At 67.6% G+C, this 106979-nt stretch carries 96 protein-coding genes and 1 pseudogene; 63 read left to right on the forward strand and 34 right to left on the reverse strand.

Annotated elements, in window-relative coordinates:
- On the reverse strand, positions 1–1878 hold a 1878-nt coding region (locus tag ABY44_RS24465), incomplete at its 3' end, for an FUSC family protein (protein ID WP_431642480.1).
- On the reverse strand, positions 1875–2354 hold the full coding sequence (locus tag ABY44_RS24470) for a MarR family winged helix-turn-helix transcriptional regulator (RefSeq protein WP_060170061.1): 480 nt from the start codon (positions 2352–2354) through the stop codon (positions 1875–1877). The genes ABY44_RS24465 and ABY44_RS24470, both read right to left, overlap by 4 nt.
- Positions 2355–2666: 312 nt before the next feature.
- Here ABY44_RS24470 and ABY44_RS24475 point away from each other — a divergent pair, with 312 nt between their 5' ends.
- The 3 genes from ABY44_RS24475 to ABY44_RS24485 all read left to right on the forward strand — a co-directional run bounded on the left by ABY44_RS24475 (position 2667) and on the right by ABY44_RS24485 (position 4557).
- The gene (locus ABY44_RS24475) at positions 2667–3527 is read left to right on the forward strand and encodes an FAS1-like dehydratase domain-containing protein (RefSeq protein ID WP_060170063.1); all 861 of its coding nucleotides are present in this window, start codon (positions 2667–2669) and stop codon (positions 3525–3527) included.
- Positions 3528–3740: 213 nt separating this feature from the next.
- A complete protein-coding gene (locus ABY44_RS24480; protein WP_021160733.1) occupies positions 3741–4028 on the forward strand; it encodes a DUF1330 domain-containing protein in 288 nt (95 codons plus the stop codon).
- A 58-nt stretch (positions 4029–4086) separates the two neighbouring features.
- Entirely contained in the window at positions 4087–4557 is a 471-nt protein-coding gene (locus ABY44_RS24485) for a hypothetical protein (RefSeq protein ID WP_155637823.1), read from the forward strand.
- A 33-nt stretch (positions 4558–4590) separates the two neighbouring features.
- Here the strand turns inward: ABY44_RS24485 and ABY44_RS24490 are convergent, their stop codons facing one another.
- The 3 genes from ABY44_RS24490 to ABY44_RS24500 form a co-directional block, all read right to left on the reverse strand.
- Positions 4591–6291: a dihydroxyacetone kinase family protein gene (locus ABY44_RS24490; RefSeq protein ID WP_060170067.1), complete on the reverse strand. Its 1701-nt coding sequence runs from the start codon at positions 6289–6291 to the stop codon at positions 4591–4593.
- Between the two features lie 248 nt (positions 6292–6539).
- The gene (locus ABY44_RS24495) at positions 6540–7679 is read right to left on the reverse strand and encodes a sigma-54 interaction domain-containing protein (protein WP_060085830.1); all 1140 of its coding nucleotides are present in this window, start codon (positions 7677–7679) and stop codon (positions 6540–6542) included.
- Positions 7634–8866: an acyl-CoA dehydrogenase family protein gene (locus ABY44_RS24500; RefSeq protein WP_042975767.1), complete on the reverse strand. Its 1233-nt coding sequence runs from the start codon at positions 8864–8866 to the stop codon at positions 7634–7636. Before ABY44_RS24500 ends, ABY44_RS24495 begins: the two co-directional genes overlap by 46 nt.
- Positions 8867–9334: 468 nt before the next feature.
- On the opposite strand from ABY44_RS24500, the gene msuE reads away from it, so the two are divergent.
- The 4 genes from msuE to ABY44_RS24520 all read left to right on the forward strand — a co-directional run bounded on the left by msuE (position 9335) and on the right by ABY44_RS24520 (position 13989).
- The gene (gene msuE / locus ABY44_RS24505; protein WP_042975766.1) at positions 9335–9895 is read left to right on the forward strand and encodes an FMN reductase; all 561 of its coding nucleotides are present in this window, start codon (positions 9335–9337) and stop codon (positions 9893–9895) included.
- 36 nt (positions 9896–9931) lie between these two features.
- Positions 9932–11035: a dimethylsulfone monooxygenase SfnG gene (sfnG, locus tag ABY44_RS24510; RefSeq protein ID WP_060170069.1), complete on the forward strand. Its 1104-nt coding sequence runs from the start codon at positions 9932–9934 to the stop codon at positions 11033–11035.
- A 175-nt stretch (positions 11036–11210) separates the two neighbouring features.
- Positions 11211–12440 carry an SfnB family sulfur acquisition oxidoreductase gene (locus ABY44_RS24515; protein ID WP_431642485.1) on the forward strand — a complete coding sequence of 410 codons (1230 nt, stop codon included), beginning with the start codon at positions 11211–11213 and terminating at the stop codon, positions 12438–12440.
- A 100-nt stretch (positions 12441–12540) separates the two neighbouring features.
- Positions 12541–13989, forward strand: a complete 1449-nt coding sequence (locus ABY44_RS24520) for an APC family permease (protein WP_080982082.1) — start codon at positions 12541–12543, stop codon at positions 13987–13989.
- 46 nt (positions 13990–14035) lie between these two features.
- On the opposite strand, the gene ABY44_RS24525 is transcribed toward ABY44_RS24520, so the two are convergent.
- Positions 14036–15379, reverse strand: coding sequence for a PLP-dependent aminotransferase family protein (locus ABY44_RS24525; protein WP_060170073.1), 1344 nt, complete (start codon positions 15377–15379; stop codon positions 14036–14038).
- A gap of 292 nt (positions 15380–15671) precedes the next feature.
- Here ABY44_RS24525 and ABY44_RS24530 point away from each other — a divergent pair, with 292 nt between their 5' ends.
- On the forward strand, positions 15672–16457 hold the full coding sequence (locus tag ABY44_RS24530) for a sulfite exporter TauE/SafE family protein (RefSeq protein WP_059814847.1): 786 nt from the start codon (positions 15672–15674) through the stop codon (positions 16455–16457).
- A gap of 102 nt (positions 16458–16559) precedes the next feature.
- Positions 16560–17897, forward strand: a complete 1338-nt coding sequence (locus ABY44_RS24535; protein ID WP_060170075.1) for an epoxide hydrolase family protein — start codon at positions 16560–16562, stop codon at positions 17895–17897.
- Positions 17898–17927: 30 nt separating this feature from the next.
- Here the strand turns inward: ABY44_RS24535 and ABY44_RS24540 are convergent, their stop codons facing one another.
- Positions 17928–18575 (reverse strand): LysE family translocator, encoded by a 648-nt coding sequence (locus ABY44_RS24540; RefSeq protein ID WP_021160723.1) that lies wholly within the window; start codon positions 18573–18575, stop codon positions 17928–17930.
- 110 nt (positions 18576–18685) lie between these two features.
- Between ABY44_RS24540 and ABY44_RS24545 the strand changes: the two genes are divergently transcribed.
- Positions 18686–19537, forward strand: a complete 852-nt coding sequence (locus ABY44_RS24545) for a LysR substrate-binding domain-containing protein (RefSeq protein ID WP_027792175.1) — start codon at positions 18686–18688, stop codon at positions 19535–19537.
- Positions 19538–19565: 28 nt separating this feature from the next.
- Here ABY44_RS24545 and ABY44_RS24550 read toward each other — a convergent pair whose 3' ends face one another.
- Positions 19566–20459, reverse strand: a complete 894-nt coding sequence (locus tag ABY44_RS24550) for a LysR substrate-binding domain-containing protein (protein WP_060170078.1) — start codon at positions 20457–20459, stop codon at positions 19566–19568.
- A gap of 153 nt (positions 20460–20612) precedes the next feature.
- On the opposite strand from ABY44_RS24550, the gene ydiJ reads away from it, so the two are divergent.
- Entirely contained in the window at positions 20613–23672 is a 3060-nt protein-coding gene (ydiJ, locus tag ABY44_RS24555) for a D-2-hydroxyglutarate dehydrogenase YdiJ (protein WP_060170080.1), read from the forward strand.
- A 104-nt stretch (positions 23673–23776) separates the two neighbouring features.
- On the opposite strand, the gene ABY44_RS24560 is transcribed toward ydiJ, so the two are convergent.
- The 3 genes from ABY44_RS24560 to ABY44_RS24570 form a co-directional block, all read right to left on the reverse strand.
- Complete coding sequence (locus ABY44_RS24560) at positions 23777–24079, reverse strand: hypothetical protein (RefSeq protein ID WP_059685469.1); 303 nt, start codon at positions 24077–24079, stop codon at positions 23777–23779.
- A gap of 87 nt (positions 24080–24166) precedes the next feature.
- A complete protein-coding gene (locus ABY44_RS24565) occupies positions 24167–25321 on the reverse strand; it encodes a branched-chain amino acid ABC transporter substrate-binding protein (protein ID WP_021160717.1) in 1155 nt (384 codons plus the stop codon).
- A gap of 637 nt (positions 25322–25958) precedes the next feature.
- Positions 25959–26858, reverse strand: a complete 900-nt coding sequence (locus tag ABY44_RS24570; RefSeq protein ID WP_027792171.1) for a DMT family transporter — start codon at positions 26856–26858, stop codon at positions 25959–25961.
- A 57-nt stretch (positions 26859–26915) separates the two neighbouring features.
- Here ABY44_RS24570 and ABY44_RS24575 point away from each other — a divergent pair, with 57 nt between their 5' ends.
- From ABY44_RS24575 to ABY44_RS24590, 4 genes are all read left to right on the forward strand, one after another.
- Positions 26916–27908 carry a LysR substrate-binding domain-containing protein gene (locus ABY44_RS24575; RefSeq protein ID WP_060170082.1) on the forward strand — a complete coding sequence of 331 codons (993 nt, stop codon included), beginning with the start codon at positions 26916–26918 and terminating at the stop codon, positions 27906–27908.
- A gap of 188 nt (positions 27909–28096) precedes the next feature.
- Positions 28097–28765 (forward strand): hypothetical protein, encoded by a 669-nt coding sequence (locus ABY44_RS24580; protein ID WP_027792169.1) that lies wholly within the window; start codon positions 28097–28099, stop codon positions 28763–28765.
- A gap of 112 nt (positions 28766–28877) precedes the next feature.
- Positions 28878–29333 carry a hypothetical protein gene (locus ABY44_RS24585; RefSeq protein WP_060170084.1) on the forward strand — a complete coding sequence of 152 codons (456 nt, stop codon included), beginning with the start codon at positions 28878–28880 and terminating at the stop codon, positions 29331–29333.
- Between the two features lie 231 nt (positions 29334–29564).
- On the forward strand, positions 29565–30074 hold the full coding sequence (locus ABY44_RS24590) for a hypothetical protein (protein ID WP_060170086.1): 510 nt from the start codon (positions 29565–29567) through the stop codon (positions 30072–30074).
- Positions 30075–30132: 58 nt separating this feature from the next.
- Here the strand turns inward: ABY44_RS24590 and ABY44_RS24595 are convergent, their stop codons facing one another.
- From ABY44_RS24595 to ABY44_RS24620, 6 genes are all read right to left on the reverse strand, one after another.
- Positions 30133–31296 carry an acyltransferase family protein gene (locus ABY44_RS24595; RefSeq protein WP_196487964.1) on the reverse strand — a complete coding sequence of 388 codons (1164 nt, stop codon included), beginning with the start codon at positions 31294–31296 and terminating at the stop codon, positions 30133–30135.
- Between the two features lie 154 nt (positions 31297–31450).
- A complete protein-coding gene (locus tag ABY44_RS24600; RefSeq protein ID WP_060170091.1) occupies positions 31451–32095 on the reverse strand; it encodes a glutathione S-transferase family protein in 645 nt (214 codons plus the stop codon).
- 119 nt (positions 32096–32214) lie between these two features.
- On the reverse strand, positions 32215–33387 hold the full coding sequence (locus ABY44_RS24605; RefSeq protein WP_060170094.1) for a porin: 1173 nt from the start codon (positions 33385–33387) through the stop codon (positions 32215–32217).
- A 256-nt stretch (positions 33388–33643) separates the two neighbouring features.
- Positions 33644–34156: a DUF4262 domain-containing protein gene (locus tag ABY44_RS24610; RefSeq protein WP_060170095.1), complete on the reverse strand. Its 513-nt coding sequence runs from the start codon at positions 34154–34156 to the stop codon at positions 33644–33646.
- Positions 34157–34280: 124 nt separating this feature from the next.
- Positions 34281–36134, reverse strand: a complete 1854-nt coding sequence (locus ABY44_RS24615; RefSeq protein WP_060170098.1) for an ABC transporter ATP-binding protein — start codon at positions 36132–36134, stop codon at positions 34281–34283.
- A gap of 96 nt (positions 36135–36230) precedes the next feature.
- Entirely contained in the window at positions 36231–37250 is a 1020-nt protein-coding gene (locus ABY44_RS24620; protein WP_060170100.1) for an alpha/beta hydrolase family protein, read from the reverse strand.
- 148 nt (positions 37251–37398) lie between these two features.
- Here ABY44_RS24620 and ABY44_RS24625 point away from each other — a divergent pair, with 148 nt between their 5' ends.
- From ABY44_RS24625 to ABY44_RS24655, 7 genes are all read left to right on the forward strand, one after another.
- Positions 37399–37995 carry a TetR/AcrR family transcriptional regulator gene (locus ABY44_RS24625; protein ID WP_059693653.1) on the forward strand — a complete coding sequence of 199 codons (597 nt, stop codon included), beginning with the start codon at positions 37399–37401 and terminating at the stop codon, positions 37993–37995.
- A 177-nt stretch (positions 37996–38172) separates the two neighbouring features.
- The gene (locus ABY44_RS24630; RefSeq protein ID WP_027792159.1) at positions 38173–38739 is read left to right on the forward strand and encodes a TetR/AcrR family transcriptional regulator; all 567 of its coding nucleotides are present in this window, start codon (positions 38173–38175) and stop codon (positions 38737–38739) included.
- A 224-nt stretch (positions 38740–38963) separates the two neighbouring features.
- On the forward strand, positions 38964–39389 hold the full coding sequence (locus ABY44_RS24635; protein WP_021160683.1) for an organic hydroperoxide resistance protein: 426 nt from the start codon (positions 38964–38966) through the stop codon (positions 39387–39389).
- Positions 39390–39446: 57 nt separating this feature from the next.
- Entirely contained in the window at positions 39447–40481 is a 1035-nt protein-coding gene (locus ABY44_RS24640; protein WP_060170102.1) for an alpha/beta hydrolase, read from the forward strand.
- Between the two features lie 388 nt (positions 40482–40869).
- The gene (locus ABY44_RS24645; RefSeq protein WP_027792156.1) at positions 40870–41241 is read left to right on the forward strand and encodes a CidA/LrgA family protein; all 372 of its coding nucleotides are present in this window, start codon (positions 40870–40872) and stop codon (positions 41239–41241) included.
- Positions 41238–41972 carry an LrgB family protein gene (locus tag ABY44_RS24650; RefSeq protein ID WP_048028849.1) on the forward strand — a complete coding sequence of 245 codons (735 nt, stop codon included), beginning with the start codon at positions 41238–41240 and terminating at the stop codon, positions 41970–41972. Before ABY44_RS24645 ends, ABY44_RS24650 begins: the two co-directional genes overlap by 4 nt.
- A gap of 230 nt (positions 41973–42202) precedes the next feature.
- Entirely contained in the window at positions 42203–42508 is a 306-nt protein-coding gene (locus ABY44_RS24655) for a hypothetical protein (RefSeq protein ID WP_027792154.1), read from the forward strand.
- Positions 42509–42592: 84 nt separating this feature from the next.
- On the opposite strand, the gene wrbA is transcribed toward ABY44_RS24655, so the two are convergent.
- Positions 42593–43195, reverse strand: a complete 603-nt coding sequence (gene wrbA / locus ABY44_RS24660) for an NAD(P)H:quinone oxidoreductase (RefSeq protein WP_027792153.1) — start codon at positions 43193–43195, stop codon at positions 42593–42595.
- A 61-nt stretch (positions 43196–43256) separates the two neighbouring features.
- Positions 43257–43982 carry a pirin family protein gene (locus ABY44_RS24665; protein ID WP_021160676.1) on the reverse strand — a complete coding sequence of 242 codons (726 nt, stop codon included), beginning with the start codon at positions 43980–43982 and terminating at the stop codon, positions 43257–43259.
- Positions 43983–44110: 128 nt separating this feature from the next.
- Here ABY44_RS24665 and ABY44_RS24670 point away from each other — a divergent pair, with 128 nt between their 5' ends.
- From ABY44_RS24670 to ABY44_RS24685, 4 genes are all read left to right on the forward strand, one after another.
- Entirely contained in the window at positions 44111–45028 is a 918-nt protein-coding gene (locus tag ABY44_RS24670; protein WP_021160675.1) for a LysR family transcriptional regulator, read from the forward strand.
- Positions 45029–45122: 94 nt separating this feature from the next.
- Positions 45123–46244: a Fic family protein gene (locus tag ABY44_RS24675; RefSeq protein WP_196486122.1), complete on the forward strand. Its 1122-nt coding sequence runs from the start codon at positions 45123–45125 to the stop codon at positions 46242–46244.
- Between the two features lie 62 nt (positions 46245–46306).
- The gene (locus ABY44_RS24680) at positions 46307–46471 is read left to right on the forward strand and encodes a hypothetical protein (protein WP_155637824.1); all 165 of its coding nucleotides are present in this window, start codon (positions 46307–46309) and stop codon (positions 46469–46471) included.
- 131 nt (positions 46472–46602) lie between these two features.
- Complete coding sequence (locus ABY44_RS24685) at positions 46603–47673, forward strand: lysozyme inhibitor LprI family protein (RefSeq protein WP_081072717.1); 1071 nt, start codon at positions 46603–46605, stop codon at positions 47671–47673.
- A gap of 37 nt (positions 47674–47710) precedes the next feature.
- Here ABY44_RS24685 and ABY44_RS24690 read toward each other — a convergent pair whose 3' ends face one another.
- A complete protein-coding gene (locus tag ABY44_RS24690; RefSeq protein WP_060170104.1) occupies positions 47711–48796 on the reverse strand; it encodes a LacI family DNA-binding transcriptional regulator in 1086 nt (361 codons plus the stop codon).
- Between the two features lie 241 nt (positions 48797–49037).
- Here ABY44_RS24690 and rbsK point away from each other — a divergent pair, with 241 nt between their 5' ends.
- From rbsK to ABY44_RS24710, 4 genes are all read left to right on the forward strand, one after another.
- Positions 49038–49964, forward strand: a complete 927-nt coding sequence (gene rbsK, locus ABY44_RS24695) for a ribokinase (RefSeq protein ID WP_060085848.1) — start codon at positions 49038–49040, stop codon at positions 49962–49964.
- Positions 49965–50024: 60 nt separating this feature from the next.
- Positions 50025–51344 carry an MFS transporter gene (locus ABY44_RS24700; RefSeq protein WP_027792147.1) on the forward strand — a complete coding sequence of 440 codons (1320 nt, stop codon included), beginning with the start codon at positions 50025–50027 and terminating at the stop codon, positions 51342–51344.
- A 37-nt stretch (positions 51345–51381) separates the two neighbouring features.
- Complete coding sequence (locus ABY44_RS24705) at positions 51382–52326, forward strand: dihydrodipicolinate synthase family protein (protein WP_027792146.1); 945 nt, start codon at positions 51382–51384, stop codon at positions 52324–52326.
- 688 nt (positions 52327–53014) lie between these two features.
- A complete protein-coding gene (locus ABY44_RS24710; protein WP_060170106.1) occupies positions 53015–53662 on the forward strand; it encodes a hypothetical protein in 648 nt (215 codons plus the stop codon).
- Positions 53663–53830: 168 nt separating this feature from the next.
- On the opposite strand, the gene fliD is transcribed toward ABY44_RS24710, so the two are convergent.
- Positions 53831–55333: a flagellar filament capping protein FliD gene (gene fliD, locus ABY44_RS24715; protein WP_060170108.1), complete on the reverse strand. Its 1503-nt coding sequence runs from the start codon at positions 55331–55333 to the stop codon at positions 53831–53833.
- Between the two features lie 1006 nt (positions 55334–56339).
- Here fliD and ABY44_RS24720 point away from each other — a divergent pair.
- The 3 genes and pseudogenes from ABY44_RS24720 to ABY44_RS24730 form a co-directional block, all read left to right on the forward strand.
- Positions 56340–56753, forward strand: coding sequence for a DoxX family protein (locus tag ABY44_RS24720; protein ID WP_060170110.1), 414 nt, complete (start codon positions 56340–56342; stop codon positions 56751–56753).
- A gap of 149 nt (positions 56754–56902) precedes the next feature.
- Complete coding sequence (locus ABY44_RS24725; RefSeq protein ID WP_060170112.1) at positions 56903–57253, forward strand: type VI secretion system baseplate subunit TssF; 351 nt, start codon at positions 56903–56905, stop codon at positions 57251–57253.
- A pseudogene (locus ABY44_RS24730) lies at positions 57190–57789 on the forward strand (type VI secretion system Vgr family protein); the annotation flags it as partial. The gene ABY44_RS24725 and the pseudogene ABY44_RS24730, both read left to right, overlap by 64 nt.
- A 730-nt stretch (positions 57790–58519) precedes the next feature.
- On the opposite strand, the gene ABY44_RS24735 reads toward ABY44_RS24730, so the two are convergent.
- Positions 58520–58792 (reverse strand): hypothetical protein, encoded by a 273-nt coding sequence (locus ABY44_RS24735; RefSeq protein WP_027792140.1) that lies wholly within the window; start codon positions 58790–58792, stop codon positions 58520–58522.
- Positions 58793–58842: 50 nt separating this feature from the next.
- Here ABY44_RS24735 and ABY44_RS24740 point away from each other — a divergent pair, with 50 nt between their 5' ends.
- The 4 genes from ABY44_RS24740 to ABY44_RS24755 all read left to right on the forward strand — a co-directional run bounded on the left by ABY44_RS24740 (position 58843) and on the right by ABY44_RS24755 (position 63400).
- A complete protein-coding gene (locus ABY44_RS24740; RefSeq protein ID WP_059585915.1) occupies positions 58843–59796 on the forward strand; it encodes a dTDP-4-dehydrorhamnose reductase family protein in 954 nt (317 codons plus the stop codon).
- Between the two features lie 121 nt (positions 59797–59917).
- Complete coding sequence (locus ABY44_RS24745) at positions 59918–60826, forward strand: LysR family transcriptional regulator (protein ID WP_027792138.1); 909 nt, start codon at positions 59918–59920, stop codon at positions 60824–60826.
- Between the two features lie 180 nt (positions 60827–61006).
- Positions 61007–62335, forward strand: coding sequence for an MFS transporter (locus ABY44_RS24750; protein WP_060170117.1), 1329 nt, complete (start codon positions 61007–61009; stop codon positions 62333–62335).
- Positions 62336–62416: 81 nt separating this feature from the next.
- A complete protein-coding gene (locus tag ABY44_RS24755; RefSeq protein WP_060170119.1) occupies positions 62417–63400 on the forward strand; it encodes a succinylglutamate desuccinylase/aspartoacylase domain-containing protein in 984 nt (327 codons plus the stop codon).
- 141 nt (positions 63401–63541) lie between these two features.
- Here ABY44_RS24755 and ABY44_RS24760 read toward each other — a convergent pair whose 3' ends face one another.
- The gene (locus tag ABY44_RS24760; RefSeq protein ID WP_027792136.1) at positions 63542–63970 is read right to left on the reverse strand and encodes a VOC family protein; all 429 of its coding nucleotides are present in this window, start codon (positions 63968–63970) and stop codon (positions 63542–63544) included.
- Between the two features lie 292 nt (positions 63971–64262).
- Between ABY44_RS24760 and ABY44_RS24765 the strand changes: the two genes are divergently transcribed.
- Entirely contained in the window at positions 64263–64403 is a 141-nt protein-coding gene (locus ABY44_RS24765; RefSeq protein WP_155637825.1) for a hypothetical protein, read from the forward strand.
- On the opposite strand, the gene ABY44_RS24770 is transcribed toward ABY44_RS24765, so the two are convergent.
- Complete coding sequence (locus ABY44_RS24770) at positions 64400–64672, reverse strand: hypothetical protein (RefSeq protein ID WP_021160117.1); 273 nt, start codon at positions 64670–64672, stop codon at positions 64400–64402. The two genes, ABY44_RS24765 and ABY44_RS24770, sit on opposite strands and share 4 nt — an antisense overlap.
- A 624-nt stretch (positions 64673–65296) precedes the next feature.
- Here ABY44_RS24770 and ABY44_RS24775 point away from each other — a divergent pair.
- The 5 genes from ABY44_RS24775 to ABY44_RS24795 all read left to right on the forward strand — a co-directional run bounded on the left by ABY44_RS24775 (position 65297) and on the right by ABY44_RS24795 (position 70292).
- Positions 65297–65869 carry a plasmid fertility inhibition factor family protein gene (locus ABY44_RS24775; protein ID WP_027792134.1) on the forward strand — a complete coding sequence of 191 codons (573 nt, stop codon included), beginning with the start codon at positions 65297–65299 and terminating at the stop codon, positions 65867–65869.
- A gap of 253 nt (positions 65870–66122) precedes the next feature.
- A complete protein-coding gene (locus tag ABY44_RS24780; RefSeq protein WP_060170121.1) occupies positions 66123–67472 on the forward strand; it encodes a reverse transcriptase family protein in 1350 nt (449 codons plus the stop codon).
- A 349-nt stretch (positions 67473–67821) separates the two neighbouring features.
- On the forward strand, positions 67822–68151 hold the full coding sequence (locus ABY44_RS24785) for an H-NS family nucleoid-associated regulatory protein (protein ID WP_027792132.1): 330 nt from the start codon (positions 67822–67824) through the stop codon (positions 68149–68151).
- A gap of 297 nt (positions 68152–68448) precedes the next feature.
- A complete protein-coding gene (locus ABY44_RS24790; protein ID WP_027792131.1) occupies positions 68449–69696 on the forward strand; it encodes an MFS transporter in 1248 nt (415 codons plus the stop codon).
- Complete coding sequence (locus ABY44_RS24795) at positions 69693–70292, forward strand: hypothetical protein (protein ID WP_060170123.1); 600 nt, start codon at positions 69693–69695, stop codon at positions 70290–70292. Before ABY44_RS24790 ends, ABY44_RS24795 begins: the two co-directional genes overlap by 4 nt.
- Positions 70293–70487: 195 nt before the next feature.
- Here ABY44_RS24795 and ABY44_RS24800 read toward each other — a convergent pair whose 3' ends face one another.
- The 3 genes from ABY44_RS24800 to ABY44_RS24810 all read right to left on the reverse strand — a co-directional run bounded on the left by ABY44_RS24800 (position 70488) and on the right by ABY44_RS24810 (position 73388).
- Positions 70488–71597 (reverse strand): polyamine ABC transporter substrate-binding protein, encoded by a 1110-nt coding sequence (locus tag ABY44_RS24800; RefSeq protein WP_042975491.1) that lies wholly within the window; start codon positions 71595–71597, stop codon positions 70488–70490.
- A gap of 243 nt (positions 71598–71840) precedes the next feature.
- On the reverse strand, positions 71841–72065 hold the full coding sequence (locus tag ABY44_RS24805) for a hypothetical protein (RefSeq protein ID WP_081057161.1): 225 nt from the start codon (positions 72063–72065) through the stop codon (positions 71841–71843).
- Positions 72066–72407: 342 nt separating this feature from the next.
- Positions 72408–73388, reverse strand: coding sequence for a bifunctional helix-turn-helix transcriptional regulator/GNAT family N-acetyltransferase (locus ABY44_RS24810; RefSeq protein ID WP_060170125.1), 981 nt, complete (start codon positions 73386–73388; stop codon positions 72408–72410).
- Positions 73389–73664: 276 nt separating this feature from the next.
- Between ABY44_RS24810 and ABY44_RS24815 the strand changes: the two genes are divergently transcribed.
- Positions 73665–74039: a hypothetical protein gene (locus tag ABY44_RS24815; protein WP_059693619.1), complete on the forward strand. Its 375-nt coding sequence runs from the start codon at positions 73665–73667 to the stop codon at positions 74037–74039.
- Between the two features lie 34 nt (positions 74040–74073).
- Here the strand turns inward: ABY44_RS24815 and ABY44_RS24820 are convergent, their stop codons facing one another.
- A complete protein-coding gene (locus tag ABY44_RS24820; protein ID WP_060170127.1) occupies positions 74074–76509 on the reverse strand; it encodes a PEP-utilizing enzyme in 2436 nt (811 codons plus the stop codon).
- Between the two features lie 329 nt (positions 76510–76838).
- Positions 76839–77933 (reverse strand): AraC family transcriptional regulator, encoded by a 1095-nt coding sequence (locus tag ABY44_RS24825; protein WP_060170130.1) that lies wholly within the window; start codon positions 77931–77933, stop codon positions 76839–76841.
- A 251-nt stretch (positions 77934–78184) separates the two neighbouring features.
- Here ABY44_RS24825 and ABY44_RS24830 point away from each other — a divergent pair, with 251 nt between their 5' ends.
- Genes ABY44_RS24830 through ABY44_RS24840 form a run of 3 tightly spaced genes read left to right on the forward strand, consistent with a single transcriptional unit; the run spans position 78185 to position 82500 of the window.
- Complete coding sequence (locus ABY44_RS24830; RefSeq protein WP_060170131.1) at positions 78185–79576, forward strand: APC family permease; 1392 nt, start codon at positions 78185–78187, stop codon at positions 79574–79576.
- A 50-nt stretch (positions 79577–79626) separates the two neighbouring features.
- Positions 79627–81024: an aspartate aminotransferase family protein gene (locus tag ABY44_RS24835; RefSeq protein WP_060170133.1), complete on the forward strand. Its 1398-nt coding sequence runs from the start codon at positions 79627–79629 to the stop codon at positions 81022–81024.
- Positions 81025–81060: 36 nt separating this feature from the next.
- On the forward strand, positions 81061–82500 hold the full coding sequence (locus ABY44_RS24840) for an aldehyde dehydrogenase family protein (RefSeq protein WP_060170135.1): 1440 nt from the start codon (positions 81061–81063) through the stop codon (positions 82498–82500).
- A 176-nt stretch (positions 82501–82676) separates the two neighbouring features.
- Here the strand turns inward: ABY44_RS24840 and ABY44_RS24845 are convergent, their stop codons facing one another.
- The gene (locus tag ABY44_RS24845) at positions 82677–83531 is read right to left on the reverse strand and encodes a FadR/GntR family transcriptional regulator (RefSeq protein ID WP_060170137.1); all 855 of its coding nucleotides are present in this window, start codon (positions 83529–83531) and stop codon (positions 82677–82679) included.
- 228 nt (positions 83532–83759) lie between these two features.
- Between ABY44_RS24845 and ABY44_RS24850 the strand changes: the two genes are divergently transcribed.
- From ABY44_RS24850 to ABY44_RS24895, 10 genes are all read left to right on the forward strand, one after another.
- A complete protein-coding gene (locus ABY44_RS24850) occupies positions 83760–84968 on the forward strand; it encodes an ABC transporter substrate-binding protein (protein WP_060170140.1) in 1209 nt (402 codons plus the stop codon).
- A gap of 69 nt (positions 84969–85037) precedes the next feature.
- Complete coding sequence (locus ABY44_RS24855; RefSeq protein WP_059693607.1) at positions 85038–85898, forward strand: branched-chain amino acid ABC transporter permease; 861 nt, start codon at positions 85038–85040, stop codon at positions 85896–85898.
- Positions 85895–86938, forward strand: coding sequence for a branched-chain amino acid ABC transporter permease (locus ABY44_RS24860; RefSeq protein ID WP_060170142.1), 1044 nt, complete (start codon positions 85895–85897; stop codon positions 86936–86938). Before ABY44_RS24855 ends, ABY44_RS24860 begins: the two co-directional genes overlap by 4 nt.
- Positions 86935–87702 carry an ABC transporter ATP-binding protein gene (locus ABY44_RS24865; protein WP_027792116.1) on the forward strand — a complete coding sequence of 256 codons (768 nt, stop codon included), beginning with the start codon at positions 86935–86937 and terminating at the stop codon, positions 87700–87702. The genes ABY44_RS24860 and ABY44_RS24865 overlap by 4 nt, the downstream gene beginning before the upstream one ends.
- Positions 87699–88400 carry an ABC transporter ATP-binding protein gene (locus ABY44_RS24870; protein WP_060170144.1) on the forward strand — a complete coding sequence of 234 codons (702 nt, stop codon included), beginning with the start codon at positions 87699–87701 and terminating at the stop codon, positions 88398–88400. Before ABY44_RS24865 ends, ABY44_RS24870 begins: the two co-directional genes overlap by 4 nt.
- A gap of 34 nt (positions 88401–88434) precedes the next feature.
- The gene (locus tag ABY44_RS24875; RefSeq protein WP_060170146.1) at positions 88435–89724 is read left to right on the forward strand and encodes a Zn-dependent hydrolase; all 1290 of its coding nucleotides are present in this window, start codon (positions 88435–88437) and stop codon (positions 89722–89724) included.
- Positions 89721–91223 (forward strand): M81 family metallopeptidase, encoded by a 1503-nt coding sequence (locus ABY44_RS24880; protein ID WP_060170148.1) that lies wholly within the window; start codon positions 89721–89723, stop codon positions 91221–91223. Before ABY44_RS24875 ends, ABY44_RS24880 begins: the two co-directional genes overlap by 4 nt.
- 126 nt (positions 91224–91349) lie before the next feature.
- A complete protein-coding gene (locus tag ABY44_RS24885) occupies positions 91350–92537 on the forward strand; it encodes a beta-propeller fold lactonase family protein (RefSeq protein WP_060170150.1) in 1188 nt (395 codons plus the stop codon).
- A gap of 430 nt (positions 92538–92967) precedes the next feature.
- Positions 92968–95652, forward strand: a complete 2685-nt coding sequence (locus tag ABY44_RS24890; protein ID WP_060170153.1) for a GH92 family glycosyl hydrolase — start codon at positions 92968–92970, stop codon at positions 95650–95652.
- A gap of 76 nt (positions 95653–95728) precedes the next feature.
- On the forward strand, positions 95729–98608 hold the full coding sequence (locus ABY44_RS24895; protein WP_060170155.1) for a glycoside hydrolase family 2 protein: 2880 nt from the start codon (positions 95729–95731) through the stop codon (positions 98606–98608).
- Between the two features lie 107 nt (positions 98609–98715).
- On the opposite strand, the gene ABY44_RS24900 is transcribed toward ABY44_RS24895, so the two are convergent.
- On the reverse strand, positions 98716–99492 hold the full coding sequence (locus ABY44_RS24900) for a class I SAM-dependent methyltransferase (RefSeq protein ID WP_060170156.1): 777 nt from the start codon (positions 99490–99492) through the stop codon (positions 98716–98718).
- Positions 99493–99603: 111 nt separating this feature from the next.
- A complete protein-coding gene (locus ABY44_RS24905) occupies positions 99604–99738 on the reverse strand; it encodes a hypothetical protein (protein ID WP_006767081.1) in 135 nt (44 codons plus the stop codon).
- Between the two features lie 405 nt (positions 99739–100143).
- Between ABY44_RS24905 and ABY44_RS24910 the strand changes: the two genes are divergently transcribed.
- The 3 genes from ABY44_RS24910 to ampC all read left to right on the forward strand — a co-directional run bounded on the left by ABY44_RS24910 (position 100144) and on the right by ampC (position 102988).
- Positions 100144–100614: a hypothetical protein gene (locus tag ABY44_RS24910; RefSeq protein ID WP_059682918.1), complete on the forward strand. Its 471-nt coding sequence runs from the start codon at positions 100144–100146 to the stop codon at positions 100612–100614.
- A gap of 70 nt (positions 100615–100684) precedes the next feature.
- The gene (locus ABY44_RS24915; protein ID WP_059585943.1) at positions 100685–101497 is read left to right on the forward strand and encodes an alpha/beta fold hydrolase; all 813 of its coding nucleotides are present in this window, start codon (positions 100685–100687) and stop codon (positions 101495–101497) included.
- A gap of 321 nt (positions 101498–101818) precedes the next feature.
- The gene (gene ampC / locus ABY44_RS24920; RefSeq protein ID WP_431642513.1) at positions 101819–102988 is read left to right on the forward strand and encodes a class C beta-lactamase; all 1170 of its coding nucleotides are present in this window, start codon (positions 101819–101821) and stop codon (positions 102986–102988) included.
- Positions 102989–103162: 174 nt separating this feature from the next.
- On the opposite strand, the gene ABY44_RS24925 is transcribed toward ampC, so the two are convergent.
- Positions 103163–103534 carry a cupin domain-containing protein gene (locus ABY44_RS24925; RefSeq protein ID WP_049096504.1) on the reverse strand — a complete coding sequence of 124 codons (372 nt, stop codon included), beginning with the start codon at positions 103532–103534 and terminating at the stop codon, positions 103163–103165.
- Positions 103535–103778: 244 nt separating this feature from the next.
- Here ABY44_RS24925 and ABY44_RS24930 point away from each other — a divergent pair, with 244 nt between their 5' ends.
- From ABY44_RS24930 to ABY44_RS24940, 3 genes are all read left to right on the forward strand, one after another.
- Positions 103779–104441, forward strand: coding sequence for an ankyrin repeat domain-containing protein (locus ABY44_RS24930; protein ID WP_059693714.1), 663 nt, complete (start codon positions 103779–103781; stop codon positions 104439–104441).
- 139 nt (positions 104442–104580) lie between these two features.
- Complete coding sequence (locus ABY44_RS24935; RefSeq protein WP_081066060.1) at positions 104581–105492, forward strand: NAD-dependent epimerase/dehydratase family protein; 912 nt, start codon at positions 104581–104583, stop codon at positions 105490–105492.
- Positions 105493–105697: 205 nt separating this feature from the next.
- Positions 105698–106600 carry a LysR substrate-binding domain-containing protein gene (locus ABY44_RS24940; RefSeq protein WP_027792102.1) on the forward strand — a complete coding sequence of 301 codons (903 nt, stop codon included), beginning with the start codon at positions 105698–105700 and terminating at the stop codon, positions 106598–106600.
- A gap of 122 nt (positions 106601–106722) precedes the next feature.
- Here ABY44_RS24940 and ABY44_RS24945 read toward each other — a convergent pair.
- Positions 106723–106979, reverse strand: a 257-nt coding sequence (locus tag ABY44_RS24945) for a TolC family protein (protein ID WP_431642516.1), incomplete at its 5' end; no start/stop codon positions are given.

Genomic DNA, 106979 nt, shown 5'->3' on the forward strand with positions numbered 1-106979 from the left:
GCAGCGTGCGTAGTGGTCGGTGACGCCGGCCAGCACGCGGTCGATCGCGTCGGGCACGTCGCCCGACAGCCGGCGGCGCGAGCGGCGCAGGTCGAGCGCATTCAGTGCGATGCGCAAGTCGCGGAAGCTTTCGATCGACGGATGACGGTGATCGTCGGACGCGCCGAGGCGCGGCAGCAGCTGCGTGACGCGGTCGAGCATCCGTGACGCGTGGTTGCGCTGGTCGTCGAGCGGCTGCGTCGACGCGGAGCGCGCGACGTCTTCCCAGCCCGAGCGCAGCAGGCGCCGCACCGCGAGCTCGGCGCCGAACGGCCGCGTCGCACGCGTCCACACATACGCGAACAGCAGCCCGGCGACGCCCGCGAGGTTGCTGTTCAGGAACACGAAGAAATCGGCGTCGTACGCACCCTGGATGCTGATGAAGGTGGCCGTGTTCACGGCGACGAGCATCGTCACCATGTTGAACTGCGGGCGCGGCAGCAGCGTGCCGATCAGGATGAACGGGCCCGCGAACATCACGACGAGCATCGCGAAATCGTGCACGTGCGGCAGCACGACGAACAGGTACAGGCCCGCGAACACGACGCTCGCGGTCGTCGCGAGGAAGAACTTGAACACCAGCGGCGCCGGCTCGTCGAGCGCGGCGAAGAAGCTGCACGACACGGCCACGAGCGTGACGGCCGCGGCGCCGTCGTGCCACCCGGACGCGATCCACAGCCAGCTCGCGAACACGATTGCGGCGGCGACGGTCAGCGTTGAGAACAGCATCATCCCGCGATCGAAGAAGCGCTCGGTGCCGCCGAGCCGCCAGTGCCGGTAGCGCGGCTGCCAGACGCCCGATTCGTTGCCGATCAGCGCGCGCAGCGAGCGGCAGTCCTGCCAGATGTCGATGACCTGGCGCAGCCGCCACAGCGCGTTCGACAGCAGCGCGCCGTCCCAGCTCGCGAGCGCGTCGTCGGCCGGCTGCAGCGCGGCAATGCGTTCGCGCAGGCGCTCCGCGACCGGGTCGTCGGTCATGTCGCCGTCGTTGCCGGCCTTGACCGCCGGCAACGGTGCGTCGAACCATTTCGCGGCATCGGCGAGCAGGTCGTCCAGCCCGGCCGGCCGGATATGCAGGTCGCGCATCAGCGCAATCAACGGATCGGCGAGCGACGACATCAGCGGCAGGAACAGCTGCATCCGGCCCGCGAGCGCCTGCGCACGCGCGAGGATGCGCGGATGCGCATGGTCGTAACTCAGCTGGCTCAGCAGGAATTCGAGGCCCGTGATGGTTGCCGCGAGCCGTTGCCGGCACGCGGACAGCGCCTTGCCGGCAAGGTGCCCGGACAGCGTCTCGCGGCCGTAGAACGCGGCGTCCTTGAACCACGCATCGGTGCGCTCGATCAGCGTCGGTGCGAGCCGGTTCGGGAAGATGGCGCTGCCGACCACGCTCGCGCAGACGATGCCGAGCACGATCTCCTCGGTACGCGCGATCGCGACGTCGAACACGGTGGACGGATCGGTCACGGTCGGCAACGCGACGAGCGGCATCGTATAGCCGGCGAGCATGAACACGTAGCTGCGCGCGGTGCGGTCGGAGATCGCGAGGTAGAGCAGCGTGCCGCACCAGGTGGCGACGATGATCGCGAACAGCAGCGGCGTCTCGACGAACGGCGGCACGAAGAAGATCGCGGCAGCCGCGCCAAGCGCGGTGCCGAGCGCGCGATACAGCGCCTTCGAGCGTGTCGCGCCGACGAACGGGTTCGACACGATGTAGACGCTCGCCATCGCCCAGTACGGGCGCGGCAACTGGAAATACAGGCCGAGGTACAGCGCCAGCATCGACGCGGCGAACGTCTTGCCCGAGAACAGCCAGTCGCGAAGGCTCGGATAGGTCATGACGTGGCGTTGCCGGTGCGGGATGCGCGCGCGGCGGGTGGGGGCGATTCGGATGTATTGAATGCGTCGAGCACGCGCAGCGTCGCTTCGAGATCGGCGCGCGTGACACCCTTGAGCACCTGCGCACGCAGCACGCGCAGGTCCTCCTCCATCTTCGCGGTGACCGCGCGGCCGGCGGCCGTCAGCGAGATCGTCTTCGCGCGGCGATCGTGCGGATCCTCGTCGCGGCGCGCAAGGCCGGCCGCGCACAGCTGGTCGAGCAGGCGCACGAGCGACGGCCCTTCGATGCCGACGTGTTCGGCGAGCGTGCCTTGCCGCACGCCTTCGCCGAGGCGCCCGGCGATCAGCAGCGGTGTCGCGCAGGCCTCGGACACGTTGTACGCGTTCAGTACGCCGTCACTGGTGCGGCGCCACTTGCGCGCGGACAGCACGAGCAGGCTGCTGACGGCGAGGCGGAGGTCGTGCAGATTGGTCATGGGCGAGATGATAGGGGCAAAATAATTCGATAGCAAACTATCGTTTTTGTCACCCGTACGACACGTCGCGTCCGGCCCGTCTGAAGCAATTTAGGCGGCGTGCCGGCGGTGGTCAAGCCGCAAGGATGTCGGCCCGGCCCGCGCGCGGCGAGCGCGATCGAATGATCGGACGAAAGCCGTCCGGCGCGGCCACGCGGCGGGGGAGGCGGGTTCGAAGCCGGGAATCTGGAAGGGATTCGGGAAATCCGGCTTCGCGAAACGGCGCGCGGCGTGCATATTGAAGCCGTTGCAAGCCTCCCGGAGATTCCGCACGTGTCCACCCCATCCTCGCAGCCGTCCGCCCCGGCGTCGCTCGACGCGTGGCTCGGCAAGACCGAAACGCTCGGCGACGACATCACCGCGTTCCCGCTGAACGCGCTGGCCGCCACGCTCGACCGCCCGTCGCCCGGCGACGTCGTGCCGCCGATGTGGCACTGGCTCTATTTCCTGCCCGTCGCGCCGCTGGCCGAACTCGGCCCCGACGGCCACCCGAAGCGCGGCGCCTTCCTGCCGCCCGTGCCGCTGCCGCGCCGCATGTGGGCCGGCGGCCGCCTGACGTTCCACGCACCGCTGCGCACGGGACGGCGCGCGATACGCGAATCGACGATCGTGAACCTCGAGGACAAGACGGGCCGCAGCGGCCGGCTCGTCTTCGTGACGGTGCAGCACAGGATCGAGTGCGACGGCGTGCCGTGCGTCGAGGAGGAGCACGACATCGTCTATCGCGATGCGCCGCAGCCGGGCGCACCCGCGCCGAAGCCGATCGCGGCGCCGGCAGGCGAGGCGTGGTCGCGCACGGTCACGGCCGACGCGGTGATGCTGTTCCGCTATTCGGCGCTGACCTTCAATGGCCACCGCATCCACTACGACCGCAGCTACGTGACGCAGGAGGAAGGCTATCCGGGGCTCGTCGTGCACGGCCCGCTGATCGTGACGCTGCTCGTCGATCTCGTGCGGCGCGAACGGCCCGATGCCGTGCTCGCGAGCTTTGCGTTCCGCGCGGTGCGCCCGACGTTCGACGGGGAGCCATTCACGCTGTGCGGCAAGCCGTCGGACGACGGCAAGACGATCGAGCTGTGGGCGAAGGATCGCGACGGCTGGCTGACGATGCAGGCCACCGCGACCGTTGCGTGACGGGCGCCGTTCGGTTCGTCCGCGACGCGGCAGGATCCGTGCGCGGACGAACGGTGGTACCCGCCGCAGCTGCTCGGGCGGGCACGCGGGCGGGCCCCGGCGCTCGTCGCGAAACCGCTGTAAGCTGCGAGCAGGCCGCGTGCCGTCCTGCCGGACGGTGCGGCGCGCGGCCGGCCTTTCCACCTTCCACGCATCGCATCAGGAGCACGTATCTTGGCCACCTACATTGTGTTTACACGTGAAAGCACGCAGGACCAGCACGAACTCGACGTCTACCAGAGCAAGGTCGGCGCGACGCTCGCCGGGCATCCGGTCAAGGTGCTCGCCGCCTATGGCCCGCAGGAAACACTGGAGGGCGAAGGCCCGGAAGGTGTCGTGATCGTCGAGTTTCCGTCGAAGGAAGCCGCGCACGCGTGGTATCACGGCCCCGAATACCAGGACGTCGTCCAGCATCGTTTCAAGGGCGCGCGCTATCGCGCCGTGCTGGTCGAGGGCGTCTGAACGACCCGCATCGGGCGCTTCCGGCGGCGCGCTGCGACGCCGGACGCCCGGCACGCCCATGAACACATCGAACCCCGCCACTGCGACCGTCCGACCGCCGATGGGCCGCGCCACGACCGTGCTGCTCGCGATCAGCGTCGTGCTCTATCTGGTCGCCATGTTCAGCGCGCCGTTCCGCACGGGCGCACCCGATCCGCATCCATGGGCCGACGGCTGGCAGGTGCTGCTGACCGGCTGGATGGGCCTTTTCTTCGGCATCTTCGCGTGGCTCGCGAACCCGCTCGTGTTCGCGGCCTGGTGGCTGATCGCGAAGCGCCGGCGCACGCAGGCGGTCACGCTGGCCGTGCTCGCGCTGCTGTTCGGGTCGAGCTTCCTGACGCAGCATCGGATCGTCGTCAATGAAGCCGGCGGGGTCGAGCCGGTTCATCTCGATGCAATCGGCTACTGGTGCTGGCTCGCGAGTTTCGGCATGGCCGCAATCGGCGCCGCGCTGCTGCCGCGGCGAACCGGGACGCGTGCGGCAGGTTGATGCGGGCGGCCCGCATCAGCCTGCAGCCACCGCTTATCGCACGTGCGGCTGCAATGCGCGCAACCAGTACGACACCGCCACCGCACCGCCATCCGGCGTGCCGATCGCGCGCTCGCCGAGATAACTCGCACGCCCCGCGCGCGGCGTCATCTGCGCGGTTTCCTGCGCACCGTGCTCGGCGGCTTCGACCGCCGCCGCCCATGCGCCCGCGGGATCGCGATCGTTGTCGAGCGCCCGTTCGAATGCCGCGACGGCCGGCACCAGCGCATCGAGCATCGTCCGGTCGCCGGCGTGCGCGCCGCCCAGTTCGCTGATCGAATCCACCGCGCCGTGGAACGCCGCGGCCCAGTCGCGCGCCGACGGCTCGGCGACATCGGCCAGCCGGCGGGATGCGCGCAGCAGCGCGGTCGCATAGAACGGCCCCGAGCTGCCGGCGATGGCGCGGCGCAACGCGGCGCCGAGCGCCGCGAGCACGCCGGCCGGCGAGCCGTACGCGGTTTCCGGCAGCGCGAGGATTGCCTGTGCGGCGCGCAGCATGCTCGCACCGAGATCGCCGTCGCCGGCGGCCGCATCGAGGTCCGTCAGCGTCTGCTCGTGATCGATCAGCGTTTGCGCGACCGCATGCAGTGCCGGTTGCAGGCGCGCCGCCCACGCGCGGCCGGTCGCATCGAGCGGCGGCAGCGGCGCTTCTTGCGCAGCGGCCTCGGCCACGCGGATCTGCGTATTGACCGCGCCGCCGCCCGGCCATGCGCGCGCCTGCGTCGGCGCGTCGAGCAGCACCGCGCGTTCGTCGTTCAGCCGCAGCACGGAAATCGAGCAGCCGGGCATGTTCAATGCCGACAGGAACGTGCCGGCCCACGCGCGTGAGACGACGATGCCGCGCCGCGTCAGGTTGTCGTGCGCGGCGCGCAGCACGATGGCGAGTTCCATGTCCGGCGTCGCGCCGAGGCCGTTGACGAACAGCGCGACGCGTTCGCCGCGGTCGAGCACGAGATCGGCGACGATGCTCGACAGCAGCGTGTCGGCCAGCGCATCGGCCGGCAGCGGCGCGCGGCGTTCGACGCCTTTCTCGCCGTGGATGCCGAGGCCGAGTTCGATCTCGTGATCGCCAAGGCTGAAGCCCGACTTGTCGGCGCCGGGGATCGTGCAGCCGTCGAGCGCGACGCCCATCGTGCCCAGCTCGGCCGCCGCGTCGCGCGCGATGGCCGCGACGCGTGCGAGCGGCAGCCCGCGCGCGGCAGCCGCGCCGGCGAGCTTGTGGATCAGCACGGTGCCGGCGATCCCGCGCCGCTGGCCGCGCTCGACGCGGCCGCGCAGCGAGACGTCGTCGGCGACGATCACCGTCTCGACCGGAATGCCTTCCGCGCGCGCGAGCTCGGCGGCGAGCCCGAAATTGAGCCGGTCGCCCGTGTAGTTCTTCACGATCAGCAGTGCGCCGTTCGGGCCCGCGCTGGCGCGGATCGCGGCGAGCACCGCGTCGGTGGACGGCGACGTGAACACTTCGCCGCAGACGGCCGCGCTCAGCATCCCTTCGCCGACATAACCGCCGTGCGCGGGCTCGTGGCCGCTGCCGCCGCCGGAGAGGACGGCGACGGGGCGCTGCGCCGGCTCGGGCAGCGGCTGGCGGACGAGCACGTGCTCGTCGCCGAGGATCGCGACATGCGGCGACTGCCGCGCGATGCCTTCCAGCATTTCTCGGACGACATCGGACGGGCGGTTGACAAGCTTTTTCATGGCGACGGGTTCCGGACGGGTGAACGAGGCACGGCCAGGCCCGCACGGGCGCCGGACGGCCTTTCGTGTTGCGGAGGATCGTGCGTGCGCCCTGTCGCCGGGCCCGGGCGGTCATGCAACGGACGACCGGATGCGGGAGGGGAACGAGGCGCGCGCCTCGCGCCACGATACATCAGGTTCGAACCCTGCCGCACGGATCGCGGCGCGAAACGCGCCGGAGCGGGGCGGCGGCGTGCTCCCATGCGCGGCTACTTCATTGCCGCGATCTCCTTCGCGCGAATCAGCCTGGCGCGCAGCACGTTGCGGCTGATGCCGAGCAGCCGTGCGGCCTGGATCTGGTTGCGGTGGCTGAATTCGAACGCGACGCGCATCACGGTGTCCTCGATGCGCTCGAACAGGTTGCCGTGATCCTCGTCGAACAGCGCACGCAGCGCGCGTTCGAGCGCAGCCTGCGCGCCGGTTGCCGGGTCGGGTTCCTGCGCCGGTGCATGCACGGCGGCCGTCGCGTCGGGCGACGCGAGATGCAGGTCGGCCTCCTGCAGTGCGTCGTGGCGGCTCACGAGCAGCGCGTGATGGATCACGTTCTCGAGTTCGCGGATATTGCCGGGCCAGCCGTATGCCTGGAGCCGGCGCTCGGCGCGCGGGTCGATGCTGCGCGGCCCGTAGCCGAGGCGGCTCCGGTAGTCGTCGAAGAAGTGGCGCGCGAGCGGCAGGATGTCGCCGGGGCGCTCGCGCAACGTCGGCACCGCGAGCTGCACGACGTTGAGCCGGTAGAACAGGTCGCCGCGAAACTGCCCGTGCGCGACGGCCTGCTGCAGATCGACGTTGGTCGCGGCGACCACGCGCACGTCGATCGGCACGCCCGTGCGCGAGCCGAGCCGCACGACTTCGCGCTCCTGCAGCACGCGCAGCAGCTTGACCTGCATCGACAGCGGCAGGTCGCCGATCTCGTCGAGAAACAGCGTGCCGCCGTTCGCGGCTTCGAACCAGCCGGGCTTCGCGCTGAACGCGCCCGTAAACGCGCCCTTTTCGTGGCCGAACAGTTCGCTTTCGACGAGCGTCTCGGAGAAGGCGCCGCAGTTCACCGCGACGAACGGCCCGTTGCTGCGGCGACTGAGACCGTGCACGTGCCGCGCGATCAGTTCCTTGCCGGTGCCGGTTTCGCCGACGATCAGCACGTTCGCGTCGCTCGGCGCGACCAGGCGAATCCGTTCGAGGAGCGCGACCGAGCGCGGATCGACGAACACCTGCGCGCGGGCGCGAATGGACGTCGCCAGCGCGGGCCGGTCGGGCAGCGTGAGCACGGGCGCGGCGTCGGGCCACGCATCGGAAGGGGAGCGGTTCACGAGTAGAAGCCCGGCGTCGGCCAGGTTCGCTTGAGCGCCCATTCGCCGATCTCGCGAATCTTGTACGCGAGCGGATCGTGGAGCGTATGGGTGCGCAGGTTGCGCCAGTGCCGGTCGAGCCGCAGCGCGCCATGCGTCGCGCGCGCGCCGGCGACGTCGAACATGCGCGTGCAGAGATCGAGCCCGGTGCGGGTGGCCGACACCTTTGCAGCGGCCGTGGCGAGCGCGACCTCGCCGCGCTCCGCATGCGTAAGCGCCGCATCGCGCGCCCACGCGGCGTCGAGGCGATCGGCCGCGCGGTCGGCGAGCACGCGCGCGGCTTCGAGCCCGACCCAGAATTCGCCGTACTGGCCGAGGATGTACGGATCGTCGCCGGTGCTCGCGACCTGCGCGCCGGGCCACGGCCGCGCTTCGTGCAGCGTATAGTGCCGCGCGTCGCTGAACGCCGCTTCGGCGATGCCGAGATACACGTTCGTCAGCACGAGCTGCGCGACGAGCGGGCGCAGGCACGCGAACGGCGTCGACAGCGGGCCGGGGTCCGTCAGCAGTTCGTGTTCCTCGACGCGCACTTTCTCGAACGTGACCGTGCCGCTGTCGGTCTGGCGCTGGCCGATGTTGTTCCAGTCGTCGGCGATCGAGATGCCGCTGCGCTGCGTCGGCACGGCCGCGATCAGGAACGCGCGCGTCTGCGCGTCGTGCGCGGACGCGATCAGCATCTGCGAATCGAGCGCCCCCGAACAAAAGCTCTTCTGGCCGCTGAATTCGTGCCATGCGCCGCGCGAACGGCTGACCGTGCGTTCGTCGAGCGGATTCAGCGCATTGCCCCAGAACCACTGCTGGCGTGCGGTTCGCTCGAACCACGATTCCCACTGCGCGGGCGTGCCGAACAGCCGCACGGTTGCGAGCATCAGGTGATGGAAGCCGAATACGTGCGCGAGCGAACTGTCGGCGGCCGCGAGCACGCGGACCGCGTCGAACGTCGTGCGCCAGCTTGCGCCGAGGCCGCCGTAGGCGGCGGGGATGCTCAGCGCGAGGAGGCCGCTGTCGCGCAACTGGTCGCGCTCGGCCTTCGGCGTGCCGCCCTGCTGGTCGCGTTCGGCCGCAGTTCGTGCAAAGCCGGCCGCCAGGCGTCCGGCGGTTTGCAGCGCGTCGGGAGGAGCCGGTTCGTCGCGGGAGGGCGCGACGACGCGCAGGCTTTCCGCGCGGGGCGATACGGAAATGGATGTCATGGCGATGAATGCGTCGGGTCGCTGCACGAAAACGGCCAGGCTGCATCGGGCGTTGCCGACCGGGTGCTGCGTGATCAGCAGAGTGTTCAACGTTTTGCGCAACGCGGGAAACATCGATTTCTGATAACCAATGCCGGATTGCTGCGCTGGACGCTGCGCGCCTGCCGGAATCCGTGCGAAAGCGGAAAAATGCGTCCGCCGCACACCGCGCTGCTGATTACGCAGCAGTGCATCAGCAGCGCTGTTTCCCCCAGTTCATCGTGCTGCGGAATATGGTTGTGATGCCGTGGCTGGCACGCTTATCAACGTGTGTCGATCGGCGGGTGTGCCACGACAGGCCGTCGATCGCGATGCATTTCGTCATGCAGACAATCGATTTTCATCGCCGTCGTCGAAATGGCACGCTCCTTGCTGACCCATGACGTGGCGGGTGCATCGGCACCCGATTCGACAATGGGAATGCAACCGATGAGCAATGCAATCAACGTGGTCGCGATATCGGGCGGCCTGCAGCGGCCGTCGCGCACGCTGGCGCTGACCGACGCGATCGTCGCGGCACTCGGCGCCGCGCTGCCGATCGACACGCGGCTGATCGAACTCGGCGAGATCGGCAGCCGGCTGGCCGGCGCGCTGACGCGCGCGCAGGTGCCGGCCGACCTCGACGCGCAGATCCGTGCGATCGAGACGGCCGATGCGCTCGTCGTCGCGAGCCCCGTGTATCGCGCGTCATATACGGGCCTCTTCAAGCACCTGTTCGACCTTGTGCATCACGAGGCGCTGGTCGACGTACCCGTGCTGCTCGCCGCCACCGGCGGCAGCGAGCGTCATGCGCTCGTGATCGACCATCAGCTCCGGCCGCTGTTCAGCTTCTTCCAGGCACGCACGCTGCCGATCGGCGTGTATGCGTCCGAAAGCGATTTCGATCAGTACCAGATCGCGAGCCCGGCGCTGCGTGCGCGCATCGCGCTCGCCGTCGATCGCGCGGTGCCGCAGCTGCGCCCGCATGCGCTTTCCGTCGCGGCCGCCTAGGCCGCCTGCGTTTTCCCTTCCGACCAGGACACACTCATGAGCCATACCGACTCTTCCGCCGACGGCGTCAAGTTCGCCTACTGGGTGCCGAACGTCAGCGGCGGCCTCGTCGTCAGCACGATCGAGCAACGCACCGACTGGAGCCTCGAATACAACCAGCAGCTCGCACGCACGGCCGAGGCGGCCGGCTTCGAGTACGCGCTGAGCCAGATCCGCTTTACGGCCGGCTACGGCGCCGAATACCAGCACGAGTCGGTGTCGTTCAGCCAGGCGCTGCTGCATGCGACGACGAAGCTCAAGGTGCTCGCCGCGATCCTGCCGGGGCCGTGGCACCCGGCCGTGGTCGCGAAGCAGCTCGCGACGATCGATCACATCTCGAACGGACGCATCGCGATCAACGTCGTGAGCGGCTGGTTCAAGGGCGAATTCACCGCGATCGGCGAGCCGTGGCTCGAGCACGACGAACGCTATCGGCGCTCGAAGGAATTCATCCAGGCGCTGAAAGGCATCTGGACGCAGGACAACTTCACGTTCAAGGGTGATTTCTACCGCTTCAACGACTACACGCTGAGCCCGAAGCCGGTGCAGAAGCCGCATCCGGAGATCTTCCAGGGCGGCAGCTCGCGCGCGGCGCGCGACAACGCGGCGAGCGTGTCGGACTGGTATTTCACGAACGGCAATACGCCGGAGAACCTGAAGGCGCAGATCGACGACATCCGTGCGAAGGCGGCGGCGAACAACCATCGCGTGCGCATCGGCGTCAACGCGTTCGTGATCGCGCGCGATACGGAGGAAGAGGCGCAGGCCGTGCTCGACGACATCATCCGGCACGCGCACGTCGAGGCCGTGCACGCGTTCGGCGATGCGGTGAAGCAGGCCGGCAAGGCGTCGCCGGAGGGTGAGGGCAACTGGGCGAAATCGACGTTCGAGGATCTCGTGCAGTACAACGACGGCTTCCGCACGAACCTGATCGGTACGCCGCAGCAGATCGCCGAACGGATCGTCGCGCTGAAGGCGATCGGCGTCGATCTCGTGCTCGCGGGGTTCCTGCATTTCATCGAGGAGGTCGAGTACTTCGGCCAGCGCGTGCTGCCGCTCGTGCGCGAACTCGAGGCTCAACGGCAGGCGGTTGCCGCGTAATGCGACGGCGCGGTGCGCGGCGGGCACGAACGCGTGCCGCGCGCCGGCCGATCGAAGGGGCGACACCGGCGGTTCTCGCGGGTCGACCCGGTTTGACGTTTCGGATATCGAAACAGGAGGTCGGCGGATGCTTCCCGGCGCCGCCGGCCGGTTCATGAGCTTTGCCGGAATCGACATGTCTACGGAAATCATCGAAGAAAACGTGCAACCGCAAGCGGGCTCCAAGCCCGTTCCCGTCATCGGCTCGGATGCCGAGGCGCTCGACGTCGCGCGCCAGGTCGCGGCACGACTGGCCGAGCACGCCGCGCTGCGCGACCGCGAGCGGAAGCTGCCGTTCGACGAGATCGAACTGTTCTCGTCGAGCGGGCTGTGGGGCATCACCGTGCCGCGCGAATACGGCGGCGCGGAGGTGTCGAACGTGACGCTCGCGGAAGTGATCGCGATCGTTTCAGAGGCGGACCCGTCACTCGGCCAGATCCCGCAGAACCACTATTGCCTGATCGAGGACATCCGCCTCGAGGGCAGCGATGCGCAGAAGCGCTTCTTCTTCGATCTCGTCCTGAAGGGTACACGCTACGGGAACGCGTTTTCCGAAGCCGGCGGCAAGAACGTGCTCGATATCCGGACGCGCGTGCATCGCGACGGCGACGCGTTCGTGCTGAACGGCCGCAAGTTCTATTCGACCGGCACGCTGTTCGCGCACTGGATTCCGGTACTCGCGCTCGACGAGTCGGACCAGGCCGTGCTCGCCTTCGTGCGGCAGGGTGCGCCGGGGCTGACCGTCGTGGATGACTGGAGCGGCTTCGGGCAGCGCACGACCGCGAGCGGCACGGTGATCGTCGAGAACGTGCGCGTGAGCCCGTTCGAAATCTTCCATACGCAGCGTTCGTACGATCGCCCGACCTTCGCGGGACCGTTCGCGCAGATCACGACCGCCGCGATCGACCTCGGGATCGCGCGCGCCGCGCTGCAGGACACGATCGCGTTCGTGCAGCAGCATGCGCGCCCGTGGATCGACAGCGGCGTCGAGCGCGCGAGCGAGGACCCGCTGACGGTCGCGCAGATCGGCGACATCGCGTACCGCGTGCACGCGGCCGAAGCGCTGCTCGCACGCTCGGGCCGCTTCGTCGACGCGGCGAAGCGCGAGCCGGGCGAGGAAACGGTCGCGCAGGCCGCGATCGCGGTGGGCGAGGCGAAGATCGCGACGACCGAAGTGGCGCTGCTTGCCGCGAGCAAGCTGTTCGAGCTCGGCGGCAGCAAGTCGACGCTGGCGAAATACAACTTCGACCGCCACTGGCGCAACGCGCGCGTGCATACGCTGCACGACCCGGTGCGCTGGAAGTATCACGCGATCGGCAACTACTACCTCAACGGCGTGAAGCCCGCGCGCCACTCCTGGAACTGACCGGCTCGCGCCGGCCGCCGTCACCACCCTCACCATCACCACTACCACCGCCGCGGACGGCACGTACGCGGCGCCGCTTCATTCCTGACGAGGTCAATCGATGAGTCATCCAGCAAGCCCCGCGCAGGCACTGCCCGCGCAGCATGCCGCACCGCCGGCGGGCGGCCTGCGGCGCAACTACCTGAGCCTGCCCGAACTGATTGCGCAGTCGATCGGCCTCGTCGGCGTGTCCGGCGGGATCGGCGTACTGATCCCCGCCGTGTTCGCGACGGCCGGCAACGGCACGTGGCTCGCGTACCTGTTCGCGATCGTCGCGCTGCTGTTTGCGTCGTGGAGCATCTCGGTGTTCGCGCGCGATTCGGCGTCGCCGGGGGCGCTGTATGCATACGTGTCGGCCGGCATCGGGCCGGTCTGGGGCGCGATCTGCGGCTGGTCGCTGCTGATTGCCTATGCGGTGGCCGCCGCGGGCATCCTGCAGGGGACGATCAATACGTTTCTCGTGCTGGGCCGCGAGACCGGGCTGCTCGGCGGCGCGACGCCGCTCGGCGCGGTGCTCGGGCTCACGGTCGTCACCGCGTTCGCCGCGTGGTACATCGCGTTTCGCGACATCCGGCTGTCCACGCGTTTCACGCTGTTCGTCGAACTCGCGACGCTGCTGCTGATCGCCGTCGTCGTGATCGGGACGATCGCGTTCGGCGGGCATCCGGTCGATCGCGCGCAACTGACGCTCGAAGGCGTGAAGCCGACCCAGCTGCAGCTCGGGATGGTGCTCGCGTTCTTCAGCTTCACGGGGTTCGAGAGTGCGACCGTGCTCGGCGCGGAAGCGCGCGACCCGTTCCGCGCGATTCCGCGCGCGGTGCTGATCAGCGTCGTCGGGCCGGCGATCCTGTTCGTGATCGGCGCGTACGGGATGGTGAGCGCGTTCCACGGGCAGACGCCGCCGCTCGACCGGGTCGACGGCCCGCTCGCGGTGCTCGCGCATCGGCTCGGCGCCGGCTGGGTCGGCGTGCTGATCGACGCAGGCGTGGCGTTGAGCTTCTTCGCGGCGTTCTTCTCGTCGATCAATGCGGCGGCGCGGATCGTCTATACGTTCGGGCGGCAGGGCGTGCTGCATGCGTCGACGGGCCACGCGCACGAGCGCAATGCGACGCCGCACGTCGCGGTGGCGCTGATCGCGGTGCTGGCGCTGGTCACCGCGCTGGTATTCACCGCGCGCGGCACCGCGCTACTCGACTCGTATGGCTATCTCAGCTCGATTGCCACGTATGGCTGGCTGCTTGCATACGTGCTGGTGGCGATCGGCGCGCCGCTCTATCTGCGCCGCCAGCGCCGGCTTCGCGCGCGGCATGTGGCGATCAGCGTCATTGCGGTCGTGCTGCTCGCGATTCCGCTGGCCGGCAGCGTTTATCCGGTGCCGGAGGGCGTGTATGCGTGGCTGCCTTATGTGTTCGTCGCGCTGCTGGCGATCGGGCTCGGGTGGTTCCTGGTGCTGCGCGTCCGGTTTCCGGAGCGGTTGCGCGAGCTGGAGGCCGAGTTGCTGACGAAGTGACGGGGCGCGCCGTCGGACTTCGGCGCGCCGGTCGGCTGGACGGTGCTTATTCGGTCAAGTCGAAATCTTCTTCGCGACCGTTCAGTATCGCGGTCAGTGTCCGCAGCCCGGCATCGAGCTGGTCCATGGTCGGCGCGGCCAGTGCGAGCCTTACCGCGTTCGGTGCATGGCCGGACGAGACGGCAAACGTGGTCGACGGCGTCAGCCCGATGTCGCGCCTGGCCGCGGCCGCGACCAACGCCTGTGAGCGCCAGTGCGCCGGCAAGGTCAGCCACAGGTGGTAGCACTTGCCGTTGGTCCGGATATCGAAACCCGCGAGACGATCGATTGCCAGCGCCTGGCGCTCGCTCGCATCGATGCGCTTGAGTTGCGCGAGCTCGGCCACGGTGCCGTCGCGCATCAACCGCTGCGCGGCCGCGAACGCGAATCCCGAGGCGGTCCACCCGCCCGAGCGTACCGATGCCATGACGCTTTCGCGTAGCCGCGGCGGCGGCACGATGAATCCCAGGGTCATGCCGGGCGTGACCTTCTTGGACAGGCTGTCAATCACGATGCAGGTGTCCGGAGCGAGCGCGGCCAGTGGCGGTTCGTCGCCGAGGAAGCCGTACACGTTGTCCTCGATGACGGGAATGTCGAGCTTTTCGACCACGCGTAACAGTTCGGCGCGACGCGCGGTGCTCATCGTCATGCCCAGCGGGTTCTGGATGGCCGGCTGGATATAGATTGCCGACAGCCTGGCTTCACGGTGCGCCTTTTGCACTGCGTCGGGACGCACGCCGTCGTCGTCCATCGCCAGCGGTACCAGCGAGATGCCCAGTTTGGCGGCGATGCCCTTGATGAACGGGTAGGTCAGCGCTTCCACGCCGCAGCGCCCGCCGGTCGGAACGACCGCGGCCACGGCTGCGGCAATGCTTTGCCGCCCGTTGCCGGTAAACACGAGCTGGTCCGGCGACGGCGACCATTCCGGTTGCGACAGATAGGTGGCGGCTACGTTTCTGATGGCCGCGGTGCCGATACTGGTGGCCTCGCGCAGCGCGGCATCGAGTTCCGCCGGTCGGTGCAATCCGCTCAGGCTACGTGCAATCAACGCCGTTTGATCGGGGACGCTCGGATAGTTGAACTCGAGATCGATCCGTACGCCGCGCGGTTCCCCGGGCGCCGCCGCACCGCGCCGCGTCTCGCCCGACACGAAGGTGCCGCGGCCGACTTCACCTACCACCAGCCCGCGTCGCAAGAGCTCCGTGTAGACCCGGCCCGCCGTCGATGCGGCGATTGCATGCTGGTCGGCGAAAAGACGCTGGGGAGGCAGGCGATCGCCGGGCGCCAGTGTGCCGTCGGCGATTTGCGCGGCAATCGCGTCGGCCAGTTGCAGATACTCGGATTTGGACATGAATTGCACCGATAACAATGATTATTGCACCGAGGTCAATGTTTTTATTGCACTGAGATATGCGGCGGTGCATTCTGATTTCGTCGAGTCGATTGTACCGGGGCTGCAACGCTTGTACGACTCGGGCGGCAGGCAGTGCACCTGACCGGCGCACTGCATCGCCCCGGCATACCCATTGGAGAGGCAGTATGCATGGAACGCGTTCAACCCTGATCGCTCGCATGGCGGCGACGCAGCTTCGAGCCGGCTCGCGGCAGCCCGCCGTGTGGCGTTCCGTGTCGGCGAGTCGGCCATGACGGCCGCACCGGTCGCGGTGGGGCTGCAACTGACGCTGACCACCATCCTGATCGCGTTCGCGGGCGTGTTCGTGATCGCGTTCATGCGCGGCGCGTTCGGCGGTGGATTCGCGATCATCGGCATACCGCTGCTGTCGCTCGTGATGGACCCGGTGACCGCCGGCGGTCTGCTCGCTCCGCTGTTCATCGCGATGGATCTGTTCGCGCTGCGGTACTGGAAGCCTTCGACGTGGTCGAAGCCGGATCTCGTTCTGCTGCTGCCCGGGCTGGTGATGGGTATCGGATGCGGCTATCTGGCATTTCGGTTTCTCGACCATCGGGCCATCGAACTCCTGATGGCGGCGGTCACGCTGATATTCGTCGGCCTGTGGGTGGCCGGCGGCGCGCAGTTGACGGTCCGTCCGCGTTCGCGACCGAAGGCCGTGACCGCCGGTCTCGCGTCGGGCGTCACGACGATGGTCGCGCATTCGGGCGGGCCGCCGCTCGCGATGTACCTGCTGCCGCTCGGTCTCGGCAAGGAGATGTACGCGGGAACGACGAGTCTTTTCTTTACCGTGGGCAACGCGCTCAAGGCGGTGCCCTGGATGCTGATCGTGCGGCCGACCATGAACGTCTGGGCATTGATGGCGGTCTGCCTGCTCGCCGTTCCGGCCGGCGTGGTATTGGGCTGGCGGCTGCACGGCAGGCTGGACCAGCGCCTGATCTATCGGATCTGCTACGGATTGCTGGCGGTGACCGCGCTGAAACTCTTCTGGGACGGCGTTTCCGGCTATCTCGCGTGAAGCGGGCGCACTGGCGCCCGTTCCCGGTGCCGGTGCGAAGTTCTTGCGAGTGACCAGTAATCAGTAGTGCAGATGTCGTTCGTCCGACCAACAGGAACGTGTATGTCGACTGATACTTCTTTGCGGACGCCGTCGCGGCGTCATTTCATGGGCGTAGCCGCGACCGCCGCGGTGGCAGGTTCGTTGAGCCGCCTCACGTTTGCCGAAACCGAAACCGAAACGAGCCGGGCCGTCGTGGGCGTTGCCCGACCGGCCGGCGGCGACGCGTCCGCCGTGCGCCCGCTGCGGGTGCATGCGCCGGACGTGCAACTTGCCGAGCTGCGGCGGCGGATCAACGCAACGCGCTGGCCCGAACGGGAAGCGGTCGCCGACGCATCGCAGGGCGTGCCTCTCGCGACGATGCAGAAACTCGCGCGCTATTGGGCGACCGACTACGACTGGCGCAAGGTCGAAGCGACGCTGAACGCACTTCCGCAGTTCGTCACCCGGATCGACGGGCTCGACATTCATTTCATCCACGTTCGCTCGAAACATCCGGATGCGTTGCCCGTCATCGTCACGCACGGATGGCCCGGCTCGATCATCGAGCAACTGAAGATCATCGGGCCGCTGACCGATCCGACGGCCCATGGCGGCACGGCATCGGACGCGTTCGACGTGGTGATTCCATCGTTGCCGGGCTACGGGTTCTCGGGCAAGCCCGCTGCGACCGGCTGGGATCCCGTGCGCATTGCGCGCGCGTGGATCGTCCTGATGAACCGCCTCGGATACCGGCGTTACGTGGCGCAGGGTGGCGACTGGGGTAATGCCGTGACCGAGCAGATGGCGCTGATCGCGCCGCCGGAGCTCGTCGCGATTCACACGAACATGCCGGCCACGGTGCCGGACGATATCGCGAAGGCACTCAAGTCCGGTGAGCCCGCGCCCGCCGGTTTGCAGCCGGACGAACGGCATGCGTACGAGCAGCTCGATCGTTTCTACAGGCACGGCCTCGGCTATGCGCAGGAAATGGCGAACCGCCCGCAGACGCTGTACGGCATCGAGGATTCACCGGTCGGACTCGCCGCATGGATGCTTGACCACGACGCGAGCGGCCTCGCGCTCATCGAGCGCGTTTTCGATGGCCATACCGAGGGACTGACGCGCGACGACGTGCTCGACAACGTCACGCTCTACTGGCTGACCCGCACGGGTGTCTCGTCGGCGCGCCTGTACTGGGAGAGCAAGCTCGAATTCTTTGCGCCGAAGCGTGTGGCCATTCCGGTGGCCGTGAGCGTGTTTCCGGATGAAATTTACGCCGCGCCGAAGCGTTGGGCGCAGGCCGCGTATCCGAAACTGATTCACTACAACCGTTTGCCCAGTGGCGGGCATTTCGCGGCCTGGGAGCAGCCGAATGCGCTGTCGGAAGAACTGCGTGCGAGCTTCCGGTCACTGCGCTGAACGCATTCGCGCGACCGTATGATTCGCGGATCACGCCACACCTGCCATCCTCGACGCGTCGACCACCATCTGCACGCCGAGCCCGCCGAGGATGAGCCCCATCGCCCAGCGCTGGGCGAGCAGCAGCGTCGGGCGCCCGTGCAGGAACTTCGCGATGCTGCTGGAACAGATCGCCACCGTCCCGTTCGCGCAGGCGAATGCGGCGATCAGCAGCGAGCCGAGAAACAGCGACTGGCCGAGCACGCTGCCGTTCCGGTAGTCGATGAACTGCGGCAGCAACGAAATGAACAGCATCGCGAGCTTCGGGTTCAGCACGCTGGTCGTCGCGCCCATCGCGAGCAGCCGCAGCGGCCGCTCGCTGGGCAACGCCCGCACCTCGAACGGCGAGCGGCCGCCGGGCCTGACGGCCTGCCATGCGAGATACAGCAGGTACGCCGCACCGACCACGGCCAGCCCGCTGCCCGCATAGGGCACGCTCATGAACAGCGTCGTGATGCCGAACGCCGCGCCGAACATGTAGAACAGGTACCCGATCATCACGCCACCGAGTGAAATGAGCCCCGCCGTGCGGCCCTGCGCGATCGAGCGCGACATCACGTAGACCATGTTCGGCCCGGGCGTGACCGCGAGCATGCCGCCGATGACGAGAAACCCGTAGAGCGATCCGGACGTATGCATGTCTGACGATTCCTGCAACGAGTGAGTGCTGACGGGAATCATTGTCCGATCGTGGAGGCGAACAGTAAAACGGGATAAACTGAATCGATTGATCAGTTTTTCTGAATACGATGAAAAAGCTCGACCTCGATGTACTCGCGATGGTGGTGGCCGTCGCCGAATCCGGATCGTTCGCTCAGGGCGCGCAGGCCGTGCACAGGTCGCCGTCGGCGGTGAGCATGCAGATCAAGGCGCTGGAAGATGCGCTCGGCAAGCCGCTCTTCATCCGCGACACGCGCAACGTGACGCCGACCGGCGAAGGCACGATGCTTGCCGAATACGGCCGCCGGATGCTGGCGATGCGCGACGAGGCCTGGGCGTCGGTCGTGCGCCCGGAGATTCGCGGCCGCGTGACGATCGGTGTGCCCGACGACTACATTTCGTCGCTGCTGCCGCAGGTGCTCGGCAAGTTCGCCGCGATGCACCCGCGTGTGGAAGTGCGCGTGATCGGCCAGCCGAGCAGCGCGCTCGTGCCGATGCTGAAGGACAACACGGTCGACCTCGCGTGCCTCACGCGGATCAAGGGCGTGACCGGCGAGTTGATCCGGCTCGAACCGCTCGTGTGGGCCGGGTCGCCGAAACGCAACGTATGGGAGGAGCGGCCGCTGCCGGTGGCCTTTTTCACGCACGGCGGCAGCATGGCGCGCGATCAGGCGGTCAAGGCGCTGAACCGGCGGAAGATCCCGTACCGGATGTCCTACGAGAGCCCGAGCCACCTCGGCCTCCTCAGCATGGTGGAGGCCGGGCTCGCGGTCGCGCCGCTGGCGCGCTGCTGCATTCCCGATCATCTCGTGCAGCTGTCGGAAAGCCACGGGCTGCCGCCGCTGGGCGAACTCGAGGTCGTGCTCGCGCGCAGCGCGCAGTCCGCGCGCCCGCCGTGCGACTACCTGGCCGAGCAGATTCTCGGCGAATGGCGTACCTGAACGCGGGCAGCCCGCCGGCGGCCGTGTTTCAGCACGACTTCAGCAGCCATTCGCGGAACGCGACGAGCGACGGCAGCGTCTCGTTCCCCGGCGGATAGACAAGGTAGTAACTGCGCTGGCTGGTGATCGCGTCGCCGATCGACACGAGTTCGTTGCGGCCCAGCTCGTCTTCCACCAGCACCTTCGGCACCAGCCCGATTCCCATCCCGGCCCGCACGGCCTGGATCAGGTGCGACGTCAGCTCGAAGCTCGGGCCGATGCGCATCTGCCGATGGTCGAGCCGATAGTGCGAAAACCACTCGGCCCACGCCTGCTGATTGCTTGTCACGCCGAGCAGCGTCTGTTTCGCGGCCCACGCCGGCGAACGCGCGTCGGCCTTGCGGCGGCTGCCGGTGTCCGGCGGCGCAATCGCGATCAGGAACTCGTTGTACAACCGGTGCGCGTGCAGGCCCGGCCAGTCGCCCGCGCCGACGGTGATGGCCGCATCGAGGTCGTCGTTGAGGAAATCGATGGCGCCGATCCGCGAATGGAGGTGCACGGTCACGCCCGGATGTGCGGTGTAGAAGTCGTGCAGGTGGTGCGGCAACAGCCATTTCGAGCCGAACGTCGGCAAGGTGGCGAGCCGCAGCGTGCCGGCGCCCGCCTGGTGGGACATCGCCTGCAGCGTCGCGCCGCGGATGCGCCCCAGTGCGCCGCTCAGCTCGGCGAAGTAGCGGCGCCCGACCTCGGTCAGCTTCACGGAGCGGCCCTCGCGCCGGAACAGCGGCACGCCGAGTTGATCCTCGAGCGTCTGGACTTGCCGGCTGATCGCGCTCTGGCTCAGCGACAGCTCCTCGGCCGCGCGCGTGTAGCTTTCATGCCGCGCGGCGGCCTCGAACACGAGCAGCAGCGACATGGACGGGGTGAGACGACGGTAATTCATGAGTTTTATGCAATATTCGCCGGGTGAGAATTCGTTTGTTTCTCACGGAAATTCCAAAGATACTGGAATTCCCGGTCGCGCGGAAACTTGCCAAAAAATCATGTTTCGGAGCGCGCGAACCGGCCGGCTCCACCCACACTGCGCTTTTGCCCCATGTCGATCGCCTCGTTGCCCCGTCCCGCCAGCCCGCCCGCGAATGCGTACCGTGACTTTCTCGCCGCGCTGCGGGCCGCCGGATTCGCCGGGGAGATCCGCGCGGACCATGCGAACCGGACGGTGCAGGCCACCGACAACTCGATCTACCAGCGCCTGCCGCAAGCGGTGATCTGCCCCGCGCATGCCGACGACGTCCAGCTGCTGGCACGGCTGCTCGCCGAGCCCGCGCATCGCGACGTCGCGGTGGCCGCGCGCGGCGGCGGCACGGGCACCAACGGGCAGTCGTTGACCGACGGCGTGGTCGTCGACCTGTCGCGGAACATGAACCGGATCCTCGAAATCGACGTCGAGCGCCGCTGGGTGCGCGTGCAGGCGGGCGTCGTCAAGGATCAGCTCAATGCGGCGCTGAAGCCGCACGGGCTGTTTTTCGCGCCGGAACTGTCGACGTCGAACCGCGCGACCGTCGGCGGGATGATCAACACCGACGCGAGCGGGCAGGGCAGCTGCACGTACGGCAAGACGCGCGATCACGTGCTCGAACTGGATTTCGTGCTGATGGGCGGCGAGCGGCTGCACAGCGACGCACTCGATGACGAAGAACTGGAGCGCCGCTGCGCGCGGCAGGACCGCATCGGCAAGGTCTACCGCACCGCGCGACGCATCAGCGACGACAAGGCCGCGCTGATCGAAGCGAAGTTTCCGAAGCTCAACCGCTGCCTGACCGGCTACGACCTCGCGCACCTGCGCGAACCCGACGGCCGCTTCAACCTGAACAGCGTGCTGTGCGGCGCCGAAGGTTCGCTCGGCTTCGTCGTCGAGGCGAAACTCAACGTGCTGCCGATCCCGAAGTATTCGGTGCTGGTCAACGTGCGCTACGCGGGCTTCATGGATGCGCTGCGCGACGCGCGCGCACTGCTCGCGCACGAGCCGCTGTCGATCGAGACGGTCGACTCGAAGGTGCTGATGCTCGCGATGAAGGACTTCGTGTGGAGCAGCGTCGCCGAGTATTTCCCGCAGGACGACGCGCGTCCGACGCTCGGCATCAACCTGATCGAATTCAGCGGCGACGACGCGGACGACGTCGACGCACGCGTGCGTGCATTCGTCGAACATCTGCGCACCGATACCGGCGTGGAGCGCCTGGGCCACACGCTCGCGGCCGGCGACGACGCGGTGAAGCGCGTGTATGCGATGCGCAAGCGCGCGGTCGGCCTGCTCGGCAACGTGCAGGGCGAGGCCCGCCCGCAGCCGTTCGTCGAGGACACCGCGGTGCCGCCCGAGAACCTCGCCGCGTACATCGCCGAATTCCGCGCGCTGCTCGACGGTCACGGGCTGCAGTACGGGATGTTCGGCCACGTCGACGCGGGCGTGCTGCACGTGCGCCCGGCGCTCGACATGAAGGACCCGAAGCAGGCGGCGCTGGTGCGGCCCGTGTCGGATGCGGTGGCCGAACTCACGCAGCGCCACGGCGGCCTGCTGTGGGGCGAGCACGGCAAGGGCGTGCGCTCCGAATATGCGCCGGCGTTCTTCGGCGAGCTGTATCCGTCGCTCCAGCAGCTGAAGGCCGCGTTCGATCCGCACAACCAGTTCAACCCGGGCAAGATCGCGACGCCGCCGGATCACACGATGCGGCTGCTGAAGATCGACGAAGTGCCGACGCGCGGCGACCACGACCGGCAGATCGACGAGCGCGTGTGGCAGAGCTACGGCACGGCGATGCACTGCAACGGCAACGGCGCGTGCTACAACTTCGATCCGGACGACGCGATGTGCCCGTCGTGGAAGGCGACGCGCGAACGCGTGCAGTCGCCGAAGGGGCGTGCGTCGCTGATGCGCGAATGGCTGCGCCTGCAAGGGCAGGCCGGCGTCGACGTCGTCGCGGCGGCGCGCGCACGGCAGCCGTTCCTGCGCGGCCTGGCCGCGCGCTGGCGCAACAGCCGCGCGGCACGCAACGGCGAGGCCGATTTCTCGCACGAGGTGTACGACGCAATGGCCGGCTGCCTCGCGTGCAAATCGTGCGCCGGGCAGTGCCCGGTCAAGGTCAACGTGCCCGAATTCCGCTCGCGGTTTCTCGAGCTGTATCACCAGCGCTACCTGCGGCCGGTGCGCGACTACCTGATCGGCTCGCTCGAATTCACGATGCCGTGGATGGCGCGCGTGCCCGCCCTGTACAACGGGCTGATGCGCGCCGGTTGGGTGCGCACGCTGCTCGAGCGGCACGTCGGCATGGTCGACAGCCCGCTCCTGAGCCGCTTCGATCTCGCGGCCGTGATCCGCGAATGGCGCGTGAAGCCGGCCGACCCGCGGGCGCTCGCCGCGCTGAGCGACGCGCAGCGCGCACGCAGCGTCGTCATCGTGCAGGACACGTTCACACGCTATTTCGATACCGAGCAGCTGGCGACGCTGATCGAGCTGGCGGCGCGCACGGGTTTTCAGGTGTGGCTCGCGCCGCTCGCGCCGAACGGCAAGGCGCTGCACGTGCAAGGCTTCTTGCTCGCGTTCGAGAAGGCGGCGATCCGCAATGCCGGGCAACTGGCGGCGCTGGCGCGCTCGGGTGTCGCGCTGGTCGGCCTCGATCCGGCGATGACGCTCACGTATCGGCAGGAATACCTGAAGGTGACGGGGCTCGCCGATGTGCCGAAGGTGGCGTTGCCGCAGGAATGGTTGCTGCAAGCGCTGCCGGAAGCGGACGCGGGCGGCGTGCCGCGCGTCGCCGGTTCTTACCGGTTGCTGCCGCACTGCACCGAGAAGACCAATGCACCCGACAGCGGCAAGCAATGGGCACAGGTGTTTGCACGACGCGGGCTGCGTTTGCAGGTGCAGGCAACCGGGTGCTGCGGGATGTCGGGCACCTACGGGCACGAAGCGCGCAATCTCGAGACGTCGAAGTCGATCTATGCGCAGTCGTGGGCGGCGCACGTCGATGCGGTGGATGTGGAGGGCGAGGCGCTGGCGACCGGCTATTCATGCCGCAGCCAGGTGAAGCGGATGTCTTCGAAGCAGGTGCGCCATCCGTTGCAGGCGCTGCTCGATCACGTGCGGGCGGCGGGAGGATGATCGGGCGTCGCGTGGCGCGGTGCCCGTGAGACGACTTCCGTTCCGGCGTTGAGCGGCAAGCGGCAAGCGGCAAGCGTTGAGCCGCTGTCGACGCATGCCTGCGCTCAGGCGTCGGTCTTCGTCGTTTTTCTGGAACGCGGCTTGTCCGCCGCAGGAAATACGCCGCCGCCGCGCGGCCGTTTCGGTTCGATCCGCATCTGCCGGATCACGCGCCGGAAATCGATCTCGTGCGCGGCCAGCGTGCCGATCAGTTTCGCGATGACCGCGAGGTGGGACGGGACGGTGCCCTTGCTCGAATAGTTCGTGATCGAACTTTCGTTCATCCGGATCAGGCGGGCGAACTCGCGCGCCGTCAACTGTGCCTTTCTCAACTCCTGTTGGAATTCCGCATACGCCATTGCGCACATGATGCTTCGTCTCCGTGAATCAGAAATCGGCCCGCGCGGCGCCGGCGCCGACGGGTGGCGTTCCCGTCGTGCCGGCGCCGCGGCGGGTTACATCTTCACCTGGTCGAGGAAGGTCTTCTTGCCGCTCTTGTAGCCGTAGATCGAGATGATCCCGTGCGTCAGGTCGCCCTTCGCATCGAAGGTCGTCGTGCCGATCACGCCGTCGTACTTCGTCGCCGGCATCGCCGCGAGGATCTTCGCCGGGTCGGTCGAGTTCGCGCGCTTCATCGCGTCCACAGCGATGTAGACCGCGTCATACGCGAACGGCGCATCGAACTTGATGCCCTGGTTGAAGCGCTTCTGGTACTTCGCGAGGAAGTCCGCGCCGCCGGGCATCTTCTCGAGCGCGGCGCCCGCCTGCGAGCACAGCACGTTGTCGGCCGCCGGGCCGGCCAGTTCGGCCAGCGAGTCGGTGCACACGCCGTCGCCCGACAGGATCTTCGCGCGCAGGCCGAGCTGCTTCGCCTGCTTCGCGAGCGGGCCGCCGGTGGCGTCCATGCCGCCGTACATGATCGCGTCCGGGTTCTCGCCCTTGACCTTCGTCAGGATCGCGCGGAAGTCGACGGCCTTGTCGTTGGTCGCGTCGTGCGACAGCACCTTCAGGCCGAGCGCCTTCGCCTTCTTCTCGAACTCGTTCGCGAGGCCCTGGCCGTATGCGGTCGAATCGTCGATCACCGCGACGCTCTTCACGCCCTTCGCCTGCGCGTAGCTCGCGAGCGCCGGGCCTTGCTGCGCGTCGGTCGCGACCACGCGGTACGTCGTCTTGAAGCCTTGCTGCGTGTAGGTCGGGTTCGTGGCCGACGGCGAGATCTGCACGATGCCCGCGTCGCTGTAGATCTTCGACGCCGGGATCGACGTGCCCGAGTTCAGGTGGCCGATCACGGCGACGACCTTGTCGTCGACGAGCTTCTGCGCAACCTGCGTGGCCTGGCGCGGGTCGGCCGCGTCATCCTGCGCATCGAGTTGCAGCGTGATCTTCTTGCCGCCGATCGTCAGGCCCTTTGCGTTGATTTCCTCGACCGCGAGGCGCGCGCCGTTCTCGTTGTCCTTGCCGAGGTGCGAGATGCCACCCGTCGTCGGTTCGACGCTGCCGATCTTGACGACCTGGTCGGCCATCGCGCCCGACGCGGCCGCGAATGCGGCGGCAGCCAGTGCGACGGTGATCAGGGGTTTGCAGCGCATGCCGACAGTGCTTCGTTCCATCTGCCATCTCCGATTTGAATGATCTTTCTATTGGACGTCTCGACCGTCCGACGGCGAGGCCGGGGCGATCGGATGAGTCTCCATACCCGTCATGGGTTTCACTTGCATCGTGTCCTGCCCGTCGGCGTGATGCCCGGATGAGCGGCCCGGGGCCTGACAGCGCGCAATTCGTATGAATATATATGAAGCCGATTTTGCGCGCTGCAGCGAATCGCGTCACGGGGCCGGCGCGGCAAGGCCGGCGCCCGAAATCCGAAAGCGCCGGATGCCGGAAATCGTGCGCCGCGGCACGCGATGGATTGCGATTCGCTGTCGACGGCCTTACGGCCGCATCCATTATTCGGCCGGCGGCCGGGGCGAAGCCATGGACACTGATGCGCGGTCAATCCGGAACTGTTCGGTCGATTTGTCTGCACAGTTTGGAACGTTGTGATTGCGCGTCCGGTTGAGCTGCCGGGTTTCATCGGGATCGATGCCCCTATTGATGCAACTAACGGTCGAGCCCCGGCGGCGCTGGCGAACTGGCGCGAGTCGGCAGCCCGCGCCATTCGATCGGCTTTGCAGATGTCGGGGTTCATCCGACCGGCTCGCTTGACGAGCGTCGGGCCGACTGTGCCGGCCCGATGCGGCGTTGCGCCTAAGCGCGTCCGCGCAACGCCACGAAGATCACGCCGGCGATCGCCAGCAGGCCGCCGCACACCGTCTCGATCCCGGGCCGCTCGCCCGTCAGCGCCATCGACAGGGCCGTCGCGACCGCCGGCGTCAGATAGAGGAAGTTGGCGGCGCGCGCCGCGCCGAAGTAGCCGAGTGCGAAGGTCCAGGTCGCGTAACCCAGCGCGGCCGGGAATATGCCGAGCATCAGGACGGCCAGCGTCGTGTCGCGCGATCCGCTCTCCAGCGCCCCGAGCGCGCCGGGCAGCCACGGCGTGAGCAGCAGCGCGCCGGCCAGCAGCGTGTAAGCGGTGCAGGCCAGCGCGCCGTATACCGGAATCAGCCGCCGCTGCAGCACGAAATAGCTGGCCGAACACAGGGCCGCGCCGAGAATCAGCGTGCTGCCCGCGCCGAGGACGAGGCCGCCCGGCTGCCCGCGCGCGATTACCGCGATGCCGGCGAGGCTGACGAGCGAGCCGAGCCAGCCCCAGCGATTGAAGCGCTCGCCGAGAAACACGGCGGCCAGCAGGGCCGTGAAGATCGGCAGGGTGTTCACGATGAAGCTCGCCGCGCCGGCGGACACGGTTTGCTCGCCGGTATTGAGCAGCGCGTTGTACAGCGCGATGCCGAGAAAGCCGCACAGCAGGAAGCGCAGCGCATCGCTTCGGGTCGGCACGCGCGGCCGCCGCGCCACCAGCCACGCGACGATCAGCACGGCCGCGGTGGCGAAGCGTGCCGCCGCGAGCTGAAGCGGGGTCAGGCCATGCAGGCCGATCCGGATGAACGGGAAAGCGGACGCCCACGAAACGATCGTGAAGGCGACCGCGCCGGCCGCGACCAGCGGCTGCCGCGCAGCGCGCGACGACGGTGTGGAGAGTGTGTTCATGCGGCGATGATGCGGCGTCGCGAGATGTTAAGCTAGCGCACAGATCAGCATCCGGATATGAAGATGATTCACAGCTCGAGCCGGCGGCCGGTCGGCGCTTCAGCCCGCGCGAAACAGCGCGCGGCGGCGTTGCCCGCCGCGACGCCGACGCCGGCGCCGGGTTCGCGGCCGCCGCTCGCGAGCCTGGAGACGGTGTGCACGGTCGCGCGCGAGGGTTCGTTCCTGGCCGCCGCCGACGTCTCCGGCGTGACGCACGGCGCGATCAGCCGGCGGGTGGCCGCCGTTGAAAACTGGCTCGGCCTGAAGTTGTTCGAACGTCATGCGCGCGGCGTGCGCCTGACGCCGGACGGGCAGCGCTTCGTCGGCCGGATCGAACAGGCGTTCGCGATCATCGACAGTGCGGCCGATCAGTGGCGTTCGCCGCGTGCGCCGCGACTGGTCAGGATGAGCGTGGTGCCGGCATTCGCGCAGCTGTGGCTGTTCGAGCGGCAGCATGCGCTCGAGAGCGAGGCGCCCGCGTTGCAGATCGAACTCGGCATCGATCTTCGCAACGTGGATATCGCCGGCGGCGAAGCGGACCTGTCGATCCGGTACGGGCGCGGCAACTGGCGCCAGCTCGAAACCCGTGCGTTCATGCCGGAGCGGCTCTATCCGGTCGCGCATCCGCGGCTCGCCGCGCAACTGGCTGCGGAGCGCCGCCGGCGCGGCGATGCCGCGTTGCTCGACATGCCGTTGCTGCACGATTCCGATGTGACCGGCTGGCGCACGTGGTTCGATGCCCTGGGCGTGCCGTTCAAGCCGCGCGCGCAGGACCGCCGGTTCGAGGATTACAACCTCGTGCTGGCCGCGGCCGAGGCTGGGCTCGGCGTGGCGCTGGCGCGCGTACCGCTTGCCGACGCCTATCTCAAGCGCAGCGAACTCGTGCGCGTGAGCCGCCACGAGGTCGATTCGGTGCTCCGGTATTACTTCGTGCACGCGAAGGGGGAGAATCGGCCGGAGGTGCTGGCGTTGATGGAGCGGATGCGGGCGGCGGTGGCGGCAGGCACCTGATCGAAATGGAAATGGTCGTGGCGACCCGCCACGGCGGGCCGGCTGCTGCGAAGGACGCGGTGCGCGATTCGAGGCACTAGGCCGGCAGCGCCGGATCGACGACAATGCGTCCGCGAAAAACGATGAGGTGGAGAGATGAACGAAAATCGAAAATGTATGCATCCGTGCGGGTGCAAGCGAGGTCAACAATGAACAGGCCGGACAAATCGTCGAAAGCGCGTGCAGCGCTCGACCAGCTGTTTTCGGGCATGGCGCCCACGGACGAGACGCGCGCGTCGCGTCCCGGCAATCCGTTCGAAGCGAACGCAAACGAGGCATCCGCCGGCACGGGCGTGCGCGGCGGTATCGAAGTCACGCTGTCGACCCGGATTCAGCTGCGCGGTTATCCGAATGCGGACGCATTCATGAAGCGCATGGCCGAAGCGTGGGGGCTGGATTGGGGGATGTACGACAGCGTCAAGGCCATCGCGACGCTGCCCGCCGGATGGCGAGCGCGCCGGCTTCCGGAAGTCACGCAGATCGTCGACGGGCACGACGTGCTGCGCGCGGAGAGCAGCCTGCAGGGCGGCGAGATGTCGTACCTGAAAGTGCATCCGCGGTACTACATCGACGCACGCAAGGGGTTCGGCTGGGGCAAGTCGTCGAAGGCGTCCGACGATCCGGATCTCGACGGCCCCGACTGGAACTGCTTCGTGGTCGATCGCGAGAAGTCCGTCGAAGTGCATGAATTGACGACCTCGTCGCTGAAAGCCGACATGGACAACGCACGGGCGACGTTGCTGAAATGGCTGGACGAAAACTATCCGAAGCATCGCGATCCGTTCGCTTACTGGACGGATTGCGAACGGGCGTCGTGATGTGGCTTGGCTGCCCGGTTCGGCATCGCGGGCACATGCTGCCCGACCGGCGCCGGAGCGGGGGCGGCACACGCTGCTTCGATTCCTCGGCCGGTTGCGCCGGGGGCGCCAATTGAAACGCGCCAGTGTCGTCCCGATTCTCTGGGCGGCATTCGCCGCGGCGGTCGGCTCGACCGTCGTCGAGCTGCTGCTCTGGCCGATCGCCGGCGATGATGCGATCGGGAACCTGCTGCGCGACGCACGCCTTACGGCCGCCATCGCGATGGGGCGACGCGTGCTCGACGCGTCCGCCGGCTTCGATCCGCTGGTCATGGCGGTGGCGACCCTCGTGCATATGGTGCTGTCGCTGGTCTATGCGGCCGTGCTGGTGAAAACGATCCGCACCCTGTCGTTCGCGGCCGCGCTACTCGCAGGCGGCGCGTTCGGCCTCATCCTGTACGGCGTCAACCTGTACGCCTTCACAGCGATCTTCCCGTGGTTCGTTCCGGTTCGTGGTGCGATCACGCTGGTGGCCCATCTGGTATTCGGGATCAGCGCGGCGGCGGCCTACCGCTTCGCGAGGCGCTAGGCCGGCGCCAGCCGCCAGCCGCGGCATCGACTGTCGAAGGTTCCCGCGTTGATCAATCGCACCAGACCCCTGGAATAAGCACGCGCGCCGCATCGTTTATCCGGCAGGAGACCCTGTACGTAGCGGCGGCGCGTTACCGCCGCGTGGTGAATCGTGCGTGAGCGATTCGATGTGTCGGGCACCGCCAACGGTGCCCGCGATCTAGCGGTCGGGGGCAATCAGGAGCCGATCATGGGCAACTTGTTTCGAGCCGGGATAGGTATCGTCTGTCTCGGCTGTTCCGCGGCGGTCTTCGCGCAAACGTACGACGATCTGGCGGGCGACACGGCCAACTGCCGTGCAGTCGTCGCGCGAGCGAACATCGACGGCACGGACCAGCAAATCGTCGGGCGTGCGTGCCTGCAGGACGACGGCACATGGCAGTTCGTGCAGAGTCCCGATGGTAGTGTTTTATGGTATCCGGCGGTGGACTACCCGTATGCCGACCTGGGGTACTGGGGGCCGCCGCTTTTCATCGGCGCGGGCGTGGGCTTCGTCTTCATCGATCGTTTCCACCACTTCCACCATTTCCACCATTTCGATCCGGTCGTTCACGTCAACGGGATCGAACATCGCCGCTTCGGCGTGCCGACCGGTGCCGGTTTTCACCATGGCGCGTTCCCGGTCGGCGCGCATCGCGAATTCGGCGGAATGCATGGGTTCGGCGGCATGGGCGGGGCGGGGGGCATGCGGCGACATTAGGCTCGCATTTCCGGCTTGATCGTGCGCCTTCTTCCAGCTGCGTCAGGCATGGGGGCGCTTACAGGATCGACGCGAGTCTCGGCACCCGGAGCAGGAGGCCGGCAATCAGGTAGCACGTGACGCAAGCGACACCGCCGGTCACGGCGAATTTCAGGAACGGGGACACCGGCACGGTTCGCCATACGAGGGCGATACCCACCAGCACCGGGGGATGGATGATGTAGATCGTGTACGCGCGCCGGGACAGCGACTGCCATGCGCCCGTCAGTCGATCGAAGCGCCGCTGGAAACGGCTGGCAAGAAACAGGCTCGTTCCCCACGCGACCAGCGGCTCCCAGAATGCGTAGATCACCTCCTGCGGGTGGCCGCGCAATGCAGGAACGTGCTTGGCGAGCAGGTAAGCGACCGGCAGGACAGGGAGTGCCAGCAGTGCGATGCGCCACCACAGTCTGACCTGCCGTGCCGGCAGATGCTCGATCCAGTGCACGCGCGCGGTCCGGTACCCGGCTGCGTACAACACGACGTAGCTCGCGAAGTAGCCGAGCTGTAGCCCCCATACGTTGATACCTACCGGCCATCGGGACCGCAACGCCAGTGCCGCGATACCCGTGAGCAACGCCGCGGCGGCCAACGTCCTGTCGGACGGAAAGGGGTTCCGGTCGGGGCGGTTCGTATCGCGCGCCACGGTGCGCCGGAAGGCGATGTGCCAGAGTGCTGCAGCTGCGCTGAACATCAGCAGCGCCTCGGCGAACCACATCGGGCCGTTCTCGAACGTGCCTTTCCGCCACAGGCGACCCAGCGTATCCGCGAACGGGTGGCCTCCGCCCGATTGCGCCAGGGCGATCGTTGCCGGGCCGATCACGAAGCCGTACACCAGCAGAGGCAGGCCGAGCCTGATGAACCGGTCGGCGAGGAAACGGGCGGCGCCCTTTCGATCGATGGATGGCGACGTGTAATAGCCGGCCAGGAAAAAGAACAGGCCCATGAAAAAGGCCTGGTTGATCGCGCAGAAGAGCGTCAGCAGTGCGGATTCCACGGACGGGCGGGCAGCCACCTCGTGGTAGTACCACCCGCCGAGCGCGCCGTACGTGATCGCGCAGTGGTGAAAGACCACCAGCAACGTCAGGCACGCGCGCAACGCGTCGAGGCCGGCGTTTCGATGGACGGCTGCCGCCGTGTCCTGCCGAGAAGCGAAGTCGACCGGGACGTCCTGAGCGCTCATCACGTTGCCTGCGTGGTTGGTCAGCGATGACCCGCCTGGCGACGATCCTGGTCGCGACGACGCATGCGAATCCGGCGGGCGTACAGGTCGGCACCCTACACCGTTGTTCTTACAACCATCCAACAAGCCGCCCCGCCGTTGGCGCGGCGCCCGCTCAGTCGAGCTTGCCGCGCAGGTCGTCGAACGGAATCATCACGTGCGTGCGATACGCGGGCCGCGCTTTCAGCCGTTCGTACCACGCTTGCACGTGCGGCAGGTCCGGCCGGGCGATGTCGAGCTCGAAATAACGATACAGATGCGTGCCGGCCGCGATGTCGGCGAGCGTGAGCGTGTCGCCCGCGAGAAACGGTTGCCCGGCCAGCACCGCATCGAGCGTCCGGAAGTATTGCGCGCACTGCGCGATGCTTTGCTCGACGCGCGCCGTGTCGCGCTGCTCGGGCGGCGTCCGGTAGAAGCCCCGGAACACGCCGTTCAGGAACGTCGGCTGCAGCGTGGTTTGCGACCAGTCCATCCAGCGGTCGGCGCGCGACTGTTCGGCCGGATCGTCGCGCCAGAAACCGGGGCGCCCGTAACGCGCGGCGAGGTAGCGCAGGATGCTGTGCGATTCCCAGACGACCGTGCCGCCGTCGTCGATCACGGGCACGCGCCCGTGCGGGTTCATCGCGAGAAAACCGGGCGTGTCGAGCACGCCGAACTGCCCGCCGGCCGGCACGTGCCGATGCTCAAGCGCGAGCTCGTCGACGAGCCACATCACCTTCTGGACGTTGAATGCATTGCGGCGCCCCCATACGGTCAGCATGCCGGCCTCCTTGTGTCGTGCGGAACATGAACGCGGACAGTGTAAACGCCGCAGGCGCGCACCGCGGTGCGCGCCTGCCGGCTGTCGTCCGTCGCTGTCGTCGCCTGGCGGCGACGCGATCAGAACTTGTGGCGAATCCCGACGATCGCGAGTTCCTGCGTATCGGTGCCGGAGTTCACGCCGTACGAGCCGACCGACGCGGCGGCCTTCACGACCGCACCGTTCGCGTTGAGCGTGTTGCCGCTCGCCTTCTGGTAGCCGAACAGCGCATACAGGTCGGTGCGCTTCGACAGCGCGTAGTCCGCGCCGAGGTTGACCTGGTTGTAGTGCGCGGAAGACGGGCCCGTCAGCGACGTGTAGTTGTAGCCGACACCCGCGCGCAGCGCCGGCGAGAACTGCCAGTTGAAGAACGCGGAGCCGTTGTTGAACTTCGCGTTCTGGCTGAACGCCGACAGCGTGTCCGCGCCGTACTGCGTATTCGAATACGCGAGGCCGAAGGTGGCGGGCCCGGCCACGTACTGGCCGGCCACACGCACGATCTGGATCGACTTCGCGCTCGAGAAGCCCTGGTTGATCACGGTGTTGAACAGCGTGTCCGAGCTGCTCGACCACGTGCGCACGCCGTTCGCGACCGAGGAGCCGCCGTTCGCGTAGAAGAAGCCGGCGCCGAGCGACAGCGGGCCGTTCGCGTAGCTTGCGCCGAAGCTGTACGTACGGCCGCTGCCGGTGGCGCCCGCGACGCCGCCGAAGCCGTACAGGCCCTCGAACTGGAAGCCCGAGATCAGCGGGCTCGTGTATTTCACCGAGTTGCTGACGCGCAGGCTGTTGTCGTAGTTGTCGAGGTCGCCCGGCGTCGCGAACACGCCGCCGAAGTAGTTGTCCTGCGTGAGGCCCTGCACGAGGTCGACGACCGGATCGTACTGGCGGCCGAGCGTGACGGTACCGTACGTGCTGCTTGCGAGGCCGACGACGGCCTTGCGGCCGAATTCGCGTCCGCCCTGGCCGAGTGCGCCCGTGCCGATGTTGAAGCCGTTTTCGAGCTGGAACAGCGCGGCCAGGCCGCCGCCGAGATCCTCGGTGCCGCGCAGCCCCCAGCGGCTGCCCGACAGGTTGCCGCTGCTGAACTTGACGAGGCTCGACGCGTTGCTGCCGTTCGCGTTCTGCGCGTTGTGGACATAGGCGATGCCCGCATCGGCGATGCCGTACAGCGTGACGCTGCTTTGCGCGTGGGCGCCGGCGGCGAAGAGCGCGGCCGGCAGCGCGAGCAGTGCGAATGAACGGACTGGTTTCATTGTTGGATTCCCCGTTGGTCGATTGGTCTGACGAGTCGGTGAACGATACGGACAGCACATCGTCGAGGGAACCAATAAATTGTCGGATCGTTATGAGGCGGCGCGGAGATGGATGCGCGCGCAACCGGCCGGCGGCCGGTGCATGGGGACGTTATGCGTCATACGCTGGATGAACGATGCACACATGTGCATCGCGCGCGCTGCATCGCGACGTCGGCTGCAGGGCGTTCACTGTGCGCGCGATCCTGCGCGCGGGTCAGTGGTGTTGGTTGCCGGCTCCGAACAGGCGCGGCTGCGCGGCGTTCAACGCGTCGTCCGCTTCCGGCTGCCACGGGAAAACTCCGTCGCGGTCGGGCCACAGCAACTGGACGCACGGGAACGCGTCGTTGCCGTAGAACCAGCGGTTCCAGCCGAGATGGGCTTCGTAGTGCGTCTTCTCGACCGGCATCAGCAGCGCGTTTGCGTTGCCGAAGACGGAATCCGTGACCTCGCCGACCGGCGGCGGCGTGCCGGCTGCGACCATCCGGTAGATGTCCCACAGCACGTCATGGACGATGCGCGCCGGCATCGAGAACACGATGAGTTCCGGAAAACCGTGGTTGACCCACAGCCCGGTCGTGAAAGAAAACCCGGGTGCGTCCCCTTCCGCGAACACTTCCGTGCGGAACCACCCGTGCTGACGAATCCGCTGCACGAATCGCTGCTCGTCTTCCTCGAGCACCGCATCGGGCGCGTCGAGCGCGGTGGCGATATCCGGTCGCGTGGTCATGCGGGGCTCCTTGGATCTGCGTCGGGCGACGGGAAGCCGGGGGCTGGTATCCCGCCGGCGGGAATGCGACCGTGGCCGAACCGGCCGGCGATCGCCGTGCGCCATGTTGCCACAGCGGTCCCGCCTACTGCTCCGCCTTCTCCACCTCCGCCGTTTCGCCGAGGAACCCGCCGCTCTGGTGCGCCCACAGCGCCGCATAGATGCCGCCGGCCTGCAGCAGTTGCTGGTGCGTGCCTTCCTCGACGATGCGCCCTTCGTCGAGCACGATCAGCCGGTCCATCGCCGCGATGGTCGACAGCCGGTGCGCGATCGCGATCACCGTCTTGCCGCTCATCAGGCCGTCGAGGCTGCGCTGGATCGCGACTTCGACCTCGGAATCGAGCGCGCTGGTCGCTTCGTCGAGCACGAGGATCGGCGCGTCCTTGAGCATCACGCGCGCGATCGCGACGCGCTGCCGCTGGCCGCCCGACAGCTTCACGCCGCGTTCGCCGACCTCGACGTCGTAGCCGCTGCGGCCGTGGCGGTCGCGCAGTCGGTCGATGAATTCGGACGCCTCCGCGCGCACGGCCGCATCGTGCATCTCGCGCTCGGTGGCGTCGGGGCGCCCGTACAGGATGTTCTCGCGCATCGTCCGGTGCAGCAGCGACGTATCCTGCGTGACCATCCCGATCGCGCCGCGCAGGCTGTCCTGCGTGACGTGCGCGATGTCCTGCCCGTCGATCCGGATCGTGCCGCCGCCCACGTCGTAGAAGCGCAGCAGCAGGTTCACGAGCGTCGACTTGCCGGCACCCGAGCGGCCGATCAGGCCGATCCGCTCGCCGGGCCGGATCGTCAGGTTCAACCCGTCGAACACGGCACGGTCGTTGTCCTCGTGCGCGAACTGCACGTTGTCGAACACGATCCCGCCGCGCTGCACCGCGAGCGGCTTCGCATCGGGCGCGTCGACCACGCTGCGCACCTTCGTCAGCGTATTGATGCCGTCCTGGATCGTGCCGACGTTCTCGAACAGCTCGGTCATTTCCCACATGATCCAGTGCGAATAACTCGACAGGCGCAGCGCCATCGCGATCACCGCCGCGACGACGCCCGCGCTCGCCTCGCCGTGCATCCACAGATACAGCGCGAGGCCGGTCGAGCCGACCAGCAGCAGCGTCGACAGCAGGTGATTGACGATCTCGAACGCGCTGACGAGGCGCATCTGCGCGTCGCCGGTCGCCTTGAACGCTTCCATCGCGCGCCGCGCGTGGTCGGCTTCCCGCCGCGTGTGCGAGAACAGCTTCACGGTCGTGATGTTCGAATACGCGTCGGTGATGCGGCCCGTCATCAGCGCGCGCGCATCGGCCTGGCGGCTGCCGACGGCGCCCAGGCGCGGCACGAAGAACGCGCATGCCGCGCCGTAGCCGAGCGCCCACAGCGCGAGCGGGATCATCAGCCGCCAGTCGAAGCTGGCCGCGAGCGCGAGGATGCCGATCAGGTACGCGGCGACGCCGATCACGACGTCGACCGACATGAACAGCGCATCGCGCACCGCGAGCGCGGTCTGCATGATCTTGGTCGTCACGCGGCCCGCGAATTCGTTCGCGTAGAACGACAGGCTCTGGTCGAGCATCAGCCGGTGAAACAGCCAGCGCAGCCGCATCGGGAAGTTGATCGCGAGCACCTGGTGCTTGACCATCGTATGCAGCGCGATCAGCAATGCGCTGCCGGCGAGGATCGCCGCGAAACCGGTGAGCGTGCCGAAGTGCCGGCCGCCGAAATCCGCCGGCGTCGCGGACGCGAGCCAGTCGACCACGCGGCCCATCATCGCGAACAGCGCGGCTTCGTACGCGGCCAGCGCGGCCGACGTCAACGCGATCAGCAGGATCCAGCTGCGCGCGCCTTTCGTGCACGCCCAGACGAACGAGAAGAATCCCCTCGGCGGCGTGACGGGATCTTCGAGCGGGAAAGTCGGCAGGCGCCGTTCAAACCACGAAAACATTGAAACCTCTCCTTGATGCGGCCACGCCTGCCGGCGCGGCCGTATTGCCTGTTTCAGGTGCGGCGCCTTCGCTGCGCCGCGGTACTGCACACGTGTTCACTGCGACCGGATCCACGCCTCGATCGGGGCGAGCGTGCCGGGCGCATACGCATGGCGGCCGAGCGCCATGTACAGCCATGTCTTCCACGTCGGCCAGTCGGACTCGAGCTGGTAGTCGAACCAGCCGGCGCGCAGCAACCCATGCGTCGCACCGGGCACGACCACCACGCGCCGGTCGGGCCGGTTCGCGAAGGCATGCGTGTAGGCATTCGCCTCGTCGACCGGATCGACATTGCGGTCCTGCGCGCCCCACACGGCCAGCACGGGCCCCTGCATCGTCGCGAGCGCCTGCGACGAATCCTCCAGGTAATTGCGTGCGATGAAGCCGAAGCGGCGCGGCTCGATGTCGGGGCGCCGGTGCGGATCGGCGGGTATGTCCGTCCGGCCGAAGATTTCGTCGTTGTCGCGTCGCTCGGCGGCCAGTGTCGCATCGATTCGATCCGGCTGCAGGCCCGTTGCCTGGAGCTGCTGCCGCGTCAGGTAGGTGCCTTGCCGGCGCCAGCTGACGGCGCCGCCGACGATCACCGAGAACGCCGGTCGCACCGCATTCGCGACGCGCGGCACGACCCAGCCGCCTTGCGAGAAGCCGAGCAGGCCGATCTTGTGCGCGGGGCCGACGACGGCGCGCACGCGCGCCATCGCGGCGAGCGTTTCGTTCGCACGATCCTGCATCGATTGCGCGAGCCAGTCGCCGCCGCTGCGGCCGGTGCCTTGCTTGTCCCATGCGAACACGCCGATGCCGGCGTCGAGCAGGCTGTTGACGAGCGGCAGCATCGCGTCGTCGGAGAAGCGGGTGCGCGGCCCGTCACCGTGCACGAGCAGTACGATCGGCGCGCCGGGCGCATGGGCCGGCAGCGCGAGCGTGCCGACGAGGTCGGCGCCGTTGGTGTGGAAAGTGAGCGACGACACGTTCGCGCTCTTCAGCTCGAAGTCGGCGAGGCCGCGCAGCACGAGGGCACCGGCCGCGACGAGCACGAACAGGGCGAGCGCGATGCCGGCAATGACGATTCGTTTCAAGAGGCCCTCGGTGCAGTGGTGTGAGCGGATGTCGCAGGCGGCATGTGCGTGGGCACGCTGCCTTGACGCCTGCAGGACGTCGCCACGATAATAGATCGATTAATCAGTCTAATAAAGATTCGAGTCATCGTCGAGTACGGAGTGCCTGTTGAGAAAGATCGATCCTGAAAGAGTGGAAGCGAAGCGGCGCCAGATCCTGGATGCCGCGATCGACTGTTTTGCGCGCGACGGTTTCCATGCGACGTCCACGGCCGCGATCTGCAAGGCAGCCGGCATGAGCCCCGGCAACCTGTTCCACTATTTCCCGACGAAGGCGGCGATCATCGAGGCAGTCGCGCAGGACGACCAGCGCGAGATGGCCGAACTGTTCGCGCGGTACGCGGACGCCGACGACGCGCTGGCCGCGATCGAGGAGATCGCACTGACGTTGATGGAACTGTCGAGCGATCCCGTCTATGCGCGCATCTGCGTCGAGACCGCGGCGGAGGCGACGCGCAATCCGGATGTCGCCGCGCTGTTCGCGGCGAACGAGGCGCAGGTGAAAGGGCGGATGGTCGCGCTGATCAAGCGCGGTGTGGCGCAAGGGAAGATCGACGCAAGCCTGAAGCCCGATCTTGTCGCGACATGGCTGCTCGCGCTCGCGGAAGGCGCGGTCGGGCGCGTGGTGTTCGAGCCGGGGTTCAAGCCGCGCGCGCACCGGGCGATGTTGCGGACGATCATTCAGCGGATGTTGAAGCCGCAGTGAGGATCGCGGATCAGGCTTGACGCCCGCCCGGTTCGGGCGCAATGCGCTGCACCGAACCGGATGCGGGCATCCCGCGGCCATTGGCCGGCGAGCACGGACAAGGCGTTCGGTGCACTACGCATTGCGCCCTTAAAAAAGTTCTTGACTGTCTATCTATGAGTAGATAAAGTTCGCTCCATGGAAACGAAACCGACCGTCCGCGAACAGATTCTCGACCATGCGACCACGCTGATGATGCTGCGCGGTTACAACGGCTTCAGCTATCGAGACCTGTCCGACCTGGTGGGCGTGAAGACGTCGAGCATCCACTACTACTTCCCGTCGAAGGACGACCTCGTGCTGGAAGCGGTGGCGGCGTATAGCGACGAAGTCCTCTCGGCCATGCGGGCGATCGATCCGGCGTTGCCGGCCGACGTGAAGCTGAGCCTGTACACGAAGATGTTCGGCCGGACGCTCGGCGACGGCAACCTGATCTGCCTGTGCGGAATGCTCGCGGCCGACATCGAAACGTTGCCGGAGAATGTGCGGCAGGCGGTGCAGGCGTTCTTCAAGGCCAACGAAAGCTGGCTGGCGGAATTGTTGAAGCAGGGTGCGCGGGAAGGCACGCTGCAGTTCAGCGGCGAGCCCGAGACGGCCGCGCGCACGTTGTACGCGGCGTTCCAGGGCAGTGTGCTGGCCAGCCGGCTGTTTCACACACGGGCGCGCCTCGAAGATGTCGAGGCCGTCTGGAAAAAACGGTCCTGACGGAGCGCGCATGCAGTGAGGCGGTTCGCCGCCTTTTTATTGAATCTCACTGTCTATCTATAGGTAGATAGAGTTCTGGCGCAGATGGCTTGACCATCTGCATTTTTTGGGGATGTTTGTCTATCTATGAGTAGATAAACAAGTGCGATGCGAGCAGCACGGCTGTCGGCACGCGGTCCCCGGTTCGAAGGCTGTTTCATTCATTTGCTGAAAAGGAGTCTGTCATGTCGATCGAAAAAGTGCTGTACCGCGCCCATGCAAAAGCCACCGGTGGCCGTGACGGCCGTGCCACGGTGCCCGAGAGCAACCTCGACCTGAAACTGACCACGCCGCGCGAGCTCGGCGGCGCGGGCGGCGCAGGCGCGAACCCCGAGCAACTGTTCGCCGCCGGCTACAGCGCGTGCTTCATCGGCGCGATGAAGTTCGTCGCGGCCCGCGACAAGATCGCGATGCCCGCGGACGCTTCCATCGAAGGCAGCGTCGGCATCGGCGCGATCCCGAACGGCTTCGGCATCGAAGTCGAACTGACGATCTCGCTGCCGGGCCTCGATCGCGACATCGCGCAAACGCTGATCGACCGCGCGCACCTCGTGTGCCCGTATTCGAACGCGACGCGCGGCAACATCGACGTCACGCTCACGCTTGCCTGATCAGTCGCACTGCGAATCATCCATCGTCATTTACGCCTGAAGCCAAGGAACACCATCATGAAGATCGTCAAGCCGCTGCTGATCGCTGCCGCCGTCGCCGCAGTACTGTCCGCCTCGACCACCGCATTCGCCGCCGGTGCCGATACCGTCCGCCCCGATGCGACGACGAGCACTTTCCTCGCCGCGCTGAACGGCCAGAAGGGCCCGGGCCTCGAAACGCTGAGCCCCGCGAAGGCGCGCCAGGTGCTGGTCGACGCGCAGAACGGCACGAAGGTCGACCTGTCGGGGATCGACGTGTCGAACCGCACGATCGAACAGGACGGCCTGTCCGTACCGGTCACGATCGTCCGCCCGCAAGGCGCGACGGGCACGCTGCCGGTGTTCGTGTTCATTCACGGCGGCGGCTGGGTGCTCGGCGATTTTCCGACGCATGAACGCCTCGTTCGCGATCTCGTCGTGCAATCGGGGGCCGTCGCGGTGTTCGTGAACTACACGCCGTCGCCGGAAGCGCATTACCCGGTCGCGATCAACCAGGCGTATGCGGCGACGAAGTGGGTGGCCGCGCACGGCGCGGAGATCGGCGTCGACGGCAGCCGCCTCGCGGTGGTCGGCAACAGCGTCGGCGGAAACATGGCGGCCGTGGTGGCGCTGATGGCGAAGGACAAGGGGGGCCCCGCGATCCGCTTCCAGGGGCTGATGTGGCCGGTCACGGACCACAACTTCAACACGGGTTCGTACAACGCGTATCAGCAAGGGCACTTCCTGACGCGGCCGATGATGAAGTGGTTCTGGGATGCCTATACGAAGAACGAAGCGCAACGCAACGAGATCTACGCGTCGCCGCTGCGCGCAAGCACCGCGCAGTTGAAGGGCCTGCCGCCCGCGCTGATCCAGGTCGCGCAGTTCGACGTGCTGCGTGACGAGGGCGAAGCGTACGGCCGCAAGCTCGACGCGGCCGGCGTCGATGCGACGACCACGCGCTACGACGGCACGATCCATGATTTCGGTTTGCTGAACGCGCTGGCCGGCGACGCGCCGACGAAGGCCGCGACGAAGGCGATGGCGAATGAACTCGCGACGCGACTGAAGTAAGCGACGGGTTCGCACTCGCGCTGCCCGTGAGGCGGGGCAGCGCGAGTGCGCATGACGACGAGGCGGGCGCATGCCCGCCTTTGTTGCGTGCGGCGCGTGAACCGGGCGAACGTGTCGGCCTGCAACCCGCACGCCCCGATCGCCCGCGATTTTTCGTCCCGGTTCGGCAGCACGAGCTCCGGCGCGAATCGCGCCGCATCGTCGGCTTCGCGTGGTGCTTCACGGCGTGCCCGTGACCACCCGCATCGTTGGCCCCGGCGCCCGCGAGGCCCCGCGCCGCGGGCATTGTTGGTACGATCGCGCGTATCGTCCACGCCGGCGCCGCAAGCCGCCGGCCATCGGTCGCGCGGCCGTACGACAGCGCGGCCCCGTTCGGGAGAAGCGTTTCATGCTGCAGGCGTTCGCGGTCTTGCTGACCTTCCAGTGTCTCGGGGAAGGCGTGTCCTACCTGTTCGGCCTGCCGGTGCCGGGCCCCGTGATCGGCATGCTGCTGCTGTTCGGCTTCGTGATGCTGCGCCCGCAGGTGGCCGACACGATCGAGCCAACCGCGCTCGAGCTGTTGCGCCACCTGTCGCTGCTGTTCGTGCCGGCCGGCGTCGGCATCATGGTGTCGGCCGACCGCGTGCGCGGCGATGCGCTCGCGGTCGTCGTCGCGCTGGCCGTCAGCACCACGCTCGCGATCGCCGTGACGGCGCTCGTCACGCGTGCGCTGCTGCGGCGCCAGCGGCGCGCGGGCGATGCGGTGGAGGGCACGCAATGACGGCCTTCCCGAAACTCGGCGCGATCTGGGTCTATCTCGCCGCGAGCCCGCTGCTGGGCCTGACCATCACGCTGATCGCGTATCTGTTCGCGCAGGCCGTCTATGCGCGGGCGCGCTTCAACCCGCTCGCGAACCCGGTGCTGATCGCGGTTGCGCTGATCGTCGTGCTGCTGACGATCACGCACACGCCGTACCCGACGTATTTCGAAGGCGCGCAGTTCGTCCACTTCCTGCTCGGCCCCGCGACCGTCGCGCTCGCGTTGCCGCTGTACCGCCAGTGGTCGAAGCTGCGCCGCGCCGCGGTGCCGCTGCTGGTCGGCCTGCTCGCGGGCTCGCTGACCGCGATCGTGTCGGCGGTCGGCATCGCGGCGCTGTTCGGGGCGTCGCACCAGACGATCGCGTCGCTCGCGCCGAAATCGGCGACGACGCCGATCGCGATGGCCGTCGCGGCGGAAATCGGCGGGATTCCGTCGCTCACCGCCGTGCTCGTGATCTCGACCGGGATCTTCGGGGCCGTGTGCGCGCGCGGGATCCTCAACGCCCTGCGCGTCGACGAACCGGCCGTGCGCGGGTTCGCGCTCGGCGTCGCGTCGCACGGGATCGGCACCGCGCGCGCGTTCCAGGTCAGCGAGGAGGCCGGCGCGTTCGCCGGGCTCGGGATGGGATTGAACGGCGTGCTCACCGCCTTCGTCGTGCCGGTCCTGCTGCCGGTGCTGTCGCGCTGGATCTGAGCGCCGGCCGGGCCAGGCCGGGTTATCGGTTTCCCTGATGGCGCGGGCGACGCGCCGGAACGACGGCGTACGCGGTGCCCACGTATCGTTGCCGTTATCGGGAGAATTCAGGAACGCACAAGGACAAGTACATACTGTTCGGCTAACGTTGCATCGGCGCCGTTGTCGCAAGCGGTCGTGTGCGCGCCGGTGTTCTATCCACAATCAACAATCGACAAGGAGGTCCGGCCATGAAGAAGTCTCGCGTGGTTTCGGTGGCAGTGGCAGTAACGGCGTCGTTCGGTCTGCTGTTGGCAGCCGCGCCGGCGGCATACGCGCAGGATCCGGCGTCCGCGCCGACGCAGAAGCAGATCGACAAGGCGCAGAAGAAGGCGGCCCGCAAGGCCGCCCGGGCGCGTCACGCGTCGGACCTGAAGGCGATCGGCACGGGCAGCGGCTACCGGCTGACCAACGACCAGAGCAACTACCCGCAGAACGCCGCGCAGAAGGCGCCCGCGACGAAGGCGGCGCCCGCTGCTCCGGCGTCGGGCCAGTAACAACGGCCGGGCCTGGGCACAGCGCACACGGCGCCGGGTCGACCGGCGCCGTGTGCGCGTGTGCGGGGCCGCGAAGGCGGCCTGTTACGACGCGAGCTTGCTGGCGAGTTCCGCGACGTGCTTGCCTTGATAGCGCGCGATGTCGAGCTCGTTCGCGCTCGGCTGGCGGCTGCCGTCCGCGCCCGCGAGCGTGGTGGCGCCGTACGGCGTGCCGCCGGTGATTTCGTTCATGTTGACGAGGCCGCTGCACGCATACGGCACGCCCACGATCACCATCCCGTGGTGCAGGAGCGTCGTGTGGAACGACGTGATCGTCGTTTCCTGGCCGCCGTGCTGCGTGCCGGTCGACGCGAACACGCTGCCGATCTTGCCGACGAGCGCGCCCTTCATCCACAGGCCGCCGGTCTGGTCGAGGAACGTGCGCATCTGGCCGGCCATGTTGCCGAAACGGGTCGGCGTGCCGAAGATGATCGCATCGTAGCCGGGGAGTTCGTCCACGGTCGCGACCGGCGCAGCCTGGTCGACCTTCACGCCGATCGCCCGGGCCTGGTCGACGGGAATCGTTTCCGGCACGCGCTTGAGCGTGACCTCGACGCCGGGCACCGATTTCGCGCCTTCCGCGATGTGCTGCGCCATCGTTTCGACGTGCCCGTAGGACGAGTAATAAAGAACGAGTACCTTGGCCATGTTGCGAATCTCCGATTAAAAGGGCCCCGCGTTCAGCGGGGCCCGGTTTCCCGAACGGGCTTTATGCCCACTCGGCCGTTACTTCGACCGGACGCAGGTCGAACACCAGCACTTCGGCATCCTTCCCGTCGGCGAACGTCAGCGTCCGTTCGTCGCGGATGCGTACGCCGTCGCCTTCGCCGAGCGTCACGCCATTGACCGACACGCTGCCGCGTGCCACGTGCACGTACGCAAAGCGGTCCGGCGCCAGTTCCAGCGTCGCGCGTTCGGCGCCGTCGAACAAGCCCGCGTAAATCCGCGTGTCCTGCCGGATCTTCAGCGAACCGGCGTCGCCGTTCGGCGATACGACGAGGGCGAGCTTGCCGCGCTTGTCGTCTGCGGTGACATTCGTCTGCTGATAGCGCGGCTCGGCACCCTTCTCGGCCGGACCCACCCAGATCTGCAGGAAGTGGACCGGCAGTTCCGGCGAGTGGTTGAACTCGCTGTGGCGCACGCCCGTGCCCGCGCTCATCAGCTGCACGTCGCCCGGCACGATCACCGAGCCGGTACCCATCGAGTCCTTGTGTTCCAGCGCGCCGTCGAGCACGTACGACAGGATCTCCATGTCGCGGTGCGGGTGCGTGCCGAAGCCGCGGCCCGGCGCGACGCGGTCGTCATTGATCACCAGCAGGTCGGAGAAGCCGACTTGCTTCGGATCGTAGTAATTCGCGAACGAAAACGAATGACGGGAGCTGAGCCAGCCATGCTCCGCACGGCCACGTTGGTTTGCTGCACGGATTTCGATCATGATTTTTGTTCCTCAAGACGCCGGACCTCGGAAGTGGGACCGGCCGTTCGTTGAGGTGAATCTTAGGTCAATCGATTTGACAAATAAATGGCTGTAGAGATAATGACTGTCGCTATGGAGTGGACAATATGGAAATCAACGACCTGAGGATCTTCGTCGCGACGGTCGATGCGGGCAGCTTCACGGCGGCGGCCGATCAACTGATGCTGTCCAAGCAGTTCGTCAGCCGGCGCACGATGGCGCTGGAGGCGTCGCTCGGCGTGCGGCTGTTGCACCGGAACACGCGCAACCTCGCGGTGACCGAATCGGGGCAGGAGTTCTATGCGCGCGCGCAGCGGATCCTCGCGGAAATCGCCGACGCCGAGCAGGCGATGTCGGTGCGCAGCACCGAGTTGCACGGGTCGCTGAAAATCAGCGCGCCGCTGTCGTTCGGGATCACGCACGTGTCGCCGCTGATCGCCGAGTTCCTGTCCGCGCACCCGGCCGTGCGGCTGAACCTCGACCTGACCGACCGGCGCGTCGACCTGATCGGCGAGGGCTTCGATCTCGTGCTGCGGATCGGCTCGCTCGAGGATTCGACGTTGATCGCCCGCCCGCTGGGCGCGTGGCGGATGGTCGCGTGCGCGAGCCCCGCCTATCTGAAGCGGCAGGGCACGCCGCAGACGCCGGCGGATCTCGCCGGCCACACGTGCCTGCTGTACGGGCGCGAGCGGCGCATCGGCTGGGAATTCCGCGTCGACGGCGCGGCGCGCACGTTCGACGTGCAGGGGCCGCTCGTCGCGAACAACGGCGAAGTGGTGCGCGACGCGGCGATCGCGGGGCTCGGCATCGCGCTGCTGCCGCACTTCATCGTCGGCGCGGCGCTCGACAGCGGCGCGCTCGTGCCGGTGCTCGACGCGTATGCGCCGTCGCCGATCACGCTCAACGCGGTGTTCCCGCAGCATCGGGAGGGATTCGTCACGCTGCGCACGTTCATCGGGTTTCTCGCGGAACGGCTCGGGGAGGCTGCGCCCGCGGCGAAGGGCGGGGCGGGCCGGGCACGGTAGCGGGCCGGTTTGCGGGGAATGGAGGCTTTATTCTCCGCAAGATTTGCAGAGAATATTGAACCGTGCGGTGAATCGGTGGGATAATCTCCGCATCATGAGCGGAGATTACACCTTCATCTGGGCGTCGGCCGACTGGCCCGCATGGCGCTTCGACCTGCCTGCACTGGCAACGCCACTCGCCGACGTCAGCCGTGCGCAAGGCATGCTGGCCGGGCGGCTGGCGGACGTCGGCCTGGCGCTGCGCGACGAGGCCAGCCTGGCCGCGCTGACGGAGGACGTCGTCAAGACCAGCGCGATCGAGGGCGAAAGCCTGAACGTGGCATCGGTGCGGTCGTCGATCGCGCGTCGGCTCGGCGTCGATATCGGCGCGCTGGCGCCGGTCGACCGCCACGTCGAGGGCGTCGTCGACATGGTGCTCGACGCGACCACCCATGCGGCGGCGCCGGTCACCGAAGCCCGTCTGTTCGGGTGGCATGCGGCGCTGTTCCCGACCGGCTACTCGGGGATGTCGCGGATCACGGTCGGTGGCTGGCGCACGGATGCGACCGGGCCGATGCAGGTCGTGTCCGGGCCGATCGGCCGGCAGCGCGTGCATTTCGAGGCGCCGCCCGCCGCGCGCCTCGCCGACGAAACCGGGCGCTTTCTCGCCTGGCTCAATGCCGCGCCGGTCGAGCCCCTGCTGATCCGGGCCGGCCTGGCCCACCTGTGGTTCGTCACGCTCCATCCGTTCGACGACGGCAACGGCCGCATTGCACGTGCGCTCGGGGATCTGGTCCTGGCGCGTGCCGACCGCAGTCCGCAACGCTTCTATAGCCTGTCGGCGCAAATCCAGCGCGAGCGCAATGCGTATTACGACGTGCTGGAGCGTACGCAGCGCGGTTCGCTCGATGTCACGGAATGGCTCGCGTGGTTCCTGACCGCGCTCGGCCGGGCCATCGATCACGCGCATGCGACGCTCGATGCCGTTCTGGTCAAGGCGCGCTTCTGGCAACGATGTGCCGGCGTCGCGATGAACGAGCGTCAGGCCAAGGTCATGAATCGCCTGCTCGACGGCTTCGAGGGGAAGTTGACGAGCACCAAGTGGGCGGCGCTCGCGAAGTGCTCGCAGGATACGGCGCTGCGTGACATCACTGAACTCGTCGAGCGGGGCGTGCTGCAACGCTCGTCGTCCGGCGGCCGGAGCACGAGTTACGAGCTGGTGCCGTTCGACGGCTGACCGCCGTATTGCGTCGGCCCGCGGATCGGGAAGGCCGGCAGGCGCCACAACGCGATCACGCCGTGCGGCCTGTGAAGGGGCACCATGCGAGCCGCGGGCTCGAACTGATCGTTGCGTGCGCATCGATCCTGTCGGTCGATGCCGCCGCGGAAGCCGCATTGTGCGACGGCATCATGCAATGCAGCGAGGCCGCCGCGACGGTTGCGCCGACATCGAACGTCGATTGATCGGCGTCGCGCATTCGGGTTAGGCTTCGGCGAGCAACGGCATGCGCTCCATGCCGGGCCGGGCGTTTTTACCTCGAATGCCGCGTGCAGGTAGCTTCTACAGGCGCGCGATCCAGCGACGATCCAAGCCGATGATCCTCCAGAACCGATCGAATGCTCGCGGGAAAACCGCGATTTCCGCCGGCGATGCATTGCACATCAGTGTGCGATCCGTCGCGGCGGCCGCGCTGCTGACGCTGTTGCCGGCCGCCGCGCACGCGGCCGGCTTCGACTGCGCGAAGGCCGCTTCGCCAACCGAGAAGACGATCTGCGCGGATGCCGCGCTGTCGAAGCTCGACGGCGACCTCGCGGCGGCGTGGAAGCAGGCACTCGCGAAAGGCGGCGACACGGCCGCGCTGAAGGCCGCGCAGATGAAGTGGCTCAAGCAGCGCGACCGGTGCGGCGCCGACGAATCGTGCCTCGGCGACCGCTACCGCGAACGGCTCGCGAGCCTGAACGGCAGGCCGCTGGCCGCCGATCGCTGGCAGCAGACGTGGTACATGAAGAGCGCCAACCCGTCGTTCGGTGGCGTGCTGACGTTCACCGGCACGCCGCCGCGACTGCATTTCGAGCTGGCCGGCAACAATGGCGCGAATACGGGCGGGCTCGACGGCGACATCGTGCTGCACGGCGACGTCGGCACCTACCGCAAGGACAAGTGCCGGCTCGAGTTCGAACGGAAGGGCGGACGCGTCGGCATCACGCAACACGGCGCGGATTCCGACTGCGGGGCCGGCATGGGTGTCTTCTACGGCGGCGAGTACTTGACTGCGTCGCAGTTCCAGGCCGCGCCGGCGGCCGACCTGCTAAGCCTCGAGGTCGTCGCCGACCCGACGCAGAACGCGACCGCGCACAAGCTGCTCGGCGCCGATTACCAGACGCTCGTCGACACCGCCAATTACAGCACCGACGAAAAGGATCTCGACGGGCTGAACGCGCACGTGACGTCGTACTGGGTGCGCGGCATCGCGACGACGAACGCCGCGATCGTGATGCGCCGCGGCAACGATCTGTGGATCGGGCTGCTCGTGTTCGACGCGCAGAGCAACGTCCGGATGCGCTATTACTCGAACGTGTCCGCGTGGAAGAAAACCGTGCCGAAGACGATCCAGGCGTGGCACGACAATCTCGACAAGACGCTGCCGGTCGACGTGATGCAGTGACGAGCGGGCCGGGCAGCCGAAGCCGCCCGCCACGGCTTCATTTCTTTTCCGCTGCGCGCGCGTGAGCCGGTGGTGCAGCCGATCCCCGCGTACGCAATTCGGGCAGGACGGCATGACCGGGCCCCGTCGCGCCGTTCTCGAGCGCGTCGAGCAAGGCCTGTGCGGCCTGGCGCCCGATCGCGTCGGTGTCGACCCACATCGTCGTCAGCGGCGGCTGGATTTCGCGCGCGAGCGCGACGTCGTCGAACCCGGTGATCGACAATTGCGCGGGCACGTCGATGCCGAGCGCCTGCGCCTCGAGCAGCGCGCCCAGCGCGAGCGCGTCGTTCCCGCAGATCACAGCTGTCGGCCGCGTCGCCGCATCGCTGTTCGCGATCGCGCGCAGGCTCGCCCGCCCGAAGGCGATCGTGGCCGCGCCCTCGTGCTGATGGACGGGGCGCACCGCGAGCCCGCGCGCGGCGAGCGTGTCGTGAATACCGCGCAGGCGGGCCTGCACGCGGTCGTTGTCGGTCGACGGCTGCATGATGATCGCGAAATCGCGATGGCCGAGATCGAGCAGGTGGGTGGTGAGCCGCGCGAATGCCGCGCGGTTGTCGAAACCGATGCAGCAGTGCGGGCTGTCGTCGCGATACGCATAAGTGACGACGTACGGCACGCGGTGCATCGCAAGGAGTTCGAACAGTTCCGGCGGATACGCTTCGCCGACCAGCGACACGGCCTCCACGCCGCGCGACAGCATCGCGCGCACCTGGGCCAGCGCCTGCGCGGGATCGTAATTCGAGCAGCCGAGGAACAGCGTGATGCCGTGCTCGGCCATGACCGTCTGCATGCCCGCGACCTGCGACGCGAACACCTGGTCGTCGAGTGTCGGAATGATCGCGCCCGTGATGTGGGTGCGCGTGGACGCGAGCGCGCGGCCCGCCGCATTCGGAATCCAGTTCAGCGCGCGCGCCGCGTCGCGCACGCGCTGCTGCACGTCGGCCGATACCTTGCCGGGATCGTTGTATACACGCGAGACGGTCGCGGTCGATACGCCGGCCAGCTTCGCGACATCGCCGAGCACCGAGCGGCCGCTGCCGCGGCGCGCCCGGGGCGCGCCGGCGCGGGACGGAGGCGTGCTCATCGGCCGGCTCCCGGTGGGGCGGCAGTGACGGCGCCCCGCGTTGTCAAATGCGTCATTGTTTACCCTCGATTCGTGGTGGCGCCGCTTGCATTCCCGCTCGACCCTGTGAGAATGTAAGCGCTATCTTGGCGTGCTTCCGCATTATGTCAGACACATATTCTATCCATATCGTGAGATTTTCATCGACGACGGCCGATTCGGCCATTTTGTTCGCCGCGAATGTAAGCGATTACATTGCAAAATGAGCGATATCCTTTCACCGCGCATCGCCGTCGTCGGCAGCGTGAACATCGACCTCGTGACGCGCGCGCCGCGCCTGCCGGTGCCGGGCGAGACGCTGCTCGGCACGGACTTCCAGACCGTCCATGGCGGCAAGGGGGCGAACCAGGCGGTCGCGGCCGCGCGGCTGGGCGCGTCGGTCGCGATGATCGGCTGCGTCGGCGACGACGCGTTCGGTGCGCGCCTGCACGATGCGCTGGCGGCCGAACGCATCGACGTGACGCACCTGGGCCGGATCGGCGGCACGGCGACCGGGGTGGCCACGATCACGGTCGGCGCGGGCGGCGCGAACAGCATCGTCGTCGTGCCCGGCGCGAATGCGCGCCTCGATGCCGACCGGATCGACGCGGCGCGCGATGCGATCGCCGAGGCCGCGCTGCTCGTCTGCCAGCTCGAAGTGCCGGTTGCCGCCGTCGCGCGCGCCATTGCCTGTGCATCCGCGCACCACACGCCGGTGCTGCTCAACCCCGCGCCCGCGCAGCCGCTGTTCGACGCGCTGCTGGCACGGGTCGACTACCTCGTCGTCAACGAAACCGAAGCCGAATCGCTGACCGGCATCGCCGTCGGCGACGACGCATCGGCCGTGCGCGCCGCCGATGCGCTGTGCGCGAAGGGCGTCGGCAACGTGCTGGTGACGCTCGGCGCGCGCGGCGTCTGCTGGCGCGGCGGCGCCGGTAACGGCCGCCTGCGGGCGATGACGGTGGCCGCCGTCGATACGACCGCGGCCGGCGACACGTTCGTCGGCGGGTTCGCGGCCGCCCGCGCGGGCGGCGCGTCGATGGACGACGCGATCGGCTTCGGCCAGCGCGCCGCCGCGATCAGCGTGACGCGCCACGGCGCGCAGACCTCGATTCCGACGCGCGAGGAAGTGGCGCGCCTCGAACCCTGAATGCCGCATCAGACGGACAGGCCGGAACCGGCCGATACCAGTGACATGGAGACAACCGCAATGAACGAAACCCCGACCGTCCCGCCCGCACCGCCGCGTATCCGGCGCGGGCAACGCATCGCGCTCGCGCTGTTGATGGCGAGCGGCATCGTCAACTACCTCGATCGCGGCACGCTGGCCGTCGCGAGCGCGGCGATCCGCGGCGATCTCGGCTTGTCGCTCGCGCAGATGGGGCTGCTGCTGTCGGCCTTCTCGTGGAGCTATGCGCTGTGCCAGTTTCCGGTCGGCGGGCTCGTCGACCGCATCGGGCCGCGCCGGCTGCTCGGCGTCGGGTTGATCGTCTGGTCGTTCGCGCAGGCGGCGGGCGGCATCGTGTCGACTTTCGGCTGGTTCATCGTCGCGCGCATCGTGCTCGGCATCGGCGAGGCGCCGCAATTCCCGTCGGCCGCGCGGGTGGTGAGCAACTGGTTTCCGCTGCGCGCGCGCGGCACGCCGACCGGGATCTTCAACGCCGCGTCGCCGCTCGGCACCGCGCTCGCGCCGTTGCTGCTGTCGATCCTCGTCGCGTCGTTCCACTGGCGCTGGGCGTTCATCGCGACGGGGGCGCTCGGCCTCGTCGTCGCCGTCGTCTGGTTCGCGCTCTATCGCGATCCGGTGCGCGCGCAACTGTCCGCCGCCGAGCGCAACTACCTCGATGCCGACGCGCAAAGCGTGGCCGCGACACCGAAACTGACGTTCGTCGAATGGCGCAGCCTGTTCTCGCACGGCACGACCTGGGGGATGCTGATCGGTTACTTCGGATCCGTGTACCTGAACTGGGTCTACCTGACCTGGCTGCCGGGCTACCTGACGATGGAACGCCACATGAGCCTGATCCGGACGGGCTTCGCCGCGTCGGTGCCGTTCCTGTGCGGGTTCGTCGGCTCGCTGGTGGCCGGCTGGGTGTCGGACCTGATTACGCGCCGCAGCCGCTCGCCGGTCGTGAGCCGGCGCAATGCGGTGGTGGTCGCGATGCTCGGGATGGTCGTCTTCACGATCCCGGCCGCGCTCGTGCAGAGCAACACGGTGGCGCTCGCCTGCATCTCGGTCGTGATCTTTCTCGCGAACGCGGCGTCGGCCTGCTCGTGGGCGCTCGCGACGGCGGCCGCGCCGCCGAGCCGCGTCGCGTCGCTCGGCGCGATCCAGAATTTCGGCGGCTTCGTCGGCGGTGCGCTTGCGCCGATCCTGACGGGCATCATTGCGCAGAAATGGTCGTTCGTGCCGGCGCTGCTGACCGCCGCGGCGATCGCGTTCGCGGGTGCGATCGCCTATCTGCTGCTGGTGCGCAAGCCGATTCCCGAGCAGGCCGCGAACGCCGCGCCCGGGCCGTTGCCCGCGTGAGCCTACCCCCCGCATTCACTGAAGCAAGGAGAAACAGATGCAACAGCAGCAAGCGAACGTGACCATCGAAGGGATCGTCCCGGTGATGCTGACGCCGTTCGACGATGCCGGCGCGATCGACTACGCAGGGCTCGAGCGGCTGATCGAGTGGTATCTCGCGCACGGCGCGGATGCATTGTTCGCGGTCGCGCAATCGAGCGAGATGCAGTTCCTGAGTCTGGCCGAACGCGCGGAGCTCGCGCGCTTCGTGGTCGAGCGGGTGGCCGGGCGCGTGCCCGTCGTCGCGTCCGGGCACATCAGCGACGATCTCGACGCGCAGGCCGCGGAGCTGTGCGCGGCGGCCGAATCGGGCGCGCAGGGCGTCGTGCTCGTGACCAACCGCCTCGATCCGCAGCGCCAGGGCAGTGCCGCGTTGCTCGACCACCTTCACCGGCTGCTTGCGCGATTGCCGTCGGACCTGCCGCTCGGGCTGTACGAATGTCCGGCGCCTTACCGGCGGCTGCTGTCGGATGACGAACTGCGCGCGTGCATCGACACGGGCCGGTTCGTGATGCTCAAGGACGTGAGCTGCGACCTGGAAACGGTGAAGCGGCGGGTCGCGCTCGCCGAGGGCTCGCCGCTGAAGATCCTCAACGCGAATGCCGCGATCGCGCGGGATGCGATGAAGGCGGGTTCCGCCGGCTTCAACGGCGTGTTCACCAACTTTCATCCGGATCTGTACCGGTGGTTGCGCACGCAAGGGGATGCGCATCCCGAACTGGCCGACGAGCTTTCGACGTTCCTGGTCGTCTCGGCGGTGTCGGAGGCACTCGGGTACCCGGCGCTCGCGAAGCTCTATCACCAGCGGATCGGCACCTTCGCGTCGATCCGCTGCCGTGCGATCGACTACGACGTGCGTGAACGATTCTGGGCACTCGATGCGGTGCTCGACAAGATCGTGGCCGGCACCGAGCATTTCCGTCGTCGGATCGCTGCGCAATAGAGCGCGTGGTGTGTCGTCCGTGTTCTGTGGTGCGCGACGGCATCGCGTGCCGTGCAGGCGGATGCTCGCGCGTGGGGGCGCAGGGCGGCGCACGGTGGCTGCAAGCACGGTCGGTTTGTCGCGATGCGTTGCGTTGTGTACGCGTCGCGACAAGCGGTGTTGGTGGCGTCTCCGCGATCGCCGATGATGTGAACCCGGCGCGTGCTCGGCCCCAACGTATGGCGCGGCGAATCCATCGGCGTTTCTATGCTGTCGAGGGCGGCAAGGGTACCTGTCGCGGCGGGGCCGCTGCATTCGTCGACGGTCAGCGTTGCCCGTCGTCATGAATGACGATGGGCTGTCGATACGGCACCGACGCGCGGTCTGACCTTCATCCATTTCATCGCACTATCCTGCCCGCGAGCCTCAAGCCTCAAGCCTCAAGCCTCAAGCCTCAAGCGCCGGTGCCGGTGCCGGTGCCGGTGCCGGTGCCGGTGCCAAGCCAAGCCACAACCGCGCCGCCGCCGCTCGTCCGTCCGACGCGTTGCGTCCCGCGATCCGCCGCCGACGGCTGACCGGTGCATGTTCACGTCGGGCGACAAAAGCACACAAATCTGATCATCCCCCCTCATCGTTTCTTGTAACGATTCGTAATATCGCGCCGCCGAGCGCTTTTCCCGACGAACCGTTGAATCCGCATCCGCTTCCCATGCAACACGTCACGACGACAAGCCAGCCACCGATCCTGGCGGCACCGGTAGATCCCATGCTGCACGGCGTGATCGATGAGGTCGTCCACCGGAGCGTGTCGGAAGCGACGACGCGCAGCGGCTACATGCGATGTGCCGACTACGCGATCGTCGGCGCGCAGGTGCTGACGCTGCTGACCGGCAAGCCGTACCGGCCGTTCGCGGGTGGGGAGGTGCTGGATTTCGGCGGCGGCAACCTGTATGCGCTGTGCACGACGCGCGAGCGGCGCCGCACCGCGCGGCACCTGTCGCAGCTCGCGAGGTATCACTGCTGGATCGAGGCGCGTCATGACGATATCGGCGGCCGTGCGCGCAAGGAAATCGTCGATTTCACGCTGCGCCACGACGAGACCGTGGCGAGCCATCTGGGGATGCCGTACGCACGTGCGTACCAGGCGTATTTCTGGGGATGGGACGACGAGCACGCGGTACCGGCCGAACTGCACGGTCATCCGGTCTTCGCGAAACAGGGCCCCGTGTGGCGCTGGGCGGAGCGTGAATGCACGTCGCTGCTGCGCGCATACGAGCGCGAACGGCCAGGCCATTTCGGGCGTCAGGTGTCGCGTGCGATCGATTTGTTTGCCGATCGCGTCGAAGGTCTCGGCTGACGGCACGGCCTGCCGTGATGGAGCGAACCGCGGAAGGGCGCCCGGCGCATGCTTGCGCACCGCCGGCGTCTGCGTGATGTGCCCAGGCGGGACGCCGTGCGCGGCGGCGCGAGCCGGTCGATCCATTGACCGGCCGCCGCCGCGATCATCCGGCGGCCCGGGCGCGCATTACTTGTTCGCCAGCGTGCCGCTGCTGTTGGCGCCGCCGAACAGCCGCGTCAGGTATTGCGTGTTCGAGTTCATCTTGGCCATCAGCGTATTGAGCGCCGTGAACTGCGCCTGATACTGCTTGGTCAATTGCGCGGCGTAGTCGGCCAGATCCGTCTGCTGCTGCGTGACGCGCTTCAGGTTGGCACTCAGCGCGTTCGTGCGCACTTCGATCATCCCGCCTTTTTTCGTGAAGGGCGCGATCTGGTCGGTCAGTTGCTTGCCCATCCCGTTCGTCGAGTTGAACAGGCGCGCGACCCCTGACGGGTTGTTGGACAGCGCACTGTCGAGCTTCGCGCTGTCGGCCTTCAGCGTGCCGTCCTTCTCGAGCGAGATGCCGATCGCCATCAGGTTCGTGTGTCCGTTGCCGTTCTCGTTCACGACACCGCGCGCGACGATCGACGCGAGCGAGTTGCGGATCGTGTTCAGCGTCGAATCGCCGATCAGCGCACCCTGTGAACTCGCCCCTTCCGTGTAGCTCGACAGCGCGCCCATCGTCTTGACGACGGTGTTGTAGAGACTCACGAAGTTCGTGATCGTGGCCGCCTGCGACTTCGTATCGGTGCTGACCGTCAGCGTCTGCGTGTCGGTCGCGTTGACCGCGGCCGCCGACAGGTTCAGCGTGACGCCGCTCAGCACGCCCGACACCGTGTTGCTCGCGCTGGTCGACGCGATGCCGTTGAGCGTGAACTTCGCGTCCTGCGCGACGGCGCTTTGCCGCCACGCGGCCGCGCTGTTCGCCGATTCGATCTTCGACGCGCCGCCCGTCGTGTCGGCCGTCGACGTGACGCCGAGGTTCGACAGCCCGTTGTCGTTGGCCACGTTGCCGACCGCGACGCTGATCGCGTTCGCCGAGCCCGTTTTCGTCGACGCGAGCACGAGGTGCGCGCCGTCGGTGCCGTTGATCACGGTCGCGCTGATCCCCGGGTTGTTCGCCGCGGAGTTGATCGCGGCCGCGATGCCCGACAGCGTGTTGTTCGTGCCGGTGACGTCGACCTTGAACGACTGGCTGCCGAGCGACAGCGTCAGCGTGCCGGTGCCGAGCGCCTTGCTCCCGTCGAAGCCCGACGAAGCCAGCGCCTGCGCGGTCGCGGTCTGCGTGACGCCGATCGTGTAGGTGCCGGCCACCGCGCCCGCGCCCGCCGTCGCGGTCAGGCCCTTGCCGCTCGCGACCGCGGTGAAAGTCGACTGCAGCCCGCCATTCGACAGCGAGGCGAGGCCCGCCTCGAGCGCACCCAGTGCCGACGACAGCGCGCCGAATGCGGAAATCTGCGTCGTGCCGGTGGTCTGCGACGCGGCGAGCGCCGCGGCCCGGCCGGCGGTTTTCGCGTTCACCAGCGTCTTGACGAGCGTGCCGACGTCCATCGACGGATTACCGGTCGAGCCGTTGATGATCGATTGCGCCGCCTGTTGCAACAGGCTGTTCGTGTTCGCGCCGCTGGTCACGGGCGTGTTCGTTGCCATGGGTGGTCTCCGGTTGAATAACGATCCCGTGACGAGCGGCTGCCGGGTCGGCCTGCGGCGCTTCGAAGGCAGGGCGCGTCCGGCGCGACGCGTTCCCGGGGTTCACGGGAGTGTCGGGAAAACGTAAGGACGTGCGCTATCGTATATTTAAATCGGTATTACTTGGTAATTTTTTGTAATGCATGTTGAGAAAAATGCAGACGGGAACGGGGTGTTTGAGTGAGGACTAAAGGTCTGCGATTTTTTGCCGTAAACACACCGTTTTGGCTGTATTTATTCAAGGATTTTTCACGGTGTTGAAAACTGGCAAAGGGCGAGAATGATTGGTCAAGGTTTTGCGCTGATTCTGCTAAACATCGGATCGATCGACGGTGTGTGGAAAGGGTGTTTCCTGGTCGATGACGGGCTGAAATCCTTGTCTGACGGACGACATGCGTCACCGGCGATTCCAGTCCGCCTGCCCGCGAAACGTTTTCGCATTGCGGATGTTCGTTTCCGGGCCATGAGATTTTTTATGAAACAGAATGCCCGGTCGATTGCAATGCGGGTCGAGTTGCGGGAATCAAGTCGGCCTTTGTGAATCGATATTGAACCCGCCGTTTAATGACAGGTTCGATATGCGCGGTTGTGACCGATTTGTGTCAATTGAAGCCGAAAATATAGATTGAATCAGGTGGCCTGAAAGAAGCGGGGCGTTTCCGTGTTCCGGAAACATGCGGCGGGTTGATTTGCACTGCCTGCCGACCTTTGCCTGTCGGCGTGTTTGCCTTCGATTGTCCACTTGAACGGGACAGCGAATCCTTCTTTGGCGGATTGATGATTCTTGGCGAGACAGTAGACTGCACCCGTGCTTCGCCAGAACCGATCGGAAGCGCGCCGGGAACGGCGCAACCCGACGGATTCTTCGGCGGCGAGCCCTCCGGCCTGCTGTCCGATCGTGCGAGGAGTGATTCGGCGCCTCCCGGCACCGGATGCATCAAACCGTCAATTCAAGGGTGATATTGCTATGCGTTACGTTTCGCTGGAGTCGAAGAAGGACGAGCTGCTGCTGGCGGCTCGCGTGCTGTTGATGATCCTGTTCGTGCTGTTCGGCTGGCAGAAGCTGAGCGGCTTCTCGGGCACCGTCGCGTACATGGCGTCGACGGGGAACCCGGCGCCCGAACTGGCCGCGGTGATCGCGGTGGCGGTCGAGCTGGTCGGCGGCCTGCTGATCGCGGCCGGCTTCTATACGCGTCCGCTCGCACTGGTGTTCGCCGCCTATACGCTCGCGACCGCGCTGATCGGCCATCGCTACTGGGCGCTGCAGGGGATGGAGCAATACGTGGCGATGATCAACTTCTACAAGAATGTGAGCATCATCGGCGGGCTGCTGTTGCTCGCACTGACCGGGCCGGGGCGGTATTCGCTCGACCGGAAGTAAGGCGGGGCGGCGGTTCCGTTCGGCTCGGAGCCCGGTGCACGAAAGTGCGCCGGGTTTTGTTTTTGTGGGCGGGGCGTGACGTGTGGCGCGTGCGGCGTGGGTGCTGCGGTGCCAAACGAACAGGTTCCGGACATGATTGCGCGTGCACAGTGACGCTGTTCACGCCGCGGCGTCTCGCAGAAATCGTCTGCTTCAGGACATTGCCGACGGAGAACGACGACTATCCGCGGTTTACCGAGGCATGGTTCGAGACGCTGTACCCGCACTACTTGCGCGCGTTTCCGTCATGTTCGATCGCGCACTTCGAGATGGACAGCGGCCGGGCGGCACAGATGTCGGCCGCCGTCACCCTGCCGCGTGGTACGCAGCTTGACAGCCGGCCACTGATCGACGGCGTCGTGAAGCTTGCGCGGAAGGCGGTGACGGCGTGGATTGCCGAGTCAAGATCAACGGCGTGCAGACGAACCAGTTTCAGTTGGGAGAATCGGAGAAGTCGATGACGGTCAAGGGACATGATCGGCCGTTGACGGCGGGCGAGATCGAGATGGCCCGGACCGTCTTCAAGGACAGCATCGATTACGACAAGGTGCGGGTGCATCGGGGGAGTTACTTCTGGTTCGACATGCAGCGCAAGAGAACCGCAGTTACCCCTGACGGGCACATGTATTTTCGCGACGAGGACTTTCTCGAGGACTTCTCCGCCGCGTCGGTGGCGGATGGCGACATGTCATGGTTCATGCACGAGATGACGCACGTCTGGCAATACCAGCTCGGATATTCGGTGCGCTGGCACGGGCTGACCGTCACCATTCGCGGCGAGCGTGCCTATCAGTACACCATCACGCCTCAGAACGTTTTTCACGACTACAACATGGAGCAGCAGGGAAATCTGGTCGCGGATTATTTCGCGATTCATGTGCTCAAGAAATACCAGGCGATCATTCACCGCGGATACGTCGGCGCGCCGGAAGAACTCGACTGGGTGCTCGCGCCGTTGCTGCGGGATCCGAAGAATACGGACAATTTGCCGAAGTAGCGGGACGGGCGCCGTCGCACGGTGGCGATGTTTGAATTCCTGATTGACTCGAGTGGTTTCGATGCCGCGATGAATGGATGCGAAGCGTGAGGGAAATTTTGCGAAGCAGTGCCGTGGCATGCCTATCGTGCTGGTTGTTTACCTCCTGTGCGGTTGCCACGTCGCACGGTCCGATTCGCCTGGACATCAGGCAGATCGACGGAAAACCGGCTGCTTGCCTGCCGGCAAGTGACGACACTGGTTCCGACCCGATCCAGATCCGCGGGGTCGATGTGACGAGACAAACCGGCCCGGTCAGTCCCGTTGTCACGTATTGGGCGCTGGAGGTTCCGGGGAGTGCGCCGCCGGTTTATCTGAAGCGAGGCGCGTGTCTCGTCTATGGCCAGACCGTGGCCGGTGCGGTTGTGCGTGCGGCGCCGAGGGCGCTGGACATCAACAAGTTCTACAGCATCTCGATCGTACCGGGAGGGGGCTATGGCCCGGTGTACAGCTCGGCGTTTTGCGTGATCAGGCAAGCGGGGGGCGGTGTCCGCATTGCGACGCCGGGGCAGGAAGGGAACCCGTGCGCGTCGGCAGGATACTGAGCGGCGCAGTGGGCTTCGCGTCGTGGCGTTCCGGTCGCGAATGACGGCGCGGACAAGGTTGGGCCGGGCGCCGCTTACGGGTTTCACCATGGTTATGTCGGGCCACCCAAGCGCTTGTTCGCATTCTTGTGCCGTTCCGGGAGGATTCAGGTAGTGCAGACAGGCTTTTGAAGCAGCGCGCCGGGCTTGCTCGCGGCGCTGTCGTGCCTGTCGGACGCAATGGCGACGTCGGTGGCGCCCGTCGAACTGGAGATCAGGCAGGTCGACGGGAATCCTGCAGCCTGCCTGTCCGCGAATGACGAGCGTGCCGGAAGCGTCATCCGGATCCGCTCGGCGGGTGTCGCCAGGCCGACCGGCGCCGCGAGTCCCGACGTGACGAGAAGACAGGCATGCAGCCGACGAGTGAGGGGAGTCGACATCGGTTGCCTGTTCTTGTATAGATTGGGGAATCCCCGTTCTCCTTTCACAGATGGCTACCGTGCCGCAATCGACCGTCCTTCTCATCGGCGCCGCCGGCCTCCTCGGCCGCGCAGTTGCCGCATCGCTGTCCCGCGAGTCTTCGTTAAACCTCGTCGCGACGATTCGCAACCCGCACGGCGCAGGCGCAAAACGCCTTGCGTTGCCGGCGGAAAACCTCGCCGAACTCGACGTCCTCGACGAGCCGGCCCTCGAACACCTCTTCGCCACCCGCCAGCCGGCCGCCGTGATCATCTGCGCGGCCGAACGCCGCCCGGACGTCTGCGAACGCGATCCTGACGGCGCACGCGCGATCAACGTCACCGCCCAGGCGCGCATCGGCGCGCTCGCCGCGCGACACGGCGCATGGACGCTCGGCATCTCCACCGACTACGTCTTCGACGGCAAGGCCGCTCCGTACCGCGAGGACGCCACCCCGAATCCGCTGAACATCTACGGCCGCACGAAGCTGGAAGGCGAGGCGGCGCTCCTCGCCGCGTCGCCGCTGTCGTGCGTGCTGCGCCTGCCGCTGCTGTACGGCCCGATCGTCGACTGGAGCGAATCGGCCGTCACGAGTCTCGTGCCGGCGATCGCCGCGTCCGCACGGCCGGGCGCCGACGCGGTCGGCATGGACGCCTGGGCGATCCGTTACCCGACGTATACGCCGGACGTCGCGGACGTCATCCGCGACCTGACATTGCGCCATCTCGCGGGTGCGTCGATCACGGGCATCCGTCACTGGTCGGGCGAGGAGCCGATGACGAAGTACGACATTGCGCAGCGGATCGCGGCCGCGCTCGGCATCGAAGCATCGCTCACGCGGATCGACCAGCCGACCGACGCGACGCCGCGTCCGTACGATTGCCATCTGGACGCATCGCGCGTACGCGCAGCCGGGATCGATCACGCGACGCCTTTCGATATCGCGCTGCGCGCCGTGCTGCGCGATGCGCCGCAGACGCTGTAGGATCGGGCGCCACGCCGCGGCCCGCGCCGCATGATCCGCAGCCGTCCATGGCGACAGCCGCGCGACGGAGGCGGCCCGCGCGCACCGGCCGGCCCACCATCGCCCACCCAGGAGCCCAGCCATGCAACTGAAATGGCTCGAAGACTTCGTCGAACTCGCGCGCACGCGCAGCTTCACCCGCGCGGCGGAGAACCGGTTCGTCACGCATCCGGCGTTCGGCCGCCGTATCCGGTCGCTCGAGGAGTGGGTCGGCGCGCGCCTGATCGCGCGCACGAAGCCGCTCGAACTGACGGCGGCGGGCACCGTGTTTCTCGATGCGGCATCGAACGCGCTCGACGTCCTGCACGGCGCCCGCACGCAACTCCAGGAAGCGTCGCCGGTGCTGGAGAACAACCTGCGAATCGCGACCGGCCGCACGCTCTCGGCCACCTTCTTCCCCGACTGGTACGACGAGACCGTTGCGCGCGCCGGTTTTTTTACGGCGACCGTGTCGACCGGCAGCGCGGAGGAAGCGATCCTGCAGCTCACGGCCGGCGACGCCGACATGCTGATCGTCTATTCGAGCCCGCATACGCGGCTGCTGATCGATCGCGACCGCTTCGACTGGCTGTCCGTCGCGCGCGAGGTGCTGGTGCCGGTCAGCGCGTTCGATGCGCGCGGCAGCGTGCGCTACCGGCTGCCGGCCGGGCAGGCGCCGGTGCCGTGGCTCGCGTTCGCGCGCACGCTGACCCTGCGCGCGGTGCTGGCACGCCATCTCGCCGAAATGCCCGGCCGCCCGACGCTGCGGCCCGTGTACCAGGCCGACTCGTACGAAGCGATCCTCGCGATGGCGCGCCGCGGGCTCGGCCTTGCGTGGCTGCCGCAGCGGCTCGTTGCCGACGACGTGCGGCGCGGCGAGCTCGCGATCGTCGGGGGCGCCGACTGGCAGATCGGCTTCGACATTGCGCTGTACCGGCGACGGAACGACCCGCACCCGGTACTGGACGCGATCTGGCGCACCGCGCCGGCCCGCGACGACGGCGCCGCGTAGCCTCCGCGGGCAGCGCCCGCGCGGCCTGCGCGCCGATCGGCACGATTGCGTGCCGAAACGGCACGAACGCCCGCCCCGCGTTGCCTACACTCCGCGCTTGACTGGCCCGAACGGCCGCCGGCAAAGCCGCGCGCCGTCTTTCAAAATCCTGACGGCCAGCATTACCGGAGGAGCAAAGGGATGACCCGCAATACACACGGCGCGACGCCGGCCCCGCACAACCCGTGGCGCGAGATCTGCGCCGCGAGCATCGGCAACGCGCTGGAGTTCTACGATCTGCTGATCTACGGTTACTTCGCGATCGTCATCGGCCAGTTGTTTTTCCCCACGCACGACGCGGCGACTTCGCTGCTGCTGTCGGTCGGCACGTTCGGCATTTCGTTCGTCACGCGTCCGCTCGGCTCGATCGTGCTCGGCAGCTACGCCGACCGCGCGGGCCGCAAGGCATCGCTGACGATGTCGATCGGGCTGATGATGCTCGGCACCGCGATGATCGCGTTCGCGCCGACGTATGCGCAGATCGGCATCGCGTCGCCGTTGCTGATCATCGTCGCGCGGATGCTGCAGGGTTTCTCGACGGGCGGCGAATTCGGCGCGGCGACCGCGTTCATGGTCGAGCAGGCCGATGCGAAGCGCCGCGGTTTCTTCGCGAGCTGGCAGATGTCAACGCAGGGGCTCGCGACGGTGCTCGCGGCCGGCGTATCGGCGCTGCTGAGCCTGCTGCTGACGACCGACCAGCTGCACACGTGGGGCTGGCGCGTCGCGTTTTCGGTCGGGCTGCTGATCGGCCCGGTCGGGCTCTACATTCGCCGCAACATCGACGAACCGGCCGATTTCCGCCGGCTGGGCGAGCAAGGGCGCGCGAAGTCGCCGCTGCGGGACGTGTTCGTGCGCGATCGCGCGAACATGCTGCTCGGCGCGGGGGTGGTCGCGACGGCCACGGCCTTCAACTACGTGCACAAGCTGTACATGCCGACGTACGCGGTCAAGCAGCTGCATATCCCGGCCACGTCGTCGTATCTCGGCGCGGTCGTCACGGGCGCGATGCTGATGGTCGCCGCGCCGGTCGTGGGGCATCTGTCGGACCGTTTCGGTCGCATCCGCGTGATGCTGATCGCGCTGATCCTGGTCGGCGTGACGACGTGGCCGCTGTTCGTCATGCTGAACCGCTATCCGACGGTCGAGACGCTGCTCGCGGTCCAGGCGCTGGTCGGCCTGTTGATCGCGGTGAGCCTCGCGCCGCTGCCGGCGCTGCTCGCCGACATCTTCCCGACGAGCACGCGCGGCACGGGCCTCGCGCTGTCGTACAACTTCTCGGTGACGCTGTTCGGCGGCTTCGCGCCGCTGATCGTGACCTGGCTGATCGACGCGACGCACAACAAGCTGGCGCCGAGTTTCTACGTGATGGCGACGGCCGTGCTCGGGATCACGTCGGTGATTTCGCTCGGCCGCCGGATGCGCGGCACGGCGGCCGCCGCCGCGCCATCGACACGCGCGACCGGGGCGTGACGCGCCGGCCGCAAACCCGATTCCGGCGCAGCCGGCACACGCAGGCCGTGCCTTTTCCGAACCTTGTTGAGCCTTTCCGACATGACCACGCTTGAAGCCATCCGCGCCGCCTTGCCGGCCTATCCGATCGAAGTGGCCTTCCCCGACATCTCGCGCTGGCGCGCGGGCAATACGGGCATCGACTATCTGCATACGTTCGACAGCGGCCGGCCCGGCAAGCACGTGATGATCCTCGCGCTGACGCACGGCAACGAAGTCAGCGGCGCGATCGCGGTGGATACGTTGCTGGCCGCGGGCCTGCAGCCGGTTGCGGGCCGGCTGTCGCTCGGCTTCGGCAACGTGGGCGCCTACGAGCACTTCAGTGCGGAGAACGCCGATGCGACGCGCTACCTCGACGAGGACATGAATCGCGTGTGGACGCCGGCCGCGCTCGACGGCACGCGCGACAGCCGCGAGCTCGCGCGTGCGCGCGCGATGCGTCCGCTGCTCGATACGGTCGACCTGCTGCTCGACATTCATTCGATGCACGAAGCGTCCGCGCCGCTGATGATGACCGGGCCGCTCGAGAAGGCGATCGCGCTGGCGGCCGCAATCGGCACGCCGGAGCACGTGATCATCGATCGCGGCCATGCGAACGGCACGCGGCTGCGCGACTACGGCGGCTTCGGCGACGCGGCGAGCGCGAAGAATGCGCTACTGATCGAGACGGGCCAGCACTTCGCCGCGAGCGCGCGTGACGTCGCGCTCGACAGCGCGGCGCGCTTCCTGCTGCATGCGGGCGTGGTCGCGCGTGACGACGTCGCGGCCTTCCTCACGCAGGCCGCGCCGGTGCGGCAGAAGTTCGTCGAGATCACGGAGCCGGTCGTCGCGCGTTCGATGGATTTCCGGTTCTCGCAACCGTTCACGGGGCTCGAGGTGATCGGGAAGGCCGGCACCGAAATTGCCCGCGACGGCGACCATGTGATCGTCACGCCGTACGACAACTGCGTGATCGTGCAACCGTCGATGCGGCATCTCGGCGTGAACGTCACGATGATGCGGCTGGGGCGCTTGCTGGATCGGTGACGTCGCCTGTGGCGGACCGCCGGGAGACGGCCCGCGCGGTCGCGCTTCTCAGCCGATGCGTGGTGGGCCATGCCGCATGCGATTCACGCATCGGCGCGGGCGGCGCAGACCGAACAGCCAGGGCGCCCGTGCATCGATGTGCTACGCGTGTCGCTTCGGGTTCCACGCCTTGTGTACGAATTCGAGGCGGTTGCCGTCGAAGTCGGCTACGTTGGCGGCGTAGTAGCCGGGGGCGAAGTAGGTACGATCCGCCGGTTTCCCCTCGTCAATCCCGCCGGCCTTGATCGCGGCGGCGTAGGCCGCGTCGACCAGTTCATTGGTATCGCAGACGATCCCGACGTAAAGCCCGGTCTCGCCGGGATGACGTTTGCGCAGCCAGATGCTCGATCCGACTCCCGCTCCCTTGCCGTACACATCGTCGCCGATGCCGTAAAGATCGGGGACGCTTTCCGGGCCCGAGGCGGAGTCGTAGTTGCCGAAAATGCTCCAGCCGAGCGGCTTCAAGGCTTCAGCGTAGAAGGCCAGTGATTTTTCGATGTCGGTGACTGAGATGTAAACGTGGTCGATCATTGGGCGCCTTCGACGGGGATGGGTACGGTCTGCGCATGGCGATATCCGACAGCCGGGCGTCTGCTCATGGCTGGGCCCCGACGGTCGCCGACGCAGGGATGCCTGATGCTACGGCCGTGCATGCGCTTTCACAAGCCGCACATGGAATCACGCGCGAGCCTGGCGCAACGAACCGGGCATCCGGCTCGGCGTGAACGTCACGATGATGCGATGGAGGCGACAAACGCCGGACGACGCCTGAATCGCAATGGCAAGCCGGCCGGCTTCGTCGGTACCCGGACGGGAATGGCAGATGGATGAACAGGTAGCGGGCATGCAGGTGCGATGTCGCGCAGTATCGGCACTCCAGCCCGCGGTGGTGCTGGATTCAGACCGTCAATCCAGCACCGGGCTTCACGTATCGATAATCGTCGAGCGCTTCAAGATCGATTAACGAATCGCAAAGCGGGTCGCCGGCGAGCCATTCGCACAATTATTTCCATAGATAAAAAGATTTCTGTTTTCAGAATATGCCTGGTAAATAATCGAATAAACTTCCTTGGCACTGAACGAGTAGACGCCATCGTTGATCGTCACCAGCAGGTTGCCGGTGGTGTCGGTTTCGATCTTGTCGATCTTGCCGGCTTTGCAAAGCGCCTGTGCGGACGCGCACGTGGAGGCGAGCATCAGTGCTGAAAACAGCACGGTTGCAATCTTCTTCATGACTTTCCTTTGGAATTGAATGAAATGATGCGATCTGACGACGTCGGCCACGTCCGGAAAGACATGTCTATCCTTCCGGATTGCTGATTCGCAAGCGTCTGGAAATCAACGGGGCCTGGCAAGCTGGAACTTTGCGACAAAGCACGAATGAAATGATTCGTGCTGCGCCTCCGTTACCTCTTTGATTTTTGAATCGCGGTGTTGCGGCGCACAACACAGACTATTTATTTGGGTTTGAGGGCGCCAATCGAATTAATTTATCGTTAATGGAATTCGATAATTTTTTGTTTGAATTTGATTTAATTGAATTCTGGGTGGTGTTGTTTTTATTTTTTGATTGTTTCGATATTCAAATAATCGGCGACGAATATTGAGGCGATGATCGATAGTGGTGCCGGCGCGGCAGGCGAAGCGCATGGGCGTTCATGGGGTTCGATTGATCGAGCGCGGGAGGAATCCCTGGCACGAAGCGACTCGTGCCCGAACGGAAAGGCGCTACACTGCGCGGGTTCCCGGGCACACCGGGCGCGTCAGGGCGTCGGGCACACGGTTTGCCGACACGCGACGATGGTTTCGCCCGCGCCCCGGCTCATTCGAACAAATCACGAGAGCAAGAGAGGGCCCATGCTGACACGTCTTCGTATCGGTCTCGATCGCGCGCGCGACCTGCGCGAAGCGGGGCGACCGTCTCCCGTCCACCCACGGCCGCAGGCGAGCGAACTGGTCGACCTCAGCGCGCAGCGCGCGATGTGGCGTGTCGCCGTTCCGGGCCAGGCCGACTGCTACATGGCGGCGACGCCCGCTGAAACGGAGCGCTACGTCGTGCATCTCGACGCGCAGACGTTCTATGGCCTGTGGCTCGGCACGAGCCCGAGATTCCCGCAGCCGAACTCGCAGGACTGCGTGCCGCGCCGCGTCATGCCGCTCGACAGCAAGTACGCGTCGGCCGCCGCCGCGTTCCGGGCCGGCCGCCTCGAACCGGTGGCGTTGCCGCCGGTCGGCTACTGGATCGAGGGAGGCGGGTACGAAGTCGCGATGAGCAACGGCATGACGCGCACCTTCTGGCTGCTCGCCAACCGCGTGCGTTCGTTTCCGGTCAGCGTCGACAACGCGACCTGGGCCACGATGCTGAACAACATGGCCGGTGTCGGCGTCGCGCCGATCGCGTACCGCGAATTGTTTTCCCGGCGCGCGTAAGTCGGTCGTCGCGATCCGGCCGCACCGGATCGCCCCGGTTTGACACGCCGCGTTCGCGGCCTTTAAAGTCGCATCGCGGGCCGGTGGGTCAAGCTCACGCCCGGAACAGGCAGCCGATGTTCCAGGACTACGGGGCTACCCCGTGGATCAGATCGACATCCCGATGCGTCGCAAGGAGCGCCGTTGCGCGTTGCGCAACGTGACTCCTCGCAATACCCGTCACGTTGGCTCATCGTCCCGCCCATCCTTTTCCATGTCTTCATCCCTGCGCGATACCACCCGCACGATTGCCGAGGCGATGCTGGCCGGTGCGCCCGAACGTGCCGGCGTCCTGTCCCGGATGGCGGCGGTGCTCGGCGGCGCGCCGCCGTGGACTCACGAAGTCGCGGACGCCGCGCTCGTGCGCTTCGGCGCGCGCTGGGCCGATGTCGACATCGATGCGCTTGCGGCGCACCTCGCCGATGCGCCGCCGTTCGTGCTCGCGTGGTACGGCAGCGACCGGCCCGCCGCGATCCGCGTCGTGCGGCGGCCGCTCGTCCAACTGCCGTTGCCGGCGCCGCTGGCCGGCTGCGACGTGCCGCAATGGGCGACGCCCGGCGATCTCGCCGACTGGCTCGGCGTGCGCGTGCCGGAACTCGACTGGCTGTCCGACCATTGGCGCGTCGACGCGCGCAGCGGCGCCACGCCGTTGCATCACTACACGTACGTGGCGCACGACAAGCGCAGCGGCGGGTGCCGCCTGGTCGAGATCCCGAAGGGCCGGCTGCGCGAAGCGCAGCGCCGCATCCTGCACGGGCTGCTCGACCGCATCGCGCCGCACGGAGCGGTGCACGGTTTTCGCAAGGGGCACGGGATCGTGTCGTTCGCGGCGCCGCATGCCGATCGCGATATCGTCGTCCGTTTCGACCTCGCGGATTTCTTCGTATCGATACGCGCCGCGCGCATTCACGCGCTGTTCGTCACGCTCGGATACCCGGCCGAAGTCGCGCGCACGCTTACCGGGCTGTGCACCAACCGCGTGCCGTCCGCGCGGCTGCTCGCACCGGATCTGCGCGACCGGTTCGACTGGATCGGCCGCCAGCGCTATCGAGAACGGCATCTGCCGCAGGGGGCGCCGACGTCGCCGGCGCTGGCGAACCTGAGCGCCTTCCGGTTCGACATGCGGCTCGCCGCGCTCGCGCGTTCGCTCGATGCAACCTACACGCGTTACGCCGACGATCTCGCATTTTCCGGCGGCGGCGCGCTGGCGCGCGACGTCGAGCGGCTGCAGGTGCGCGTTGCCGCGATCGCGCTCGAGGAGGGCTTTGCGCTGCACCTGCGCAAGACGCGCGTGATGCGGCGCGGCATGCGCCAGCAACTCGCCGGCGTGGTCGTCAATCGTCATCCGAATCTGGCGCGCGATGAGTTCGATCTCCTGAAGGCCATCCTGACCAACTGCATCCGGAGCGGGCCGGCGGCGCAGAATCGCGGTGCGCGTCCGGACTTCCGCGCGCATCTCGCCGGGCGCGTCGCGCATGCGGCCGCGCTGAACGCGGCGCGCGGCGCGAAGCTGCGCGCGCTGTTCGACAGGATCGCGTGGGACGCCTGCGACGTCGGTCTGTAAGCGGCCGAAAAGCGACCAAAAAGCGACCGGGTCCGGATCGACGCCGGCCGACGACTTCTGCATCGCGATGCCGTGCACTGCTATCATTCGCGCCATGCCGCGCCAGTGCCTGGTGCGGCGCCTACTTGCCGCAGTCGTTCGCCCGTGCCTTCGTATGCGGCGGGCTGCGCGTTGCCGGGCCGGTTCAGTCTGTCATCGATTGACGCGCGACGTCGTTTAGTGCGTATCGCGCAAGCCACGCCGGCTCAGGCAAACGATACATACATTTGACAGCACCCATCGGCGGAACTTCGTGGTAGGTTCCGCCATCGGAGCTTTTTGCGAAAACATGCCCAAAGAGGATGAATACATGACCCAGGCCCTGCAGGAACTCGAAGCACAACTTCGGGACCTGAATATCAAGCTGTCGGATGCGAAGCAGAAGGAGAAGCAGGCCGCGCTCGCGGCATTCAAGGAACAGGTCGAGCTTTTGGGAATTTCGCAGCAGGAAGTGCTGAGCGCGCTCGGTTATATCGTCCAGCGAAAACGCAAGGCGCCTGCCAAGTACTACGATCCGACGACCGGCCGCTCATGGTCGGGCCGCGGCCCGCGGCCGAAATGGCTCGAAGGCAAGGATCTCGACACGCTCGCCGTCGACCGCGAGGCCAAGACCTGGTGGCCCGGCGACGACCAGGGCTGAAGCCGGCCAGGCCGCCGGACCCTCCGGCGCCTTCCGGCTCGCGCAAGCGGGCCGGCCGGCAACCTGCTCCCCCTACGTAGTCGTTCATCCGGTGTCCGGCCTGGCCGCGACATCGCCGGCTTCACCGCCGACACCGGCCCGCCGTTTTTCTCTCCCGTTCATGACCCGCAGGTTGCCGCCATGCCGTCCCGCAGGCGGGTGCCGGCGCGCGCGGACCCTCGCCACTGGCCGACCTGCCGGTCCTTCGTTCGCGGGCACAGGCCTTAGAATGTCGCCGGACAATCGTGGCAGGACATCATGGCAGCAAACATGAAATCTCCGACGCTCGGCGGCCCGTCGGCCCCGCGCGTCGAGCAGGTCGGCGCATACGCGTGGAAAGCGCTGGCCGGATCGGCGATCGGCTATGCGATGGACGGCTTCGACCTGCTGATCCTCGGCTTCATGCTGCCGGCGATCACGGCGGCGCTGCACCTGACTCCCGGGCAGGGCGGCGCGCTCGTCACCTGGACGCTGATCGGCGCTGTCGCCGGCGGCATCCTGTTCGGTGCGCTGAGCGACCGCTACGGGCGCGTGCGCGTGCTGACCTGGACGATCCTGCTGTTCGCGGTCTTCACCGGGCTGTGTGCGTTCGCACAGGGTTTCCGGGATCTGCTCGTCTACCGCACCATCGCGGGCATCGGGCTGGGCGGCGAGTTCGGGATCGGCATGGCGCTCGCGGCGGAAGCGTGGCCGGCCAGCAAACGCGCGCGCGTGTCGTGCTACGTCGCGCTCGGCTGGCAGGCCGGCGTGCTGCTGGCCGCCCTGCTGACGCCGTTCCTGCTGCTGCACATCGGCTGGCGCGGGATGTTCCTGGTCGGCGTGCTGCCCGCACTGCTCGCGTGGGCGATGCGCAACAAGCTGCACGAGCCGGAGGCGTTCGTGCAGCGCGCGGCGCAGCCGAAGGCCAACGCGTTCCGCCTGCTCGTCGCGGACGGCCGCACCGCGCGCACGAGCCTCGGCATCGTGATCCTGTGTTCGGTCCAGAACTTCGGCTACTACGGGATCATGATCTGGCTGCCAACCTTCCTGTCGAAACAGATGGGTTTCTCGCTGACGAAGTCGGGGGTGTGGACGGCGGTGACGGTCGTCGGGATGATGATCGGCGTCTGGGTGTTCGGGCAACTGGCCGACCGCATCGGGCGCAAGCCGACGTTCCTGCTGTACCAGCTCGGCGCGGTGGCGACGGTCATCGCGTATGCGCGGCTGTCGGACCCCACGGCGATGCTGTGGGCCGGCGCGCTGATGGGCATGTTCGTCAACGGGATGGTCGGTGGCTACGGGACGCTGATGTCGGAGGGTTATCCGACGGCCGCACGCGCAACCGCGCAGAACGTGCTGTGGAACATCGGCCGCGCGGTGGGCGGCTTCGGCCCGGTCGCGGTCGGCGCGCTTGCCGCGCACTATTCGTTCCAGACGGCCATCGCGATGCTCGCCGGCCTCTACGTGCTCGACATGGTCGCGACGCTGTTCCTGATCCCCGAGCTCAAGGGCGTCGAGCTCGAATGAGCGCGGCGATCGCGCGCAATCCAATCCCTTCTCCGGAAACCACGATGCAGCAGAAGAACAGGACGATCGGCGTGATGGGCTCGGGCAAGGAGCCGTGGCTCGCGTTTTCGGAGCCGCTCGGCGCATGGCTCGCGCAGGCCGGTTTCAACCTGCTGACGGGCGGCGGGCAGGGCGTGATGCTGGCGGTCGCGCGGGCGTTCGCCGGCGTGCCCGGGCGGGCCGGGCGATCGATCGGCATCCTGCCGACGCAGGCCGATCCGCTCGCGGGCTTCGTGCCGCTCGACGGCTATCCGCATCCGTTCGTCGACATCCCGATCCTCACGCCGCTGCCGCGCCGCGAGCCGGACGCCGAGCCGCACACGATCAACCGCAACTACGTGAACGTGCTGAGCAGCGACCTGATCGTCGCGCTGCCGGGCGGGCACGGCACGGCCGAGGAGATTGCGCTCGCGCGGCGCTGGCGCAAGCCGCTCGTCTGCTTCGGGCCGGAGGGGGCGTTTCGCGTGCTCGCGGCGGGCGCCACGTGCACGTCGTCGCTCGACGACGTGATCCGGTTCGTGGAAGACGCGTTTTCGGTGGAGCAGGTGCCGCGATAGCGCATCGAAAGGCGTCGAGCGCATTCGTCTCGACGTCCGCCTGCTGTCGCCGGCCGTGCGGCAGGTCGGGCGACGTCGCGAATGGGTCGAACGTCCGCCGCAACGACGCGAGCACGAGCGCGTCGGCGCCGTATGCGCCTCCGTCCGGACGGCCGCAGGTGCGGCACCGGATCGGATCGCGTCGAGCGACGACGCTCAGCGCCCCGTCTTCAACTGCGCCCACAGCCGGTTCTGCAGCCGGCGAATCTCGGGCGGCATCGGCTTGAGCAGCGTCATCCTGCTCAGCACCTCGTCGGCCGGATACACCGACGGGTCGCGCGCGATCGCGGGCTTCACGTACTGGCGCGCGGCCTTGTTCGCGGTCGGATAGAACACCGCGTTGGTGATGCCGGCGTTGACCTTCGGATCCTGCAGGTAGTTGATCCACTTCAGCGCGGCGTCGCGGTTCGGCGCATCCTTCGGGATCACCATCATGTCGAACCACAGCAGCCCGCCTTCCTTCGGGTTCGCGAAGCGGATCTCGTACGGGCGCTTCGCTTCGGCGGCGCGGCGGTGCGCAATGCCGACGTCGCCCGAATAGCCGAACGACACGCACAGGTCGTTGTTCGCGAGATCGTTGATGTAGCCCGACGAGTTGAACTGCGTGATGTACGGGCGCACCTTCTTCAGCACCTCGTACGCCGCGCGGTAGTCGGCCGGGTTCGTGCTGTTCGGGTCCTTGCCCATGTATTGCAGCGTGGCCGCGAACACGTCGACGGCCTGGTCGAGGAACGATACGCCGCAGCTCTTGAGCTTCGCCATGTTGGCCGGGTCGAACACCAGCGCCCAGCTGTCGACCGGCGCCTTGTCGCCGAGCGCCTTCTTCACCGCCTGCACGTTGTAGCCGATGCCGTCGGTGCCGTAGGCCCATGGCACGCCGTACTGGTTGCCCGGATCGGCGTCGGCGACCATCTTCATCAGCAGCGGATCGAGGTTCGACAGGTTCGGCAGCTTCGACTTGTCGAGCGGCTGGTAGACGCTCGCCTGAATCTGCTTGGCCATGTAGTTCGACGTCGGCACGACGATGTCGTAGCCGGAATTCCCCGACATCAGTTTCGCCTGCAGCGTGTCGTCGCTGTCGTAATTGTCGTAACGCACGTGGAGGCCCGTCTGCTTCTGGAAGTTCGGGACCGTGTCCGGTGCGATGTAGTCGGACCAGTTGTAGATGTTCAGTTCACCGGCCGCGTGGGCGGTCGTGCCGGCGGACGCGGCGGCCGACAGGGTGGCGGCGGTTGCAATGCTGCGGGCAAGCGTGCGGATTCGCATGACGAGGTCTTCCATTTTCAGGGCGCGTGTCGATCCGCGATGCGCGGGCCGGTGCGCGACGGTTCATCGGATGAAGCGGGCGTGCGCGAGCACCGCTCGCGGTGAGCGAGCGTGGTGCGCGACGATCAGGAATCCGTTCGATTGCGGGCCGGCTCGCACGGAAACGAAGCGCGAGCGGATTCCGTCACCGGTCGGGCGACACGGCGGGCAGGTCGAACGGATGCAGGGAAAGGGGGGGAAGCGCTAAGGCAGCAGCGAGGCCACGTCGTCGGTATGGATCGCGACGTACGCACGCGCGGCGACGGCGTTGTGGCGGCGAACGGAGCGGCAGGACAGGATGGTGTAGATCGACAGATGCAGGCGAGGACTTTGCCAGCCGTCACCACTGTCGTCGGTGGACGCGATCGCGGCGCGCAGGTTTCGCGCATCGCCTCGTCTCCACCGCACCAGCGGGCCACGGAATCTCACGTTTACTCTCGACCGGGTTGTTGAAAGTATTGAACACCTGACGATTCGCCAGCGACTGCCGTTTCAGGCCGCGGTCATCGAATTTGCCGCGATGCGTCATCGGTTTCGAGACGCGAACTGAAAGCTTGGCGGACCGCTGGATCGCCGAAAACATGACGCTTCCGTGAATCATCAGGTAAATCGCTGTAAGGATGTCTCGGGATTTTCCCTAGTGATTCGCAGGCCGATGCAGGCGTTCGGCGTGATCGCGATAACGGATGAACCGCGCACGCGACGCGGCTCGAGCGGCCATGACGGGCGTCAAGTGATGAGAATATTCGACGGCTTGCAGCCCGTCGACCTTCAGCCGCCGGATGGCCCGGGCCGGCTGAAGCGCTGCTCGACCACCTCGGTGCCCCATTGCGTGCCCGCGGATTCGCTCGTCAGCGTGAAGCCGAACGACTCGTACAGGTGGCGTGCCGAATCGAGGCCCTTGAACGTCCACAGATAGGTTTCGCGAAACCGCTGTGCGTCGACGAAGCGCATGGCTTCCGTCATGAGCCGGCGCCCGATGCCCGAGCCGCGCAACGCATCGTTCACGATGAACCATCGCAGATGCGCGACGCCCGTTGCCGGGTCGCCGTCGATCGCGAGCGACGCGAGCGTCCGTCCGTCTTCCTGGCACAGCCAGAGCGCCTTGCCGTCGGCCGGCAGCGCACCGGCGAACTCGGCCAGCTCGGTCGCCACCCGCTTTTCGAAAAAGGCGCCGAATCCCCAGTGTTCCGAATAGAAGCGCGCGTGAAGGCTCGCGATATCGCCGATGCAGCCCGGCTGGTAGCCTTCGCGGATCGATGGCGCGTCGGGTGTCGCGGCGCTTGCCCTGGCGGCGTTGTCCTGCGCGAGCGCATCGGCATACAGCGCGAGCGAGCGCAGCAGCGCCTGCTGATCCGCCGGCATCATGCGGCGCAACGCATTCGACACCTGATCCGTCGCGAACGCGTCGATTCTTTTCTGGAGCTTCTTGCCGTCGGCGGTCAGGTACAGCTCGGTCGCGCGCGCATCGTCGCTCGATACGCGCCGTTCGACGATGCCGGCCGCCTCGAGCCGCGCGAGTTGCCGGCTCGTGTTCGATTTGTCCAGCCGCAGGATGTTGCCCAGATCGCGGGCGTTGATGCCGGGCGCCATCCCGATCTCGAGGATCGCGTGAACCGCCGAAGGCGCCCAGTCGCTGTCGGCCAGCGTCGCGCGCATGAAGCCGAGCTCGCGAACCAGTTTGCGGGAGAAGTCGCGAAGCTCGAGGATGGTTGCTTCGCGAGGCTTGGCGGGAGCGTCGATGAGGTCCATGGTCAGCCCGGAAAGGTTGCGGATCGCAATCAATAATAGTTGCGGGTCGCAACTTGATCAAGGCGGATTTTCATCGGGACGCGTCGTGCCGAGCGGTGCTTGCGGGGCCGGCGTCGGCGCGGATCACGGGGACGGATGGGCGGGCGGTGAGTGGTATTGGCGCGGATGGCGGAGTGCCGCGAACCGGACGCATACTCGGTGCATCCGGACGCCCCGCCATGCGAGCGCGGGTGTCGGCCGGTCATCGATCCGCGGCGGCGGACAACGGAGCCCACCATGAACAATCTGAAGCCGATGACGATTGCGTTGCTTGCCGGATGCGGGATCGGTGCCGGTGCCGTTCACGCGGCCGGCAGCATGGATGCGCCGCCCTGCAGCGCGGCGCATGCAGCGGATCAGGGCGGGATCGCCGCGATGCCGGGCACGTCGGTGCGCAGCTTTTCGACCGCCGGTTGCTCGGGCGCGGTGCTGCAGGGCGACCGGGCCACCGCGACGGTCAACGGCGACCGGATCGAGCTGCGGGACGGCATCGTCTACGTGAACGGCCGTTCGTACGGCGCCGTCACACCGGCGCAGACGGTCGAATACGAAGCCGCGCACGACCGGCGTACGTTGAAGGTCGACGGGAAACCCCGCACACCGGTGCGCTGAGTCCGCGCCCGGGCTCGTGGCAACCGCGTCGCGCCTAGTCGACCAGCGTCAGCCGGCCGTCGCTGAGCCGCACCTCGCGCCCGATCCACGCCGCGTCGACGCGCGGCAGCACGGCCGACGGCTTGCGCAGTTCGCGCAGCAGCGTCGCGCCGTGCGACAGCCGGCCGCCCATGCGCGCGATCACCGCGCGTGCGGCCTGGTACTGCGCGTGCCGGCCCGGGTCGAGCGTGTCTTCGAGCAGGATGTCGCGGCCGAGCACGCCTTGCGTGTGGCCCGGATAGATCATGAAGCCGGCCGCCTCGTCGGTGCCTTCGCTGCCGTCCTGCCAGAAGCTGCCGTTGCGTTCGCGGCGATCGGGATGGGGCGCGAACCATGCGTCGCGGTCGGCGGCCGGCATCGCGTGATGCAGGCGGAAGAACACGCGCATCAGGTTGTCGCGATACCACTCGCGTACCTGCAGATACCAGCCGCGCATGCCGGGCGCACCGAGCGCGTGGAGCACGCGGACGGGCAGCGGCCAGTCGGGAAACGCCTGCAACGGCAGATCGGCGGGCGCGGGCCGTGCGGTGCCCGGATCGGTTTCCCACGGCAGGCGATGCGGGCTGTTCTCGAGCTGGCCGTATGCGGTCGGCGGACGGCCCCACAGTGCGCCGCCGCTGCTGGCCAGCGATGACGCGATGCACAGGTTGCCCTGCACGACGAATACGTAGAAGCGCGTGAACCAGTCGGCCAGCTGCCGGCCGTCGGCGCGTTGCTCGACGAGCGTCGCGAGTTCCCGGTCGAAGCGCTGCAGGCCGCGTTCGAGCGTCGGCAGATGCCCGCGTGCGGCGCGCAGCATGCGCCAGAACACCGGCAGCGAACGCAGCAGCCGCAGCGGGCGCCAGCGCAGCGGCGGGGTCGCGCCGCCGATCTCGCCGCTGTAGTTGCCGGCCGATACGCCCCAGTCGGCGAGACGGGCGAGGAACAGGTCGTTGTTGATGTACGACGCGCCGCCGTAGAGCGCGGTGAATGGTTCGTTATCCTGCAATACGCGCGCATCCCAGCGCGCCATGATGGCCGGGATGCTGCCGGCCGCGCGCCGTTGGGCGTACTCGACCAGTCGGCTGGGCTGCGGCGGCAGGATCTCGGCGATGTTCGCGGCGGTCAGGTGCCGGTGCCAGCCGTAGCTGCTGATCGGGCGGTATTGCAGCAGCCACAGCTGCGTGCCGTCCCACGCCCATTCGACATCGCCCGGCACGTAGTGGAACGCGCGCAGCACGCGTTGCAGGAAGGTCCACAGTTGCGTCGCGCCCAGGCCGTGCGCGCCCGGGAACGTGCCGCGTTGCCAGGGCTCGCCGAGCCGCGACAGGATCGCGCGTTGCGGGCTCGCCTGGCCGTCGGCGAGCGATTCGAGGTGGCCTTCCACCCATTCGACTTCGATCGCGAGATGCCGCACGAACGCGATGCCCGACAGCACCGGCGTGATGAAGCGCTGTACGACCGTTTCCTCGAGGCCGCCGTCGAGCAGCTCGGCCACGCGCGCGGCTGCCTGCGAGGCCGGTACGCGCAGGAACGTGGTGTGCAGGCCCGCGTTGGCCGCATCGGCCTGGTCTTCGCCATGGCTCGACGAGCGGATCGCCCACTCGGCGTCGGGCTGGCTCGCGAGAAAGCCGGGCAGGCGCGGATCGTCGGCGCGGGTCAGCGACAGCGCGGGCGGCACGGGCAGGCCGGCCATCGTCGCCAGTGCCAGGCGCCCGCCCTTGGTGTGCGCGACGAACCCGGCGTCGCCCGCTTCGAGCCACTGCGCGAACGCCGCCGGCGCGTCGATCCACGGATAGTGTCCCCAGCCGGCCTGCAGCGTGACGGTGAGCTCGGCGCGCGCGAGGATGGCCGACCATGCGGCGGCCTGGCGCACGCCGAGCACGGCGTCCTGGTCGCCCCACACGAGTTCGATTCGATCGGTGACCCACTCGAGCAGCGGCAGCGCGGTATCGGCGCGCACGAGATCCCAGTGCGGCAGGAACGCGCGGCAGCGTGCGTAGCCGGCGCCCATGCGGCGGTACTGCGCGCGTGTCCAGGTCAGGTTCGAGAACTTGCGGGCGAACAGCGCCGGATAGTGCGCGAGCAGCCAGTGAATGGTCTTGCGCAGCGGCTTCGGCGCCATCAGTTTCGGCAGGCGCCGTTCCCACAGAAATGCACCGACGGGCGCGAGCAGCACGCTGCGGCCGAAGTGGCCGGGGCGCCGTTGCAATGCGTGCAGCACCAGCAGCGCATTCACGCCGACCGCCATGATCGCGTGGCCCGGTTCGGTCGCGTCCAGCAGCGCTTGCGCATACGCGGCGAGATCTTCGCAGGGCGGCGCGGGATTGTCGCCGAAGCCCGGCAGTTCCAGCGGCACGGGCCGGTAATGGCGGAAGTGGGGCAGCGTGTCGTCCCACCAGTCGGCCGCGCTGCCGTTGCCGGCGAGGAGATACAGGATCGGTTTGCTCATGGAGGCTTCGTCGGCGGGCGATCGTCGCGATGGCGCGCGCCCGGTTGGGGCGGCGCGGCCCGCGGATGCCGCTGCGCATGTTCGTGTCGTCTTGTTCGCGTTGCGCCGGTGCGAGTGGAATGGAAGCGTGGCCCCGCTCGGCTTGATGGTTGCGCGCATTCTACTTGAGTCGACCCGGACGATAACCGCCATCTCGAACGCGACGCCATGCAGACGCAGGTCATGCATGACGTGTGCGGGAATGGCCGATGCCGTCAATGAATCCGGCTCGTGATCGTTCGGCGCGAAGGCTTGTGCGGCGGGCCTTTCAACCGCGCGCCCATGGCGCGTTACGTGTCGGACTCGGCGCCGGCGCGCGGCGGGTGCCCGGTCCAGCGTCGATACGCATGGCGGAAGCTGCGCGGCTCGCTGTAGCCGAGACGTTCCGCAATGGCCGCGACCGTCAGTTCGGGATCGTCGAGCATTCGCACCGCTTCGTCGCGGCGCACGTCGTCGAGCAGCGACTGGAACGTGAGGCCGTCCTTGTCGAGCCGACGGCGCAGCGTGCGCTCCGTCAGGTGCAGCGCGTTCGCGAGCGACGTCATCGACTTGAAACGTGTGAGGTCGCGCGCCATCAGCTCCTTCGCGCGATCGGCGAAACGCGTGCCGACCGACGCGGCCCACTGCCGTTCGAGCGCCTCGCACTGGCCGTGCAGCGCATTGAAGCTGACTTCGTTCGCGAGCAGCGGCATCTCGGTGCCGTTCACGGACGTGAACACGAGCCGGTTGTCACCGGCATTGAACGCGACCTTGCAGCCGAAGTGGCGCGTGTAGTCGGCCGCGTTGCGTGGCGTGCGGCGCGCGAGCTGTACCTGCGCGGGCCAGACCGGCTTGCCGACGAGGTCGGACACGATGAGGCGCAGGCTCGACAGGCACATGTCGACCTGGAACACCTCGAGATCGGGCTCGCCGTTGTAGCGGCTGATGGTCACGCTCATGCCGTCCGCATGCGCATCGATACGCACGTCGAAATACAGGCCCATGAACAGCGGAAACTGGCTCATGCACCGGAATGCCTGCATGACGGAGCCGCTGATCAGCATCGCGTAGCCGGCGAGGCCGAGTGTCGATACGTGCAGCCGCGCGCCGATCGACAGCCCGATCGACGGCACGCCGCTGCGCTGCAGCAGGTTGCGGAAGCAGCGCTGCTCCTGGCCGCGATTCACGTGCAGGTTCGGCGACGCGACTTCGTCCGCGCCGAGCCCCGTGCCTTCGAGCAGCGCGGCACCGTCGATGTGCCGCACGCGGCACTCGTCCAGTGCGACCGCGATCGCGTGGACGGTGGCGGGAATGTCCTCCTGGCGTCCGGCCGGGCGCGTAAGGCCGAGCGACGAACGCAGGCTGCGCTCGGCCCGGCTCTGGTTTCGATGAGATCGGGTGTCCATGGTGCTGACGGGGCGACTGGGTCGCGTAGAACATAGCCGGAATGTCCGCAAAACGCCAGTGCGGCACAGCACCACGCATGACGCGCCGACGCGATACGCGGCCGGGTGTCCGGAAATATCCCCCGATTACGTCCGCATTTCTCATTCGTGGCGGAATTTTTGGCGCACCACACTTTCTTCCAGTCGTGCGCTGCCGGCCGTGCCGGGCGAACGAGTGTTGAAGCCGTGAACGCCACCTACGTGAGGACAGCATGGACAACGACAGCCCCGGTCGATACGCATCGGCCGCCGCGACGCAGGACTTCGCCGCACATGCGTTTCGCGACGACGCGGACGACCGCCGCAAGCCGCACCTGCTCGGCCTCGCGACGCTGGTGATCTTCGGCCTCGCGTACATGCTGCCGATGACGGTGTTCACGACCTACGGGCTCGTCACGAGCGAGACGAACGGGCACCTGACGGCCGCGTATGCGGTCACGCTGGTCGCGATGCTGTTCACCGCGCGCAGTTATGGCCACATGGCGCGGCTGATGCCGAGCGCCGGGTCCGCCTATACGTTCGCGAGCCGCAATTTCGGCACGTCGGCCGGCTTCATGGTGGGCTGGGCGCTGCTGATGGACTACCTGTTCATCCCGATGATCAGCTACCTCGCGATCGGCATCTACATGAAGCAGATTTTTCCGATGGTGCCGGCCAGCGTGTGGATCGTCGGGAGCATCGCGCTGATCACCGGGCTGAACATCGTCGGCATCCGGCTCGTCAATCGCGTGAACCTGATCCTCATCGCGAGCCAGCTCGTGTTCATCGCGATCTTCGTCATCGCATCGGCGCGGGTCGCGGCAGGCGAGGGGCTGTCGATGGCCGTCGCGTTGCCGTCGTCGGGCGATGCGCGCGCGATCTTCGCCGGGTCCGCGATCCTGTGCCTGTCGTTCCTCGGCTTCGACGCGGTCACCACGCTGTCGGAGGAAACGCGCGAGCCGAAGCGCACGGTGCCGCGCGCGATCCTGCTCTGCACGCTGGCGAGCGGCGTGCTGTTCATGCTGATCGCGTATGTCGGGCAGGTGGTGTTTCCCGACTGGCACGCATTCAAGGATCTCGATTCGGCCAGCCTCGAGCTGATGCGGCGCATCGGCGGCGGCACGCTGTCGGCGTTCTTCGTCGCCGTGTACGTGGCCGGCTGTTTCGCGAGCGCGATGGCCGGGCAGGCGAGCGTGACGCGCGTGCTGTTCGCGATGGGCCGCGACCGGGTGTTGCCCGAACGCGTGTTCGGCCACCTGCATGCGCGGTTGCGCACGCCGGTGCGCGCGACGCTCGCGGTCGGCGTCGTGTCGCTGTCCGCGCTGTTCGTCACGCTCGATCTCGCGTCGACGATGATCAGCTTCGGCGCGCTCGTCGCGTTCGCGGTCGTGAACCTGTGCGTGATGCGCAGTTACCTGTGCCGCGCCGAGCATCGCCGCTTCGCGGGCTGGATCACGTTCGGCGTGATGCCGGCGCTCGGCTTCGCGATGAACGTGTGGCTCTGGTCGGGGCTGTCGCGCCAGACGTTCTACGTCGGCATCGGCTGGCTCGTGCTCGGGTTCTGCCAGCTCGCATGGCTGACGCGCGGCTTCACGCGCCCCGCGCCGACACTGTCGATGAACTGAATGACCGGGCGCGCCGCGCCGGACCTGAAACCCTGAAGGAGGAGTGAACCATGAACGCTGTTGACGTCAATCTCGATGCGGACCTGCAGGCGCTCGGCAAGCGCCACCTGCTGATGCATTTCACGCACGCCGATGCGTATCGCGACCATGCGCTGACCGTGTTCGACCGCGGCGAAGGCTGCTGGCTCGTCGACCGCCACGGCAAGCGCTACTTCGATGCGCTGGCCGGGCTGTACTGCGTGCAGGTCGGCTACAGCCACGGCGCGGAAATCGGCGACGCGATCCGCGAGCAGATGGTGCGGCTGCCGTTCGCGACCAACTGGGGTGTCGGCCACGAGCCGGCGATCACGCTCGCGCACAAGCTCGCGACGCTCGCGCCGGACGGGCTGAACCGCGTGTTCTTCACGTCGAGCGGCTCGGAGTCGAACGAAGCGGCGATCAAGCTGGTGCGGCAGTATCACCAGTCGCGCGGCGAGCCGCAGCGGCGCAAGTTCATCGCGCGGCGCGTCGCGTATCACGGCACGTCGTTCGGCGCGCTCGCGCTGAACGGGATGACGAACTTCCGCAAGCATTTCGAGCCGCTGATGTCGGGCGTGCGCCATGTGGGCAACACGAAACGCTACGGCCGCCCGGCGGGCGAGACGGAAGCGCAGTTCACGCGCCATCTGCTCGACGAGATCGAGTCGCTGATCGTGCAGGAAGGCCCGGATACCGTCGCCGCGATCGTCGTCGAGCCGCTGCAGAACGCGGGCGGCAGCCTGACGCCGCCGGCCGGCTACACGGCCGGGCTGCGCGACATCTGCGACCGGCACGGCGTGCTGCTCGTCGCCGACGAAGTGATCTGCGGGTTCGGCCGGCTCGGCGAATATTTCGGCTCCGCGCGCTACGGGCTGAAGCCGGACATCATCACGTTCGCGAAAGGCATCGCGTCGGGCTACGTGCCGCTCGGCGGCGTGATCGCGAGCGACGCGGTCGTCGAAACGATCCTCGACGGCCCGCAGCAGATGTTCCTGCACGGCGCGACATACGGCGGCCATCCGGTTGCGTGCACGGCCGCGCTCGCGAACCTCGCGATCATGGAGCGCGAAGGCGTGCTCGAGAACGTCCGACGCAACGAAGCGGTGTTCCGCCGGACCCTCGACGGCCTGCTCGAACTGCCGTGCGTCGGCGACGTGCGCGGCGACGGCTACCACTACTCGCTCGAACTCGTGACCGACAAGGCCGCGCGCCGCTGGGCGGCCGGCATCAGCGCGCAGGCGTTCGTGTCGACGCTGCTCGCGCCCGCGATCTTCGACGCGGGGCTGCTGTGCCGCGCGGGCGTCGATCACGAAGGCACGCCGATCGTGCAGTTCTCGCCGCCGCTCGTGATGTCGCGCGACGAAATCGTGTGGTTCGTCGCGCAGATCCGCGACATTCTCGTCGACACCTTCGCGCGCGCGACGCGCTGAGCGCGGCACCGGCATCCGTCACAACAGGAGCATTCGATGCGAACGTCACAACAGTCCTATATCGACGGCCAGTGGCTCGACCCGGCCGATGCGAAGGCGATCGACGTGATCGACCCGAGCACGGCGCGGCCGTATGCGCAGCTCAGGATCGGCGGCGCGGCCGACGTCGACCGTGCGGTGGGCGCGGCCCGGCAGGCCTTCGACACGTATTCGCGCTGGCCGGTGAGCGAGCGCGTCGCGCTGCTGCGGCGCGTGCTCGAGATCTACCAGCGCCGCTACGAGGAGGTCGCGCGGACGATCAGCCAGGAGATGGGCGCACCGATCGCATTCGCGCGCGCGATGCAGGCGGCGGTCGGCACCGCGCACCTCGAGCAGACGATCCGCGCGCTGCAGTCGTTCCGCTTCAGCACGCAGACCGATTCGCTGCTGGTGTCGCACGAGCCGATCGGCGTGTGCGCGCTGATCACGCCATGGAACTGGCCGATCAACCAGATCGTGTGCAAGGTCGCGCCGGCGCTCGCGGCCGGCTGCACGATGGTGCTCAAGCCGAGCGAGATCGCGCCGTTCAGCGCGATCCTGTTCGCGGAGATCCTGCACGAAGCCGGCGTGCCGCCGGGCGTGTTCAACCTCGTGCACGGTTACGGGCACGAAGTGGGCGACGCGCTGTCGCGGCATCCGGACGTCGACATGGTGTCGTTCACCGGTTCGACGCGCGCGGGTATCGAGGTCGCGAAGGCGGCCGCCGATACCGTGAAGCGCGTGCACCAGGAACTCGGCAGCAAGAGCCCGAACCTGATCCTGCCCGATGCCGACATCGAGGATGCGGTCACGCGCGGTGCGCGCAGTTGCTTCAGCAACAGCGGGCAGTCGTGCAACGCGCCGACGCGGATGTTCGTGCATGTCGAGCACCTTGCCGCAGCCGAGGCCGCGGCGCGCAACGAGGCGGCGCGCACCGTCGTCGGCGATCCGCGTTCGACGGAAACGGGTATCGGGCCGGTCGTCAGCCGCACGCAGTTCGACCGCATCCAGCAGCTGATCCAGTGCGGGATCGACGAAGGCGCGACGCTCGTCGCTGGTGGCACCGGTCGGCCCGACGGGCTCGGAGAAGGTTTCTACGTGAAGCCGACGGTGTTTTCGAACGTCACGCCCGGCATGACGATCGCGCGCGAGGAAATCTTCGGGCCGGTGCTGTCGATCCTGACCTACCGCACCGAGGACGAGGCGATCGCGCTCGCGAACGATTCGGTCTACGGGCTTGCGGCGTACGTGCAGACGAAGGACCCGGCACGTGCGCGCCGGGTCGCGGCACGGCTGCGGGTCGGCAATGTCCACATCAACTACCCGCCATGGAATCCGGCTGCGCCGTTCGGCGGCTACAAGCGCTCGGGCAACGGCCGCGAGTATGCGGAATTCGGCCTCGTCGAATATCTGGAGACGAAGGGCACGACGGGGTACACGGAAGGCGGCGTGCGCTGACGATCCCGATCGCCCGGGTACACCACGAGACGAATACGTTCCGGCCGGTGCCGACGCCGCTCGCGGCGTTCGGCCGCAACGGTGCGCAACGGCGCGTCATCGGCATTCGCGGCGCGGTAGGGGTATTCAGGCCGCCGCGAAGCAGTCGGCCTTGAATCGACCGCGCCGGCCGACGCTCAGTCCTCTTCGGGATCCGTTGCGGCCGCATCGGGTCCCGCAATGTGAGCGGCGGCCCGCCTGCGGATTTCGGAGTCGAGGATCAGACGCCCGCGCAGCTTGCCTTTCATCCGCTTCACATGCTTGGGGGCCTCGGTCATGTGCTCGACCATCAGCGCCCGCACGCGCTCTGCGTCGCGCTCGCGTGCGGCCTGCAGGATCGCCTTGTGGATCGACACGTTTGCTTCGCCGAACCGCTTGTGCTCGACGAGCGGCGTGTCGTTCCGGAACTCGATCAACTGCCGGATCATCTCGTTGATCAGCTCGCAGCTGAAGCGCAGGAACGGGTTCGGGTTCGCGGCCGCGAGGATGTCGTGGAACGTCGTGTCCTCCTGCCGCTGGCGAAGCATGTGGCCGCGGTCGTGCATACCCGAGCCGCCATCACAACACGCGATGTTCGCCTCGAGCGCCGCGAAGTCGCGCTCGGTCAGGTGCGGCACGGCGCCCGCCGCCAGCTCGGGTTCGAGCAATTGGCGCACCGTATAGATGTCGTCGATCGTCACGTCCTTGAAGAACAGGTAGTTCTGCAGCAGCTGCAGCGTGCGGTCGAGCGGCACCTCGACGACCATCCCGCCGCCCGTCGGCCCCGTCGTGACCTTGATGAGCCCCTGCACCTCGAGCGACTTCAGCGCCTCGCGGATCGTGCTCTTGCTCACCGCATAGAGCTGCTGCAGCTCGGCTTCACGCGGGAGGCGGTCGCCCGGCTTCAGGTCCTTCTCGGTGATCAGCCGCTTGATCTCCTCGGCGACGAGGTCGGCCCGCTTCGGCTGCTTGATTTCGACTGCGAGGCCCGCCCTGGCTCGGTCCATGACCATCTTCACGACTCCTTTGTCTGACTGCGCGCCGCGTCATCGTCGACGATCCGTTCCGGCGCGAGTACGGAATTTTGCCTGATTGACACTAATTTTGATCAACTCTAGCATCAGGTTCATTCTATTTATCATGATAAATAGGATCAACCGGCGGCGCGCATCCTGCAGGGCGTGGGCACGGTTTGGCAGTCGGTCGCATCGCGTGTGTCCCCCTTTATCAGGAGCGTCAACTTGAATCGCCGAGAACTGTTGAAACTGGCCGCGCTGTCGGCCGTGCCGGGTGCGCTCGGCAGCATGTCGTCCCGTGCCGCGTTCGCGCAGGGTTCGCCCATCCAGCTGGCGTGCCCGGTGCCGATGTCTGGGCCGTTCGCCGCCAACGGCAAGTACGCCGATCTCGGCATGCAGCTCGTCGTCAAGCAGTACGGCAAGGTCCTCGGGATGCCGCTGGCCTATACGGCGCTCGACACCGAGGGCAAGCCCGCGACCGCTGTGCGGCGTGTGCAGGAGATCGCGCAGCAGAAGGGCGTGCGCTTCTTCGCGGGCGGCATCCTGTCGTCCGAATCGCTGGCGATGGGCAAGGAAGTCCAGAAGGCGGACGGCGTGTTCATCACGACGGCCGGCGCGGACGAAATCACCGGCAAGGATTGCAATGCCGCGACGTTCCGCTGGTCGGTGCCGACCTTCGGCGCGATCGAGCAGACGGTGCGCCCGTTGATCCAGATGCTGCCGAAGGCGAAGCGCTGGTACACGATCACGCCGCAATACGTGTTCGGCGACGGCCTGCTGTCGGCCGCGAAAGCGATCTTCAAGGAGAAGGGCATCGAGCATGTCGGCAACAGCTACCACTCGCTCGCCGAGAAGGAGTTCAGCGGCTACCTGACGAACGCGGTGGCCGCGCAGCCGGACGTGCTGCTGATCCTGAACTTCGGCTCGCAATCGTCGGATACGTTGCGCCAGGCCGTCAGCTTCGGGATGAAGCGCAACTGCACGATCCTGCTCGCGTGGGCGTCGGGCCTCGAACAGTTCGAGGCGCTCGGGCCCGACATCTGCGACGGCGTGTATTTCGGCGCGCAGTACTGGCACGGGATCGATTCGCCGCTGAACCGCGATCTGGTGAAGCGCACGAACGCCGCGTTCAAGGCGAACCCGAACTACAGCCTCGCGGGGTCGTACATCTGCTCGAAGATCTTGGTCGACGCGATGTTGAAGGCCGGCAGTGCCGATCCGAAGAAGGTCGTTGCGGCGATGGAGGGCATGAAGTACGACGGCCTCACCGGTCCGGAAGAAATCCGCAAGGGTGACCACCAGGTGATGAAGAACTATTACCTGCTGAAGGGCAAGCCGAAGAGCCGGATGAAGAATGCCGACGATTACGCCGACATCGTCAGCTCGGGCCAGTCGTTCCTGCCGGTCGACAAGACCGGCTGCAAGCTGGCTTGACACCCTGCGCGCGTCCGCGTGCGCCGTGCGCCGCGGACGTCCATTTCCTTCCTTTCTGACACGGAAGCCATGAACGTCTATCTGCTGCAGATCGTCAACGGCATCGGCGTGGGCATGCTGTATTTCCTGCTTGCCGTCGGCCTATCGATCGTGTTCGGCCTGCTGCGCTTCGTGAATTTCGCTCACGGCGCGTTCTACCTGCTCGGCGCATATCTCTGCTACCAGGCGCTGCAATGGTCGGCGAATTTCTGGGTCGCGCTCGCGGTCGTGCCGCTCGTCGTCGGCGCGTTCGCGTGGATCGTCGAGAAGCTCGTGCTGCGTCACGTGTATGCGCAACAGCACGAATTCCACATCCTCGCGACCGTCGGGCTCGCGCTCGTGCTGCAGGAGTGCGCGATCCTCGCATGGGGCCCGCTCGGCGACAACGTGCCGCCGCCCGACGTGCTGAACGGCGTCGTGATCTGGGGCGGCTTCGTCTACCCGAAATACCGGCTGTTCGTGATCGGCTTCACGGCCGTGCTCGCCGCGTTGCTGTGGTGGGTGCTCGAAGGCACGCGGCTCGGCAGTACGGTGCGCGCGGGCAGCGAATCGACGGAGATGGTATCGCTGCTCGGCATCAACGTGACGCGCGTGTTCAGTCTCGTGTTCGCGCTCGGCGCGGCGACGGCGGCACTCGCGGGCGTGCTCGCCGCACCGATCCGCGGCGTCGATCCGTTCATGGGCATCGAGGCGCTCGGCGTCGCGTTCGTCGTGGTCGTGGTCGGCGGGATGGGGAATTTTCTCGGAGCGCTCGTGGGCGGGTTGCTGGTCGGTATCGTGCAGAGCCTGATGAGCACGCTGTGGCCGGAAGGCGCACGGCTGATGATCTATGTCGCGATGGCGGCCGTGCTGCTGTTGCGTCCGAACGGGTTGCTGGGGAGGGCCGCATGATCGAATCGTCGAAACCGCTGCCGTCGGGAGCGGCAGTCTCGCAGCGCGTGCCTGCATGGCGCTCTGCGTTGCAACGCCCGGAGGGCTGGCTCGCGGTGGCCGTCGTGTGCGTGCTGCCGGTCGCGCTGAGCTCGGGCTCGCTCGCGACCGAAGTGCTGGTGTTCGCGCTCGCCGCGCTCGGCTGCAACCTGCTGCTGGGCTATACGGGGCTGTTGTCATTCGGGCAGGGCATCTTCTTCGGGCTCGGCAGCTACGCGGCGGGGCTGGTGCTGACGCACGGCGTCGCATCGGTGACCGCTGCGCTCGCTGCAGCCACCGTGCTCGGAGCCGTCGCGGCGGCGCTCGTCGGCTGGTTCTCGATCCGGCAGCGTGGCACCTACTTCGTGATGCTGACGCTCGCGTTCGGGCAGCTGTTCTACTTTCTCGCCTACACGACGCCGGACGTCACGGGCGGCGACAACGGGCTGCTCGACATCCCGCGTCCCGCGCTCGCCGCGTTCGGGCATCCGCTCGTTTCACTCGATTCGCCGTGGCGCTACTACGGCTTCGTCGCGGTGCTGTTTGTCGCGGTGTTCTGGCTGCTGTTGCGCGTGTCGCGCTCCGTGTTCGGCCGCACGCTGCTCGCGATCCGCGACAACGAGGCGCGCGCGGCGGCGGCCGGCTACGACGTGAAGCGCTTCAAGCTTGCGGCGTTCGTGCTTTCGGGGGCGGTCACGGGTTTCGCGGGTGCGCTGCACGCGTTGATGACGGGCATCGCGCCGCTGTCGAACATCGACTATCACACGAGCGAGATGATCCTCGTGATGACGGTGATCGGCGGCACGGGAAACCTGTTCGCGTCGGTGCTCGGCGCGGCATTCTACGTGCTGTTCGCGGACTGGCTGTCGACGCTGTGGCCGCGCTGGCTGCTGCTGCTCGGCCTCGTGCTGATCGCGGTCAGCCTGTTCATGCAGCGCGGGTTGTGGGGATTGGGTGAACGCGTCGTGGCGTCGCTGCGGCGCGGCGGACGCACGGCGGCGACGACCGAGGAGCGGCAATGAGCGAAGCGATTCTCGAAGCGCGCGGCATCGTCAAGCGCTACGGCAAGTTCACGGCGCTGGGCGGCGTCGATCTGCGGATCATGCCGCGCACCGTGCATTCGGTGATCGGGCCGAACGGCGCCGGCAAGACGACACTGTTCCATACGTTGACGGGCACGCTGCCGATCACGTCGGGCTCGATCCTGTTCGACGGTCACGACGTGTCGCGCGAACCCGATCACAAGCGCGTGCGGCGCGGCATCGCGCGCTCGTTCCAGGTGACGAGCCTGTTTCCGAACCTGAGCGTGCGCGAGAACCTGCGCGTTGCCGCGCAGGGCGTCGAATCGCGGCGCGCGCTGAATCCGTGGACGCCGCCGCGCGGTGCGCTTGCGCACGACGGCATCGTCGACGACGTGCTCGAGCGGCTCGGCCTGCAGCGCTTCGCCGATACGGCGGCCGGCGTGCTGTCGCACGGCCAGCAGCGCCGGCTCGAGGTCGGGATGGCGCTGGCGGCGCGACCGCGCGCGATCTTTCTCGACGAGCCGACGTCGGGCATGGGGATCGACGATCTCGACGACATGAAGGCACTGATCCGCGGCCTGCGCGACGACTACACGGTTGTGCTGATCGAACACAACATGGGCATCGTGATGGACATCTCGGACACGATCACGGTGATGCAGCAGGGCCGCGTGCTGGTCGAAGGCAAGCCGGATGCGATTCGCGGCGACGAGCGCGTGCGCAGCGCGTATCTCGGCAACATGATCACGGGAGGCCGCGCATGATGCTCGACGTGAAGGAGGTTCATGCGTACTACGGCAAGAGTCACGTGCTGCAGGGCATTTCGCTGAACGTGAACGAAGGCGAGACGGTGACGCTGCTGGGGCGCAACGGTGCGGGCAAGTCGACGACGCTCAAGACCATCGCCGGTGTCGTGGCACCAACCGGTGGCACGGTGACGTTCGCGGGCCGCTCGCTGTCCGGGCAGCCCGCGCACCGGATCGCCACGCGCGGGCTGTGCTTCGTGCCCGAGCATCGCGGGATTTTCCGGCTGCTGTCGGTCGAGGAAAACCTGCTGCTCGGCGCGCGCCGGGATTCGCCGTGGCAGCTCGACGACATCTACCGGATCTTTCCGCGCCTGAAGGAACGCCGCCGCAACGGCGGCGCGCAGCTGTCGGGCGGCGAACAGCAGATGCTCGCGATCGGACGCGCGCTGATGAACCACCCGCGGCTGCTGATGCTCGACGAGCCGGTCGAGGGGCTCGCGCCGGTGATCGTCGAGGAGATCGTCGCGCAGTTGAAGCAGATCAAGGCGGCCGGCGTCGCGATCCTGCTCGTCGAACAGAACCTCGAAGTGTGCACGCAGCTCGCGGACCGCCACTTCGTGATCGAACAGGGCGTGATCGTCTATGAAGGCAGCAACGCGGCGTTCGCGGCCGATCACGAGGTAAAGGACCGTTACCTGGGCGTCGGCGTCGCGTAAGCGCCATGCCCTTTCATTGCGAGGAATTTCATCGATGCAAGATCAGGATTCGACATCGGGCGTCGCGGCGTCCGGCTTGCGCGTTGACGGCGCGAGGCTGTGGGACAGCCTGATGCGTCTCGCGCGAATCGGCGCGACCGACAAGGGCGGCGTATGCCGCCTCGCGCTCACCGAACTCGATCGCGAGGCGCGCGACCTGTTTGTCGCGTGGGCGAAGGAAGCCGGCTGTACGGTGCGTGTCGATGCGATCGGCAACATCTTCGCGCGGCGTGCGGGCGAACGCGACGACCTGCCGCCCGTGGCGACGGGCAGCCATATCGACACGCAGCCGACCGGCGGCAAGTTCGACGGCAACTACGGCGTGCTCGCGGGCCTCGAAGTGCTGCGCACACTCGACGACGCGGGCGTGCGCACGCGTGCGCCGCTCGAGGTCGCCGTCTGGACCAACGAGGAAGGCTCGCGCTTCGTGCCCGTGATGATGGGCTCCGGCGTGTTCGCGGGCGCGTTCACGCTCGACCATGCGCTCGCGCAATGCGACCGCGACGGCGTGTCGGTACGCGACGCGCTGGTTGCGATCGGCTATGCGGGCGATGCGGGCGGCGGGCACGGCGCGCATCCGGTCGGCGCGTATTTCGAAGCGCATATCGAGCAGGGGCCGGTGCTGGAGGCGCACGACACGACGATCGGCGTGGTCGAGGGCGCACTCGGGCAGCGCTGGTATGACGTGACCGTGCACGGGATGGAGGCGCACGCCGGCCCGACGCCGATGGAATTGCGGCGCGACGCGTTGCTGGTCGCGGCCGATCTCGTGCGTGCGGTGAACGCAATCGCGCGCGCGCATCCGCCGCACGGGCGCGGCACGGTCGGCTGGGTCGACGTGCACCCGAATTCGCGCAACGTGATTCCCGGCCGCGTGACGCTGACCGTTGACCTGCGTGCAGCCGACGACGCGACGCTGGCGGCGATGGATGCGGAGCTGCATGCAACATGCACCGACCTGGGCGCGGCGGCAGGGATGCGGATCGATATCGAACCGGTCGTGTACTTTCCGCCGCAGCCGTTCGATCCAGCGCTGGTCGAGCAGGTTCGCGCCGGCGCGAACGCGCTCGGGCTGTCGTCGATGAACGTGATCAGCGGTGCGGGCCACGACGCTGTGTATCTCGCGCGCGTTGCACCGACCGCGATGATCTTCGTGCCGTGCAAGGACGGGATCAGCCACAACGAGATCGAGGATGCCGATCCGGCGCATCTGGAAGCCGGCTGCAACGTGCTGCTGCACGCGATGCTGGGCGCTGCCGGGATCGCGGAGGGCTCTGCGCGATGAGGATCCTGATCGCCCGGATGAACCACGAGACCAACACGTTCTCGCCGGTGCCGACACCGCTTGCCGCGTTCGGCCGCAACGGCCCCGACTGGGGCGACGATGCGTATCGCGCGAATCGCGGGATGCGCACCGCGATGGCCGCGTTCCTCGACGCGGCCGAGCGTGAAGGCGCCGGGATCGTCACGCCCGTATCGGCGGCCGCGAACCCGAGCGGGCCGGTCGCGGCCGACGCGTATGCGGCGATCTGCGATGCGATCGTCGCGGCCGCGCCGGGTTGCGATGCCGTGATGCTCGACCTGCACGGCGCGATGGTGGCCGAGCAGAGCGCGGACGGCGAGGGCGACCTGCTCGAACGCGTGCGCGCGGCGCTGCCCGATGCGCCGATCGCGGTCGCGCTCGACCTGCATGCGAACGTCACGCAGAAGATGGTCGACCACGCGGACGTGATCGTCAGTTTCAAGACTTATCCGCACGTCGACATGTACGAGACGGGCGAGCATGCGGCGCGCGTGCTGCTCGATCGTCTCCACGGTCGCGCGCGGCCCGTGCTCGCATGGCGGCAGCCGCCGTTGATGACGTCGACGCTGCGCAGCGCGAGCGCCGAAGGCGCGATGCGGCGTGCGGTGGAGGCCGCGCGCGCGGCCGAGGCCGACGGGATGCTCGCGGTATCGGTGCTGCCCGGCTTCTCGCTCGCGGACATTCCCGCGCCGTGCATCAGCGTCGTCGTCGTGGCCGATGGCGACCGCGCCGCGGCCGACGCGGCGGCCGAGCGCATCGCGCGGCAGATCTGGGACGAGCGCGACGCGTTCGTTTATCGCAGCGCGCCGCTTACCGAATCGGTCGCGCAGGCCGCGGCGCTCGCGCGCGACGCGGATCGCCCCGTGCTGATGCTCGATCACGGCGACAACTGCATGTCGGGCGGCCCGTGCGACACGATGGACCTGCTCGAGGCCGCGCTCGGGCACGGGCTCGACGGCATCGTCAGCGGGCCGCTGTGCGACCCGCAGGCCGTCGCCGCGCTGATCGACGCGGGAGTCGGCGCGACCGTGACGGTGCCGGTCGGCAACCGCCTGCCGTCGCACGGCGGCGTGCGGCGCGAGCCGTTTCGCGCGACCGGCATCGTGCGTGCGCTCACCGACGGCGAATACGTGATCACGGGGCCGACATACACGGGCCAGCGCGCGTACATGGGCCGCACGGCCGTGCTCGATATCGGCGCGGCCACGCTCGTCATCACCGAGCGTACGCAGGAGCCGTGGGACCTCGGCGTGTTCGAGAGCGTCGGCGTCGATCCGCGCCGCGCACGCTTCCTGCTGCTGAAATCGCGGATGTATTGCCGGCCGGTGTTCGTGCCGATCGCGGCCGCGCTGGTCGAGTGCGACAGCCGCGGCGTGACGGGCTCGGACTACGGGCTGTTTCACTACGAGCGGCTGGCGCGGCCGGTGTATCCACTCGATGATGTCGGCGAGTGGCCGTCCGGCGCGCGACGGACGGGTTGACCGAAACGAACCGGGTGCGGGACGCCGGATTCGGCGGCTTTCGGGCATCATGCGGTGGTTTGACCCGTCGAGCAGCAGGGTCGAGCCAACCATTGCATCCGCAACCGATCCGGAGAACCGACCGCCATGCATTCGAATCCTTTCCGCCCGCGCAGCGCGCGCCTGCTCGCCGCGCTGACCCTCGCCACGACGGCCGTTGCCGTGCACGCCGCCGACTGGATCGTGTCCGGCAACGACGGCAAGTACCAGCGCGTCGAGGGCCGCGACACCTATCTCGCTTCGCCGCCCGCCGACACGCTGACGCTGCTCGACGCCAGCACGTTCCCGCCGAAGGTCGCGCGGCAGGTCGACGTCGAGAACGGCATCCAGGGGCCGCCGCAGGCCGTCGCGATCACGCCCGACGCGAAGCTCGCGCTTGTCGGCGCGCCGACGCGCTACGACACGGCCGCGAAGCAGCTCGTGTTCGACACGTTCCTGCAGGTCGTGAATCTCGACGCCGCGCCGCCGTCGGTCACGCGCGTCGAGCTCGGCACGCATCCGCAAGGGATCGCGATCGACCGCTCGGGCAAGCTCGCGCTCGTCGCGAACGTCGACGGCAGCGTGTCGATCCTTCGCATCGACGGCACGCAGGTGATGCTCGACGGCAGCCTGAAGATCGGCAAGAAGCGGCTGGCCGGGATCAGCTTCACGCACGACGGCAAGCATGCGCTCGTGTCGCTGCGCGACGAGCAGGGCATCGCGGTGCTGAACGTCGACGACGGCAAGGTGACCGACAGCGGGTCGCGCCTGAGCACGGGTGTCGCGCCTTACACGATCGACGTGTCGAGCGACAACCGCTGGGCTGTCGTCAGCAACGTGGGGCTGGCCGGGCTGCCGGGTTATACGGGCACGCTCGCGGGCGATGCCGATTCGGTCGCACTGATCGACGTGTCGCGCGTGCCGTTCCGCACGGTCCAGTACCTGACGGTGCCGTCGCTGCCGGAAGGCGTCGCGATTTCGCCGGACGGGAAGTGGATCGCCGTGCAGGCGATGGACGGCTCGAACCTGACGGCCGACAATCCGGGTCGACACAAGATCGGCAAGGTGCTGCTGTTCGAAATCCGCAACGGGCAGGCCGTGAAGGTGAGCGAGGTGCCCGGCGGCGAAGCCGCGCAAGGCATCGTGTTCACCGCGGACAGCCGGCACGTGATCGTGCAGTTCAACGTCGAGCGGCAACTGGCGTTCTATGCGGTGGAAGGCGGCAAGCTGCGCGATACGGGCAAGCGGATCGCGCTGACGGGCGGACCGTCGTCGCTGCGGACGTTGCCGCGCTGACGCGCACGGCATCCGTTCGTCCCGTTCTTCACGTTCATGCGGCGCCCGGGTTCGCCGGGCGCCCGTCAATGCACCTCCCGGTGCGCCGCCGTTGCAACGCAACAAATGGCGGGAATGCATACCCGAAGCTGATTAACTTCCGATTGTTTAGTTAAACAAACTGAAAATTCGGGAAACTTCTCGTGGTGAATAAACAGTCGTTACGGCACTGTAAGCCCCTGGGAAGGATGTGACGTTCCCGGAGACAGGGCGGTGAGGCGACGGTTGCGGCAGCAACGATCGTCGCGGGGTATTCGCATGTAACGAGTCAGCATGACGTCGCCTGGAGGGCCAGTCGACGCCACGCCGCGCGGCATCAATGTGCCGCACGGCGTGCCGGATGATCGCGGCGCCAGAACAATCGTTTTGATTAACGGTACTAAACGAAAAAATGAGACATCCACGACTCTTGCTCGTCGCCGCGCTGACCTGCGCGGCGCTTGCCGCGTGCGGCGGCGACGACGTGAACGGTGTTAAGACGGCCAGCAACGGCGCGGGAGACACGCCGTCGACCGTGCCGCCGACTTCGGACCCCTCCCGGCCGCCGCAGCCCGATCAGCCGGCGCCGCCCAGGCGCACCGACATGCAACTGACCCGGTTCGTCAATCCGCTCATCGGCACGCAGGTCAACTCGGACTCGGGCTACGCGGGCAACGTGAGCCCGGGCGCGATGGTGCCGTTCGGGATGGTGAATTTCGGGCCCAACACGCCGCGCTACAACTTCAACGGCTCGGGCGGCTACCTGTCGACGGGCGGGGCGGGCGGCACGATCGACTTCTTCAGCGTGACGCACCTGAGCGGTGTCGGGTGCCCGGGGCAGGGCACGGTCGCGATGCTGCCGGCCGATGCGGCGAAGGCGATCGCGTCGGGTGGCCGGCCGACCGGAATCGGGTACAGCTATGCGGATGAAACGGCCGAACCCGGGTACTACAAGGTCCGCCTCGCGAACGGCATCGTCACGGAGCTGAGCGCGACGGCGCGCTCCGGCATCGCGCGCTTCACGTACACGGACAAGGACAAGGGCTTCTTCTCGATCGACGCGAAGCTGAACGGCAACAGCGATTCGGGCAGCACGAAGGTCACCGCCAGCAACGTCGCGCTGGCGCTCGCGAGCGACGGCAGGTCGATGAGCGGGCAGGCCGTCGCGCCGGCGTTCTGCACGCCGTACGGCACGGTGTGGAACGCGCCCGTGTATTTCTACGCGATCTTCGACAAGCCGCTGCGCAAGCAGGCGGGCACGTCGGCGGTGAATACCGTCAGCAACGGCGCGGCGACGCTGCAGTTCGACCTGACCGACACCGACCGCACCGTCACCGTGAAGGTCGGGGTCTCGTCCGTCAGTATCCAGAATGCGCAGGCCAACCTGAAAGCCGAAGGCGAAAAGCTCGCGTTCGACGACGCGCGCAACAACGCGTCCGGCTTGTGGAACGACCGGCTCAACACGATCCAGATCGACCAGGCCGCCGCGCCCGCATCGCTGAACGCGACGCAGAAGGCGAACCTGACGAAGTTCTACACCGCGCTCTATCGCGTGTTCGGCACGCCGACGCTCTACAGCGACACGAACGGCGAATTCCGCAGCATGCGCCAGCCGAAGAACGCGAGCGGCGGCTATCCGGCGTCGGTCGACCAGACCGGCACCGTGCCGCAGCGCGCGACGGCAAAGGTCGGCGACTACGCATTCCGGCGCACCGACGGCTCGCAGGGCGGCGCGGGCAACCACTACACGGGCTTCTCGCTGTGGGATACGTACCGGTCGCAAACGCAGTTGCTGGCGCTGCTCGCGCCAAAGGAAACGAGCGACATGATGCAGTCGCTCGTGGTCGACGGGCTTCAGTGCGGCGCGTTCCCGCACTGGGTCGACGGCAGCGACGATTCGACGCCGATGGCCGGCGACAACGCGCTGAACGTGATCGCCGGCGCGTACAAGTTCGGCGCGACCGATTTCGATCTGGTGTCGGCTGCGCGGCTGACGAAGCAGTCGGTGTTCGATCCGTCGAGCGCATGCAACGACCGCACGAGCGCAGCGGGCCTCGCCAACTTCCTGACGGCCCACTACCTGTCGCAGGGCGACGACGGTCACTCGTCTTCGGCCACCATCGAGCGCGTGCTGAGCGACCGTTCCGCGGCCGCGTTCCTGCAGGCATTGCCCGCCAGCGTGCTGAACGCGCCGTCGGTCGGCGTGACGCCCGACAACATCGGCACGCTGTACACGCGGGCCGGGTGGTGGCGCAACATCTTCGACTACACGAACAAGGTGATCGCCGCGCGCAATGCGCCGCCGGCCGGCTCGGCGCCGGGCACGCTGGGGACGCTCGTGCAGGGTTCGTTCCATGAATCGACCGAGCCGAACTACTTCTGGACCTTCGCACAGGACTGGAGCGCGCTGATCGACGCGATCGGCGGCAAGCAGGCGGCCGTCGCGCGGCTGAACACGCTGTTTGCGATCACGACGCCGTTCTCGACCGTGCCGGCCTCCGGCGACCTGAACGGCGGCGAATCGTCCACCGGCCTGTACATCGGCAACGAACCGTCGTTCCAGTCGCCGTGGGGCTACAACTGGGCCGGGCAGCCGAGCGGTGCGCAGTACATCCTGCCGATCATCATGTCGAAGGCGTTCACGACCGCGCGCGACGGGCTGCCGGGCAACGACGACATGGGGGCGACGTCGAGCTGGTACGTGTGGGCGGCACTCGGCATGTTCCCGGTGATTCCGTCGGAAGCGGGGCTCGCGCTGTCCACGCCGCAGTTCAGCGGGATCACCGTCTGGTTCGGCAACGGCAAGACGCTGCGGCTCGAAAGCGACAAGCAGGTGGCGATGGACGGTGCGGGGCACCCGTCGTTTGCGTATATCCAGTCGCTGAAGGTGAACGGCGCGGACTACGCGGGCTCATGGTTGCCGCTGGGCAAGATCGCCAATGGCGGCACGATGAGCTACACGCTGTCGGCTGCGCCGACGCAATGGGCGGCCGCCGACAACCTGACGCCGCCGTCCGGGCCGAACGCGGACTATACGCAGATGACGGCCGGCAGTCCGTCGACGGTGATGCGCATGCGCCGGGCCGGCGCGCAGTGAACGTGACCGGCGCGCGCGCGGCTTCGCGCCGCGCGCGCGCCCGCGACGATGTCGGCATCATCAGGGAGACAACCACATGACGTCGAAAGAACGCCGGAAATTCCTGTCGTATGGCGCCGCACTGGTCGGCACGAACTGGCTCGCCGGCTGCGGTGGCGACATGGATGCGCCCGCCGGCGCGTCCGGCACGCCCGGCGCCGACGGCCCCGCGACGGTCACGCCCGTCGTGCCGGGCGACCCCGAACGCAGTCTGCTGGCCGCGCAGGATCTCACGACGAACTGGACGTTCGCCCCGGCGAGCAGCCTGCCGGGCGCCGGCGGCGCGCAACTGTCGGGCGCGGGCGGCGTGACGGGCATGGCGCCGGCGACGGTGCCCGGTACCGTGCTGAACAGCATGATCGTCAACGGCAAGTATCCCGACCCGTTCTACGGCCGCATCGTCACGGACACCATTCCCGACACGCTGAAGGACACCGACTACTGGTATCGGACGACCTTCACGGCGCCCGCACGGCAACCGGGGCAGCGGCTGTGGCTGCGCTTCGGCGGCGTCAACTACTGCGCCGAGGTCTGGCTGAACGGCGCGCCCGTCGGCCGGCTCGAAGGCGCGTTCAAGCAGGGGGCGTTCGACATCTCGAGGCTGGTGCCGCAAGCGGGCGGCACGGCCGGTCTCGCGGTGCGCGTCGTCAAGCCGGATTTCTCGGAAGGGCCGCTGCTGCCGAGCTACGCGAGCGGCGTCACGCGCGGCGGACGCAACGGCGGCCCGACCGGCGTCACGCTGAAGAACGGGCCGACCTTCTTCTGCTCGGCGGGCTGGGACTGGCTGCCGACGATCCCCGATCGCGAACTCGGCATCTGGCAGCCAGTGGCATGGTTCACGACCGGCGCGGTGCGGATCGCGGCGATCAACGTCGCGCACACGCTGTCCACCGACCTGTCGCGCGCCGAGTTGCGGCTCGATCTCGAACTGGACAACGGCTCCGGCGCGGATCTCGTCGCGACCGTCGTCGGCACCGTCGGCAACGGCGCGCCGTTTCGCCACGACATCGCGATTCCCGCATCGAGCACGACGACGAAGGTGTCGCTCACGTCGTCGGATATCGCGGCGCTGTCGATCAGGCAGCCGAGCCTGTGGTGGCCGAACGGGTATGGCGAACCGAACCTCTACGCGGTGACGGTCGGCATCGAGGTGGCGCGCAGGCGCTCGGACGAGCGCACGCTGAAGGTCGGCCTGCGCCGCATCGAATACGTGCGCGACATCGGCATGGGGCCGCAGTTGAGCATCACGGTCAACGGCCTGCCGATCCTCGTGATGGGCGGCAACTGGGGGCTCGACGAAGCGCTGAAGCGCATTCCGCGCGAACGGCTGTTCAACCAGGTGCGGCTCCATCGCGACGCGAACCTCAACCTGATCCGCAACTGGAACGGGCAGAGCACGAGCGACGATTTCTTCGATGCATGCGACCGCTACGGGATCCTCGTCTGGCAGGACTTCTTCTTCTCGACCGAAGGCGACGGGTCGGGGCCGGCCAACGTGCCGCGCGATCTCGACAACATCCGCGACGTGATCGCGCGCAACCGCCATCGTCCGTCGATCCTGCTCTGGTGCGGCGGCAACGAAGGTGCGCCGCCGCCGGCACTCGTCAAGGGGCTCGACGCGCTCGTCGCCGAACTCGACCCGCAACGCCTGTGCCTCACGAGTTCGGCCGGCGATACGGGCGCCGGCGCGGTGAACGGCTATTCGTCGGGCGGCCCGTACAACTGGGCGTCGCCGCAGGCGGCATTCAGCCGCGGCTACGGCACGACGTCGATTGCGTTTCACAACGAGGTCGGCTCGCATTCGATCCCGACGCTCGAATGCGTCGAATCGATGCTGCCGCCCGGCTCGTACGAATGCCCGGACGACTTCTGGGCCGACCGCGACATGAACGGCAACGGCGCGTACTACCCGTCGGTCGGCAAGCAGGGCGGCGCCGGCTACATCGCGATGACGGCGCAGCGCTACGGCGCGATCCGCAATCTCGCGGACTTCGTGCGCAAGGCGCAGATGATGAACTACGAATGCATCCGCTCGATCTACGAGGCGAACGCGGCCGTGATGATCGGCCCGGTGGCCGGGAAGATCACGTCGCCGGCCACCGGCGTGATCATGTGGATGACGAACCCCGCGCAACCGAGCTTCGTGTGGCAGATATACAGCCACGACCTCGACGCGCACGCGTCGTTCTTCGCAGTGCGGCACGGGTGCCGTCGCGTCAATGCGATCCTCGATGCGAATACCGCCGACGTGACGATCGCGAATCACACGGCGGCGGCCGTCACCGGCCGCGTCGAGATGCGCGTGTACAACCTCGACGGCACGTCGAGCAGCCAGACCGTCGCGGACGTCGGCGGCGTCGCGAAGGCATCCTATCGCGTGGTGGCGAACCTGAAGGCGGCGATGGCCGCGGCGAAGTCGGACGTGTGCATCGTGTCGCTCGTGCTGACCGATGCGGGCGGCAATACGCTTGCGGAGAACGTGTACTGGCGACAGCGCGACGGAGGCGATACCGCGTACACGTCGCTCGATACGATGCCGGGCGCGGCGGTTGCCATCGGCGCGGCATCGGCCGAGACCAACGACACGACGACGCGCATCACGGTCGACGTCGCGAACATCGGCACGACGTTCGCGTTGATGACGCACTTGCAGGTATTCGATCCGTCGACCGGCGCGCGCGTGCTGCCCGCGTTCTACAGCGACAACTACCTGAACCTGATGCCGGGCGCGAAGCGGCAGATCACGATCGATTTGCCGCATGCGAGCGGTGCGCCGGTATCGCGCGCCGCGCTGCGCGTCGACGGGTGGCGGCTCGACCGCCCGAACTGCAGGCTCGGGCTCGGCGGCGTGCCGGTCGTGTTCAACGAGCGCGCGCTGGCGGTCGATCCGGCGGTGCCGACGTTCGGGGCATGCTGACGGGGCGGCGTGGGCGTGGGCACGATGCCGTGCAAGCGGCAGCGAGCCGTTCGAGCGCCGCGTGAAGGCACGCGGCGCTCGTTGCATGCCCGATCGCCGGCGAGCCGTTACGGCTTGAGAAACCTGTCGAGCCAGCGCGGTGTCGCCGCGCGATCGAAGACGACGTGCAGCTCGGGACTGAACGCGCCGTATTCGAGCCCGTGGCGTTGGGCAAGCAGCGTCAGGGACTGCGGCGTGTGAAACGAGATGTGCCCGTTGCGCGGCACGCAGTACCACCACTGCTCGATGCCGCGCTCGATGATCTCCCGGCTGATCAGCGACGTCTGGAACAGCAGCGCGCCGTCGCGTTTCCGGTAACGCATGATCTGGTCGAAGAGGTCGAACGGCGCCGGATGATGCTCGAACACCTCGAACGACAGGATCGTGTCGAACGTGCCTTCGGGCGGAACCGGGTGCGAGAACGGATCGTACGACGTCACGTCCGTGAAGCCGCGCGACGCCAGTTTCCGTTCCAGCAAGCCCAGCCCCGAGCCGAAATCGAGAATCCGGCCTTCCCGCATTTCCGCGAAACTGGTGCAGATCAGGTCGGCATGCTGCTGCGGACGGATCTCGAGATACTCGGGATCGTGGCGCGCATAGTCGGCGTTATAGACATGCTGCGCGAAATCGTCGTGGGTCCAGCTGTCGAACATGGGCGCCCACGTGAAGCCGCATTGCTCGCAAGCATGGTAGTAGACCGGCACGCCCGCAAACGGGTCGACTTTCTTCCCGGCAATGAAGTCGGCGCCGCAGCGCGAGAAATCGACCAGCCCGCAGATGGGGGCGCGGGCCGAACACACCTTGCAGGCGAGGGCGGCCGGGTGGCGGTTCGAACCATGATTCAAATTCCGTTCTCCTGGTTGCCGGCGAGGCGTGCGCGTGACAGACGGTGCGGGAGAGGCTATCACAGTCGCGCCGGCCGTCGCGATCGGGCGCGGCCGCGTGGCCCTGCGCGCTTACGGACGCAGCAGGTCGAATCCGCCGAACACGACGACACCGCTCAACACGATCATCGCGACGGAATGCTGGCCGAAGTAGAGAATCGCGGCGGCAAGCCACGTCGTGATGCAGAAGGCGCCGATGCGGGCCATCGTGTGTTCCTCGAATGCGTGATGAAGTGAGCGCGCGCCGGACGGCGTTCGCCGCTTGAAGCGGCGAGCGGGGCACGCAGGCGAACGGAAAAGGCGACCCGCGCGGCCGCGACCGCGGCGTCGGCACGTGTCGCGTGCCGCGCCCGGAAGGGCGGGAGTCGATACCGGCGGCGTTGCGCGCTCGCGCCCCGGGGGCAGCGGGCGCGCGACTTCCGCCGGCGAAGCCGCGATTTTATCAGCGCTGCGGCGCCGCGAATCTGGCCCTTTCGCGACTAAAACCGGCGATCTTCAGCCAAATCTGTCGGGCCCCGATACTCAAGTTTCGTGTGACGAATGCCGTAAACGAATTGGAAGGCAATTTTGCCCCCCAGCCACGATTCGTTTACCGACACAGGGACCGACACGATGCAGATCGATTTCTCCACGACCACGCGCACCTCGCTGGCGGACGCGAGCCCGGGCGCGAACGCTTCGTCGGCCGCGCCCGCCGCGACGTCATCCACCGATGGCGCGACGAATGCCGCGGGCGCGACGGGTACGACGAGTACGGCAGGCACGTCCGGTGCGCAGGGTTCGACCGGTGCCACCGGCGAAACGCTCGGCGCATCGGGCGCGTCGTCCGACGATCCGGCGGTCGCGCAGCTGAAAGCGTTGATCGACCGGTTGCAGAAGCAGCTGGCCACGATCGAGCGCCAGATGGCGAGCGCGGCGCAGCGCGCGAAGGACGACCCGGCCGCGGCGGTCGAACAGCAGTCGCTGAGCGCGGAAGCCGGCGCGATCGCGGGGGCGCTGGCGACCGCGATCGCGCAACTCGCGGCGGCCGTCGAGAAGACGGGCGGCTCGTCGGCAGGCGGGCTGGTGTCGACGCAGGCCTGAGCGGATGCGGCCGCGGCGGCCGCACGCATTACAATCGCAAGCACGTCTCCCTCGACAGGACGGCAGAACGATGCATGCGGAACTCGATGACGACGACCTCGTCCGCTTCGACGCGCAAGGCGGCACGCCGCTGCCGGCGGCCGACGCGCAAGGATGGCTCGAACACGACGGCGCGCGCATCTGGCACGCGTCGTTCGGCCACGGCCCGCCGGTCGTGCTGCTGCACGGCGGCCTCGGCCACGGCGGCAACTGGGGCAACCAGGTGCCGGCGCTGCTCGCGGCCGGCTACCGCGCGATCGTGATCGACAGCCGCGGCCACGGCCGCAGTACGCGCGACGCTCAGCCCTATTCCTACGAACGCATGGCGTCGGACGTGCTCGCGGTGCTCGATGCGCTGCACGTCGACCGTGCGCGCTTCGTCGGCTGGAGCGACGGCGCGTGCATCGCGCTCGTGCTGGCCGATCGCGCGCCGGAACGTGCGGCCGGCGTGTTCTTCTTCGCATGCAACATGGACCCGGGCGGCACGAAGGAGATCGTGCCGGGCCCGCTGCTCGACCGCTGCTTCGCGCGGCATCGCAAGGACTATGCGGCGCTTTCCGCGACACCGGGCGAGTTCGACGCATTCGTCGCGGCCGTCAGCGAAATGATGCGCACGCAACCGGATTACAGCGCGGAGGATCTCGCGGCGATCGCCGTGCCGGTCACGATCGTGCTGGGCGAGCACGACGAATTCATCCGGCCCGAGCATGCGGCGTACCTGGCGCGTACGATTCCGGGCGCGACGCTGACGATCCTGCCCGGCGTGAGCCATTTCGCGCCGCTGCAGCGGCCCGCGCGGTTCAACGCGGCGATGCTGGCGTTTCTGGACCGGTTGCCGGGGTGACGCGCTCGAGCCTCGTGTTGTCGGCGCCGTGACTCGCTTGTACGGCAACGTCACCGACGTGTCGCGTTCGTGGCAGTGCACTTGACGGTGCCGCCCGACGTTCCCCGCAAACCATCGAGCACGCCGCGACGACGGCAGCGGTCATCCACGCCTTCGCCAATCCCATAAGTTTTTCTTTAGGCTCGATCAACATAACGTCGATTGTTGACGGACGGCTTACAGCGGATAGTCCTGCTTCGGCAGGCCGGCCGCTGCGATTTCCGCATGGCGCGACCGGATCTGTTGTCCACGCAACCATCGGAAATCGAAGGAACCGCAACCATGCGATTCAACGCGACACGCTTCGCCGCGACCCTGCTCGTCGCCGCGTGCGTCACCGCCACGGCCGGCCGCGCGGCCGCCGCCACCCCGGACGACCTCCACGACACCGTGACCCGCCACATCGCGCCGCTGATGAAGCAGTACGCGATTCCCGGCATGGCGGTCGGCGTCGTCGCCGACGGCAAGCCCTACGTGTTCGACTACGGCGTGATGTCGACGCAAACCGGCAAGCCCGTCACCGGCGACACGCTGTTCGAAATCGGCTCGGTCAGCAAGACGCTGACCGCGACGCTCGCGGCCGACGCGCAGGAGGGCGGCGAACTGTCGCTGGCCGATCCGGTCGGCAAGTACCTGCCTGCCATGCAGGGCAAGCCGTTCGGTGTCGTGACGCTGCTCGATCTCGGTACGCACACGTCCGGCGGCATGCCGGTACAGGTGCCGGACGGCATCCGCGACGACGCGGGGCTGATCCGCTATCTCGACGCGTGGCGGCCCGCGCACGCGCCGGGTACGTACCGGACGTATTCGAACGTGTCGGTCGGCATGCTCGGGTGGCTCACCGCAAAGGCGATGCACAAGGATTTCGCGGTGCTGATGGAGCAGCGGCTCTTTCCCGCGCTCGGCATGACGCACACGTACATCAACGTGCCGGAAGCACGTCAGGCCGACTACGCACAGGGTTATACGCAGGACGGCAAGCCGATCCGGATGACGGGCGGCATGCTGTGGCAGCCGGCCTACGGCGTGCGGACCGCGGCCGCCGACCTGCTGCGCTTCGTGCAGGCGAACATGGGGCTGATCGAAACCGCGCCGCGCCTGCAGCGTGCGCTCGAACGCACCCACACCGGCTATTTCCGCGCGGGGCCGCTGACGCAGGACCTGATCTGGGAACAGTATCCGTATCCGGTCGCGCTGCCGACGCTGCTCGAAGGCAACTCGATGAAGATGCTGCGCGACGGGTTGCCGGCCTCCGCGATCAAGCCGCCGCTCGCGCCGAGCGCGAATACGTGGATCAACAAGACGGGCTCGACCAACGGCTTCAGCACCTATGTCGCGTTCGTCCCGTCGAAGCGGATCGCGATCGTGATGCTCGCGAACCGCAGCTTTCCGAACGAGGACCGCGTGAAGGCCGCGTACGGGATTCTCGGGGCGCTCGACGGCCGGCGGTAACGTTTCAGCCGGCGGGCCGGTCGTGCCGCACGGCCGGCGTGCCGAGCTGTCGGGAAGGCGACCGATGCGGTCGCGACGAACCCGGACGAACGATGGCGCACGGCGGCGATGCCGCGCGGCTGGCGGATCGCCGACCTGTCGTGCAATGCCGCATCGATCGCGCCCGCCCGCCGCTCATTCGGGCGGCTGCTCGTCGTACGCGACGAAGATCTTCCGTGTGCGTTCGACGACTTCCCACGTGCCGCGAAAACCCGGCGGAATCACGAAACGATGGCCGGCGCGCAGAGTCTTCCGGTTGCCTTCGAGGTCGGTGATCACCGACGTGCCTTCGAGGATCTCGCAGTATTCCGCTTCGGTGTACGCGACGTGCCAGCAGCCGGGCGTGCTTTCCCAGATGCCGGTCGAGAAGCGGCCGCACGGACTCGCGAAGCCGGGTGTGAGCGTGTGCAGCGGATCGCCGGAAATCAGTTTCTCGGGCGATACGCGGTACTGCGTCGGCTCGCCGCTCGGGGCGAACGCGTCGGTGATGGAGGAAACGTCGATCATGATGAGCATGCTTCGTCGGGGTGGATGGATCGGGTGCGCGTGCGGCGCGCCCGTGCGAGGCGATCGCGATGCGTGGCCTCGCGTCCGACATCATCGCAGATCGACGCGCCTGTGCGGGCAGCGGCCGGATCGGACGCCGGGGAATCCCGGCCCGAAGCAGCGCCGCGCGATCGCGCAGCCGCGACGAACGCTTATGATGGGCGATCGACGCGGTCATGCGAACGCGACACACGAGGAGATCCGGTTGAGCATCACATGGGACGGCATCACGAGCGCCGACGTGCTCGGCGACGCGCAGGTCGCGACCCGGCACGCGCTGGCCGACGCGGCCAGGAACGGCGACTGGGCGACGATGCTCGCGCTCGTCGCGAAGGAGCGTGCGCTCGTCAACGCGACCCGGCTCGGCGGCACGTCGCTTCGTGCGCCGCTGCATCAGGCCGCCTGCGGCGGCGCACCGAAGGAGGTCGCCGCCGAACTGTTGCGGCTCGGTGCGTGGCGCATGCTGCGCGATGCCCGCGGCGAGCGCCCGGTCGATATCGCCGGGCGGCGCGGGCATCGGCATCTGGTCGATCTGCTGGCGCCGCAGCCGCGACGCTTCGTACCCGACGCCACGCTGTTCGCCATCCAGCGCCACTTCCACGCGATGATCCTTGGCCGCATCGCACATTTGCGCGTCGACGCGCTGCGCCTGCCCGAACTCGAACCGCTACTCGAACTCGACGCGCAGGCCGAACGCATGTGGTTCGCGGTGCCGGGCATGTATGGCGGATTCGGCTATGCGCTGCACACGGACGGCGATGCGGCGATGCTCGTGTCCGAAAGCTGGAGCCGCGTGGCCGGCGGCTCGGGCCAGCGGCACGAGATCACCGCGGACGGCTGTACGCTGGTCGACGAGGGGTTCGTCTGACGCGGCCGATCATCCCGTTGCGCTCAAAACTGTTTTCGCGACGCCGCCCTTCCTCGCGCAACGCCGGCCGCCGATACTGCGACGCACGACATTTCGCGAGACGTCTGCCGTACCGGCTGTCTCGCTCTCGGAGCAGCAGATGAAAGGCATCAGGATATTCGTGACGGGCGCGAGCGGCTACATCGGCGGCTCGGTGGCCGCGCGGCTCGTCTCGGCAGGGCACGTCGTCACCGGCTTGACGCGCGACGGTGACAACGCCGCGAAACTCGCGGCGGCCGGCATCATGCCGGTCGTCGGCACGCTCGACGACTCGGCGCTGCTGCAAGCGTTCGCGCGCGACGCGGACTGCGTCGTCAACGCGGCGAGCAGCGATCACCGCGAGGCCGTCGAGGCGATCATCGGCGCGCTGAGCGGCTCGGGCAAGACGTTCGTGCATACGAGCGGCACCAGCGTGATCGCGGACGACGCACAGGGCGCGCATGACGATGCCCCCGTATTCGACGAGACGACGCCCGTCGTCAAACCCGCGAAGGCCGAGCGCCGCGCGATCGACCGGCTCGTGATGTCGTCGGCCAACCTCGGCATCCGTTCGGCCGTGATCTGCAACAGCATGATCTACGGCGACGGCCTCGGCATCCGCCGCGACAGCGCGCAACTGCCGCTGCTCGCGGCGATCGCGCGCGATGCCGGCGCGGTGCGCGTGATCGGCAAGGGGCTGAACCGATGGTCGAACGTGCACGTCGACGATGTCGCCGATCTGTATCTGCGCGCGATCGATGCCGCGCCGCCCGGTGCGTTCTACTTCGCGGAAAACGGCGAAGCGTCGTTCGCGGAAATCGGCCATGCGCTCGGCGAGCGGCTCGGCTTGCCGTCCATCGTCGAATGGGATATCGCGGATGCGGCGCAGGCGCTCGGCCATTCGCGCGCGCATGACTCGCTCGCGTCGAACAGCCGCGTGAAGGCGTTGCGCGCGCGGCAGGAACTCGGGTGGGCGCCGACGCACGGCGCGATGCTCGACTGGATTCGCGACGAGATGCCCGTCGCCGCCTGACACGGTGTTGCCTTGTCTGACGAAAAGCGCGCCCGCCCGGGCGCGTTTGCGTATGCGGCCTCCTGCTTCATGCCGGATTGTTCGGACCATATTCGCCGCGAATCATTGAATCGAAATCAACTGTGATTCGCGCGCGCGCCGGCTTATCAAAGCGGCGCGGCGGCACTATCGTGGCGGTTTCCGAAACTGCGGAAGACTGCCGACCATGAAGACGACCCTCGACGAGATGCTCGCGTTCGTGACCATCGCCGATACCGGTTCGCTGACGGGTGCGGCCGACAAGCTGCACCAGCCGACCTCGGTGATGAGCCGGATCCTGCGGCGCCTCGAGGAGAAGCTCGACACGACGCTGATCCGCCGCACGACGCGCCGCCTCGAATTGACCGACGAGGGCAAGCTTTTTCTCGACTACGCACGCGACATCATCGCGTCGGTCGAATTTGCCGAGGAACAGATCGTCAGCCAGCGCGAGACGCCGTCCGGGCGCTTGCGGATCAACGCGGCGATGCCGTTCATGCAGCACGTGATCGCGCCGATGATGCCCGGCTTCCGCGAAGCCTATCCGGCGATCACGGCCGAACTCCATACGAGCGACGAGATCATCGACCTGCTCGAACAGCGCACCGACGTGGCGATCCGGATCGGCGAGCTGCGCGATTCGACGCTGCATGCGCGCCGGCTCGGCAGCAGCCGGCTGCGCATCCTGGCGAGCCCGGCCTATCTGGAGAAAGCCGGCGTGCCGACGAGCGTCGCCGATCTCGCGAACCATGCGCTGCTCGGCTTCGTGCAGCCGGAAACGCTGAACCACTGGCCGTTGCACACCGCCGACGGCGGCGTGTACCGGATTCATCCTGCGCTGCAGGCGTCGAGCGGCGAGACGCTGCTGACGCTCGCGCTCAGTGGCGCCGGCATCGTGTGCCTGGCCGACTACATGACGGGCACGCATCGCCGCGACGGCAGCCTCGTCGAACTGCTCGTCGACGATACCGTCGAGTTCCGCCAGCCGATTCATGCGGTGTTCTATCGCAATGCGACGCTGTCGTCGCGCATCGTCAGTTTTCTCGACTACTTGAGCGCGCAGTTGAAGGAAGGCGGCGACATCGACTGAGCCGGTACCGCACGCAGCCGGCCAAGCAACATGCAAAAGGGCGGCGGGTTCGAATCACATCGAACTCGCCGCCCTTTGCGTATCGACCGATGCGCGGCAGCGGTCGAACCTGAACCGCGCGCTTACTGCCCCAGCGCAGTCATCAGCCTGACCCGGCCGAGCATTTCCTCGGTGCGCGCCTGCGCGAGCGAATCCTCGGCCGCGAGCAGCGAACGCTGCACCTCCAGCGTATCGATGAACGCCGATTCGCCGCTGCGCCACGACCGGTTGATCTGCGTATAGGCGCCGCGCGCGTTCGACACCGCGCGTTCGAGGCGCTCGGTCCGGCTGTGATCGCGGGCGGTGGCGGCGATCGACGTCTCGACGTCGCCGACGGCCG

The sequence above is a fragment of the Burkholderia sp. ZZQ-2 genome, from assembly GCF_050768715.1.
Lineage (GTDB): Bacteria > Pseudomonadota > Gammaproteobacteria > Burkholderiales > Burkholderiaceae > Burkholderia > Burkholderia cepacia.

What these genes read in the sequence shown, in the direction of transcription:
- ABY44_RS24600 (WP_060170091.1), bottom strand. Translation starts at nt 32,095, where the DNA reads ATGCTGACCGTATGGGGGCGCCGCAATGCATTCAACGTCCAGAAGGTG.
- ABY44_RS24835 (WP_060170133.1), top strand. Translation starts at nt 79,627, where the DNA reads ATGAACGCTGTTGACGTCAATCTCGATGCGGACCTGCAGGCGCTCGGC.
- ABY44_RS24700 (WP_027792147.1), top strand. Translation starts at nt 50,025, where the DNA reads ATGAACGAAACCCCGACCGTCCCGCCCGCACCGCCGCGTATCCGGCGC.
- ABY44_RS24575 (WP_060170082.1), top strand. Translation starts at nt 26,916, where the DNA reads ATGAAGATGATTCACAGCTCGAGCCGGCGGCCGGTCGGCGCTTCAGCC.
- ABY44_RS24590 (WP_060170086.1), top strand. Translation starts at nt 29,565, where the DNA reads ATGGGCAACTTGTTTCGAGCCGGGATAGGTATCGTCTGTCTCGGCTGT.
- ABY44_RS24795 (WP_060170123.1), top strand. Translation starts at nt 69,693, where the DNA reads ATGAGCGCGGCGATCGCGCGCAATCCAATCCCTTCTCCGGAAACCACG.
- ABY44_RS24775 (WP_027792134.1), top strand. Translation starts at nt 65,297, where the DNA reads ATGCTGACACGTCTTCGTATCGGTCTCGATCGCGCGCGCGACCTGCGC.
- ABY44_RS24685 (WP_081072717.1), top strand. Translation starts at nt 46,603, where the DNA reads ATGATCCTCCAGAACCGATCGAATGCTCGCGGGAAAACCGCGATTTCC.
- rbsK (WP_060085848.1), top strand. Translation starts at nt 49,038, where the DNA reads ATGAGCGATATCCTTTCACCGCGCATCGCCGTCGTCGGCAGCGTGAAC.
- ABY44_RS24940 (WP_027792102.1), top strand. Translation starts at nt 105,698, where the DNA reads ATGAAGACGACCCTCGACGAGATGCTCGCGTTCGTGACCATCGCCGAT.
- fliD (WP_060170108.1), bottom strand. Translation starts at nt 55,333, where the DNA reads ATGGCAACGAACACGCCCGTGACCAGCGGCGCGAACACGAACAGCCTG.
- ABY44_RS24675 (WP_196486122.1), top strand. Translation starts at nt 45,123, where the DNA reads ATGAGCGGAGATTACACCTTCATCTGGGCGTCGGCCGACTGGCCCGCA.
- ABY44_RS24865 (WP_027792116.1), top strand. Translation starts at nt 86,935, where the DNA reads ATGAGCGAAGCGATTCTCGAAGCGCGCGGCATCGTCAAGCGCTACGGC.
- ABY44_RS24880 (WP_060170148.1), top strand. Translation starts at nt 89,721, where the DNA reads ATGAGGATCCTGATCGCCCGGATGAACCACGAGACCAACACGTTCTCG.
- ampC (WP_431642513.1), top strand. Translation starts at nt 101,819, where the DNA reads ATGCGATTCAACGCGACACGCTTCGCCGCGACCCTGCTCGTCGCCGCG.
- ABY44_RS24640 (WP_060170102.1), top strand. Translation starts at nt 39,447, where the DNA reads ATGAAGATCGTCAAGCCGCTGCTGATCGCTGCCGCCGTCGCCGCAGTA.
- ABY44_RS24710 (WP_060170106.1), top strand. Translation starts at nt 53,015, where the DNA reads ATGCAACACGTCACGACGACAAGCCAGCCACCGATCCTGGCGGCACCG.
- ABY44_RS24665 (WP_021160676.1), bottom strand. Translation starts at nt 43,982, where the DNA reads ATGATCGAAATCCGTGCAGCAAACCAACGTGGCCGTGCGGAGCATGGC.
- ABY44_RS24885 (WP_060170150.1), top strand. Translation starts at nt 91,350, where the DNA reads ATGCATTCGAATCCTTTCCGCCCGCGCAGCGCGCGCCTGCTCGCCGCG.
- ABY44_RS24905 (WP_006767081.1), bottom strand. Translation starts at nt 99,738, where the DNA reads ATGGCCCGCATCGGCGCCTTCTGCATCACGACGTGGCTTGCCGCCGCG.
- ABY44_RS24540 (WP_021160723.1), bottom strand. Translation starts at nt 18,575, where the DNA reads ATGCATACGTCCGGATCGCTCTACGGGTTTCTCGTCATCGGCGGCATG.
- ABY44_RS24615 (WP_060170098.1), bottom strand. Translation starts at nt 36,134, where the DNA reads ATGTTTTCGTGGTTTGAACGGCGCCTGCCGACTTTCCCGCTCGAAGAT.
- ABY44_RS24770 (WP_021160117.1), bottom strand. Translation starts at nt 64,672, where the DNA reads ATGAAGAAGATTGCAACCGTGCTGTTTTCAGCACTGATGCTCGCCTCC.
- ABY44_RS24655 (WP_027792154.1), top strand. Translation starts at nt 42,203, where the DNA reads ATGAAGAAGTCTCGCGTGGTTTCGGTGGCAGTGGCAGTAACGGCGTCG.
- ABY44_RS24605 (WP_060170094.1), bottom strand. Translation starts at nt 33,387, where the DNA reads ATGAAACCAGTCCGTTCATTCGCACTGCTCGCGCTGCCGGCCGCGCTC.
- ABY44_RS24740 (WP_059585915.1), top strand. Translation starts at nt 58,843, where the DNA reads ATGGCTACCGTGCCGCAATCGACCGTCCTTCTCATCGGCGCCGCCGGC.
- ABY44_RS24785 (WP_027792132.1), top strand. Translation starts at nt 67,822, where the DNA reads ATGACCCAGGCCCTGCAGGAACTCGAAGCACAACTTCGGGACCTGAAT.
- ABY44_RS24635 (WP_021160683.1), top strand. Translation starts at nt 38,964, where the DNA reads ATGTCGATCGAAAAAGTGCTGTACCGCGCCCATGCAAAAGCCACCGGT.
- ABY44_RS24535 (WP_060170075.1), top strand. Translation starts at nt 16,560, where the DNA reads ATGTCGACTGATACTTCTTTGCGGACGCCGTCGCGGCGTCATTTCATG.
- ABY44_RS24570 (WP_027792171.1), bottom strand. Translation starts at nt 26,858, where the DNA reads ATGAACACACTCTCCACACCGTCGTCGCGCGCTGCGCGGCAGCCGCTG.
- ABY44_RS24490 (WP_060170067.1), bottom strand. Translation starts at nt 6,291, where the DNA reads ATGAAAAAGCTTGTCAACCGCCCGTCCGATGTCGTCCGAGAAATGCTG.
- ABY44_RS24860 (WP_060170142.1), top strand. Translation starts at nt 85,895, where the DNA reads ATGATCGAATCGTCGAAACCGCTGCCGTCGGGAGCGGCAGTCTCGCAG.
- ABY44_RS24705 (WP_027792146.1), top strand. Translation starts at nt 51,382, where the DNA reads ATGCAACAGCAGCAAGCGAACGTGACCATCGAAGGGATCGTCCCGGTG.
- ABY44_RS24485 (WP_155637823.1), top strand. Translation starts at nt 4,087, where the DNA reads ATGAACACATCGAACCCCGCCACTGCGACCGTCCGACCGCCGATGGGC.
- ABY44_RS24650 (WP_048028849.1), top strand. Translation starts at nt 41,238, where the DNA reads ATGACGGCCTTCCCGAAACTCGGCGCGATCTGGGTCTATCTCGCCGCG.
- ABY44_RS24935 (WP_081066060.1), top strand. Translation starts at nt 104,581, where the DNA reads ATGAAAGGCATCAGGATATTCGTGACGGGCGCGAGCGGCTACATCGGC.
- ABY44_RS24610 (WP_060170095.1), bottom strand. Translation starts at nt 34,156, where the DNA reads ATGACCACGCGACCGGATATCGCCACCGCGCTCGACGCGCCCGATGCG.
- ABY44_RS24820 (WP_060170127.1), bottom strand. Translation starts at nt 76,509, where the DNA reads ATGAGCAAACCGATCCTGTATCTCCTCGCCGGCAACGGCAGCGCGGCC.
- ABY44_RS24560 (WP_059685469.1), bottom strand. Translation starts at nt 24,079, where the DNA reads ATGTGCGCAATGGCGTATGCGGAATTCCAACAGGAGTTGAGAAAGGCA.
- ABY44_RS24910 (WP_059682918.1), top strand. Translation starts at nt 100,144, where the DNA reads ATGCAGATCGATTTCTCCACGACCACGCGCACCTCGCTGGCGGACGCG.
- ABY44_RS24470 (WP_060170061.1), bottom strand. Translation starts at nt 2,354, where the DNA reads ATGACCAATCTGCACGACCTCCGCCTCGCCGTCAGCAGCCTGCTCGTG.
- ABY44_RS24800 (WP_042975491.1), bottom strand. Translation starts at nt 71,597, where the DNA reads ATGCGAATCCGCACGCTTGCCCGCAGCATTGCAACCGCCGCCACCCTG.
- ABY44_RS24845 (WP_060170137.1), bottom strand. Translation starts at nt 83,531, where the DNA reads ATGGTCATGGACCGAGCCAGGGCGGGCCTCGCAGTCGAAATCAAGCAG.
- ABY44_RS24815 (WP_059693619.1), top strand. Translation starts at nt 73,665, where the DNA reads ATGAACAATCTGAAGCCGATGACGATTGCGTTGCTTGCCGGATGCGGG.
- ABY44_RS24495 (WP_060085830.1), bottom strand. Translation starts at nt 7,679, where the DNA reads ATGGGCGCTCAAGCGAACCTGGCCGACGCCGGGCTTCTACTCGTGAAC.
- ABY44_RS24500 (WP_042975767.1), bottom strand. Translation starts at nt 8,866, where the DNA reads ATGACATCCATTTCCGTATCGCCCCGCGCGGAAAGCCTGCGCGTCGTC.
- ABY44_RS24760 (WP_027792136.1), bottom strand. Translation starts at nt 63,970, where the DNA reads ATGATCGACCACGTTTACATCTCAGTCACCGACATCGAAAAATCACTG.
- ydiJ (WP_060170080.1), top strand. Translation starts at nt 20,613, where the DNA reads ATGTCGATCGCCTCGTTGCCCCGTCCCGCCAGCCCGCCCGCGAATGCG.
- ABY44_RS24790 (WP_027792131.1), top strand. Translation starts at nt 68,449, where the DNA reads ATGGCAGCAAACATGAAATCTCCGACGCTCGGCGGCCCGTCGGCCCCG.
- ABY44_RS24915 (WP_059585943.1), top strand. Translation starts at nt 100,685, where the DNA reads ATGCATGCGGAACTCGATGACGACGACCTCGTCCGCTTCGACGCGCAA.
- ABY44_RS24840 (WP_060170135.1), top strand. Translation starts at nt 81,061, where the DNA reads ATGCGAACGTCACAACAGTCCTATATCGACGGCCAGTGGCTCGACCCG.
- sfnG (WP_060170069.1), top strand. Translation starts at nt 9,932, where the DNA reads ATGAGCCATACCGACTCTTCCGCCGACGGCGTCAAGTTCGCCTACTGG.
- ABY44_RS24525 (WP_060170073.1), bottom strand. Translation starts at nt 15,379, where the DNA reads ATGTCCAAATCCGAGTATCTGCAACTGGCCGACGCGATTGCCGCGCAA.
- ABY44_RS24645 (WP_027792156.1), top strand. Translation starts at nt 40,870, where the DNA reads ATGCTGCAGGCGTTCGCGGTCTTGCTGACCTTCCAGTGTCTCGGGGAA.
- ABY44_RS24750 (WP_060170117.1), top strand. Translation starts at nt 61,007, where the DNA reads ATGACCCGCAATACACACGGCGCGACGCCGGCCCCGCACAACCCGTGG.
- wrbA (WP_027792153.1), bottom strand. Translation starts at nt 43,195, where the DNA reads ATGGCCAAGGTACTCGTTCTTTATTACTCGTCCTACGGGCACGTCGAA.
- ABY44_RS24720 (WP_060170110.1), top strand. Translation starts at nt 56,340, where the DNA reads ATGCGTTACGTTTCGCTGGAGTCGAAGAAGGACGAGCTGCTGCTGGCG.
- ABY44_RS24595 (WP_196487964.1), bottom strand. Translation starts at nt 31,296, where the DNA reads ATGAGCGCTCAGGACGTCCCGGTCGACTTCGCTTCTCGGCAGGACACG.
- ABY44_RS24515 (WP_431642485.1), top strand. Translation starts at nt 11,211, where the DNA reads ATGTCTACGGAAATCATCGAAGAAAACGTGCAACCGCAAGCGGGCTCC.
- ABY44_RS24630 (WP_027792159.1), top strand. Translation starts at nt 38,173, where the DNA reads ATGGAAACGAAACCGACCGTCCGCGAACAGATTCTCGACCATGCGACC.
- ABY44_RS24890 (WP_060170153.1), top strand. Translation starts at nt 92,968, where the DNA reads ATGAGACATCCACGACTCTTGCTCGTCGCCGCGCTGACCTGCGCGGCG.
- ABY44_RS24530 (WP_059814847.1), top strand. Translation starts at nt 15,672, where the DNA reads ATGACGGCCGCACCGGTCGCGGTGGGGCTGCAACTGACGCTGACCACC.
- ABY44_RS24830 (WP_060170131.1), top strand. Translation starts at nt 78,185, where the DNA reads ATGGACAACGACAGCCCCGGTCGATACGCATCGGCCGCCGCGACGCAG.
- ABY44_RS24855 (WP_059693607.1), top strand. Translation starts at nt 85,038, where the DNA reads ATGAACGTCTATCTGCTGCAGATCGTCAACGGCATCGGCGTGGGCATG.
- ABY44_RS24810 (WP_060170125.1), bottom strand. Translation starts at nt 73,388, where the DNA reads ATGGACCTCATCGACGCTCCCGCCAAGCCTCGCGAAGCAACCATCCTC.
- ABY44_RS24690 (WP_060170104.1), bottom strand. Translation starts at nt 48,796, where the DNA reads ATGAGCACGCCTCCGTCCCGCGCCGGCGCGCCCCGGGCGCGCCGCGGC.
- ABY44_RS24545 (WP_027792175.1), top strand. Translation starts at nt 18,686, where the DNA reads ATGAAAAAGCTCGACCTCGATGTACTCGCGATGGTGGTGGCCGTCGCC.
- ABY44_RS24870 (WP_060170144.1), top strand. Translation starts at nt 87,699, where the DNA reads ATGATGCTCGACGTGAAGGAGGTTCATGCGTACTACGGCAAGAGTCAC.
- ABY44_RS24745 (WP_027792138.1), top strand. Translation starts at nt 59,918, where the DNA reads ATGCAACTGAAATGGCTCGAAGACTTCGTCGAACTCGCGCGCACGCGC.
- ABY44_RS24925 (WP_049096504.1), bottom strand. Translation starts at nt 103,534, where the DNA reads ATGATCGACGTTTCCTCCATCACCGACGCGTTCGCCCCGAGCGGCGAG.
- ABY44_RS24755 (WP_060170119.1), top strand. Translation starts at nt 62,417, where the DNA reads ATGACCACGCTTGAAGCCATCCGCGCCGCCTTGCCGGCCTATCCGATC.
- ABY44_RS24580 (WP_027792169.1), top strand. Translation starts at nt 28,097, where the DNA reads ATGAACAGGCCGGACAAATCGTCGAAAGCGCGTGCAGCGCTCGACCAG.
- ABY44_RS24565 (WP_021160717.1), bottom strand. Translation starts at nt 25,321, where the DNA reads ATGGAACGAAGCACTGTCGGCATGCGCTGCAAACCCCTGATCACCGTC.
- ABY44_RS24895 (WP_060170155.1), top strand. Translation starts at nt 95,729, where the DNA reads ATGACGTCGAAAGAACGCCGGAAATTCCTGTCGTATGGCGCCGCACTG.
- ABY44_RS24520 (WP_080982082.1), top strand. Translation starts at nt 12,541, where the DNA reads ATGAGTCATCCAGCAAGCCCCGCGCAGGCACTGCCCGCGCAGCATGCC.
- ABY44_RS24735 (WP_027792140.1), bottom strand. Translation starts at nt 58,792, where the DNA reads ATGTCGACTCCCCTCACTCGTCGGCTGCATGCCTGTCTTCTCGTCACG.
- ABY44_RS24765 (WP_155637825.1), top strand. Translation starts at nt 64,263, where the DNA reads ATGGATGAACAGGTAGCGGGCATGCAGGTGCGATGTCGCGCAGTATCG.
- ABY44_RS24670 (WP_021160675.1), top strand. Translation starts at nt 44,111, where the DNA reads ATGGAAATCAACGACCTGAGGATCTTCGTCGCGACGGTCGATGCGGGC.
- ABY44_RS24550 (WP_060170078.1), bottom strand. Translation starts at nt 20,459, where the DNA reads ATGAATTACCGTCGTCTCACCCCGTCCATGTCGCTGCTGCTCGTGTTC.
- ABY44_RS24780 (WP_060170121.1), top strand. Translation starts at nt 66,123, where the DNA reads ATGTCTTCATCCCTGCGCGATACCACCCGCACGATTGCCGAGGCGATG.
- ABY44_RS24875 (WP_060170146.1), top strand. Translation starts at nt 88,435, where the DNA reads ATGCAAGATCAGGATTCGACATCGGGCGTCGCGGCGTCCGGCTTGCGC.
- ABY44_RS24825 (WP_060170130.1), bottom strand. Translation starts at nt 77,933, where the DNA reads ATGGACACCCGATCTCATCGAAACCAGAGCCGGGCCGAGCGCAGCCTG.
- msuE (WP_042975766.1), top strand. Translation starts at nt 9,335, where the DNA reads ATGAGCAATGCAATCAACGTGGTCGCGATATCGGGCGGCCTGCAGCGG.